The organism is Teichococcus coralli, from assembly GCF_009829925.1.
GTDB classification, from domain to species: domain Bacteria; phylum Pseudomonadota; class Alphaproteobacteria; order Acetobacterales; family Acetobacteraceae; genus Pseudoroseomonas; species Pseudoroseomonas coralli.
Genome location: NZ_SNVJ01000003.1, coordinates 1 through 112,364 on the forward strand (window position 1 = coordinate 1; position 112,364 = coordinate 112,364).

At 71.8% G+C, this 112,364-nt stretch carries 100 protein-coding genes, 2 tRNA genes, 1 pseudogene and 1 riboswitch (1 of these 104 running past the window's edge); of the genes and pseudogenes, 33 read left to right on the forward strand and 70 right to left on the reverse strand.

Annotated elements, in window-relative coordinates; genetic code table 11:
- The 3 genes from E0493_RS03975 to E0493_RS03985 all read right to left on the reverse strand — a co-directional run.
- The coding region (locus E0493_RS03975) for an AAA family ATPase (protein WP_160935640.1) at positions 1–3,013 on the reverse strand (3,013 nt) is incomplete at its 3' end.
- A complete protein-coding gene (locus E0493_RS03980) occupies positions 3,010–3,630 on the reverse strand; it encodes a DsbA family protein (protein ID WP_160935641.1) in 621 nt (206 codons plus the stop codon). The genes E0493_RS03980 and E0493_RS03975, both read right to left, overlap by 4 nt.
- 151 nt (positions 3,631–3,781) lie before the next feature.
- Positions 3,782–4,303, reverse strand: coding sequence for a DUF721 domain-containing protein (locus tag E0493_RS03985; protein ID WP_160935642.1), 522 nt, complete (start codon positions 4,301–4,303; stop codon positions 3,782–3,784).
- A gap of 2 nt (positions 4,304–4,305) precedes the next feature.
- Here E0493_RS03985 and E0493_RS03990 point away from each other — a divergent pair, with 2 nt between their 5' ends.
- Together E0493_RS03990 and E0493_RS03995 are read left to right on the forward strand one after the other, a co-directional pair.
- Entirely contained in the window at positions 4,306–5,418 is a 1,113-nt protein-coding gene (locus E0493_RS03990) for an A/G-specific adenine glycosylase (RefSeq protein ID WP_160935643.1), read from the forward strand.
- A complete protein-coding gene (locus E0493_RS03995) occupies positions 5,415–5,936 on the forward strand; it encodes a biotin transporter BioY (protein WP_160935644.1) in 522 nt (173 codons plus the stop codon). Before E0493_RS03990 ends, E0493_RS03995 begins: the two co-directional genes overlap by 4 nt.
- A 96-nt stretch (positions 5,937–6,032) precedes the next feature.
- On the opposite strand, the gene E0493_RS04000 is transcribed toward E0493_RS03995, so the two are convergent.
- Positions 6,033–7,463 (reverse strand): RHS repeat protein, encoded by a 1,431-nt coding sequence (locus E0493_RS04000; RefSeq protein WP_160935645.1) that lies wholly within the window; start codon positions 7,461–7,463, stop codon positions 6,033–6,035.
- Between the two features lie 222 nt (positions 7,464–7,685).
- Complete coding sequence (locus tag E0493_RS04005) at positions 7,686–8,729, reverse strand: hypothetical protein (protein WP_160935646.1); 1,044 nt, start codon at positions 8,727–8,729, stop codon at positions 7,686–7,688.
- Between the two features lie 459 nt (positions 8,730–9,188).
- On the opposite strand from E0493_RS04005, the gene E0493_RS04010 reads away from it, so the two are divergent.
- Complete coding sequence (locus E0493_RS04010) at positions 9,189–9,404, forward strand: DUF3072 domain-containing protein (RefSeq protein ID WP_160935647.1); 216 nt, start codon at positions 9,189–9,191, stop codon at positions 9,402–9,404.
- Between the two features lie 43 nt (positions 9,405–9,447).
- On the opposite strand, the gene E0493_RS04015 is transcribed toward E0493_RS04010, so the two are convergent.
- The 8 genes from E0493_RS04015 to E0493_RS04050 form a co-directional block, all read right to left on the reverse strand.
- Positions 9,448–10,056: a hypothetical protein gene (locus E0493_RS04015; protein ID WP_160935648.1), complete on the reverse strand. Its 609-nt coding sequence runs from the start codon at positions 10,054–10,056 to the stop codon at positions 9,448–9,450.
- Positions 10,057–10,080: 24 nt separating this feature from the next.
- Positions 10,081–10,524 (reverse strand): hypothetical protein, encoded by a 444-nt coding sequence (locus tag E0493_RS04020; protein ID WP_160935649.1) that lies wholly within the window; start codon positions 10,522–10,524, stop codon positions 10,081–10,083.
- Positions 10,525–10,828: 304 nt separating this feature from the next.
- Entirely contained in the window at positions 10,829–11,917 is a 1,089-nt protein-coding gene (locus E0493_RS04025; protein WP_160935650.1) for a site-specific DNA-methyltransferase, read from the reverse strand.
- A 91-nt stretch (positions 11,918–12,008) separates the two neighbouring features.
- A complete protein-coding gene (locus tag E0493_RS04030; RefSeq protein WP_160935651.1) occupies positions 12,009–12,626 on the reverse strand; it encodes a ribonuclease HII in 618 nt (205 codons plus the stop codon).
- Positions 12,627–13,559 (reverse strand): alpha/beta hydrolase family protein, encoded by a 933-nt coding sequence (locus E0493_RS04035; RefSeq protein ID WP_160935652.1) that lies wholly within the window; start codon positions 13,557–13,559, stop codon positions 12,627–12,629.
- Between the two features lie 46 nt (positions 13,560–13,605).
- Positions 13,606–14,580: a Bug family tripartite tricarboxylate transporter substrate binding protein gene (locus E0493_RS04040; protein ID WP_235913587.1), complete on the reverse strand. Its 975-nt coding sequence runs from the start codon at positions 14,578–14,580 to the stop codon at positions 13,606–13,608.
- 67 nt (positions 14,581–14,647) lie between these two features.
- A complete protein-coding gene (locus E0493_RS04045) occupies positions 14,648–15,145 on the reverse strand; it encodes a CHAP domain-containing protein (protein ID WP_160935653.1) in 498 nt (165 codons plus the stop codon).
- 17 nt (positions 15,146–15,162) lie between these two features.
- Positions 15,163–16,065, reverse strand: a complete 903-nt coding sequence (locus E0493_RS04050) for a hydroxymethylglutaryl-CoA lyase (protein ID WP_160935654.1) — start codon at positions 16,063–16,065, stop codon at positions 15,163–15,165.
- Between the two features lie 415 nt (positions 16,066–16,480).
- Between E0493_RS04050 and E0493_RS04055 the strand changes: the two genes are divergently transcribed.
- Positions 16,481–16,852 carry a CidA/LrgA family protein gene (locus tag E0493_RS04055; RefSeq protein WP_160935655.1) on the forward strand — a complete coding sequence of 124 codons (372 nt, stop codon included), beginning with the start codon at positions 16,481–16,483 and terminating at the stop codon, positions 16,850–16,852.
- Positions 16,852–17,571 (forward strand): LrgB family protein, encoded by a 720-nt coding sequence (locus E0493_RS04060; RefSeq protein WP_160935656.1) that lies wholly within the window; start codon positions 16,852–16,854, stop codon positions 17,569–17,571. Before E0493_RS04055 ends, E0493_RS04060 begins: the two co-directional genes overlap by 1 nt.
- Before the next feature lie 67 nt (positions 17,572–17,638).
- Here the strand turns inward: E0493_RS04060 and E0493_RS04065 are convergent, their stop codons facing one another.
- The 5 genes from E0493_RS04065 to E0493_RS04085 form a co-directional block, all read right to left on the reverse strand.
- Complete coding sequence (locus tag E0493_RS04065) at positions 17,639–18,385, reverse strand: superoxide dismutase (protein WP_160935657.1); 747 nt, start codon at positions 18,383–18,385, stop codon at positions 17,639–17,641.
- Between the two features lie 74 nt (positions 18,386–18,459).
- Positions 18,460–19,248, reverse strand: coding sequence for an ABC transporter permease (locus E0493_RS04070; protein ID WP_160935658.1), 789 nt, complete (start codon positions 19,246–19,248; stop codon positions 18,460–18,462).
- The gene (locus tag E0493_RS04075) at positions 19,245–20,438 is read right to left on the reverse strand and encodes an ABC transporter permease (RefSeq protein WP_235913588.1); all 1,194 of its coding nucleotides are present in this window, start codon (positions 20,436–20,438) and stop codon (positions 19,245–19,247) included. Before E0493_RS04075 ends, E0493_RS04070 begins: the two co-directional genes overlap by 4 nt.
- Before the next feature lies 1 nt (position 20,439).
- A complete protein-coding gene (locus E0493_RS04080) occupies positions 20,440–21,486 on the reverse strand; it encodes an ABC transporter substrate-binding protein (protein ID WP_160935659.1) in 1,047 nt (348 codons plus the stop codon).
- A gap of 91 nt (positions 21,487–21,577) precedes the next feature.
- Positions 21,578–22,681 (reverse strand): ABC transporter ATP-binding protein, encoded by a 1,104-nt coding sequence (locus tag E0493_RS04085; protein ID WP_160935660.1) that lies wholly within the window; start codon positions 22,679–22,681, stop codon positions 21,578–21,580.
- A 105-nt stretch (positions 22,682–22,786) separates the two neighbouring features.
- On the opposite strand from E0493_RS04085, the gene E0493_RS04090 reads away from it, so the two are divergent.
- Positions 22,787–23,809, forward strand: a complete 1,023-nt coding sequence (locus E0493_RS04090; RefSeq protein WP_160935661.1) for an enoyl-CoA hydratase/isomerase family protein — start codon at positions 22,787–22,789, stop codon at positions 23,807–23,809.
- On the opposite strand, the gene E0493_RS04095 is transcribed toward E0493_RS04090, so the two are convergent.
- From E0493_RS04095 to E0493_RS04110, 4 genes are read right to left on the reverse strand one after another with little or no spacing between them, the layout of a single operon-like run.
- Entirely contained in the window at positions 23,793–24,935 is a 1,143-nt protein-coding gene (locus E0493_RS04095) for a YbfB/YjiJ family MFS transporter (RefSeq protein ID WP_160935662.1), read from the reverse strand. The two genes, E0493_RS04090 and E0493_RS04095, sit on opposite strands and share 17 nt — an antisense overlap.
- A gap of 24 nt (positions 24,936–24,959) precedes the next feature.
- Complete coding sequence (locus E0493_RS04100; RefSeq protein ID WP_160935663.1) at positions 24,960–25,283, reverse strand: hypothetical protein; 324 nt, start codon at positions 25,281–25,283, stop codon at positions 24,960–24,962.
- Between the two features lie 10 nt (positions 25,284–25,293).
- Positions 25,294–26,715, reverse strand: a complete 1,422-nt coding sequence (locus tag E0493_RS04105; RefSeq protein ID WP_160935664.1) for a sensor histidine kinase — start codon at positions 26,713–26,715, stop codon at positions 25,294–25,296.
- Positions 26,716–26,725: 10 nt separating this feature from the next.
- Complete coding sequence (locus E0493_RS04110) at positions 26,726–27,406, reverse strand: winged helix-turn-helix domain-containing protein (protein ID WP_160935665.1); 681 nt, start codon at positions 27,404–27,406, stop codon at positions 26,726–26,728.
- Between E0493_RS04110 and E0493_RS04115 the strand changes: the two genes are divergently transcribed.
- Positions 27,405–27,740, forward strand: coding sequence for an SIP domain-containing protein (locus E0493_RS04115; protein WP_160935666.1), 336 nt, complete (start codon positions 27,405–27,407; stop codon positions 27,738–27,740). The two genes, E0493_RS04110 and E0493_RS04115, sit on opposite strands and share 2 nt — an antisense overlap.
- Positions 27,741–27,818: 78 nt before the next feature.
- Here the strand turns inward: E0493_RS04115 and E0493_RS04120 are convergent, their stop codons facing one another.
- From E0493_RS04120 to hrpB, 4 genes are all read right to left on the reverse strand, one after another.
- Positions 27,819–28,613 (reverse strand): ABC transporter ATP-binding protein, encoded by a 795-nt coding sequence (locus tag E0493_RS04120; protein ID WP_160935667.1) that lies wholly within the window; start codon positions 28,611–28,613, stop codon positions 27,819–27,821.
- Entirely contained in the window at positions 28,610–29,668 is a 1,059-nt protein-coding gene (locus E0493_RS04125) for a FecCD family ABC transporter permease (protein ID WP_160935668.1), read from the reverse strand. The genes E0493_RS04120 and E0493_RS04125 overlap by 4 nt, the downstream gene beginning before the upstream one ends.
- Positions 29,669–29,892: 224 nt before the next feature.
- Positions 29,893–30,984 (reverse strand): trypsin-like peptidase domain-containing protein, encoded by a 1,092-nt coding sequence (locus E0493_RS04130; protein ID WP_160935669.1) that lies wholly within the window; start codon positions 30,982–30,984, stop codon positions 29,893–29,895.
- A gap of 84 nt (positions 30,985–31,068) precedes the next feature.
- On the reverse strand, positions 31,069–33,525 hold the full coding sequence (hrpB, locus tag E0493_RS04135; RefSeq protein WP_160935670.1) for an ATP-dependent helicase HrpB: 2,457 nt from the start codon (positions 33,523–33,525) through the stop codon (positions 31,069–31,071).
- A 100-nt stretch (positions 33,526–33,625) separates the two neighbouring features.
- Here hrpB and E0493_RS04140 point away from each other — a divergent pair, with 100 nt between their 5' ends.
- The 6 genes from E0493_RS04140 to E0493_RS04165 all read left to right on the forward strand — a co-directional run bounded on the left by E0493_RS04140 (position 33,626) and on the right by E0493_RS04165 (position 43,108).
- Positions 33,626–35,719, forward strand: coding sequence for a protein-disulfide reductase DsbD family protein (locus E0493_RS04140; RefSeq protein WP_235913589.1), 2,094 nt, complete (start codon positions 33,626–33,628; stop codon positions 35,717–35,719).
- Between the two features lie 262 nt (positions 35,720–35,981).
- Positions 35,982–37,298, forward strand: coding sequence for an HlyD family secretion protein (locus tag E0493_RS04145; protein WP_367614452.1), 1,317 nt, complete (start codon positions 35,982–35,984; stop codon positions 37,296–37,298).
- Positions 37,295–38,869, forward strand: coding sequence for a DHA2 family efflux MFS transporter permease subunit (locus tag E0493_RS04150; protein ID WP_160935671.1), 1,575 nt, complete (start codon positions 37,295–37,297; stop codon positions 38,867–38,869). The genes E0493_RS04145 and E0493_RS04150 overlap by 4 nt, the downstream gene beginning before the upstream one ends.
- A gap of 10 nt (positions 38,870–38,879) precedes the next feature.
- Entirely contained in the window at positions 38,880–40,589 is a 1,710-nt protein-coding gene (locus tag E0493_RS04155) for an efflux transporter outer membrane subunit (RefSeq protein WP_160935672.1), read from the forward strand.
- 93 nt (positions 40,590–40,682) lie between these two features.
- Entirely contained in the window at positions 40,683–42,227 is a 1,545-nt protein-coding gene (locus E0493_RS04160) for an ABC transporter substrate-binding protein (protein ID WP_160935673.1), read from the forward strand.
- On the forward strand, positions 42,224–43,108 hold the full coding sequence (locus tag E0493_RS04165; protein ID WP_160935674.1) for a metallophosphoesterase family protein: 885 nt from the start codon (positions 42,224–42,226) through the stop codon (positions 43,106–43,108). The genes E0493_RS04160 and E0493_RS04165 overlap by 4 nt, the downstream gene beginning before the upstream one ends.
- Before the next feature lie 50 nt (positions 43,109–43,158).
- On the opposite strand, the gene E0493_RS04170 is transcribed toward E0493_RS04165, so the two are convergent.
- From E0493_RS04170 to E0493_RS04190, 5 genes are all read right to left on the reverse strand, one after another.
- Positions 43,159–44,436 (reverse strand): TRAP transporter large permease, encoded by a 1,278-nt coding sequence (locus E0493_RS04170; RefSeq protein WP_367614453.1) that lies wholly within the window; start codon positions 44,434–44,436, stop codon positions 43,159–43,161.
- Complete coding sequence (locus E0493_RS04175) at positions 44,433–44,924, reverse strand: TRAP transporter small permease (protein WP_160935675.1); 492 nt, start codon at positions 44,922–44,924, stop codon at positions 44,433–44,435. Before E0493_RS04175 ends, E0493_RS04170 begins: the two co-directional genes overlap by 4 nt.
- Before the next feature lie 4 nt (positions 44,925–44,928).
- Positions 44,929–45,903 carry a C4-dicarboxylate TRAP transporter substrate-binding protein gene (locus E0493_RS04180; RefSeq protein WP_160935676.1) on the reverse strand — a complete coding sequence of 325 codons (975 nt, stop codon included), beginning with the start codon at positions 45,901–45,903 and terminating at the stop codon, positions 44,929–44,931.
- A gap of 195 nt (positions 45,904–46,098) precedes the next feature.
- Positions 46,099–46,857: a GntR family transcriptional regulator gene (locus tag E0493_RS04185; RefSeq protein WP_235913590.1), complete on the reverse strand. Its 759-nt coding sequence runs from the start codon at positions 46,855–46,857 to the stop codon at positions 46,099–46,101.
- Between the two features lie 255 nt (positions 46,858–47,112).
- Positions 47,113–47,187, reverse strand: a tRNA-Gly gene (locus E0493_RS04190).
- Between the two features lie 64 nt (positions 47,188–47,251).
- Positions 47,252–47,330: riboswitch (SAM riboswitch) on the forward strand.
- 64 nt (positions 47,331–47,394) lie between these two features.
- Here E0493_RS04190 and metZ point away from each other — a divergent pair.
- Positions 47,395–48,576 (forward strand): annotated as a pseudogene (metZ, locus tag E0493_RS04195) (O-succinylhomoserine sulfhydrylase); the annotation flags it as partial.
- Positions 48,577–49,017: 441 nt separating this feature from the next.
- Here the strand turns inward: metZ and E0493_RS04200 are convergent.
- Positions 49,018–50,025: a GlxA family transcriptional regulator gene (locus tag E0493_RS04200; protein ID WP_160935679.1), complete on the reverse strand. Its 1,008-nt coding sequence runs from the start codon at positions 50,023–50,025 to the stop codon at positions 49,018–49,020.
- Positions 50,026–50,077: 52 nt separating this feature from the next.
- Here E0493_RS04200 and E0493_RS04205 point away from each other — a divergent pair, with 52 nt between their 5' ends.
- Positions 50,078–50,833, forward strand: coding sequence for an isochorismatase family protein (locus E0493_RS04205; RefSeq protein ID WP_160935680.1), 756 nt, complete (start codon positions 50,078–50,080; stop codon positions 50,831–50,833).
- Positions 50,830–51,240, forward strand: a complete 411-nt coding sequence (locus E0493_RS04210; RefSeq protein ID WP_160935681.1) for a cupin domain-containing protein — start codon at positions 50,830–50,832, stop codon at positions 51,238–51,240. The genes E0493_RS04205 and E0493_RS04210 overlap by 4 nt, the downstream gene beginning before the upstream one ends.
- Here E0493_RS04210 and E0493_RS04215 read toward each other — a convergent pair.
- From E0493_RS04215 to E0493_RS04255, 9 genes are all read right to left on the reverse strand, one after another.
- A complete protein-coding gene (locus tag E0493_RS04215; protein WP_160935682.1) occupies positions 51,149–51,457 on the reverse strand; it encodes a YciI family protein in 309 nt (102 codons plus the stop codon). The two genes, E0493_RS04210 and E0493_RS04215, sit on opposite strands and share 92 nt — an antisense overlap.
- A 448-nt stretch (positions 51,458–51,905) precedes the next feature.
- Positions 51,906–53,447: an acetolactate synthase large subunit gene (locus E0493_RS04220; RefSeq protein WP_160935683.1), complete on the reverse strand. Its 1,542-nt coding sequence runs from the start codon at positions 53,445–53,447 to the stop codon at positions 51,906–51,908.
- A gap of 143 nt (positions 53,448–53,590) precedes the next feature.
- Positions 53,591–54,610 carry a cysteine synthase A gene (locus E0493_RS04225; RefSeq protein ID WP_160935684.1) on the reverse strand — a complete coding sequence of 340 codons (1,020 nt, stop codon included), beginning with the start codon at positions 54,608–54,610 and terminating at the stop codon, positions 53,591–53,593.
- Positions 54,610–55,245 carry a peroxiredoxin gene (locus E0493_RS04230; RefSeq protein ID WP_160935685.1) on the reverse strand — a complete coding sequence of 212 codons (636 nt, stop codon included), beginning with the start codon at positions 55,243–55,245 and terminating at the stop codon, positions 54,610–54,612. Before E0493_RS04230 ends, E0493_RS04225 begins: the two co-directional genes overlap by 1 nt.
- Positions 55,246–55,448: 203 nt before the next feature.
- A complete protein-coding gene (locus E0493_RS04235; protein WP_160935910.1) occupies positions 55,449–55,733 on the reverse strand; it encodes a hypothetical protein in 285 nt (94 codons plus the stop codon).
- A 187-nt stretch (positions 55,734–55,920) separates the two neighbouring features.
- The gene (locus tag E0493_RS04240) at positions 55,921–56,601 is read right to left on the reverse strand and encodes an SCO family protein (RefSeq protein WP_160935686.1); all 681 of its coding nucleotides are present in this window, start codon (positions 56,599–56,601) and stop codon (positions 55,921–55,923) included.
- A gap of 92 nt (positions 56,602–56,693) precedes the next feature.
- The gene (locus E0493_RS04245) at positions 56,694–57,734 is read right to left on the reverse strand and encodes a ribonucleotide-diphosphate reductase subunit beta (RefSeq protein WP_160935687.1); all 1,041 of its coding nucleotides are present in this window, start codon (positions 57,732–57,734) and stop codon (positions 56,694–56,696) included.
- Between the two features lie 107 nt (positions 57,735–57,841).
- On the reverse strand, positions 57,842–59,734 hold the full coding sequence (locus tag E0493_RS04250; RefSeq protein WP_160935688.1) for a ribonucleoside-diphosphate reductase subunit alpha: 1,893 nt from the start codon (positions 59,732–59,734) through the stop codon (positions 57,842–57,844).
- Between the two features lie 384 nt (positions 59,735–60,118).
- Complete coding sequence (locus E0493_RS04255) at positions 60,119–60,643, reverse strand: hypothetical protein (protein WP_160935689.1); 525 nt, start codon at positions 60,641–60,643, stop codon at positions 60,119–60,121.
- A gap of 312 nt (positions 60,644–60,955) precedes the next feature.
- Between E0493_RS04255 and E0493_RS04260 the strand changes: the two genes are divergently transcribed.
- From E0493_RS04260 to E0493_RS04285, 6 genes are all read left to right on the forward strand, one after another.
- Positions 60,956–63,397 (forward strand): glucose/quinate/shikimate family membrane-bound PQQ-dependent dehydrogenase, encoded by a 2,442-nt coding sequence (locus E0493_RS04260; RefSeq protein ID WP_160935690.1) that lies wholly within the window; start codon positions 60,956–60,958, stop codon positions 63,395–63,397.
- Positions 63,398–63,519: 122 nt separating this feature from the next.
- Positions 63,520–64,218: a lytic transglycosylase domain-containing protein gene (locus E0493_RS04265; protein ID WP_160935691.1), complete on the forward strand. Its 699-nt coding sequence runs from the start codon at positions 63,520–63,522 to the stop codon at positions 64,216–64,218.
- Between the two features lie 118 nt (positions 64,219–64,336).
- Positions 64,337–65,407, forward strand: a complete 1,071-nt coding sequence (locus E0493_RS04270; RefSeq protein WP_160935692.1) for a baeRF3 domain-containing protein — start codon at positions 64,337–64,339, stop codon at positions 65,405–65,407.
- A gap of 21 nt (positions 65,408–65,428) precedes the next feature.
- Complete coding sequence (locus E0493_RS04275) at positions 65,429–66,004, forward strand: HPF/RaiA family ribosome-associated protein (protein WP_160935693.1); 576 nt, start codon at positions 65,429–65,431, stop codon at positions 66,002–66,004.
- A 225-nt stretch (positions 66,005–66,229) separates the two neighbouring features.
- A complete protein-coding gene (locus E0493_RS04280) occupies positions 66,230–67,060 on the forward strand; it encodes a sugar phosphate isomerase/epimerase family protein (protein ID WP_160935694.1) in 831 nt (276 codons plus the stop codon).
- A 94-nt stretch (positions 67,061–67,154) separates the two neighbouring features.
- Positions 67,155–68,630, forward strand: coding sequence for an amidase (locus tag E0493_RS04285; RefSeq protein ID WP_160935695.1), 1,476 nt, complete (start codon positions 67,155–67,157; stop codon positions 68,628–68,630).
- A gap of 42 nt (positions 68,631–68,672) precedes the next feature.
- On the opposite strand, the gene E0493_RS04290 is transcribed toward E0493_RS04285, so the two are convergent.
- The 13 genes from E0493_RS04290 to E0493_RS04350 form a co-directional block, all read right to left on the reverse strand.
- Entirely contained in the window at positions 68,673–69,053 is a 381-nt protein-coding gene (locus E0493_RS04290) for a cytochrome C oxidase subunit IV family protein (protein ID WP_160935696.1), read from the reverse strand.
- Complete coding sequence (locus E0493_RS04295; protein WP_160935697.1) at positions 69,050–69,685, reverse strand: cytochrome c oxidase subunit 3; 636 nt, start codon at positions 69,683–69,685, stop codon at positions 69,050–69,052. The genes E0493_RS04290 and E0493_RS04295 overlap by 4 nt, the downstream gene beginning before the upstream one ends.
- On the reverse strand, positions 69,682–71,373 hold the full coding sequence (locus E0493_RS04300; RefSeq protein ID WP_160935698.1) for a cytochrome c oxidase subunit I: 1,692 nt from the start codon (positions 71,371–71,373) through the stop codon (positions 69,682–69,684). Before E0493_RS04300 ends, E0493_RS04295 begins: the two co-directional genes overlap by 4 nt.
- On the reverse strand, positions 71,370–72,311 hold the full coding sequence (gene coxB, locus E0493_RS04305) for a cytochrome c oxidase subunit II (protein WP_160935699.1): 942 nt from the start codon (positions 72,309–72,311) through the stop codon (positions 71,370–71,372). Before coxB ends, E0493_RS04300 begins: the two co-directional genes overlap by 4 nt.
- Positions 72,308–73,087 (reverse strand): thioredoxin domain-containing protein, encoded by a 780-nt coding sequence (locus E0493_RS04310; protein ID WP_160935700.1) that lies wholly within the window; start codon positions 73,085–73,087, stop codon positions 72,308–72,310. The genes coxB and E0493_RS04310 overlap by 4 nt, the downstream gene beginning before the upstream one ends.
- Entirely contained in the window at positions 73,084–73,470 is a 387-nt protein-coding gene (locus E0493_RS04315) for a hypothetical protein (protein WP_160935701.1), read from the reverse strand. Before E0493_RS04315 ends, E0493_RS04310 begins: the two co-directional genes overlap by 4 nt.
- 4 nt (positions 73,471–73,474) lie before the next feature.
- Positions 73,475–74,548, reverse strand: a complete 1,074-nt coding sequence (locus tag E0493_RS04320; RefSeq protein ID WP_160935702.1) for a hypothetical protein — start codon at positions 74,546–74,548, stop codon at positions 73,475–73,477.
- Complete coding sequence (locus tag E0493_RS04325) at positions 74,545–75,057, reverse strand: c-type cytochrome (RefSeq protein WP_160935703.1); 513 nt, start codon at positions 75,055–75,057, stop codon at positions 74,545–74,547. Before E0493_RS04325 ends, E0493_RS04320 begins: the two co-directional genes overlap by 4 nt.
- Positions 75,054–75,572, reverse strand: a complete 519-nt coding sequence (locus tag E0493_RS04330) for a DUF3341 domain-containing protein (protein ID WP_160935704.1) — start codon at positions 75,570–75,572, stop codon at positions 75,054–75,056. The genes E0493_RS04325 and E0493_RS04330 overlap by 4 nt, the downstream gene beginning before the upstream one ends.
- Positions 75,569–76,927, reverse strand: coding sequence for an NrfD/PsrC family molybdoenzyme membrane anchor subunit (gene nrfD, locus E0493_RS04335; protein WP_160935705.1), 1,359 nt, complete (start codon positions 76,925–76,927; stop codon positions 75,569–75,571). Before nrfD ends, E0493_RS04330 begins: the two co-directional genes overlap by 4 nt.
- Positions 76,924–79,743, reverse strand: a complete 2,820-nt coding sequence (locus tag E0493_RS04340; protein ID WP_160935706.1) for a 4Fe-4S dicluster domain-containing protein — start codon at positions 79,741–79,743, stop codon at positions 76,924–76,926. The genes nrfD and E0493_RS04340 overlap by 4 nt, the downstream gene beginning before the upstream one ends.
- Positions 79,740–80,396, reverse strand: coding sequence for a cytochrome c3 family protein (locus tag E0493_RS04345; protein ID WP_160935707.1), 657 nt, complete (start codon positions 80,394–80,396; stop codon positions 79,740–79,742). Before E0493_RS04345 ends, E0493_RS04340 begins: the two co-directional genes overlap by 4 nt.
- 269 nt (positions 80,397–80,665) lie before the next feature.
- Complete coding sequence (locus E0493_RS04350) at positions 80,666–81,877, reverse strand: zinc-dependent alcohol dehydrogenase (RefSeq protein ID WP_160935708.1); 1,212 nt, start codon at positions 81,875–81,877, stop codon at positions 80,666–80,668.
- 164 nt (positions 81,878–82,041) lie between these two features.
- Here E0493_RS04350 and E0493_RS04355 point away from each other — a divergent pair, with 164 nt between their 5' ends.
- Together E0493_RS04355 and E0493_RS04360 are read left to right on the forward strand one after the other, a co-directional pair.
- Positions 82,042–82,389: a cupin domain-containing protein gene (locus E0493_RS04355; protein WP_160935709.1), complete on the forward strand. Its 348-nt coding sequence runs from the start codon at positions 82,042–82,044 to the stop codon at positions 82,387–82,389.
- A 90-nt stretch (positions 82,390–82,479) separates the two neighbouring features.
- Positions 82,480–85,698, forward strand: a complete 3,219-nt coding sequence (locus E0493_RS04360; protein WP_160935710.1) for a DEAD/DEAH box helicase — start codon at positions 82,480–82,482, stop codon at positions 85,696–85,698.
- Positions 85,699–85,798: 100 nt separating this feature from the next.
- On the opposite strand, the gene E0493_RS04365 is transcribed toward E0493_RS04360, so the two are convergent.
- Positions 85,799–86,842, reverse strand: coding sequence for an alpha/beta fold hydrolase (locus tag E0493_RS04365; protein ID WP_160935711.1), 1,044 nt, complete (start codon positions 86,840–86,842; stop codon positions 85,799–85,801).
- A gap of 138 nt (positions 86,843–86,980) precedes the next feature.
- Positions 86,981–87,610, reverse strand: coding sequence for a LysE family translocator (locus E0493_RS04370; RefSeq protein WP_160935712.1), 630 nt, complete (start codon positions 87,608–87,610; stop codon positions 86,981–86,983).
- Positions 87,611–87,708: 98 nt separating this feature from the next.
- On the opposite strand from E0493_RS04370, the gene ligA reads away from it, so the two are divergent.
- A complete protein-coding gene (gene ligA, locus E0493_RS04375) occupies positions 87,709–89,871 on the forward strand; it encodes an NAD-dependent DNA ligase LigA (protein WP_160935713.1) in 2,163 nt (720 codons plus the stop codon).
- 12 nt (positions 89,872–89,883) lie between these two features.
- Here ligA and E0493_RS04380 read toward each other — a convergent pair whose 3' ends face one another.
- Complete coding sequence (locus E0493_RS04380; RefSeq protein WP_160935714.1) at positions 89,884–90,951, reverse strand: class I SAM-dependent methyltransferase; 1,068 nt, start codon at positions 90,949–90,951, stop codon at positions 89,884–89,886.
- 264 nt (positions 90,952–91,215) lie between these two features.
- Positions 91,216–92,997 carry an aminopeptidase P family protein gene (locus E0493_RS04385; protein WP_160935715.1) on the reverse strand — a complete coding sequence of 594 codons (1,782 nt, stop codon included), beginning with the start codon at positions 92,995–92,997 and terminating at the stop codon, positions 91,216–91,218.
- Between the two features lie 179 nt (positions 92,998–93,176).
- Here E0493_RS04385 and E0493_RS04390 point away from each other — a divergent pair, with 179 nt between their 5' ends.
- A complete protein-coding gene (locus E0493_RS04390) occupies positions 93,177–93,518 on the forward strand; it encodes a DUF1127 domain-containing protein (protein ID WP_160935716.1) in 342 nt (113 codons plus the stop codon).
- Positions 93,519–93,693: 175 nt separating this feature from the next.
- Here the strand turns inward: E0493_RS04390 and E0493_RS04395 are convergent, their stop codons facing one another.
- Genes E0493_RS04395 through E0493_RS04405 form a run of 3 tightly spaced genes read right to left on the reverse strand, consistent with a single transcriptional unit; the run spans position 93,694 to position 97,318 of the window.
- On the reverse strand, positions 93,694–94,584 hold the full coding sequence (locus E0493_RS04395; protein ID WP_408888431.1) for a 50S ribosomal protein L11 methyltransferase: 891 nt from the start codon (positions 94,582–94,584) through the stop codon (positions 93,694–93,696).
- 2 nt (positions 94,585–94,586) lie between these two features.
- Complete coding sequence (locus tag E0493_RS04400) at positions 94,587–96,818, reverse strand: ATP-dependent helicase (RefSeq protein ID WP_160935717.1); 2,232 nt, start codon at positions 96,816–96,818, stop codon at positions 94,587–94,589.
- Positions 96,815–97,318 carry a pentapeptide repeat-containing protein gene (locus tag E0493_RS04405; protein WP_367614454.1) on the reverse strand — a complete coding sequence of 168 codons (504 nt, stop codon included), beginning with the start codon at positions 97,316–97,318 and terminating at the stop codon, positions 96,815–96,817. The genes E0493_RS04400 and E0493_RS04405 overlap by 4 nt, the downstream gene beginning before the upstream one ends.
- Here E0493_RS04405 and E0493_RS04410 point away from each other — a divergent pair.
- Positions 97,306–98,337 carry a hypothetical protein gene (locus E0493_RS04410; RefSeq protein WP_160935718.1) on the forward strand — a complete coding sequence of 344 codons (1,032 nt, stop codon included), beginning with the start codon at positions 97,306–97,308 and terminating at the stop codon, positions 98,335–98,337. The genes E0493_RS04405 and E0493_RS04410 overlap by 13 nt on opposite strands.
- Before the next feature lie 12 nt (positions 98,338–98,349).
- On the opposite strand, the gene E0493_RS04415 is transcribed toward E0493_RS04410, so the two are convergent.
- Together E0493_RS04415 and metF are read right to left on the reverse strand one after the other, a co-directional pair.
- The gene (locus E0493_RS04415) at positions 98,350–99,072 is read right to left on the reverse strand and encodes an aspartyl/asparaginyl beta-hydroxylase domain-containing protein (protein ID WP_160935719.1); all 723 of its coding nucleotides are present in this window, start codon (positions 99,070–99,072) and stop codon (positions 98,350–98,352) included.
- A gap of 147 nt (positions 99,073–99,219) precedes the next feature.
- The gene (gene metF / locus E0493_RS04420; RefSeq protein ID WP_160935720.1) at positions 99,220–100,173 is read right to left on the reverse strand and encodes a methylenetetrahydrofolate reductase [NAD(P)H]; all 954 of its coding nucleotides are present in this window, start codon (positions 100,171–100,173) and stop codon (positions 99,220–99,222) included.
- Between the two features lie 183 nt (positions 100,174–100,356).
- On the opposite strand from metF, the gene E0493_RS04425 reads away from it, so the two are divergent.
- From E0493_RS04425 to E0493_RS04450, 6 genes are all read left to right on the forward strand, one after another.
- Positions 100,357–101,163, forward strand: coding sequence for an MlaA family lipoprotein (locus E0493_RS04425; protein ID WP_160935721.1), 807 nt, complete (start codon positions 100,357–100,359; stop codon positions 101,161–101,163).
- 49 nt (positions 101,164–101,212) lie between these two features.
- A complete protein-coding gene (locus tag E0493_RS04430; RefSeq protein ID WP_202396904.1) occupies positions 101,213–101,845 on the forward strand; it encodes an MlaC/ttg2D family ABC transporter substrate-binding protein in 633 nt (210 codons plus the stop codon).
- 280 nt (positions 101,846–102,125) lie between these two features.
- Positions 102,126–103,118: an ABC transporter ATP-binding protein gene (locus E0493_RS04435; RefSeq protein ID WP_160935723.1), complete on the forward strand. Its 993-nt coding sequence runs from the start codon at positions 102,126–102,128 to the stop codon at positions 103,116–103,118.
- Positions 103,119–103,148: 30 nt separating this feature from the next.
- A complete protein-coding gene (locus E0493_RS04440) occupies positions 103,149–104,423 on the forward strand; it encodes an ABC transporter substrate-binding protein (RefSeq protein ID WP_160935724.1) in 1,275 nt (424 codons plus the stop codon).
- Between the two features lie 94 nt (positions 104,424–104,517).
- Positions 104,518–105,363 carry an ABC transporter permease gene (locus E0493_RS04445; protein WP_160935725.1) on the forward strand — a complete coding sequence of 282 codons (846 nt, stop codon included), beginning with the start codon at positions 104,518–104,520 and terminating at the stop codon, positions 105,361–105,363.
- A 4-nt stretch (positions 105,364–105,367) separates the two neighbouring features.
- Positions 105,368–106,174, forward strand: a complete 807-nt coding sequence (locus tag E0493_RS04450) for an ABC transporter permease (protein WP_160935726.1) — start codon at positions 105,368–105,370, stop codon at positions 106,172–106,174.
- Between the two features lie 7 nt (positions 106,175–106,181).
- Here the strand turns inward: E0493_RS04450 and E0493_RS04455 are convergent, their stop codons facing one another.
- From E0493_RS04455 to E0493_RS04485, 7 genes are all read right to left on the reverse strand, one after another.
- A complete protein-coding gene (locus E0493_RS04455) occupies positions 106,182–106,583 on the reverse strand; it encodes a hypothetical protein (RefSeq protein WP_160935727.1) in 402 nt (133 codons plus the stop codon).
- A 425-nt stretch (positions 106,584–107,008) separates the two neighbouring features.
- Entirely contained in the window at positions 107,009–107,575 is a 567-nt protein-coding gene (locus E0493_RS04460; protein WP_160935728.1) for a GNAT family N-acetyltransferase, read from the reverse strand.
- Between the two features lie 4 nt (positions 107,576–107,579).
- A complete protein-coding gene (gene ettA / locus E0493_RS04465) occupies positions 107,580–109,259 on the reverse strand; it encodes an energy-dependent translational throttle protein EttA (RefSeq protein ID WP_160935729.1) in 1,680 nt (559 codons plus the stop codon).
- A 158-nt stretch (positions 109,260–109,417) separates the two neighbouring features.
- On the reverse strand, positions 109,418–110,707 hold the full coding sequence (locus tag E0493_RS04470; protein ID WP_160935730.1) for a GGDEF domain-containing protein: 1,290 nt from the start codon (positions 110,705–110,707) through the stop codon (positions 109,418–109,420).
- Entirely contained in the window at positions 110,674–110,982 is a 309-nt protein-coding gene (locus E0493_RS04475) for a hypothetical protein (RefSeq protein WP_160935731.1), read from the reverse strand. The genes E0493_RS04470 and E0493_RS04475 overlap by 34 nt, the downstream gene beginning before the upstream one ends.
- A 131-nt stretch (positions 110,983–111,113) precedes the next feature.
- Positions 111,114–111,186, reverse strand: a tRNA-Ile gene (locus E0493_RS04480).
- 57 nt (positions 111,187–111,243) lie between these two features.
- Positions 111,244–112,364 carry the 3' portion of an E22 family MetX-like putative esterase gene (locus tag E0493_RS04485; protein ID WP_160935732.1) on the reverse strand. The gene runs 73 nt beyond the window's last position, so only the last 1,121 of its 1,194 coding nucleotides appear in the window; its start codon lies beyond the right edge, outside the window — the gene reads right to left on this strand; the stop codon is at positions 111,244–111,246.

Here is a 112,364-nt window from a genome sequence, read left to right on the forward strand (position 1 = left end):
CGGCGGCGCGCTCGGCCTCGGCCGCCAGGGCGGCGGCAACGTCGCGCGCCGCCCCGGTCCGCGCGCGCCCGGCGGCAAGCGCCTGCCGCGCCGACTCGACGCCCCGCCGCATCTGCTCAAGGTCCGGCAGGGTGCCCAAAGCGGCCTCCGCCTCGGCCTGCAGGCGTTCGGCCTCCGCGCGGTCCTCCGCCACGCGGGCAAGCTGCGGCGCCAGCGCCCGCAGCCGGCTCTCGGCGCTGGCGGCCCGGCTGGCCAGCCGCGATTCCTCCGTTCGCGCCGCTTCCAGCGCCGCCTCGGCCTTGCGGCGCGCGTCGCGGGCGGCGGCCTCGGCGGCCTGGGCGGCGCTCTCCTGCCGCGCCGTCTCGTCGCGCGCGGCGCGGGCTGCCGCGGCGTCCGGCAGGGCGGCGAGCACCTCCTCGGCGGCCTCGCGCGCGGCCAGAGCGGCCTGCAACTCGGTCTCCAGCCGTTCCAGCTGCGGCCCAAGCGCGGCCAGACGGCTTTCCGCCCGCTCGGCCTGGGCGTTGAGGCGCGCCTCGGCCTCGCGGGCACGGGCCAGCGTGGTTTCGGCGGCACTGCGCGCGGCACGGGCCTGGGACTCGGCGCCTGCCGCCTGTGCCTCGGCCTGCTTCGCCGCATCCGCGGCGGCGGCAGCCTCCTTCGCGGCGGAGACCGCCTGCGCGAGCGCCTCCTCGGCGACGCGCAGGCGGTTGCGCTGGGTCAGGCGCACCGCGCCGGGGCTGGGCGCGCCGGCCTGGATGCCGTGCCCGTCCCAGCGCCAGAGCGCGCCCTCCCGGGAAACCAGGCTCTGCCCCGGCGCCAGCCGCGCCTGCAACACGGTGCCGTCGGCGCCCTCCGCCAGCAGCCCGATCTGCGACAAGGCACGCGCCAGTTCCGGCGGCGCCTCGACAAGCTGGCCGAGCGGCGTGGCGCCCTCGGGCAACGGTGCCGGCACCTCCAGCGGCGGCAGGCGGCGCCAGTGGCGCGGCGCGCGCGGATCGGCGGGGCTTTCCAGCGCCTCGCCGAGCGCGGCGCCGAGTGCCGCCTCCAGCCCTGGCGGCACCATCACGGCTTCCAGGATCGGCGCCGCCGCACCCGGCTCGCGGGCGCGCAGCAGGTCGGCCAGGCCCTGCCGTTCGGCGTCGGCGCGGGCGCGGGCGGCCTCGGCGGCGCTGGCATTGCCCCGCGCCAGCACATGCGCCCCGGCGGCGGCGCTGCGCGCGCCCTCCGCCTCGGCCAGCGCCTTGCGCGCGGCCGCAAGCCTGGCATCCGCCTCGGCGGTCGCGGTGCGGGCGGCGTCCAGCGCCGTGGGGTCGGGCCGCTCGGCGGCGGCGGCATCGCGCTCCCGGCGCAGACGGTCGCGCTGCTCCGTCACCTGGCGCGCGCGATGGGCGGCGGCGTCGCGTTCGGCGGAGGCACGGTTGCGCGCCGATTCGGCCTCGGTCACCGCCCGGCGGGCGGCGGCGTGCCGCTCCTGCGCGGCGGCGCGGGCGGTCTCGGCCTGTTCCAGCGCGGCGCGCCCCTCGGCGATCGCGGTCTCGGCCGCCTGCCGGGCGGCACCAGCCGCCTCGATGGCCTCGGGCGGCACATGCGCCGCCTCGGCCTCGCGCTGCTGGCCGAGCAGTGTCTCGTGCTGCTGGCGGAGGCGCTCGCTGCGCTGGCGGGCGGCGTTCATCTCGCCACCGACGCGCGCCTGCTCGGCGGCCGCCTCGGCGGCCAGCTGCGCGGCGCGGTCCGCCTCGCGCTCCAGCCGGGCCACCGCCTCCTCGGCCTCGGCCTGCTCGGCAAGCGCGGCCTCGCGGCGCTCCGGCAGGGCGGCGACCACCCCTTCCAGCGTCCGCGCCTCCTCGCCCAGCCGCCCTTCGGCGGCGGCGGCATCCTCGACCAGCCGCTTCGCATGGCCGAGATCGTCGCGGATCTGCGCCAGCCGCGCCTCGGCATCGGCCAGGGTGGCGCGGGCGCGGCGTTCCTCCGCCTCCAGGCCCTCCGATTCGACGCGGTGCCGCTCCAGCGCGGTCCGCGCCTCGGCTTCCTCGGCACGCGGCGCAGGCAGCTCCCGCTCGGCGGTGAAGGCGCGTTTGGTGGCCGCCTCGGCGGCCTGTTCGGCACGGGCGGTGGCGGCGCGGGCGGCGGCATGGGCGTTGCGGCTGCCGGCCAGCGCCTTCTCGGCGCGGGCGACCAGCAGCGAGAAGTACTCGGCCTCCGCCTGCCGGGTCAGGCCGGAAAGGTTGCGATAGCGCGCCGCCTGCCGGGCCTGCCGCTGCAGCGACTGCCGCTGCACCTCTAGCTGGCCCTTCAGGTCGTCGGCGCGGGTCAGGTTCTGCTCGGCCTGACGCAGCTTCAGCTCCGCCTCGTGCTTGCGGGCGCGCAGCCCGGCGATGCCGGCGGCCTCCTCCAGCACCTGCCGGCGCTCCTCCGGCTTGGCGGCGATCAGCGTGGCCACCTTGCCCTGGCTCACCATGGCGGAGGAGCGCGCGCCGCTGCCGATATCGGCGAACAGCGTCTGCACGTCCCGCCCGCGCACCTCGCGGCCGTTGATGCGGAAGCCCGTGCCCTCGCCGCGCACGATGCGGCGGGTGATCTCCAGCTCGGCCGCCTCCTGGTGCGGCGGCGGGGCAAGGCCGGAGGCCTCCTCCAGCAGCAGCGTCACCTCGGCCTGGTTGCGCCCCGCGCGGCTGGCGGTGCCGGCGAAGATCACGTCGTCCATCTCGCCGCCGCGCATGGCGCGGGCATTGGTCTCGCCCATCGCCCAGCGCAGCGCCTCGACCACGTTGGACTTGCCGCAGCCATTCGGACCGACGATGCCGGTCAGGCCCGGCAACACGTCCAGCGTGGTCGGCTCGGCGAAGGACTTGAAGCCGGCGATGCGCAGCCGCGCCAGCACCGCCCGCAGCGCCGCGGCGCGCGCCGCGGCCTCGGTGGCGGCGTCCCGCGCCGGCTGGGTGTCCTCGGCCGCGTTCTCCGCGGGCGCGGCGCCCTCCTCCGGAGCGCCCCCCTCAGGCACGACCCCGGTCAAGCGCCGGAGGCCTCCTGCACCAGCTGGGAGAAGCGGTCGAAGGACAGTTCGCCCGGAACCACCTTCGAAGCGCCGAAGGCGAAGCTGGGGGTGGAGCTGACCTTGTACTGCTGCTCCGCCTTCAGCCGCTCCTCCAGGATGGCGCGGCGCAGCGCCTCGTTGTTGATTGCGGCGTCCACCTGCTGGCGGTTCATCCCCGCCAGGGCGGCGATCTTGGCGATCTCGGCGATGTTGTCGGCGTTGCGGTTGAAGGCCCAGCGCTCCTGGCTGGAAAGCAGCGCGCCGATGAAGCCTTCATAGCGCTCCGGCGGCAGGGAGCGCGCCACCTGGGCGGCCGCCAGGGCAAGCTGGTCCAGCGGGAAGTCGCGCCAGACCATCCGCATCCTGCCCTTCTCCACCAGCTCCTGCTTCACGCGCGGCCAGGTCTCGCGGTGGAAGGCGGCGCAATGCGTGCAGGTCAGCGAGAAGAACTCCTGCACCGTTACCGGGGCGTTGGCGGGGCCGGCCGAGCGCTCGCCGAGATCGACGCCGCCCCCCTGTGGGGTTCCCTGGGCGGCTGCGGCGACGGGGAGCAGAACGGCCGGGGCCAGCATCAGCGTGCGGCGGGAGAGAGACATGGAAGCTCCTTCGGCTTGGCGATGGCGGCGCCGCGTCCGGGCGGGCGGCCTGCGCCGTCTCTAGCGCAGAATCCCACCCCGAGGCGATCCCGCCGCAGATGGCCGGGCGGCGGGCAACTGTCCATCCTTCGTTGCACTTCGCCATGCCGGCTCAGCGGCGGCGGTAGACCCCCTGCCCCAGCCGCGCCAGGGCGGCGCGCAGCTCCGGGTCCGGCACCGCCTCCAGCGCCTCGCTCACCGCGGCCGGCAGCTTCGCCGGCGGCGGCCGCTTGGCGCGGGGGGCGGGGGGCGGCATGGCGCCCTGCACGAAGCGCAGCCGCTCCACCAGCCGCTGCCCGAGCGCGGTGTTGATCCGGGCGACGAGCTGGGGCGCCATGTGCTGCAGCTCCATCGCCATCGGGCCGGCGCAGCGCAGCGTCAGCGTGCCGCCGGTCATGCGCAGCGGCATGCTCTGCGCCGCCAGCGCGGGCCCGACGATCTCCGGCCAGTCGGTCATCAGGTGCGCGGCGGCCGGGCTGCGCCGCTTGAAGGCGGGCCGCGTCAGGCGCGGCAGCAAGGCCGAAAGCGGGCGTGGCCCGAGATCCGCCCGCCAGACGGGGGCGGGCCGGGTCGCCTCCTCCGGTTTTTCCGTCCGGGGACTTGATCCGCGCGGCGGTTCGTCCTCTTCCTGCATCCGTGCTTCCCTCCGCTTCCGACCTGCTCGCCTGGTACGACCGTCACCGCCGCCGCCTCCCCTGGCGGGAGGCGCTGCGCGACCCCTACCGCATCTGGCTCTCCGAAGTCATGCTGCAGCAGACCACCGTCGCCGCCGTAACGCCGCGCTGGCGCCGCTTCCTCGACCGCTTCCCGACCGTGGAGGGGCTGGCCGCCGCGCCCTGGGAGGCGGTGGCCGAGGAATGGGCCGGGCTCGGCTACTACGCCCGCGCCCGCAACCTGCATGCCTGCGCCCAGGCCGTCACGGCGCGCGGCGGCTTTCCCGATACGGTGGAAGGGCTGCGCGCGCTGCCGGGCATCGGCGCCTATACCGCCGCCGCCGTGGCCGCTATCGCCTTCGATAGGCCGGTGGTGCCGCTGGACGGCAATGTGGAGCGCGTGACCAGCCGCGTGAAGGCGGTGGAGGAGCCGCTGCCCGCCGCCCGCCCCCGCCTTGCCGCCCTGGCGCAGGGCTGGATGAGCCAATCCGCAGCGCAGGCCCGGCCGGCCGACTTCGTGCAGGCGCTGTTCGACCTCGGCGCCACCATCTGCACACCGCGCAATCCCGCCTGCGCCCTCTGCCCCTGGCAGGCGGGCTGCGAGGGCCGCAAGGCGGGCATCGCCGCAAGCCTGCCGCGCAAGGCGCCCAGGGCGGCGCGGCCGACAAAGTTCGGCGTGCATTTCCTGCTGCGGGACGACGAGGGCCGCCTGCTGCTGCGCCGCCGGCCGCCCACCGGCCTCCTGGGCGGCATGCTGGGCCTTCCCGGCACCCCCTGGCGGGAGGAAAGCTGGGCGGAGGAGGAGGCACTCGCCTTCGCGCCCGTTGCCGCCCTTGACTGGCGCCCGCTGCCCGGCGAGGCGAAGCACGGCTTCACCCATTTCGAGCTGCGCATGTCGCTGCTGACGGCCACCGCACCGCCCGCCTTGCGCACCGAAGGCGAATGGTGGCCGCCGCCAGCCGCCGCCCAGGCGCTGCCCGGTGCCATGCGCCGGCTGCTGACGCTTGCCGAAGGCGCCGGCGCCATGGCAAGCCCTGTTCCCCGCGCGCCTCGCCCCGGGCCGCGCAAACGAACACAGACGGGACGCCCCGCATGACGCAACTGACCGCAACCCGCGCCCGCACCGGCCTGCAACTCGCCGGCTTCGCCCTGCTCGGCTCCGCCGCCCTGGCCGCCTCGGCGCAGATCACCCTGCCGATGTGGCCGGTCCCCGCCACCATGCAGACGCTGGTCGTGCTGCTGCTCGGCGCGCTTGGCGGCGCCCGGGTGGGAGCGGCCGCGGTGCTGGCCTACCTGGTGGAAGGCGCGCTCGGCCTGCCGGTCTTCGCCGGCGGCACCGCCGGCCCCGCGGTGCTGATGGGTCCGACCGCCGGCTTCCTGCTCGGCTTCCTGCCCGCCGCCGCGCTGGCCGGCCTTGCCCGCGGCTCGCTGCCGCGTCAGGCCGCCGTGCTGACCGCGGCGCACCTGCTGCTCTTCGTGCCGGGCGTGCTGTGGCTGGCCCAGTTCACCGGCCTGGAGAAGGCAGTGATGGCGGGCTTCGTGCTGTTCATCCCCGGCACGGTGGTGAAGACCGCCCTGGCCCTCGCCACGCTGCGCGCCCTGCGCCGCGCCTGAACCGAAGCGCATCCCTGGCAGGCGCGTGCCTGCCAACCTTCGCCGGGGTGGCAGCGGCCACCCCGGCCCCCACGATCCCCAAGGCCTCAGCGGACGTCAGGCGAGCCAATCCGTCAGGGGCAGGCCGGGACCGAAGGTCACGCTGCCGTCGTGGTGGATCGCGGCGTGGAACAGCGGATTCCCCTCGGCGTCCTGCAGATCCGCGGCGACGATCCAGGGCTTCGCGTTCGCCGCGTCATGGCTGAGCACCAGCGTCGCGCCATCGCCCAGCCCGGCGGTGCGCAGCACCACCGTGCCGTCGCGGCTGATGCTCTGCCGCCAGGGCAACTCACCGAACATCTCCCCCAGCGAGGCGTCGTCGCGCAGGACCAGCGTGCAGGCGGGAAGGCCATCGGCCAGCAGGACACGCATCTGGACGCGCCAGGGTTCGGCCTCCGCCGCGTCGCTCCGCAGCACCACGCGGAACCCGGCGTCGAGCTCCACCACGCCTTCCAGAACCCGCCCCTGCGCGTCCTGCATGGTTGCGCAGCCACTCCAGGGATGCGATCCGGCCGCATCGAGGAACCGCTCCGTGGCGGTGCCGTCGTCCTGCATCACCTGCTCATGCAGCATGCGGCCGGCGGCGTCATAGTCCCGCCGCAGCGTCTGCCAACTGGCTGCTCCGGCCGCGTCGTACCGTGTCAGGCTGCGGCTGCCGTCGTCGAGGTTGACCGTCTCCGAGGTCAGGCGTCCCGCGCCATCCCAGGTCCGGCTGATGCTGGACCAGGGCGCCGAGCCAGCGGCATCATAGTCGATGGACACGCGCCCGCCCTCGTCGGGCAACTTGTCCAGGCGCGTGCGGGCGCCTGCCGCGTCGTAGGTGATCGCGATCTCCGACCAGCTCTCCGCGCCGGTCACGTCGTAACGGGTGAGCGTGCGGCTCCCATCCGCGTGGCTTTCCGTCACCAGCAACAGGTTTCCTTCCGCGTCATAGGTGTAGCGGCTGGAGCTGCGGGCGCCATCGGCCGGCCTGACAGCTTCCGTGAGCAGATGCCCCGCGGCATCGAAGCTCCGCTGCACGAGCTCGATGCGGCCATCGTCGCCTTGCCTTTCCTGCCGTACCACCTGGCCTTCCGCGCTGCGCGTGATGGCCATCCGCGCCCAGGCCTCGGCATCCGCGGCATCGAAGAAGACGGTCAACGAGCTTCCGTCGTCACGCTCCTCGCGCGTTCCGTCGCGCCGGCCCAAGGCGTCGTAATGGATGGTGAAGCTGTTCCAGGGTTCCGCCTCCGCCGGGTCGTAGCGCGTGACGCTGCGCGCGCCATCCGCCTCCCACACCGCGAGGGAGGCGAGTCGCCCGGCGGTGTCGTAGGCCTGCGTCCGGCTCGCCCAGAGGATGCCGGCGGGGTCGATGTCGGTCGTCGCCGCCTCGCCGCCATCCAGCGCCAGCTCGCGGCGGAGGAGCCGGCCAAGCGTGTCATAGAACAAGGTTCGCGAGGCCCAGGAGGCCTCCTCGGCGAGATCCGTGATGACCCGCTGCATTGCCATGCCGCGCCTTCCCCGATGCTGGCGGTTTGACTCGGGTGCCGCAGTCTTCGCCGGCGAGGTCAGCGCATTTTGCGGCAGGCTTTTGGCTTGGAAGCTCTGGCGGCAACCTCACGAAAATGTAAGCGGAGCTTCCGTCGCTGTAAATGCCCACGGGCCAGGCGGGGCTGCCGTTGTCCCCCCCCCCCCCGGCCCCGATGCGGGCGGCGGAAGCGGCCCGGCCGATCAGGCCAGCGGCGACGCGATCGTTTCGGAAAGGCTGCCGTTGTCATTGATGCCGGCGGAATAGAGCGCCGCGCCATCGGCGCCGTAGAGCACCGCATAGACGGACCAGTCATGCGCGTCGGCCACGTCATAGTCCACGATCAGCGTGATGCCGTCGCCGAACTCGGCCGAGCGATGGACCACAACGCCGTTGCCGTCGAAGATCTCGTGCCAGTCGGCGCCGCCGAGGTCCTCCTGCAGGCTGCGGTCGTCATGGACGGTGGCGCGGTAGGCCAGCGTGCCGTCCGACATGGAGAGCCGCGCATCCGCGGTCCAGGCCTCGGTGCCCGCGACGTCGTATCGCATCACCGCCTGCCCGCCCGCGTCGAAGGTGACGGCACGTTGGCTCACCGCACCGCCCGCGGCATGGGAGATGATGTATTTCGACCACTCGGCATTGTTGCCGGCATCGCGGAAGATCTCGGCGCCGGTTCCGTTGTCGTACTCGATGAGCTGGCTCGCGAGCTGGCCGTCGGCATTGTAGTTCAGCGTCACCTGCTGCCAGTCCTGCAACCCGGCGACGTCGTACTGGACGGTGACCCGGCTGCCGTCGTCGTAGTTGGTGGCCTGGAAGGTCACATGGTCCTGCGCATCGTAGGTGAAGCTCTGCTTGCTCCAGCCTTGCGCGTTGCCGGCGTCATAATGATTGATGATCTTGCCGCCGTCGTCGAGCACCACGTCGAGGCGGACGCGCTGGTTGCCGGTGTCGTAGGAGACGGTTTGCGTCTGCCAGGCTTCCGTGCCGCACGCGTCGTAGAAGGTGTTGGTATGGCCGCCGTCGTCGAAGTTGGTGGTCTTGGACCGGAGGTGGCCCTCGGCGTCGTAGGTGGCGATGATCCTCGTCCAGTCCTGGAGGTCGGCGGGGTCGTAGACCACGTGCGTCGCGCCGTTGTTGTCGAGGACGAAGTCCCGCTGGATCAGCCGGCCTTCGTCGTCATAGGTGAGGGTCTGCACCGACCAAGACGCGGCATCCGCGGTGTCGGTGATCACACGCTGGGTGGTCATCGCTGGCTCTCCTGATTCTTCTGGGCAGCGCAGGCCTTGTGAAGCTTTCCCGGCAGGACGCGCCGTCGGTGGACATGGGGCGAACGGCCAAGCCAGGGGTTGCGGATCGAAGATGAAGCCAAGGGCAGAGGCTGCGAAAGCACCCTGCGTTGAAATTTTTGCGAGAATTTTTCGCTAATCTGTTCGCGCGGATGGTGCATGCGCGACCCTTCGGCACCCGACAAGACCCCGCTTCGCGCCAAATCAAAAGGTTAATTCCTGGTTGATCTGTCAGTCAGGAAGAATCGCCTTCTGATGCATACCCCTGCAGGCTTTGATCAACATGGGTTCAGCAGGTCATCTCCTGCGCGGGAAGCCTGCGAGCCAGGGCTGCAACCTCTGTGCGGATCAGCCGTTCCTTGGAACAAGCCGTGAACACTCACGGCTTTCCCCGACGCTTCCGGAGCGAAGAGAACCCCCATGGACGACAAGGCCAAGAACCCGCCCGACAATGCCGTCAAGGACCCCGCCGACTGGACGACCGGCGAGGAAACCATGACCGGCGCGCAGGCCAGCTACCTCAAGACCCTTTGCGAGGAAGCCGGCGAGGCTTTCGACGAGACGCTGACCAAGGCGGACGCCTCCCGCCGCATCGACGAACTGCAGGCCAGAACCGGCCGCGGCCGCGACCACTGAGGCGGCTGTGCTCCGCCCGCGCCGGCGCGGGCGGAGCGGCGAATCAGGCCACCCAGTCGCCGGCCTGCCCGGGCGCCATGGTCTGGTGCAGCACGCCGTCGTCGCCCAGGGCGGCAACATAGAAGGCGTCGCGGCCGGAGACATCGCTGAGCGTCATCTGCATCACCCAGTCCTGCGTCCGCGCCGTGTCGTAGCTGAGCGTGAGAAGCACGCCGTTGCCGAGGTCGAGGCTGCGCTGCCGCACCCCGTCTTCCACCGTGGTGTCCACCTTCCACGCGGCGTCGGCGAACCGCTCGATCAGGGTGAGGTCGTCGCTGAGCTGCACGGAATAGGCAAGCTCGTTGTGCAGGTCGGTCACGCGCAGCTGCGCGGCCCATGGCGCCACTTCGCCCGACCAGCCATTGGCGGGATCCACCCGCGCCACCAGGTGCCCGCCATCGTCGAAGTTCACCGTGTAGCTGCTGATCTCGGTGTTGCGGTAGCTTCCTGTCTGCGTCGCCCGGGACCAGGCATGCTGATCGCCGGCGTCGTACCAGGCATCCAAGGATTGCAGGTCGTCATACTGGATGAAGCTGGAGGTCAGCTCGCCCGCGGCATCGTATCTCCGGCTGTGCGAAGTCCAGTCGCGGCCGCCGCTGTCGTATTGCAGCACCTCGCGGCTGCCGTCCTCGGAGAATTATTCCACGGTGTAGAGCTGGTCCGCCGTGCCCTGCGTCGTGCGTGCCACGATGCGATTGGACAGCGCGTCGCCGCTGTAGGCGGTGGTGACGGAATGCCCGTCGTCGAACTGCATGTCGCGGCTCAGGATCACGCCGGAGGCGGCATAGTCGGTGGCGATGCTGTCCCAGCTCGCGCTGTCCGCCGCATCGTGCATCACAACGCTGCGGTGCCCGTCATCCCAGTTGGTGGCCTCCCGCAGCAGCGTGCCGGCGGCGTCGAATTCCCGCGTGACCTTGCTGATGGCGGAAAGGCCGGCCGGATCGTACTGCGCTTCGAGATGCCCGCCGGCATCAAGCAGCAGGTAGCGCCCTTCAACCCGCCCGTTGTCGTTGTAGAACGCGGTCTGCCTCGACCACGGGTGCAGGTCCGCGGCATCGGTGAACTCTCGCTGGTAACTCACGGCACACTCCAAGGATCAGCCGCGGCAGGCCGGCCGCCCTTGCCACGGGCAGGCCCGTTGATGGATCCTACTACCGCACATGCTAAGGCTGCCGCCAACTTTGCCGACGCCCGCAAAAGCTGTGCGACCCCGCCAGAGCTCTCGCTCACAAATATTTGATAACGGACTCTCCTCCTCCGGTTGGGATTGCCTGAACAACACAACCTCGACAGATCTCATGCCTCCTGAACACAATCCACGAGGCGCAAATCTTCAGCCGCGCAGCGGCCGCTGCGCGAATCGGCGTGTTGGGAGCGGACTCGCTTCAGCCCATGCCGCGCGCAAGCTCGGCGCGAAGCTCGTCGAGCAGCCGCAGCGACCCGTCGCGCCGCTCGACATGCCAGAACAGCCAGCCGTTGCAGGAAGGCGCCTCCTGCACAGCAGCGCCAACCTGGTGGATCGAGCCCTGCGCCTGCCCGCAGCGCAGCGAGCCATCCGCGCCCACATCGGCGACGAAGCGCCGGTGCCGGTCCACCAGCCTGGCGCCCGGCGGCACGAGGCCGCGCTCCACCAGCGTGCCGAAGGGAATGCGTGGCTGCTCGCGCCTGGTCGGCATCACCAGGGCGGCGCTTTCGGGCAGTGCCTCCACCGCCTCGATGCGCGCCCGCGCCGCCGCGGCGTAGTCGGGGTCGCGTTCGATGCCGATGTAGCGCCGCCCGAGCCGCTTCGCGACCGCCGCCGTGGTACCGGAACCGAGAAAGGGATCGAGCACCACCTCCCCCGGCGCGGTGCAGGCCAGGATCACCCGGTGCAGCAGCGCTTCGGGCTTCTGCGTCGGGTGCACCTTCTTGCCCTCCGCGTCGCGCAGGCGCTCGCCGCCGGTGCAGAGCGGGATGAACCAGTCGCTGCGCATCTGCACGTCGTCGTTCAGCGACTTCATGGCGGTGTAGTTGAACTTGTAGCGGCTCTCCTGCCCGCGCGCCGCCCAGATCAGCGTCTCGTGCGCGTTGGTGAAGCGGCGCCCGCGGAAGTTCGGCATCGGGTTGGCCTTGCGCCAGATGACGTCGTTCAGGATCCAGAAGTCGAGGTCCTGCAGCGCCACGCCGAGGCGAAACACGTTGTGGTAGCTGCCGATCACCCAGATCGTGCCGTCCTTGCGCAGCACGCGCCGCGCCTCGGCCAGCCAGGCGCGGGTGAAGGCGTCGTAGGTGGCGAGGTCGGTGAATCGGTCCCAGGCGTCGTCCACGCCGTCCACCACGCTCTCATCCGGCCGCCGCAGCTCGCCCCGGAGCTGCAGGTTGTAGGGCGGATCGGCGAAGATGGCATGCACGGAGGCCGGCGGCAGCCGGCGCAGGGTCTCGATGCAATCCCCTTCAAGGATGCAATCCACCGGCAGATCCAAACCCGTACCCACGCCCGCGAAACCCCCAGCGACTCGATGAGAGACAATGCGTTGGGTCGAGTCGCGCCGTCAAGGAAGCCGAGTCGGCGATCTTTCAGGATGTTCAGAGCAGCGCGAGCCGATCCACCGGCGCGAAGCCGCGGCGATGATGCGGCGAGGCGCCCAGTTGCAGCAGCGCGGCGCGGTGCTGCGGCGTCGGGTAGCCGGCATGGCGGGCGAAGCCATAGCCGGGCCAGCGGCGGTCGAGCCGGGCCATGGCGCGGTCGCGCGTCACCTTGGCGATGATCGAGGCGGCGGCGATGGAGAGGCTGGTCGCGTCGCCCCTCACCACGCAGCGCACGGCGCAGGGCAGGCCAGGCGCGGCGTTGCCGTCCACCAGCGCGAGGTCAGGCAGCGCCGGCAGGCGCAGGATGGCGCGCCGCATGGCCAGATGCGTGGCGCGGAGAATGTTGATGCGGCCGATCTCGGCGGCGCTGGCCGCACCCAGCGCGAAGTCCAGCAGCCCGGCGCGGGCGGCGGCGCGCAGCGCGGCGCAGGCCGCCTCGCGCCTTGCCGCGTCGAGCTTCTTGCTGTCGTCCAGCAGGTTCGCCAGCTCTCCCGGCGGCGTGGCGCGGAACACCACGGCGGCGGCAACCACCGGCCCGGCCAGCGGCCCGCGCCCGACCTCATCCACGCCGGCGACGCGGCCGCCCGCCTCCCGCTCCAGCGAATAGTCCGGCATTCACCCGAGGCCCCTGGTTTCCAGCACGTCGCCCGGCGCCAGCAGCCCCGGCGCGCCCTCGCGCAGGAACTGCCGCGCCGCCGGGTCCTTCCGCCATAGGGCGCGCAGAAAGGCAACGGCAAGCCCGGCAACGCGCGGGTGGAAGGTCGCCTCCTCCCAGCGGGCGCCGGCCCCCGCTTCCCCGGCGAAGCTGGCATGGGTGGCGCCCTCCAGCACCGCCAGCGCGCCGGGCGCGGCGATGGCGTCGAAAGGGATGCGCCGATCCGCCGCGCGGGTGCCGTCCACCCAGGTGTCGTCCAGCGTGCCGGTCACATGCAGCATCGGCGCCTTCACGCGCGCGAAGGCGAGCGCCGGCGGCAACCCGGCGGAGGGCACCGGCGAAAGGGCGATGCCGGCCGAGAGTCGCCGATCGGGCAGCACCAATCCCCGGTCGCCGCCGGGGATGCGCTCGCCCAGCATGTGCTGCACCAGCCAGGCGCCGTAGGAATGCCCGGCGATACCCAGTCGCGCCGGATCGAGGCGCCCGGCCAGCTCGGGGCGGCGCGACAGCTCGTCCAGCACGAAGATGGCGTCCTGCAGGCGGTCCAGCGCCCGTCCCGCGTCGCCGATGGCGGCGGCGAAGGCGAGGCGTCGGTCGCCCGCACCGCGCCAGAGGCTGTCATCGGTGCCGGGGTGCTGGATGTGCAGCGCCGCAATGCCGGCCGCCGCCAGCGCCTCGCCGAGATAGGCCAGCCCTTGGCGCGAGCCGCCCAGCCCGTGCGAGACCAGAACCAGCGGCACCGGTCCCCGGCCCTCCTCCGGCCAGCGCAGCAGCACCGGCAGGGTGCGGCGGCGGGCGGGGTCGGTCCAGTCCTGACGCTCGGCCTCCTGCGCGCGGGCGGCGGGAGCGGCAAGCAGGAACGGCAGGGCAAGCATGGCGCGGCGGGGCATCATCGCCTGGAGATGGCCCCGCCCCGCCGGGTTGCGAGAGGTGCCCGCCTCAGCCTTCCAGCTTGAGGCCGAGACGGCGGATCACCTCGCCCCAGCGCTGGCTCTCCGCCTGCACGAAGGCCGCCGCCTCCTCCGGCGTGCCGGTCACCACCTCGAAGGCGGAGGCCTCCATCGCCTGCTGCGCCTTCGGGGTGGCCAGGGCCACGCGGGCTTCCCTGGCGAAGCGGCCGACCCGCTCCTCCGGCGTGCCGGTGGGCACGATCAGCGCCTGCCAGCCATAGGAGGTGGCGTCCGGCAGCCCGGCCTCGGCCAGGGTCGGCACCTCGGGAAGCTGCGGCATGCGCTTCGCGGAGGTCACCGCCAGGGCGCGCAGCGCGCCTTCGCGGATCTGCGGCAGCACGGCGGCGGCGGTGGCCACCGTGGCGCTGATGCGCCCGGCCACCAGGTCCAGCGTCGCCTGGCCGAAGCCCTTGTAGGGCACGTGCTCCAGCCGGATGCCGGTGCGCGCCTTGATGTCCTCCATGGCCAGGTGGCCGCCCGAGCCGGCGCCCACCGAGCCGTAGGTCAGCTCCGCCGGGTGCGCCTTGGCATAGGCGACGAAGCTGGCGAAGTCCTGCACCGGCAGTTTCGGGTTCACCGCCAGCACCTGCCCGCCGCGCACCAGCAGCGAGACGATCTTCAGGTCCTTGGTCGGGTCGTAGGGCAGGCTGGGATAGAGGGCCGGGGCGGTGGCCAGCGGGCCGTTGATGGAAAGGCCGATGGTGTGGCCGTCGTTCGCCTTGGCCACCACGTCGGTGCCGATATTGCCGCCGGCGCCGGCGCGGTTCTCCACCACGAAGGGCTGGCCGAACACGTCGCTGAAATGCGAGGCGACGAAGCGCCCGGTCAGGTCCGGCGTGGAGCCGCCGGGAAAGGGCACGATGAAGCGCACCGGCCGTTCCGGCCAGGCCGCCTCGGCACGCGCGACATGCGGCGCGGCAAGCAGGGCGGGTCCGAGGGCAAGCAGCGAACGGCGGGGCAGCATGGTGGCGGATCCTCTTCCTGACCTTTGCCCCGCTTGCAGCATGGCGCGGCGGCCCCGTCCAGCCCGATCAACGCCCCGCGATCACCGAACGGCCATGCACGAAGCCGTCCACCGGGTAGGCGCTGCTGCCATAGCCGCCGATCGGCGGATACCAGACCCGCACCAGGGACCAGTCGTTGCGTGGCGAGACGTCCAGCACCGGCTGGTCCCGTGCGATGCGGCCCTTGCCACTGCCGCTGGCCCAGTTGGCATGGTCCACGCGAATCTCGCGGCGGGAGAGCACCCGCGTCACCACCGAAAGGTGCCCATCCCGCAGCCGCCCGGCGCGGGCGAACACCATCACGCTGCCGGGGCGCGGCACCTGGCTGCGCTCGTAGAGCCCGGCGGCGGCGGACCACCACTCCCAGGCGTCGCCGCGCAGGTCCACGCCCGAGCGGGCACGGGCATAGGGCACGCAGGTCACCGGCTCGCGCAGCGCCGCCGCCCCCAGCACCGGTCCGCGGGGCGTGCCGCCGCAGGCCGCCAGCAGCAGCATGGGCAGAAGCAACAGCCAGCCCCCGCGCATCCCTGCGGCAGCCCTCCTCAGGCCGCGGCGCGCGCGCCGGGCACGCCGCGCACCCGGCCGCCCGGCTGCCCGCCCGGCACGGCGGCGCAGAGATCGGCTGCCACCAGAAGCTTCGCCCAGTCCAGCCCGGTGGCGGCGCCCATGCGGCGGAACATCCAGGCCAGGTCCTCGGTGGCGGTGTTGCCGGTGGCGCCAGGAGCGAACGGGCAGCCGCCGAGCCCCCCCGCCGCGCCGTCGAAGATGCGGCAGCCGACCTCGTAGGCGGCCAGCGCATTGGCCAGTCCCATGCCATAGGTGTCGTGCCCGTGGAAGGCGAAGGGATTGCCCCAGGACGCCAGCGCATGGGCGAAGACCGCCGCAACCTGGTCCGGCGCGGCGTTCCCCGTGGTGTCGGCGATGCCGATCTCCAGGCCTGGATCCAGGGAGAAGACCCGCTCCAGCATGTCCACGGCCTCCGTCACCGGCACCACGCCCTCGAAGGGGCAATGAAAGGCGCAGGACAGGTTGAAGCGCATCGCCACACCGGCCGCCGCGCCCTCGCGCACCAGGGCGGAGAGCTCCGCCAGGCTCTCGTCCCGGCTGCGGTTGAGGTTGGCGCGGTTGTGCGCCTCGGTCACCGACATGAAGAAGCCGAGCCGGTCGGCGCCGGCATCCATCGCCAGGTCGAAGCCCTTCCGGTTCGGCACCAGCACGGTGCATTCCAGGCCGGGAAGCTGCTTGGCCGCCTTCAGCACCTCGGCCGTGTCGGCCATCTGCGGCACATGGCGCGGGCTGACGAAGCTGCCCACCTCCATCCGCCGCACGCCGGCCTCGTAGAGCGCCCGCACCATGGCGATCTTGGTTTCCGTCGGCACGAAGGAGCCGATGGACTGCAATCCGTCGCGCGGCGCGACCTCGCTGATGATGACCGCCTGGCTCATTCCCGCTCACTCCCTTTCGCGCCGCAGCCTTGGCGAGCCCGCACCGGATCGCAAGGGGGCGGCCCCGATCTCCCAATTTTTCCATGCTTCACCGGCCTGCGGGAAACGCATTGTCAACATCCTCGCGCCAGAATGCCTGCGGGCTCGGCTCCCGTGGCCCTGTCTCTCCCGATCCGGCGCCGGTCCTCTTCTCCGGCGCCCCCCGCACCACCGTCCTCCCGGTGCGGTCCACCTCTGGGCAGGTTCCTCCTGGGAACCTGCCCCTTTTTTTCTCATCAGCCCTGCGTGGGCAGGGGTGGAATCTCCGCACCCGGCGGAGGGAAATACCCTTCCGCTCCCTGAACCGCCGGACCGCCCCGCCGATGACCTTCCGCCATACCCCCGCCCTCCCGCGATCCGTCCCGGAGCGGCGGCCATGATCCCCGGCCTTGCCATCCTGCTCGGCTGCCAGCTCGTCGGCGAGGTGCTGGCACGCTCCCTGCACATGCCCGTGCCCGGCCCGGTGATCGGCATGGCGCTGCTCTTCCTCGGCCTGCTCGCGCGGGACCAGCTCTGGCCCCGCGCCGCCCGTCCCGACCCCGGCACCCCCGGCCTTGGCCAGGTTGCCGACGCGCTGCTCGGCAGCCTCGGCCTGCTTTTCGTGCCGGCCGGCCTCGGCGTGGTGGTCTACGGGCCGCAGCTGGCGCGGAGCTGGGCGCCGCTCTCGCTCGCCATCGTGGTGGGCACGCTGCTCTGCATCGCCTTCACCGGCCGGGTCGCGCAGGCCTTGATGCGGCGCTTCGGCTGATGGTGGATCTGGCGCAGATCTGGGTCTACCTGGCGCGTGACCCGCTGGCGGCGCTGACGGCCACCCTGCTCGCCTGGATGGCCGGGCTGAGGCTCGCCGAACTCTGCCGCTGGCATCCGGCGGCCAACCCGGTGGTTTTCGCGGTGGCCATCCTGGTGGCGCTGCTGCTCGCGAGCGGCGTCGAATACCGCGCCTATTTCGAAGGCGCGCAGTTCGTCCATTTCCTGCTCGGTCCGGCCACGGTGGCGCTGGCGGTGCCACTCTACCGGCAATGGCGCCATGTCCGCGCCTCCGCTCCCGCGGCGCTGCTGGCGGTCGTCTCGGGCGGCGCGGTGGCGGCGGCGGTGGGCGTCGCGCTGGGCTGGGCCTTCGGCGCCTCCCCGGCGGTGGTGGCAAGCTTGGCACCACGCTCCGTCACCACCCCGGTCGCCATGGGCATCGCGGAGCAGATCGGCGGCCTGCCCGGCCTGACGGCCACGGTGGTGCTCGCCTCCGGCGTGGTGGGCGCCACGCTGGGGCCGCTGGTGCTGAACGCCGCACGCATCCGCGACTGGCGCGCCCGCGGCCTGGCCATGGGGACGGCCGCCCATGGCCTGGGCACGGCGCGCGCCCTCTCGGTGAACACCGCGGCCGGTGCCTTCAGCGGCCTCGGCATGGGGCTGAACGCCCTGGCCACGGCGCTGCTGCTGCCGCTGGTCTGGCGCTTCTTCGCGGGCTGACCAGGGCGACCGGGGGAGAGGGGGTTCCGGGGGAGTGCATCTCCCCCAGCTTTCTTCGGAACCCTGGTCAGACGCCCAGCGAGCCGTCCTTGGCGGCGGCGTAGCGCTTGGCGACGCTGTCCCAGTTCACCACGTTCCACCAGGCATTCAGGTAGTCGGCCCGGCGGTTGTTGTACTTGAGGTAGTAGGCGTGCTCCCACACGTCGTTGCCGAAGAGCACCCGCTGGCCGTCCATCAGCGGCGTGTCCTGGTTGGGGCGGGTGGTCAGCGCAAGCTTGCCGTCGCGGTCCACCGTGACGAACACGAAGCCCGAGCCGAAGACGCCGGCACCGGCCTTGTTGAAGTTGCCCTTGAAGGCGTCGAAGCCGCCCAGGTCGCGCTCGATGGCCTGGGCCAGCTCGCCGGAGGGGTTGCCTCCCTTTCCGCCCATCACCTGCCAGAACATGGCATGGTTCGCATGGCCGCCGCCATTGTTGCGGATGGCGGTGCGGACGGCCTCCGGCGCCTGGCCCAGCTTGGCCAGCAGGTCCTCCAGCTTCATCTGGGCAAGCTGGCTGTGGTCCTTCAGCGCGTTGTTGAGGTTGTTGACGTAGGCGGCATGGTGCTTGTCGTGGTGCAGCTCCATGGTCTTCGCGTCGATATGCGGCTCCAGCGCGTCGAAGGCGTAGGGTAGCTGCGGCAGCATGAAGGGGCCGCTGGACGTGCCGCTGGCGGCCTGCGCGAAGACGCGGCGCGGGGAAGCAAGCATGCCGGCGGCGAAGAGGGAGGCGCCGGCGGTCAACATCCCGCGGCGGGCGAGCATGGGGGTCGTCATTGGCGGAGGGCTCCCGGATGTGCCTTGCGCTCCAACGCGGCAGCCTGCCGCCGGATGCGGAGCAGTTCTGAACACTACCGAGATGAGGCCTCGCCGCGCCGGCGCAAGAGCGTCACCGCCAGCAGCAGCAACACCGAGAGCAGCACCATGACCATCGCCGCCGCCATGATGGTGAGGCTGAGCTGGTCGTTCAGCCCGGAAAACATCTGCCGGGGCAAGGTGCGCTGCGCCGGGCCCGCGAGAAACAGCGTGACCGTCACCTCGTCCAGGCTGGTGGCGAAGGCGAAGAGCGCCCCCGCCGCCACCCCCGGCAGGATCTGCGGCAGGCAGATCCGGCGGAAGGCCCGGACCGGCGAGGCGCCACAGGCCGCCGCCGCGCGGAGCTGCACCGGATCGAACTGCTCCAGCGCCGCCAGAACCGTGACCACCACGAAGGGCGCGCCCAGCGTGGCATGGGCCAGCACCAGGCCGGTGAAGCTGTTGCTCAGCCCGAGCGGGCCGAAGGCCAGCAGCAGCGCCACGGCGACCACAATGGCCGGCACCACCATCGGCGCCATCGCCACCGCCAGCACCAGCATCCGGCCGGGAAAGCGGGCGCGCCACAGGCCGAAGGCGGCCAGCGTGCCGAGCGTGCCGGCCAGCAGCGCCGCCCCGGTGCCGATGCGCAGCGAGTTCCACAGCGCCGGCAGCCAGAAGCTGGAGGTCCAGAAGTCGGCATACCAGCGCAGCGAAAGGCCGGGCAGCGGGTAGGAAAGGAAGGAGCCCGCGGAGAAGGAGAGCGGCAGCACCGCCAGCACCGGCGCCACCAGGAAAAGCAGCGCCAGCAGGCCGAAGGCCCAGAGCAGGATGCGGGCGGGCCTCATGCCGTGCGCATCCGCGAGAAGCCGACCAGCCGGCCATAGATCCCGACCACCACGGCGACGGCCGCCAGCAGCAGCAGCGAGAGCGCCGCCGCCATGCCCCAATTGACCGTGCGGGTGGCGTAGAAAGCGACGAAATAGGGGATCATCTGGTCATTGGCGCCGCCCAGCAGCGCCGGCGTGACGTAGAAGCCCAGCGCCTGGATGAAGACCAGCAGGCACCCCGCCCCCACCCCGGGCAGGGAGAGCGGCAGCGAGATGCGCAAGAAGGTCCGCCAGGGCGAGGCACCCAGCGAAAGGGCCGCGCGCGGCAGGCGCCAGTCCAGCGCGCGCAGGCTGGCATAGATGGGCAGCACCATGAAGGGCAGCAGGATGTGCACCATGCCCAGCAGCACGGCGCCCCGGTTGAACAGCAGCGGCAGCGGCCCGGCGGTGAGTTGCAGCGCCTGCAGGGCGGCGTTGACCACGCCCTCCCGCTGCAGCAGCACCGTCCAGGCGGCGGTGCGGACGATCAGGCTGGTCCAGAAGGGCAGCAACACCCCCGCCAGCAGCCAGGGTACCGCGCGCGGCGGCGCGGTGGCGATCAGCCAGGCCAGCGGATAGCCGATCGCCAGGCAGGCCAGCGTTGCCAGCGCGCCGATCCAGAGCGTTCGCCAGAGGATGCCGCGGAAGATCGCCTGTTCCGGCGGCGCCGCGCCGATGCTGCCCGTGGAGTCGCGCTTCAGGTCGAGCACGGCGAGCAGGTGGAAGTCGGAGACCGGCCCTGCGGCCCGGCGGATCGCCGCCCAGGGCGTGGGCGTGCCCCATTCCTCGGCGAGGTCGAGCAGCTTCTCGCGCGCGCCACCCTCGAAGGGCGGGGCGACGCGGCGGGCGGTCATCGGCAGCAGCGAGCGGAAGCCGGGCCAGTCGTTGTTCAGCCGGGCGGCGGCGCGCGCCACCTCGCCCTCGCCGTTCGCGCGGTCCCGCTCGCGCGCGGCGCGCAGGTCCTCGACCAGCGCGGCGAAGGCGGCCTCGCCGGGCGCCGCCTTGCCGTCCCAGCCGTCGAGCGCCGCCAGGGTGCGCGGCAGCACCGGCGGCACGTCCGGCTCGCCCACGGCGCGCAGCAGAAAGGCGCCGATCGGCAGCACGAAGACGGCCAGCAGGAAGAGGAGCAGCGGCGCCACCAGCGCCGCCGCGGCGAGCCGTCCGCGCAAGCTACTTCGCGACCCAGTTGTTGAAGCGCTGGTTCAGCTTGTCGAGGTTGTCCAGCCAGAACTGGTCGTTGATCTGCAAGGCGTCCTCGTGGTTTTCCGGCGTGGTCGGCAGGTTGGCCTGCACGGCGGGGGGGATGCTGTCCGCCGCACCCTTGGCGGTCGGGCCGTAGGGGATGCGCTGGGCGAGCTGCGCCTGGCGCTGCGGCTGGGTGGCGAAGTTGATGAAGTCCAGCGCCTTCTGGCGGTTCGGGCTGTCCTTCATGACCACCCAGGAGTCCAGCGTGAAGAGGTTGTTGGTCCAGGTGATGCCGAAGTTGCGGTTGTCGTTCTGGTTGGCGGCGGTGATGCGGCCGTTATAGGCGTCGGTCATCGCCACCTCGCCGCTGGCGAGCAGCTGCGCCGGCTGGCTGCCGCGCTCCCACCAGACGAGGTCGGACTTCAGCGTGTCGAGCTTGCGGAAGGCGCGGTCCACGCCGGCATTGGTGCCGAGCATCTTGTACACCTCGCTCGGCTTCACGCCGTCGGCCAGCAGGGCGATCTCCAGCGTGGTCTTCGGGCCCCGCCGCAGCCCGCGCTTGCCCGGGAACTTCTTGGTGTCGAAGAAGTCGGCCCAGCTCTTCGGCGCCTCCTTCAGCCGCTCCTTGTCGTAGGCCAGCACGAAGGAATACAGGATGGTGCCGACGCCGCACTCGTTCACCGCAGCGGGGATGAAGCGGTCCTTGCCGCCGAGCGCGCCGTAGTCGATGCGCTCGAACAGCCCCTCGTCGCAGCCGAGCAGCAGCTCCTCGCTCTCCACCTGCACCGCGTCCCAGTTGTTGGCGCCGGACTGCACCTTGGCGCGCAGCACGCCGACGCCGCCGTCCCAGGTCTCCTCCAGCAGGCGGGTGTTGGCCTCCTGCTGGAAGGGGCGGAAGAAGATGTCCCGCTGCACGTCCTGGTAGGCCCCGCCCCAGGAAACCACCGTCAGGTCCCGGCCCTGGGCCATCGCCTGTCCGCCCAGCAGCACCGTTCCCAGCGCCAGGGCGGCGCAAAAGCCTCTCCGCAGCATCATGCTCTCCCTCTGCCTTTCCCTCTGCGCCTTGCCCGGCGCTTCCCGCCGCGAGGGTAGTGCCGAGGGATGCGGGTTGCGAAGAGGGTTTTCAGGCCGCGTAGGCCAGCGCATGCGCCGCCTCCCAGGCCAGCGCGGCGGGACCGCCGATGGCGGGAAGCTGCCCGCCGCCGACCGGCCGCTTCACCAGCACCTCCCCACGAGCCTCGTCCCCCTGGCCGAGCGCCAGCCGCAGCCGGACATGGTCGCCCTGGAAGATCGCCTCCTGCAGGGTCGCCGCCAGCGCGCCCTCCCCCAGATCCTGCGGCGCCACCGGCGCGACGGCGACCCGCTCCGGCCGGATCGTCACCCAGCAGCGGCTGCCCGGCGGGCCGCAGTCCACCGGGCGGGCGGAAACCTCGGGGCCGCAGTCCAGCGCCACGCGCACCAGGTCGTCCTCCGCCGCCAGCACCTTGCCCGCCAGCCGGTTGTTCTCGCCGACGAAGCCGGCGACGAAGGCATTGGCCGGCCGCTCATAGATCTCGCGCGGCGGCGCGAGCTGGCGGACCAGCCCGCCCTCGAACACCGCGATGCGGTCGGAGAGCGTCAGCGCCTCCGCCTGGTCGTGCGTCACATACATCATGGTCAGGCCGAGCCGCTGGTGCAGCGCGCGGATCTCGTACTGCATCTCCTCGCGCAGCGCCTTGTCGAGCGCGCCCAGCGGCTCGTCCAGCAGCACGATCGGCGGCTCGAAGACCATGGCCCGGGCCAGCGCGATGCGCTGCTGCTGCCCGCCCGAGAGCTGCGCCGGCCGGCGGTCGCCAAAGCCTTCCAGGCGAACCATGGCGAGCGCCCTGGCCACCCGCCCGGCGCGCTCGGCCTTCGGCACGCCGCGCACCTCCAGCGGGAAGCCGACATTCTCGGCGACGCTCATGTGCGGGAACAGCGCGTAGGACTGGAACACCACGCCGATGCCCCGCTTGTGCGGCGGCAGGCGGGCGATGTCGCGCCCCTCCAGCAGGATATGGCCCTCGCTCGGCTGCTCGAAGCCGGCCAGCATCATCAGCGTGGTGGTCTTGCCCGAGCCGGAGGGGCCGAGCAGGGTCAGCAGCTCGCCACGCTCCACCGCCAGGTCGAGCTGCCGCACGGCATAGCCCGACGCCGCCGGCCCATAGGCCTTGCGCACCCCCTCGAACCGGACCAGCGGCTCCGCCATCGCCCACTCCTTCGCGTTCCGGCACGCTGCATCGGGTCGTCCGGGCGGGGTTGTCAACCGGGCGCCGCACCGCGAGGGTGGGCGCGAGAGAACCGGAGGACAAGCATGGCCGAAGCGGATGCCACCCTGATCGCCACGCGCGATGGCGCGGTGGGGCGGCTGCTGATGAACCGCCCGCGCGCCCTGAACGCGCTGGACCTGGCGATGATCGACGGCATGGCCGCCGCGATCGCCGCCTGGCGCGAGGACCCGTCCCTGCGGCTGGTGCTGCTGGAAGGCGCCGGCGGCCGCGCCTTCTGCGCCGGCGGCGACGTGCGTCGGGTGCGCGAGCAGGTGCTGGCCGGGGACCACGCGGCGGTGGAGGCCTTTTTCAGCCATGAATACGGGGTGAACGGCGGCATCGCCGCCTTTCCGCGCCCCTGGGTCAGCCTGATCGACGGCGTCTGCATGGGCGGCGGCATCGGCGTCGCGGTGCATGGCAGCCACCGCATCGTCACCGAGCATGCCATGCTCGCCATGCCGGAAACGGCGATCGCCCTCTTCCCCGATGTCGGCACCAGCTACGTGCTGCCGCGCCTGGCGGGCGGGCTGGGGCGCTGGCTGGCGCTGACCGGCGCGCGGCTGAACGGCGCCGAGGCGGTGGAGGCCGGGCTGGCGACGCACTTCGTCCCGCGCGAGCGGCTGGAGGCCCTGCGCGCCGCGCTGCTGGCGGAAGGCGATGCGAAGGTGGTGGAGCGCTTCGCCGAGCCGGTGGCGCCCGGCCGGATCGCCGCCCTGCGCCCGGCCATCGACCGCTGCTTCGCGCATGACACCCGCGCCGCCATCGAGTCGGCCCTGCGGAAGGAGGACAGCGACAAGGAGAGCAGCGACAAGGAGGGCAGCGGCTGGGCGCGCGAGCAGCTCGCCATCCTGGAGCATGTCTCGCCGACCAGCGTGGCGGTGACGCTGGAACTGCTGAGGCGCGGCGCGACGCTGCCCCTGCCGGCCTGCCTGGAGATGGAGCTTTCGCTCACCCGTGGCGTCACCCGCCACCCCGACTTCGCCGAGGGTGTGCGCGCCGTGCTGGTGGACAAGGACAACGCGCCGCGCTGGCAGCCGGCGGCGGACCCGGTCAGCCTGTTCGGCTGAGCCTGCCGGGCCGGGCGTCGGCCAGCGCCACCAGCAGGGCGGCGAGCGAAAGGCCGAGCCCGGCGCCGAACACGGCGGCATGGCTGTCCCCGGTGGCGTGGAACAGCGCCGCCAGGGCGAAGCCGGTGCCGGACTGGGCCAGCGCGTAGATCGCGGTGGCCCGCACCCAGAGCAGGCCCGCGGCCTGCCCGGCCCGCTCCCGCGCGTCGGCGAGCGCCACGGCGGTGGCCCCGATACCGGCGAAGCCGCAAGCCGGCGCGGCCAGCAGAAGCGCCGCGGGGCCGGGCAGCAGGGTGGCGCCCAGCCCGACGACCTGCAGCGCCATCCAGGCCGCCAGCGTCCTCCGCCCGCCGAGGCGCCCGGCGATCCGCCCGCCCATGAGCGTGCCGGCGATGCCCCCCAGCCCGAACAGCACCCAGAGCAGCCCCACCGCCACCACGCCCAGCCCGCGGCCCCGCGCGCCCAGATCGGCCAGGTAGACCATCGGCGCGGTCATGCCGGCGGCCGACAGGCCGTAGGCCAGCAGCAGCGCGCCCGCCCGCGGCACCGGCTGGCCCCGCGGCAGGCGGGTGACCTCGGCGGCCGGCGGGGCCGGCCAGGAGCGGCGCATCGCTCCCCAGATCATCGCGCACAGCGCCGCCAGCCCGAGCCAGCTGCCGATGATTCCGACCGGCCGCAGCGCCGGCACGGCCAGCGCGCCCAGCACCACGCCCGCCCCGACCCCGGCGACGACGATGCCGCCCGCCGCCCCGCGCCGCGCGGGCGCCGTCACCGCCTGCACCGCCGGGCCGGCCAGCGCCATCAGCACGCCCCCCGCCACGCCTGCCAGCCCGCGCCAGAGGCCGAGCCAGGCGACGCCAGCCGGCAGCGCGCAGGCCAGAAAGGCCAGCACGACCAGCGCCATGCCGGCATCCAGCGCCGCCGGCACGCCAAGCCGGCGGCCGAGCCCGCGCCCGCCCAGAACGCCCAGCAGGTAGCCCGTGAAGTTGCAGGCGCCGAGCAGCCCGGCCTCCGCACCGCTCACCCAGCCGGCGGCGACCAGGGCGGGAAACAAGGGCACATAGGCGAAGCGGGCCAGCCCGATGCCGGCGCAAACCGCGCCCGCCCCGGCCAGCGGAACGGCCAAGCCAGGCCGGCTCAAGCGGTGGCCCTAGTCGGCGGGAACCGGGCGGGGATTGTGCTGGGCGGTGCGCAGGGCACGGCGCAGCTTGGAGACGCCCTGCCGGACCTGCCCCTCCTGGCAGAGCTGGACGCCTTCCTCGCCCAGGCTGCGGGCCGGCTCCTGCCGCCCGCGCGGCAGGAGGGCGAGGCGCTGCGCGAGGTCCTCGCAATCCTCCGGGCCCGGGCTGAGCACGCGCAACTCCGCCGCGCCGGCCGGAGCGGCGGCCAGAAAGGCGACGAGCAGGCAAAGATGGCACAGCGGCATGGCGCCCAGTCTGGCCGCCGCACCCCTGCCCGGCGATGGGCTGGGCATGAAGCCTCGGTCATGCGGCGCTGGCCGGCAGGCGGAACAGCACGGCCAGGCCCGGCCGCCTGGGCGGGCCGCCGGCATCGGCGAACCAGATCGTGCCGCCGTGCAGCTGCACGACCGCCCGCACCAGGGAAAGGCCGAGGCCCGAGCCCGGCGTCGTGCGGGCGGCATCGGCGCGAAAAAAGCGCTCGCCCACGCGCGTGCGGTCCTGCACCGAGAGGCCCGGCCCTTCATCGGCCACGCGCACCACCACGGCATCCGGCTCCTGCACGGCGGTCAGGCTGATGGCGCTGCCCGGCGGGCTGAACTTCACGGCATTGTCCAGCAGGTTGGCCAGCACCTGCAGCAGCAGGTCGCGGTCCCCGCCCAGCGGCAGCGGCTCGGGCCAGTCGGTGTGCAGGGTCTGGCCGCGCGCCTCCGCCGATGCGCCATAAAGCTCGGCGGCATCGGCCAGCACCTGCGCGAGGTCAAAGCGCGCGAAGGCGGCGCGGCGGGCGCCGGCCTCCATTTCCGCGATGCGCAGCACCGCCTGGAACACGCGGGTGACGTTGTCGAGGTCGGCAATGCCGCGCTCAATGGCGCCGCGCAGCTCGCCAGGGTCGTCGCTGCCGCCGAGCAGCGCCTCCTCCAACCCGTTGCGGGCCCGGGCGATGGGCGTGCGCAGGTCATGCGCGATGGCGTCCGAGACGCCGCGCACACCGTCCATCAGCTGCGCGATGCGGTCCAGCATGGTGTTCATGCTGGCGCCGAGCCGGTCGAACTCGTCATCGTGCAGGGAAAGCGGCACGCGCGGCGAAAGGTCGCCGCCGGCGATCAGCGCCGCCGTGGCGGAGGCTGGCGCGAGGCGCCGCTCCAGCGCCCGCCGCATCAGCCAGGCGCCCACCAGCGCGAAGACCAGCGCGCTGCCCGCGGCCCAGTAGAGCCCGTCCGTCAGCAGGGCGCGCAGGCGCTGCTTCTCGCCCACCTCGCGGCCGACCGCCAGCTTGCTGCCGTCGGAGAGGTCGAGCACCAGCAGGCGGCCCTCGCCGGGCTGGCCGTCCTCGTGCTGCAGGGTGAGGCTGTACCAGTCCTGGTTCCCCGGGCGCTCCGGCGGCAGCGCCGCCAGGTTGCCGACAACGCGGCTGCCGGCGGCATCCTGCAGCCGGTAGAGGGTCTGCCCCTCCACATCCACCGCCAGGCGCTCCTCGATCGCATCCACCAGCCCCTGCTGGCCGGCATCGCGCCAGCGATCGCTCAGCGCGTGCGCGTCGGCGCGGATGGCGGCGTCCGTCTGGCGCTCCAGCGCCCCGGCGGTGCCCCACCAGAGCACCGCCGCGAAGGCGAGGCCGGCCATCAGGAACATCGCCGCGAAGAGCACGGCGAAGCGGAAACCGGCCGAGGAAAGCAGGCGCCAGAGCGGCCCGGGGTGCTGCTGCCGCCGCCGCGTATGGGGCATCAGGCGCGGGTCACGGCTCGCCGCGGATCATGTAGCCGGCATTGCGCACCGTGTGGATCAGCGGCTTGTCGAACCCCTTGTCCAGCTTCTGCCGCAGGCGGGAGACATGCACGTCGATCACGTTGGTCTGCGGGTCGAAGTGATAGTCCCACACCTTCTCCAGCAGCATGGTGCGGGTGACGACCTGCCCGGCATGGCGCATCAGGTGCTCCAGCAAGCGGAACTCGCGCGGCTGGATGTCGATCTTCTTGCCGCCGCGGGTGACGGTGCGGGAAAGCAGGTCCAGCTCCAGATCCGCCACCTTCAGCCGGGTCGCGGGGGTGTCCACCGCCGGGCGGCGGCCCAGCGCCTCGACGCGCGCCAGCAGCTCGGCGAAGGCGAAGGGCTTCACCAGGTAGTCGTCGCCGCCGGCCTTCAGGCCCTTCACCCGCTCATCCACCCCGGCGAGCGCCGAAAGGAACAGCACAGGAGTGTGGTTGCCCTGGCCGCGCAGCGTCTCGACCAGGCGCACGCCATCCACGCCGCCGGGCAGCATGCGGTCCAGCACCAGCAGGTCGAAGCTCTCGCCGGCGGCCATGAACAGCCCGTCCCGCCCGCTGGCCGCGTGCTCGACGGTGTGACCGGCCTCCTGCAGCCCCTTCTTCACGAAGCGGCCGACCTCGGCATCATCCTCCACCAGCAGAATTCGCATGGTGCCACGCTCCTTGTCCTGTGCGCCGCCCTCCCGCGGGCCGGCAGGGCGGAGGGAGGCGCAGCCGGCGCCAGGATGCCTCGCCGCGCGCCGCCGCGCCAGACCGGGCCTTGCCGTTGCCATTCCCTGCGGGCGGGGCAGCTACCCTTCCGGCCATGCCGCCGCTGCCCCGCCGGGCGAGTTTTTCGCCTGGGTGGCGGCCGAATCGCTGGTGGCGAAGGCGCTGCGGCACCCGTTGATCGCCGAGAAGAAGGCCGAGCCGCGCTGGCTCAAGGCGGCGGGCTATTGGAAGCTCGGGCAGGCCGCGGTGCACGAACAGCATTCCGGGGACTGATCCCGGAGCCCAGGGTGGCGGTTGCCACCCCGGCGGGGGCTTTTTCCAAAGCGGGCGGCGGCGCCCCCTTTGCCGGGTTCAGGCCGGCAACGGATCGTCGGCCAGCACCTGGAGGTGGCCGAGCGAGCAGCGCTCCACCCGTGCCGAGACGCCATAGACCTCCGCCAGCAGCGCGGGCGTCAGGGTCTCCTCCGGCGCGCCTTCCGCACGCACCGCCCCCTGGGACAGCATCACCAGCCGGTCGGCGAAGCGCGCCGCGAGGCCGAGGTCGTGCAGCACCACCACGGTGACCAGCGCCCTCTCACGGGTCAGCGCCTGGACGAGCTGCATGACGGCCAGCTGGTAGCGCAGGTCGAGGGCGCTGGTCGGCTCGTCGAGCAGCAGCACCTCGGGCTGGCGCACCAGGGCCTGGGCGAGCCCGGCCATCTGCCGCTGCCCGCCGGAGAGCCGGTCCAGACCGACCAGCGCGAGATGCGCGATTCCGAGCCGCTCCAGCAGCGCCAGCGCCCGCTCGGCGGCGGCGCGGGCGGAGATGCCGGAGGCGCCGAAGCCGCCCGGGCTGGCCTTCAGCGCGCCCAACAGGGTTTCCAGCACCGTCAGCGCCACGCCCTGCGGCAGGCTCTGCGGCATGTAGGCGATGTGCCGGGCACGGCGCTCCAGCGGCAGGCCCACCATCTCCTGCCCGTCCAGCCGGACCGAGCCGCGCGCCGGCAGCAGCCCGGCGAGGCCGCGCAGCAGGGTGGACTTGCCGGCGCCGTTCGGCCCCACCAGCGCGGTGATGGCGCCCGCCTCCAGCGGCGCGAGGCTGGCCTCCCGCAGCACCGTGCGGCGGCCATAGCCGAGGGTGAGGCCCTGGATCTCCAGCCGCCTCATGCGCGCCGCCCCCGGGTGAAGACCAACACGATGAAGACCGGCACGCCGACCAGCGCGGTAACGATGCCGATCGGCACAAGAAGTCCTGGCACCAGCAGCTTGCTCGCCACCGAGGAGAGCGAGAGCAGCAGCGCCCCGCAAAGCGCCGCGGCGGGCAGGAAGAAGCGGTGGTCCTCGCCCACCAGCAGCCGCGCCGCATGCGGCCCGACCAGCCCGACGAAGCCGATGGTGCCGACAAAGGCCACCGAGACGGCGGAGAGCAGCGAGACGCGCAGCAGCGCACCGTCCCGCAGGCGGCTGGCGTTGACGCCGAAGGAAAGCGCCCGCTCCTCGCCGAGGCGCAGCGCCGTCAGCTTCCAGGCGGCGCGGGCGATGAAGGGGATGACGACGGCCAGCGCGAGGGCGAGGATGCCGATCTTCGGCCAGGTGGCGCGCGCCAGACTGCCCATGGACCAGAAGACGAGTTGCTGCAGCGCCTGCTCGGTGGCGACGAACTGCAACAGCGCCACGGCGGCGTTGAAGGCGAAGACCAGCGCGATGCCGAACAGCACCAGCGCCTCCACCCCCGCCCCGCGCAGGCGCGACAGCGCCCGCAGCAGCATCACCGAGCCGAAGGCGAAGAGGAAGGCGTTGCCGGACAGCAGCCAGGCCTGCGGGACCCACGGCACGCCCACCCCGAGCACGATGGCCAGCGCCGCCCCCAGCGAGGCGGCCGAGGAAACGCCCAGGGTGAAGGGGCTGGCCAGCGGGTTGTTCAGCACCGTCTGCATCTCGGCGCCGGCCAAAGCCAGCGCGGCGCCCACCAGCACGGCCATCACGGCATAGGGCAGCCGCACATCCCAGACAATGACACGCACCGGGCCGCTGGCGGCGGCGGGGTGCAGCAGCACGTCCACCACGTCGGCGAGGCCGAGGCGGGAGGGGCCGGTCGCCACGTCGAGCAGCAGCGAGCCCGCCAGCAGCAGCGCCAGCGCCGCCAGCAGCGCCGAGCGCCGCCAGAGCAGCGCGCGATAGCCCTCGGCCGCACCGGCGGCGGAGACGGACAGGGCCGTCACCTCAGGCTGGCCCAGGAGCGCTGCGGGGCGGCTCGGCGACGGCGGTGCCGGCCCGCAGCACGCCAGCGCGGAGCAGGCAGGGGAGCTTCACCAGGCAAATCTTCCAACGGAGGAACTCATCAGCAACCAATAATCAGTCGCAACTCCAAGACCAACCCCCCTGTTCGCGCCCCAGGCATGTCCCGGCGCAGAATTCCCGGCGAAGTTCCTGCCTCCGGCTCCGCTCAGCCCGCCGAGCCCGGCCGGCGCCCGACCTGCACGGCCATCTCGCGCGGCCGGCCGTCCCGCGTCAGCGTCAGGCGGATGGTCTGGCCCGGCGGCGTCCCCGCCACGCCGCGGATCAGCGCGCGCGAGGTCTCGATGCGCTCCCCGTTCAGCGCGGTGACCACGTCGCCCTGGCGCAGCCCGGCACGGGCGGCGGGGCTGTTGCGCTCGACGTTCTGCACCTGCACGCCGCGGTTGCGCATGCCCGGCCCGGCCTCCTCGCCCGTGTCCTGCACGGCGATCCCCAGCCAGCCGCGCTCCACGCGCCCGTCGCGCCGGAGCTGGTCGATCACGCCGCGCGCCAGGTCGGAGGGTGTGGCGAAGCCGATGCCGGCCGAGGCGCCGGTGGGCGAGAAGATGGCGGTGTTGATGCCGATGACCTCGCCCGCCGCGTTGAACAACGGGCCGCCCGAGTTGCCGGGATTGATGGCGGCGTCGGTCTGGATGAAGTCGTCGAAGGGCCCGGCGCCGATCTCCCGCCCGCGCGCCGAGACGATGCCCGAGGTCACGGTGCCCCCCAGGCCGAAGGGGTTGCCGGCCGCCAGCACCCACTGCCCGACGCGCAGCTCGGCGGAGGCACCCCAGGGCACGGAGGGCAGCGGCCTCGGCGCCTCCACCCGCAGAAGGGCGAGGTCGGTCAGGTCGTCGGTGCCGACCACATGGGCGGGCAGTTCCGTGCCGTCCTGCAGCGAAACCACCACCCGCACGGCGTTGCCGACCACGTGGTTGTTGGTGACGATGAAGCCGGCCGGGTCAACAATGAAGCCGGAGCCGGCCCCCTGCACCTGCTGCTTCCCGCGCCGCTCGCGGAAGTAGCGCTCGAACGGCGTGCCGCGCAGCTCGGGCGGGATCTGGGTCGTGGTCTGCTCGGAGAGCACGGCGATGTTGACCACGGCCGGCAGCACCGCCTCGGCCAGGTCGGCGAAGTCCGGCACCGCGCTGCGGGCGCCGCGCTGCGCCATGGCCGTGGGCGCCTGGCAGGCGGAAAGCACCGCCAGGCTGAGGAAGCCGGACATCACCATGCGGCGGGAGGCGGGGGTCGGGCGGGTCATTCCATCATCCATCGGCCGGGGTGCGGGAGCCTGGGGGGGCATGTGCGTTGCAGATTTGCAGCAGGAGCGGCGAAGGCAAGGCCTTTAGGTGCCGCGCGCCGGCTCCTCCGGCCAGTCGTGCTTGGGATAGCGGCCGCGCATCTCCTTGCGCACCTCCGCCCAGGCGCCGCGCCAGAAGCCCGGCAGGTCGGCGGTGACGGCGATCGGCCGCCCGGCGGGAGAGAGCAGCGCCACCTGCAAAGGGATGCGCCCCTCGGCCAGCGGCGGCAGGGTGGCGAGGCCGAACAGCCATTGCGCCCGCGCCTCCAGCCGCGGCACCTCGCCGGTGTAGTCGATGGCGGCGCTGCGCCCGCCGGGCAGCGCCACGCGCGGCGGCAGGGCGGCGTCCAGCCGCTTCTGCAGGGCGTGCGGCAGCAGGCCGCGCAGGACCGCCACGGCGTCCAGCCCGCGCAACGCGGAAAGCTTTGTCATCCCGGAGAGCCAGGGGGCAAGCCAGGCCCCCTCCTCCGCGGCCAGGGCCGTATCTGAGACATCCGGCCATTCGCCGCCCTCGGTGCGGTGCATCCAGCCCATGCGGGCGCGGGTCTGGCGGGCGGCTTCGGTCCAGTCGAGGTCACGGAAGCCGCGCGCGGCCGCGGCGGCGGCCAGCGCGGAGGCGACGGCGGCCGGATCGGCGTGCGGCAGGGTCGCCTCCTCCAGCACCAGCGGGCCAAGCCGCAGGCGGCGCCGCGCCACCACGGCATTGGCGCGCGGATCGAAGGCGGCGCCCTCCTCGCGCACCAGCCGCCCGGGAAAGGCGGCTTCCAGCGCCTCGCGGGTCAGCGGCGCGGCCATGCGGATGCGCGCCTCGGTGCCCAGCAGTTCGAGATCCGCCACCGCCAGCAGCGGCGCCTTGCCGAGCGGATCGGTGGCCGGCAGGCGGGCCCCCTGGCCCGAGGCGATGCGGAAGGCGCCGGCCATGCTGCCGCGCCGGGCGGCGATGCGGTCGGGAAAGCCGGCGGCCAGCAACAGCCCGGCATCGCCCTCCGCCTCCACCCCGCCGGGCACGCCGAGCCGGCGCCGGTGCAGCGTCACCGCGCGGCGGATGCGGCCGAGCGCGCCGCGGTCCGCGTTCGGATCGTCGGCGCCGTGCAGAAGGTCGAGGCGCAGCTGGATGTCGGAGGGCGCCTCGCGGCCACGAATGGGGTCGCGCTCCTCCAGCAGGGCGGCGAGTTCGGCGGCCAGCGCCGCCGCCTCGGGCGTTTCCGTCGCCGCCATCATCCGGGCGAGGCGCGGATGCGTTCCCAGCCGCGCCATGCGCCGGCCCATGGGCGTGATGCGCCCTCCGGTATCCAGCGCATCAAGGTCGCGCAGCAGGGCGCGGGCGGCGGCCATGGCGCCGGCCGGCGGCGGGTCCAGAAAGGCCATCTCCGCCGGCTCGGCGCCCCAGGCGGCGCAGTCCAGCGCCAGGCCGGAGAGCTCGCTCTCCAGGATCTCTGGCCGGTCGGCCTGCGGCAGGCCGCGGTGCAGCGCCTCCGTCCAGAGCCGGATGGCGACACCCGGCTCGGTGCGCCCGGCGCGGCCGGCGCGCTGCTCGGCGGCGGCGCGCGAGATGCGGACGGTGGCCAGGCGCGAGAGGCCGGTCGCCGGATCGAGCCGTGGCGCGCGGCGGAAGCCGCCATCCACCACGATGCGCACCCCCGGCACGGTCAGCGAGGTCTCGGCGATGGAGGTGGCCAGCACCACCTTGCGCCGGGAGGACGGGTTCAGCGCCTTGTCCTGCTCGGCCGGCGGCAGCTCGCCATGCAGCGGCAGCACCTCGGCCGCGACGCCGCCCAGCCGCTCGGCGGTGCGGCGGATCTCGCCCCAGCCCGGCAGGAAGGCCAGCACGTCGCCGGGGTGCTCGGCGAGCGCGGCGCGGATGGCGCCGGCCATGGCCTCGGGCAGGTCGCGCGGGTCCTGGAGGTCGCGCGGGCGGTGCTGGATGACGACCGGATGCGCCCGCCCCAGGCTCTCCACCACCGGCGCGTCGCCGAGCAATCGGGCAAAGCCCTCCGCCTCGATGGTGGCGGACATGGCGAGCAGCCGCAGCTCCGGCCGCAGCGCGTGCTGCAGGTCCAGGCAGAGGGCCAGGGCGAGGTCGGTGTCGAGGTTGCGCTCATGCGCCTCGTCGAACAGCACCGCCGCGACACCCTCCAACCCGGGGTCGGACTGCAATCGGCGGACCAGCAGCCCCTCGGTGACCACCTCGACGCGCGTGGCCTCCGAAACCGCCCGGTCCAACCGGGTGACGACGCCCACGGTGCGCCCCAACGGCTCCCCCAGCAGCTCGGACATCCGTCGGGCGGCGGCGCGGGCGGCGACGCGGCGCGGCTCCAGCACCAGGATCTTGCCGCCCTCGGCCCAGGGCTCGTCCTTCAGCAGCAGCGGCACCAGGGTGGTCTTGCCAGCGCCGGGCGGCGCCACGAGCACGGCGTTGCTGCCGGCGCGCAGGGCCGCGGCCAGGCGCGGCAGGGCCTCGGTGACGGGAAGCTCGGGCAGCAGCGGCGAAACATGGTCCATGCCCGCCCCTCTAGCGCATCGGCGGGGGGTCCGCAGCCGCGCAACGCTTCGTCACCGGGCGGGGCTTTCCCCGGGAGGGGAAATCGGCTTTCAGTGCGCCATGCTGCGCGCGCTGATCCCCGCCCTCGCCCTGCTCGCCCTCGCCGGCCCGGCCCGGGCGCTGGAAAGCGCGCCGGTGCGCTCCGAGCGCGCCACCATGACGCTCGCCGCCGAGGTGGACGCCGTCGCCCCCGGCCAGTCCTTTCGCCTCGGGCTGCGCCAGGTGCTGGCGCCCGGCTGGCACACCTACTGGCGCAATGCGGGCGATGCCGGCGCCCCGCCGGAGATCAGCTTCACCGCGCCCGACGGCACAAAGACCACCGGCTTCGACTGGCCGGCGCCGCAGCGCATCCCCTTCGGGCCGCTGGTGAACTACGGCTACGAGGGCCATGTGCTGCTGCCGCTGACGGTAACCCCGCCCGCGAGCCTGAAGCCCGGCGATGTCTTCACCCTGGAGGCACAGGCCAACTGGCTGGTCTGCGAGCAGGTCTGCGTCCCGGAGGAGGGCAGCTTCCGGCTCGACTTCCCGGCGGAGGCCGCCCCCCGCCCCGACCCCGCACTCGCCGAAGCCTTCCGCGAGGCCGAGGCCGCCCTGCCCCGCCCCTCCCCCTGGAAGGCCAGCCTGGGCTTTGACGGGCAGAAGGGCGCCCTGCGGCTGGACGGCACCGACCTGACCCCCGCCACCATCCGCGCGGCCGGCTTCTTTCCCGCCGCGCCGACCGTGCTGAACCACGCCGCGCCGCAGCCGATGACGGCATCGGACGGCGCCCTCCGGCTCGGCCTGGAACGCGGCGCCGTTCCCCTGCCGCCCGGCCCGGTGGAGGGCGTGGTGGTGCTGACCGACGCCGCCGGCGGCCGCAGCGCCTTCAGCATTTCCGCGACGCCCGGCGCCGTGCCCACCGCCCTCGCGGCTTCCGCCTCCGCCGGCCCCGGACTGTGGCAGGCGGCGCTGCTGGCGGCGCTTGGCGGCCTGATCCTGAACCTGATGCCCTGCGTGTTTCCCATCCTGGCGATGAAGGCCATGGCCCTGGCCCGCCTTTCCGGCGCGGCGCGCGGCGAGGTGCGCGGCCACGCAGCCAGCTACACCGCCGGCGTGCTGCTCTGCTTCCTGGCCCTGGCCGGGCTGCTGCTGGCGCTGCGCGCGGGCGGCGTCGTGGCCGGATGGGGCTTCCAGTTCACCGCCCCGGCCTTCGTGGCCGGCATGAGCTGGCTGATGCTGGCCGTCGGCCTGAACCTGGCGGGCGTGTTCCAGGTCGGCGGAGCGGTGGGGGCCGGTGCCGGGCTGGCGGCGCGCGGCGGGCATCTTGGCAGCTTCGCCACCGGCGGGCTGGCGGTGCTGGTGGCCACGCCCTGCACCGCGCCCTTCATGGCCACCGCCATCGGGGCGGCGCTGAGCATGCCGCCCGCCGCCACCCTGGCCATCTTCGCGGCCATGGGCCTCGGCATGGCCGCGCCCTACGCGCTGCTCGCCCTTGCGCCGGGGCTGGCCCGCCTGCTGCCGCGTCCCGGCACCTGGATGGAGCGGCTGAAGGAGCTCCTGGCCTTCCCGATGTTTGGCGCCGCGCTCTGGCTGCTCTGGGTGCTGGCGCAGCAGGTCGGGCCGGAGGGGCTGGCGGCGGCGCTGGCCGGGGCGCTCGCGGTCGGCTTCGCCGCCTGGGCCTGGGGCACGGCGCAGCGCGCGCGGACGCCGCGCGGGCGCTGGCTGGGGCGGGCCGGCGGGACGCTGGCGCTGCTGGCGGCGCTTGCGGCGCTTCCCGGGCTCGCGGCTGCGCCCGCCGCCCGCCCCGGCGCCCTGGCCGCCGCGGGGAATGGCGCCGAACCCTGGTCAGCCGCGCGCCTCGCCGCCCTGCGCGCGGAAGGCCGCCCCGTCTTCGTCAACCTGACCGCCGCCTGGTGCATCACCTGCAAGGTGAACGAGCGCGTGGCGCTGGACACCGAGGCGGTGCGCGCCGCCTTCGCGCGCCAGGGCGTCGCCTACCTCAAGGGCGACTGGACGGACGGCAACGCCACCCTCGCCGCCGTGCTGCGCGCGCATGGCCGGGCCGGCGTGCCGCTTTACCTCCTCTACCCGCCCGGCGGCGGCGAGCCCGCGGTGCTGCCGCAGATCCTGACCGAAGGCATCATGCTGCGCGCCCTCGGCGCGGACCCGGCCTGAGGCCAGCCCCGCCCCGCCCGGCTGCCCGTTTCCCAAGGGGCGGCGGAAGGCGGCCCGGATTGCATTCCGGTCATGAAATCCCCGGCCTACGCGCAGGAACCACCGCTCGCGAACCGCGTTCTTTGCGCGGAGCAGCATCCCTCCTGCTGAACCGATCGCGCCGCCTGTCCTTCAAGGACGTGTGTTTCGCATACATTTTTGTTCGTATGTCACAGGCTCCGTCTGCCGGAAGAACCTGCGCGCCGAGTGACGAGGATTTCCAGTGGCTGATCACGAGCAGGGCGCGCATGCGGCGCCGGTCGCCGACAAGCGGCATGCCTTCGGGCGCAACACTCATGCCGGCCGTTCCCGTTCCGCCGTGGCCGCCGCGCCCGCGTCGGAAGACGCGCCGCCCGCGGAGGGCAGGCCCCGCAGCCGCGACAACAGCGACAGCGGCCAGGAGGATCGGCGGAATGGCGCTTCCCGCCAAACGGATGAGCGCGATCACCAGGACCAGCGTGACCCTGACGACGACGGCGGGCAGGACGGTGACAAGGGCCGCAAGCGTCCCGGCCGCCTGCCGCTGATCATCGGCGGCATCGTGCTGGCGCTCGCGATCCTCGGCGGCGCCTGGTACTGGTGGAGCCATCGCGATCTCGAGTCCACCGACGACGCCTATACCGAGGGCCGCGCCATCGCCGTCGCGCCCAAGATCTCCGGCTACGTCGCCGAGCTGGCGGTGAAGGACAACCAGCTCGTCCATGCCGGCGACCTGCTGCTGCGCATCGACGCCAGCGATCTCACCGCCCAGCGCAACCAGGCGCGCGCCAACCTCCAGCTCGCGCGCGCCCAGCTCGATGCCGCGCAGGTGCAGCTGGAGGTGGCGCGGGTGCGCGCGCCGGCACAGCTGCAACAGGCGGAGGCGCAACTGAAGGCGGCGCAGGCCAGCCAGGCGCAGGCCGAGGCCGAGTACCGCCGCCAGCGCCGCGTGGACCCGCGCGCCACCACGCAGTCCAGCATCGACACCGCCAATGCCCAACTTCAGGCGCAGACGGCGAACGTCGCCCAGGCCGAGGCGCAGCTCCGCATCGCCAAGCTGATCGAGCAGGACATCGAGCTGGCCCAGGCGGCGGTCGAGCAGCGCAAGGCGCAGGTCGCGCAGGCCGAGGCACAGCTCAACGAGGCCGAGACCATGCTCTCCTATGCCGTGCTACGCGCGCCGCAGGATGGCTGGGTGACCCGGCGCAACGTCGAGCAGGGCGGCTTCGTGCAGCCCGGCAGTACCTTGATGAACCTCGTCACGCCCGACCTCTGGGTGACCGCCAACTTCAAGGAGACGCAGCTCACCGCGATGCAGCCCGGCCAGCCGGTGACGATCGAGGTGGACGCCTATCCCGACCTGGAGCTGCGCGGCCATGTGGACAGCATCCAGCGCGGCAGCGGCGCGCGCTTCAGCGCCTTTCCGGCCGAGAACGCCACCGGCAACTTCGTCAAGATCGTCCGCCGCGTGCCGGTGAAGATCATCATCGACAGCGGCCTGCCAAAGGACGAGCCGCTGCCGCTCGGCCTTTCCGTCGTGCCGACGGTGAAGCTGGAATGAGCGGCTCCGTCGGCAAGGGCTGGCGGCCTGCCGCCAATCCCTGGGTCATCACCCTGGTGGTGACCATGGCCGCCTTCATGGAGGTGCTCGACACCACCATCGTCAACGTCTCGCTGCCGCACATCGCCGGCAGCATGTCGGTCAGCAACGACGAAAGCACCTGGGCGCTGACCACCTACCTCGTGGCCAACGGCATCGTGCTGACCATCTCCGGATCGCTCAGCCGCATGATCGGGCGCAAGCGCTACTTCGTCATCTGCATCAGCGTCTTCACCGCCGCCTCGCTCGGCTGCGGCATGGCCACCGAGTTCTGGCAACTCCTCCTGTTCCGCGCCCTCCAGGGCTTCTTTGGCGGCGGCCTGCAGCCGACGCAGCAGGCCATCATCCTCGACACCTTTCCGCCGGAGCGGCGCGGCACCGCCTTCTCCGTCACCGCCATCGCCATCGTCGTGGCGCCGATCCTCGGGCCGGTGCTGGGCGGGTACCTCACCGACACCTATTCCTGGCACTGGATCTTCCTGATCAACGTGCCGATCGGCGTGCTGACGGTGTTTGGCGTGCTGCAGGTGGTGGAGGACCCGCCCTGGGTGGAGGAGGAGCAGTCCCGCCCCTTCCGCTTCGACTATGTGGGGCTTGGCTTCATCGTGCTGGCGCTGGGTGGCATGGAGCTGGCGCTCGACCGCGGCGAGAACTACGACTGGCTGGACTCCGACTTCATCCGCAAGGCGGCGCTGGTCTCGGCCGTCGGCTATGTCGGCGGCGTCTACTGGCTGCTTTACGCGCGCAACCCCATCGTGGACCTCCGGGTCTTCAAGGACCGCAACTTCTCCGTCGGCTGCGCCGCCATCGGCCTGATGGGCTTCGTGCTCTACGCCTCGGCGGTGCTGATCCCGCAGATGGCGCAGCAGCAGCTCGGCTACAACGCAACCTGGTCCGGCCTGGTGCTGGCACCGGGCGCGGTGCTGCTGGTGATGCTGATTCCCGTCACCGGCAAGCTGATGAGCTTCATGCCCGCGAAGTACCTGGTGGCCTTCGGCGGCCTCTGCCTCAGCGCCGCGCTCTACTATTCGCAAGGTCTGACGCCGGACATCGACTATGCCGAGCTGGCCATCATGCGCGCGGCGCAGACGGTGGGCCTCGCCTTCCTCTTCGTGCCGATCAGCACCATCGCCTATGCCACCCTGCCGCGCGCGCTGAACGGCGACGCCACCGCGCTCTTCACCATGATCCGCAACGTGATGGGCTCGGTGGGGATTTCGGTCTCGACCGCGCTCGTCACCAACCACGAGCAGATCCGCACGAGCTACCTCGCCGAATACATGACGCCGCTCTACCAGCCCTTCAACACGACGCTGCAGCAGATCGAGCAGGCGCTGATCGACCACGGCTACTCCGCCGCCGCCGCCGGGCAGCTTGCCATGGGGCAGATGGCGCAGATGCTGCGGGAGCAGGTGGCCATCCTGGCCTATTCCGACACCTTCAGGATCACCGCGGCGCTGGCGCTGCTGATCGTGCCGCTCGCCTTCCTGTTCACGGGCCAGAAGGTCCAGGGCGGCGGCGGGGGACATTGAGTTGCACGTGATGAGCTTTCGCGCCGCCCTCGCGGTCGCCCTGGCCGGCGGCCTTGCAGCCTGCACCGTGGGCCCCGACTTCGTGCCACCCCGCGCCGAGGTGCCGCCCGCCTGGAGCGACGCCGCGCGCAACCCGAACCAGGCGGTTTCCCTCCAGGCCGATCCGGCCCCACGCTGGTGGACCAGCTTCAACGACCCGGCGCTGAACTCGCTGATCGAGCGCACGGTGGCCGGCAACCCGGACCTGCAACAGGCGGTGCTGCGCATCGTGGAGGCGCGGCAGGCCGAGGCGGCGGCGCGCGGCGCGGGCCTGCCGAGCCTGAACGGGAGCGGCACCTACACCCGCCAGCAGCTCGGCCTGCGCGGCCTTCTGCGATCGCAGGGCGCCTTCGGCTCGATCGAGGGCCTGCGCAACAACCAGCAGCTCAATGGCCAGGAGCCCGGCCTCGGCAATCGAGCGGCGGATGCGCTGGAGAACGCCCTCAACGGCCTCACCGGACCGAGCAACCTGTTCCAGCTCGGCTTCGATGCAAGCTGGGAGCTGGACCTCTTCGGCCGCGTCCGCCGTTCGGTGGAGCAGGCCAACGCGCAAACCCAGGCCGCCGTCGAGGGCACCAACGACGCGCTCGTCACGCTGCTGGCCGAGGTGGCGCAGACCTATGCCGGGCTGCGCGGCGCGCAGGCCCTGGCGCGCACCCAGCAGCAGAACGTGGACACCGCGCGCGACCTGCTGCGGCTGACGGAGCGCCGCCGTGGCCAGGGCCTGACCACCGAGCTGGACGTGGCCAACCAGCGCGCCCAGCTGGCCAGCTACGAGGCGCAGCTGCAGCCCTTCAAGCGCCAGGCGCAGCAGGCGATGAACCGCCTCAGCGTGCTCACCGGCCAGCCGCCCGGCGCGCTGGACCAGGAGCTTTCCGTCACCGCGCCGATCCCGCCGACGCCGCCCTCCGTTCCGGTGGGCCTGCCCTCCTCGCTGGCACGGCGGCGCCCCGACATCCGCCAGGCGGAGGCGCGCCTGCACGCCGCCACCGCCGGAATCGGCGTCGCCACGGCGCAGTTCTACCCGGACATCTCGCTGACCGGCAGCATCGGCGTGCGCGCCATCGACGCCGACTACCTGACCAACTGGGCCAGCCATTTCTACTCCTTCGGCCCGGCCATCTCGCTGCCGATCTTCCAGGGCGGCCGGCTCACCGCCAACCTCCGCCTCGCCCGCGCGCAGCAGGCCGGGGCGGCGCTGGCCTACCGCGGCACCGTGCTCAACGCGCTGCGCGAGGTGGAGGACAGCCTGGTCGCCTACCGCACGGACAAGGTGCAGCGGGACCTGCTGGAGCGCGCCGTCAAGGCGGCCGAGACCGCCCTCTCCCTGGCCCGCAGCCGCTACAACAACGGCCTGTCCAACTTCCTCGACGTGCTCGACGCGCAGCGCAGCCTGGTGGAGGCGCGCCAGCAGCGCGTGCGCGCGACGCTCGCCCTGACCACCGACCTGGTCTCGCTCTACAAGGCGCTGGGCGGCGGCTGGCAGGAGGGGCTGGTGGCCTCGGTCGTGTCCATTCCGCCGCCGGAGGGCGGCCGGCCGGTGGAGTCGCTTTCGCCCGACAGTCTCGCCGGCGTGGATCCACCCGGCAGGCCGGTGCCCACCACCGCCGGCGTCGGGCCGCTGCAACCCTCCTTCCCGGCCGCCCAGCCGGCCCGCCTGCCCCCCGCCGTGCGGCCCTGAGGAGGGGAAACCGTCACGGAACCGACGCCGGGCTGTCAAACCGGCATCACGCGGAGATGCGAACACGTCGCCCGGACAACCGGGTGACCTCTCATGACGCTTCCTCGCCGCTCCCTGCTCGGCGCCGGCATGGCGCTGCCCTTCGCCAGGGCCGCCGCCGCGCAGGCCGACGCCCGGCCGGTGCTGAACATCGGCGTTCCCGAACTGCCGCCGACGCTGGAGCCGGCGCGCGAGCTGTCCAACGTCGGCACGCGGATCACCTACTCGATCTTCGACACGCTGATCCGCCGCGACTTCCTGGCCTCGCCGGATGGCGGCGGCGCCGGGCTGAAGCCCCACCTCGCCACGTCCTGGACGCGCAATGGCCCGAGCGAGCTGGTGCTGACGCTGCGCGAGGGCGTGCGCTTCCACAACGGCGACCTGCTGACGCCGGAGGACGTGGTCTATACCTTCACCTCCAATCGGATGCATGGCGAGAAGCCGCTGATGCCGGAGGCGAGGTCCTACTTCGCCACGCTCGCCGGCGTGGAGGCGGTGGGCGACAACACCGTGCGCTTCCGCACCCGCGTGCCGGACGTTCTGCTGGAGCAGCGCCTGGCCTCCTGGTGCGCCTGGATCGTCAGCAAGCGGGCCTATGAGGAGCGTGGCTTCGACGGCTTCAGCCGCGACCCCGTCGGCACCGGTCCCTACAGGCTGCGGGCGATGCAGAGCTACCAGCGCATCACCCTCGACGCCTTCGACGACTACTGGATGGCCCGCCCCACCGCGCGGCAGGTGGTGTTCCGCCAGATCCCCGAGCTGGCCGCGCGCGTCGCCGCCTTGCAGGCCGGCGACGTGGCCCTGATCACCAACGTGCCGCCCGACCAGCTGGAGATGCTGAAGCCGGTCGGGGAGGTGGATATCCGCCAGGTGGTGCTGGCCAACGTCCATGTGCTCACCTTCGACGAACGAGGCCCGGGCATGGGCGACAAGCGCATCCGGCAGGCGCTTGCCCTCGCGGTGGACCGCCGGCTTCTGGTGGAGACGCTCTGGGGCGGCGCCGCCGTGGTGCCGCACGGCCACAACTTCCCGGAATATGGCGACATGTTCCTGGAGGGCCGCTCCCTGCCCCACGACCCCGAGCGCGCGAAGCGGCTGCTGCGCGAGGCCGGCTACAACGGCCAGGAGATCACCTACCGCACCCTGCCGAACTACTACACCAACGCGCTGCGCGCGGCGCAGGTGATGATCGAGATGTGGCGCGCCGTCGGCATCAACGCGCGGCTGCAGGTGGTGGAGAACTTCCCCCAGATGCGCGCCGAGGGGCAGCAGATCGGCAACAACTCCAATTCCACGCGCCTGCCCGACCCGCTCGGCTCGCTCTGGATCTCTTGGGGGCCGTCGAGCTGGTTCCAGAAGTCCGGCGCCTTCGCCAGCACCGCGGCCTTCAACGCCGCCGGCCGCGCGCTGGAGGGCGAGACCGATCCCGCGAGGCGCAAGGCGCTGTTCAGGGCGATGCTCGACGCCTGGGAGGATGCCGCGCCTGGCACGGTGCTCTACCAGCCCGCCGAGTTCTATGCCGTGCGGAGCCGGGTGAAGTGGCGCCCCTGCACCTTCTACTTCATGGACCTGCGACCGGACAACCTGAGCTTCGCATGAACAACGACGCGCCGATCCGCCTGGTGCAGGTGAGCGACACGCATCTCTCGCCCAGCCATGGCTATTTCGCCGGCAACTTCGCCGCCTTCCGCGCCGCCATGCGTGCGGCACCGCCCGACCTGATCGTGCATTCGGGCGACCTCGCCTTCAACGGTCCCGCGGCGCCCGAGGACCTGCGCTACGGCGCGGCCGCCATGGCGGCGCTGGGGGTGCCCTGGCTGGCCATCCCGGGCAACCATGATATCGGCGAGGCGCCGCGCTTCGCCCGCCTGGAGCAACCGCTGACGGCCGCCCGCATGGCGGCCTGGCGGCAGCATGTCGGCCCGCAATGGTGGCGGCGCGATCTCGGCGCCTGGCGCGTGATCGGGCTGGACAGCGCGCTGATGGCCAGCGGCCTACCGGAGGAGGCCGAGCAGCAAGGCTTCCTCGCCGAGGCGCTGGCCACCCGCCAAGACCGGCCGGTGATGGTCTTCACCCACATGCCGCCCTTCGCCGACGATCCTGAGGACCGGGGCTTCACCACCTCAAGCCTGCCCTACGAGGCGCGCCGCGCCTTTCTCGACGCCTGCGCGGACGGCGGCGTGAAGGTCATCGCCTGCGGCCACCTGCACCTCTACCGGACCCTGCGCCATCGCGGCATGGCCATCGTCTGGGCACCCGCGACCGCCATGGTCAGCGCCCGGCGCGGCCTGGAAATGGATGGCCACCTGCCCCGCCCGGGCTACCTGGAATGGGCGCTGGAAGGCCGCGCCGCGCGCCACCGGCTGGTGCAGCCGCAGCGCATGTTCGTCATCGACATGACCGGCTGGACCGCGGCGAACGGCGGCACCACCACCACCCTGCCGCCGATGCCGGATCCGGCGGAGTTGCTTGGCGCATGAACCAGGAGAGGCGCGCGGGCGGTCCGGCCCGGCGCCTCCTGGCCAGCGGCTCAGAAGAGCAGGTTCGGCAGCACCAGCACGATGGCCGGCACAAAGATCATCAGCACGATCAGCGCGATCACCGCGCCAAGGAACGGCAGGGCGTCGCGCGTGTATTCCTCCATCGGGCAATCCAGCATGCCGCAGACGGTGAACATCGCCACGCCCACGGGCGGCGTCATGCCGCCCAGCGTCACCGTCGTCATCATCACCACGCCGAAATGCACGGGGTCGATGCCGAGGCGTGTCACCACCGGCACCAGGATGGGCGTCAGCAGCAGGGTAATGACGGTGGATTCCAGGAACATGCCGAGCACCGCGAGGAAGGCGGTGATCAGCAGCAGCAGCACGTAGCGGTTCTGCGAAAGGCTGGCCAGGAAGGCCGTGGCGTTCTGCGGCACCCGCTCCATGGTGATCATGTAGCCGATCATCGCCGAGAACATGATGATCAGCATGATCATGCCGGTATCGGCCAGGCTGTGCTGCAGCGCCTGCACCAGCTTCCGCCAGGTCAGCTCGCGATAGACCAGCATGCCGACGATGATCGCATAGGCGACGGCAAAGGCGCCCGCTTCGGACGGCGTGAAGATGCCGTAGCGGATGCCGCCGATCAGGAAGAGGGGAAAGAGCAGCGCCCACTTGCTCTCCCACACCGCCCGCAGCAGCTCGCCACCGCGCGGCGGCCGTTCCAGCTCCGCTTGGTATCCGCGCCGGACGGCGACCGCCCAGGCCGTCGCCATCAGGAAGACGGTCATCAGCACGCCCGGAATGATGCCGGCGATGAACAGCCGGCCGATCGAGACATTGCCAAGGAAGCCGTAGAGGATCAGCCCGATGCTGGGCGGGATGGTGGCGGTGATCAGCGAGCCGACGGCGATGGCGGCGGAGGCGAAGCCGCGCGAGTAGCCGCGGCTGAGCATGGCGGGGCCGAGGATGCGCGCCTCCATCGCGGCATCCGCCACCGCCGAGCCGGAAACGCCGCCCATCAGCGCGCTGAGCGCGATGGCCACCTGCGCCAGCCCGCCTCGGATCCAGCCGGCCATCGCCGTGGCCAGCCGGATCAGCCGCTCGGTGATGCCGGCCTCGTTCATCAGGTGGCCGGCGAGCACGAACAGCGGCACGGCCAGCAACGGGAAGGACTGCGTGGCCGAGACGATGCGCTGCACCGCGATGGCCGGCGGCACCGGCCCGAACAGGTAGAACAGGAAGGAGGCGCAGCCGATGGCGAAGGCCACCGGCATGCCCAGGAACATGAGCACGAAGAACAGCAGGCTGACGATCGCGGTCACAGCACCATCCCGTCCCGGCCTTCGAGGTTGAGGGCGCCATCCCGCCGCCGCAGCCCGCCGACCAGGCGGCCCACCACGGTGATCAGCATCAGCGCCGCGCCGGCCGGGATCGCCGCGGTGACCCAGCCATAGGAGATGCCGGCATCGCCCAGCTCGCGCTCCAGGTTCAGCAGGGTCAGCTTGACGCCGAGCCAGACCAGCGTCGCCAGAAAGGCGGCGATGGCCAGCAGCCACACCATCGCCAGCAGGTGCCGCACCCCTGGCGGGAAAAGCCGCACGAGGATGTCGATCTCGATGTGCTGCCAGCGCTTCAGCGCCACGTCGGCGCCAAGCACGGCAGTCCAGGCGAACAGCATCTGGGCCATGTCGATGGACCAGATCAGCGGCATGCCGACCGTGCGGGACAGCGCCCCCAGCAGCACCAGCAGGCAGACGCCGGCGAAGAGGAGGACGCCGAGCGCCTCCTCCGCCCTTTCCAGGGTCCGCATCGGCTCAGCCGGCGATGGCGGCGTCGACTTCGCGCCGCAGCGCGGCGTAGTTCAGCTTGTCGTAGACGACCTTCGTCGCCTCGCGGAAGGGCGTCAGATCGGGCGTCGCGATCTCGACCTTGGCCGCGCGCAGCTTCTTCTCGAAATCGTCCAGCGAGGCGAGGGTGGCCTTCGAGCCGACATCCCCGCCGTTCAGCGCCTCATCCCGCAGGATCGTCCGCTGCTCCGGGGAGAGCCCGTCGAACCAGGCGCGCGAGCCGACCAGCCCGGTGATGAGGTTGATGTGGCCGGTCTTGGTGATGTTCTTGATCACCTCGTAGAGGCGCGCGCCCCAGACGGCGGGGTATTGCGCCTCCGCGCCGTCGATGGCGCGCAGCTGCAGCGCCGAATAGACCTCCGTCCAGGGCAGCGGCGTCGGCGTCGCCCCCATCGCGCGGATGGTCTCCAGCCAGACCGGCGCGCCGGGGGTGCGCATCCGCACGCCGCCGAGATCGGCGGGGGTGGTCACCGGCTTGTTGGTCAGCAGGTGGCGGTCGCCCTGGAACCAGTTGAAGGACAGCACCTGGTGGCCGGAGGCCTTGCGCAGCTTTTCCGTCCAGCCCTCGAACAGTGGCGAGGTGGCGATCTTGCGCAGCTCCGGGAAGCCGCTGGCGATGTAGGGCGCGCCGAGGATGCCGAATTCGTGGACATAGGGCGCGAGCCGGCCGCCATCGACCAGCACCGCGACGCCGGCGCCGGCGCGCGCCTGCTCCAGCACGTCCTCATCCGGGCCAAGCTGCGAGGAGGGAAACAGGTTCACGCGCAGGCTGCCGCCGCTGCGCTTCTCGACCGCCTCCTTGAAGGCGCGCAGGCCGTTGAACATCGGGTCGTCATCGGTCAGCGCCGAGTTGACGCTGAGCGTGGCCGACTGGGCGAAGGCGCGGCGAACCACCAGGGGAGAGGCAAGCGCGCCAGCCATGACGATACGACGGGTAAGCATGAACGTCCTCCTTTGCTGCCGGTCTGTTGGGCTGCCGGTCTGTTCGGCTGCCGGTCTGCGCACGCCGCGGCGTGCGGTCTGGTTGTCGCGCCCGCCCCGTCGCGGCGGGCGGCGGCGCGGGTCCGTCTTCCGCGCCCTGCACGCCTGCCGACCGGATCGCGGGAACCGGCGGCAGCCCTGCGGGCTCGCTTCCTTTCAGCGCCCCGGCGGCCCTTCCGTCGCCTCCGCTTGCCAGATCGCCGCGGCGGCCTCTTCCGGGAAAGCGACGGCGAGCGAACGCAGCGCGTGGTCGCGCATGATCGCTTCGGCCTTCCGTGCCGCCCCCGCCTCGATCGCGGCCACGATCGCGTGGTGTTCCTCCACGGCGCGCTGCCGCTCGGCGGGCGAGGACAGCACGCGGGCGCGGCCGAGATAATCGTAGGCACGCAGGCGCTCGAGCAGCCTCCGCAGATCGCCGCTGCCCGCCGCGGCATGGATCGCCGCATGCAGGGCGTCGTTGGCGGCGGCCACCGCCTCGGCGTCCTCCTGTTTCGTGGCGCGGCGCACGGCGGCGAGGCGGCTGCGCAGCGCGGAACAGCCGGCGGCGTCGATGCGGGTGGCGGCCAGCGCCGCGGCCACGCCCTCCAGCGCGGAGCGGATCAGGCCGATCTCCGTCAGCCGCGTCGCGCTGAGATCGGCCACATAGGTGCCGCTGCGCGGCTGCGTCTCGACCAGCCCCTCGGTTTCCAGGCGGCGCAGCGCATCCCGCACCGGCTGCGCGGAGATGTTGAGGGCGGCGGCCAGGCCCCGTTCGGAAAGGCGCGCGCCCGGCTGCAGGGTGCCAAGCACGATGGCCTCGCGGATGCGCTCATGGGCCAGGTCGGCCAGCGAGCGCGGGTCGGTGGCATCCAGGCTGTTGAAGGGCTGAAGGCTCGGCACAAAACTGCAATAGCAGATCACGCCGTTGCGAAACAAGAACGTTGGCGCCAAGCGGCTCAGGCGGCCGTTGAGGCTTCTGTGATGCGCCTGCGCATGCTGGCGGCGGGCACCAGGACGCGACGGAGGACCAGGCGTGGCGGCGCGCCCCGCAGCGATGCGCAGGTGCCTCGCTGGTCCTGATGGGGCGATGGACGGGAATGCGCAGATGCGTTCCGCGCGAGGCCGTGGCGGGCCAGGGCTGGTTGCCGGAGCGATCCGGCGGGAGAAAACCGGCCGCGTGCCGGAAGCGCCTGGAGCGGGCGATGGGAATCGAACCCACGACATTCAGCTTGGGAAGCTGACGTTCTACCTCTGAACTACGCCCGCGTCGCCGGTCGTTGTAGCCCGGCCTTGTGCGGGGGGCAAGCCGGGCGTAAGGTCCGGCGGCCTTGCGAGAGGCGCTCGCGATTTGTCCGGCCAGCTTGCGGCGAGCTTAAACAATCGCGCTAAACGGCCGCGGCGGGGCTGTTGTGCCAGACCTCCGCCCGACCGGGCCGGTTTGTGTGTGATGCAAGCCCGAGAGTCGCCCGTCCCATGGCAAAGCCCGCCTCAGACCGCCCCTTTCGCCCCGCCACCCTGCTGGTGCGCGGCGGGCAGATGCGCAGCAACCTCGACGAGACCTCCGAGTCGCTCTACCTGACCTCCGGCTTCGTCTATGACAGCGCCGTGCAGGCCGAGCAGACCTTCACCGGCGAGGCGCAGCACTTCCAGTACTCCCGCTTCGGCAACCCGACCGTGCAGATGCTGGAGGCCCGCCTCGCCGCGCTGGAAGGTGCCGAGGCCTGCCGCGCCACCGCCACCGGCATGGCCGCCGTCAGTTCCGCCATGCTTTCGCATCTGAAGACAGGCGATCGCGTGGTGGCCAGCCGCGCGCTGTTCGGCTCCTGCCACTGGATCGTCTCCACCCTGCTGCCCCGCTATGGCATCCAGACCGAGTTCGTGGACGGCGGCGACCTCGCGCAATGGGAGGCGGCCTTCAAGCGCCCCTGCCAGATGGTGCTGATCGAGACGCCCTCGAACCCGATGCTGGATCTCGTGGACCTGAAGGCCGTCTGCGACCTGGCGCATGCCGCCGGCGCGGTGGTCGTGGTGGACAACGTCTTCGCCACGCCGCTGCTGCAGAAGCCGATGAAGTTCGGCGCCGACGTGGTGGTTTATTCCGCCACCAAGCACTTCGACGGCCAGGGCCGCGTGCTGGGCGGCGCCGTGCTGGGCAGCAAGAAGTGGGTGGAGGAGGTGCTGCAGCCCTTCATCCGCAACACCGGCCCGGCCATCTCGCCCTTCAACGCCTGGGTCATCCTGAAAGGGCTGGAGACGCTGCACCTCCGCGTGCCCGCCATGTGCCGCAGCGCCGCCGCCATCGCGCAGATGCTGGAGGAGCGCGCCGAGATCGGCCGCGTCTGCTATCCCTACCTCGCCAGCCATCCGCAATACGCGCTGGCCAAGCAGCAGATGACGGGCGGTGGCACGCTGGTCAGCTTCGAGCTGAAGGGCGGCAAGGAGGCGGCCTTCCGCTTCCTCGACGCGCTGCGGGTGGTGGACATCTCCAACAACCTCGGCGACTCCAAGAGCCTGATCACCCACCCCGCGACGACCACGCATATGCGCGTCTCGGCCGAGGAGCGGGCGCGGCTCGGCATCTCCGATGGCGCGGTGCGCCTTTCCGTCGGCCTGGAGGATGTCGAGGACCTGGTGGAGGACATCGCCGCGGCGCTGGACGTGGTGGCGGGCAACCCGGCGCCGAAGAAGAAGCCCTTGGCACGGATGGTGGTGGAGGAAAGCGTGGCTCCCGCGCCCAAGAAGCCGGCCGCGCGCTCCAGGACCAGGCCGGCGAAGCCCGGGCCGGCGAAACCCGCGCCCCGCAAGACGGCCGCCAAGACCAGGTCCGCCGAGCCCGCCGCCGCCCCGGCCGCGGCGCCGGAGCCCGACCTCTTCGCCGAGCCCGCACCCCGCCGCAAGCGCGGCTGAGGAAGCAGGAAAAATCGGGGGAAGCAATTCCCCCGAACTCCCATCTTCTTTTTGTCGGCCTGGCGCTGCGCGCGCCGCCGGCGCGGGAAACCCGAAGAAAATGGATGGGGCTTTCGGGGAATTCCTTCCCCCAGGCTTTTCCTCCCCTGGGCTTTTCCTCCCCCGGGCTTTTCCTCCCCCGGGCTTTTCCTATGCCACCGCCCGCCCGAACCGGGCACGGTACTCCGCCGGCGAGGCTTCGAGCCGGCGCAGAAATGCCCGGCGCATTCGCTCGTCATCGCCAAAGCCGCAGCGGCGGGCGATTTCCGCCACCGCCAGTTCCCCGGTCTCCAGCAAGTGCCGCGCCGCCTCCACGCGCAGCCCTTCCACCGCATGGGCGGGCGTTTCGCCGGTCTGCGCGACAAAGGCGCGGGCGAAGCTGCGCGGCGCCATGCCGGCGCGCTCCGCGAGCACTTCCACGCGCAGGTCGGCCGAGAGATTGGCCGCCATCCAGCCCAGCAGCCCGGCGAAGTCGCTGTCGCGGCTGCTGGCCTGGGCTGCCAGCGCGGCGCTGAACTGTGCCTGCCCGCCGGGCCGCTTCAGGAAGACCACAAGGCGCTGCGCCACCTCCAGCGCCGCGGCGTGGCCAAGATCCTCCTCCACCAGCGCCAGCGCCATGTCGATGCCGGCGGTCACCCCGGCCGAGGTCCAGAAGCGGCCGTCGCGCACGAAGATCGGCTCCGGCCGCACCATCACGCCGGGGTGGCGCCGCTGGAGCGCGGCGCAATGGCGCCAGTGTGTTGTGGCGGCGCGGCCCTCCAGCAGCCCCGCCGCGGCAAGGATGAACGAACCCAGGCAGACCGAGGCCACCCGCCGCGCCGCGCCAGCCATGCTGCGCAACCAGTCCAGGAAGGCGGCATCCTCCGCCGCCGCCAGCGCCCCTTCGCCGCCCGGCACAAGCAGCGTGTCGGCCGGCGCCTCTCCCAAGCTCGCCCAGGGCATGCTGTCCAGCCCGACCCCCAGCTCGGTCGCCACTGCACCACCCTGCGGCGAGACGAGGTGCAGGCGGTACGGAACCGGAGCGCCCTGCCCCGCCAGCCGGGCGGCGGCGGCGAAAACCTCCGCCGGCCCCGCCACGTCGAGCAGCATCACCCCGGGATAGAGCGGAAGGACCACGGAGCGCGGCTTGGCAGGAAAGGAGGGCATGATGTCCTTCATGCCAGAGCCTCCGCGCGGCAGGCTAGCGCCAATGCCCCGAGGAACCATCTCCATGCCCCAACCCATCAACGAGACCTGCCCCTGGTCGGGCAAGCCGGTCGCGCCCGAGGCCCTGACGCGCTGGCAGGACGAGCCCGTCGGCTTCTGCGATCCCGGCTGCCGCGACAAGTTCGCCGGCGCGACGGCACATTTCGAGGCCGCCCTCGCCGCCCTGCCGCCGCCGCCCACCCTGCTTGGCCTCGCGGGCGTGCAGCCGGCCCCCGCGCGGCTGGCCGAGGCGGTGCTGGTGGTGATCGACGCCCAGGAGGAATACCGCAGCGGGCATCTGCCGCTGGAGGGCATCGCGGCGGCCAGCGAGCGGCTCGCCGCCCTGCTCGCCCGCGCCCGCGCGGCCGGGACGCCGGTGATCCATGTGGCGCATCGCGGCCGCGCCGGCGGCCTTCTCGACCCGGCCGCGGGCGGCGCCATCCTGGAGGCGGCGCGGCCCGAGGCGGGCGAGGCGGTGATCGGCAAGACCCTGCCCAACGCCTTCGCCGGCACCGACCTCCAGGCGCGCATCGCCGCGACCGGCCGGGGCAAGCTGCTGCTGGCCGGCTTCATGACGCATATGTGCGTCTCCTCCACCGCGCGGGCGGCGCTGGATCTCGGCCTGCCGGCGACGGTCGCCGCCGACGCCACCGCGACCCGTCCCCTGCCCGATCCGCTCGGCGGCATCCGGCTTCCGGCCGCCTGGGTCCAGCGCGTGGCATTGGCGGCGCTCGCGGATCGCTTCGCCGCCGTGGTTCCGGTGGAGGCCGTGCCGGCATGAGCGCGACGCTGTTCCATGGCGCTGCCCTGCCGGGCGGCACGGCCTGGTCCGGCCCCGCGGTGGCGCGAATCCCCGACGCGGTGGTGAAGCTGCGCTGGACCGACCAGCCCTATCGCTGGCACGTCAACACGGGCCAGGAGGTCTTCGCGGTGCTGGCCGGGCGGGTGGCGATGCACCTGCGCGAGGATGGGGCGGAGCGGGTCGTCACGCTTGGCCCCGGGGACCTGCTGCACCTCCCCGCGGGCGCCGAGCACGTGGCGCATCCGCAGGGCCCGGCCTGCCTGCTGGTGGTGGAGCAGGCCGGCAGCGACGAGCTCACTTGCGCGGCGGGAAGAAGCTCTTGCCGTCCAGGTAGCCCTTGCGCCAGCGCGAGATCTGCACGCGCTCGAAGAGGCCGGCCTTGCTGAAGGGATCGGCGGCGATGAAGGCCTCGGCTTCCGCGCGGGTCTCGACATCGACGATGTAGAGGCCGCCGCCGGCGTCGCTGCCGTCGTCCTTCAGCTTGGCGCCGCAGGCGAGCAGCCTGTCCATGTTGGCGTCCAGGTAGTCGAGGTGCTCGTCGCGCGTGGACTTGCGCAGCGCGAGGCTGTCCGGCTTGTCGAAGGTTTCGATGATGTAGGGCATCGGGCTGCGTTCCTCCAGGCTTATGGCTTCGGCCAGCCTAGCGTCTGGACGGGCCGGCGCCATCCCCCGCCATGGCGGAAGGAAGGGCGCGGACCGGGGCCTGCACGCCCTGCCCGCGTGCAAAGTCAGCCCCCGGCGGCACCCCCTTCAGGCGCCGCGCGGTTTGATCGGGCGGTTCGCAAGTCTGCGCCCGATCGCCCCGGTCCGCTTCCGGCGCCCGCCTCCCCTGCGGGCCGGCGCCGGATCTCGCAAAGCTGGATGGGCTGGCGGATCCGGGGGGAGAAGCGGGACCCTCTGCGCGGTGGGACGGTAGTGACCGCGTCCACCAGCCTATCGCTGCAATTGCGAGTTATTCGCAGTAAATGCCGGCAGGCCGGCCGCGTCAAGCACGCTTTGCGGGGTGGCGGGAAAAAACCGGCGGGGCGATGGGCGCCCCGCCGGCTGGCCGTCAGATCACCAGCTCGATCAGGAACGGCGCGTTCTGCGCGCAGGACTGCGCCAGCAGGTCGCCGCACTGCTCCAGCGTGGTGGCGCGCGCGGCCTCCACCCCCATGCCGCCGGCCAGCCGCAGCCAGTCGAGGTCCGGGTTGCCGAGGTCGAGCATGCTCATCGCCGTCGGGCCCGGATTGGCGCCGACGTTCTGGTACTCGCCGATCAGGATCTGGTACTTGCGGTTGGACAGGATGATGGTGGTGACGGGCAGCTTCTCGCGCGCCTGGGTCCAGAGCGACTGCAGCGTGTACATGGCCGAGCCGTCGGCCTGCAGGTTGATCACGCGCCGCTGCCCGCCGGCGCCGATCGCCGCCCCGGTGGCCAGCGGCATGCCGCAGCCGATGGCGCCGCCGGTGATCTGCAACCAGTCATGCGGCGGCGCCGCGTGGGTCTCCTTGTAGAAGCCGCGGCCGAAGGAAACGCTCTCGTCGGCCACGATGCTGCCCTCCGGCATCAGCGCGGCCAGCGTGCGGGCCAGGCCCTCCGGCGTCGGCGCGCCACGCGCAGGGTCCGGGCGCGGGCCGGGATCGGGCATGGCGGCCTCCGGCGCGCCCAGCTCCTCCACCAGCGCCTGCAGCGCGGCGATGCCGTCCTCCTCGTAGCGGGAGAGGACATGCACCTCGGCCGTCTCGGGGTAATGCCGGCTCGGCTTGCCGGGATAGGCGAAGAAGCCGACCGGCGCCTTGGCGTTCACCAGGATCAGGTGCTCGACCCACTTGAGCGACTCGATCGCCATGTCCACCGGATAGGGCACCCGCTCCAGCTGGAGGCGGCCGCGGCCGCGCTCGACGCGGGCGTTGGACATCTCGGCCAGCACGCGCTGGCCGGTGGCCTGCGCGGCGCGCCAGGCGAGCGCCTGCGCCTCGCCCCGCAGGCCGATGCCGCCCAGCAGGATCAGCACGTTCTTCTTCTCGCGCAGCACGCGGGCGGCGGTCTTCACTGCATGCGGGTCGGGCGTGGTGGCGGGCGGCACGGGCAGCGCCTCGGCGGGCTCGCCGCCCTCGTTCCAGGCGGTGTCGGCCGGCAGGATCAGGGTGGCGATCTGCCCCGGCGCGGTGCGGGCGGCCTGCACGGCCACGGCGGCATCGGCGCCGACGCGCTTGGCGTCCATCGCCGTCCGCACCCAGCCGGAGACGGGCCGCGCCCAGCCCTCGGTATCGGCGGTGAGCTGGGCGTCGAGCGGGCGGTGGTAGGTCGCCTGGTCGCCCACGATGTTGACGATGCCGCTGCGGGCACGCCGGGCGTTGTGCAGGTTGGCGAGGCCGTTGGCGAGGCCCGGGCCGCAGTGCAGCAGGGTGGCGGCCGGCTTCTCGCTCATGCGCCAATAGCCATCGGCCATGCCGGTGACGATGTTCTCCTGCAGGCCCAGCACGCAGCGCATGCCGGGAATCCGGTCCAGTGCGGCGACGAAGTGCATCTCGCTCGTGCCTGGATTGGCGAAGCAGGTATCCACCCCGCTCTTCAGCAGCGTATGGACCAGGCTCTCGGCGCCGTTCATAGACCGTCCTCCCTTGGCGAATCAGCCGCGCAGGGTGCCGCCAAAATCAGGATGGGCCAAGTGGGGCGGGAACGGATTGGCGGGGTCAGGGGGAACACCGCTCCCCCGGCGGGGGTCGCCGGAGGCGGCGTCCCCTGCCCCTTTCAGGCCAGCCAGTGCGGGACCGGCAGCCCCTTGCTCCGCAGGAACTCGGGATTGAACAGCTTGGACTGATACCGCGCCCCACCGTCGCAAAGGATGGTGGCGACGGTGTGCCCCGGCCCCAGCGCCTTGGCGACGCGCACCGCGGCCGCCACGTTCAGCCCGGCGCTGCCACCGACCGAGAGCCCTTCCTCGACCAGCAGCGAGAAGACCCATTGCAGCGCCTCGGCGTCCGGGATGGTCTCGGCGCTGTCGATCGGCGCGCCCTCCAGGTTGCCCGGCACGCGGGCCGCCTGGCCGATCCCCTCGGTGATGGAATTGCCCGGCGTGGCCTTCACCGTGCCGGCCTTCACCCAGGGGGCAAGCGCGCTGCCCTCGGGATCGGCGAGCACGATGCGGACCCGGTCGTTCCGCGCCTTCAGCGCCAGGGCCACGCCAGCCAGGGTGCCGCCGGTGCCGCAGGCGCAGGTGAAGGCGTCCACCCGCCCCTCCGTCTGCTCCCAGATCTCGCGGCCGGTGTACTGCTCATGCGCGCGGCGGTTGGCCAGGTTGTCGAACTGGTTGGCCCAGATGGTCCTGCCCCCCGCGGCCTGCATCTCCTCCGCCAGCCGCCGGGAGACATGCACGTAGTTTCCGGGATCGGCATAGGGCTTGGCCGGCACCGGCCGCAGGTCGGCACCGATCATGCGGAGGAAGTCGAGCTTCTCCCGGCTCTGCGTCTCAGGCACCACAATGACGCTGCGCCACCCCCGCGCATTGGCGGCCAGCGCCAGCCCGATGCCGGTGTTGCCGGCGGTGCCCTCGACCACCGTGCCCGGCTGCCCCGGCACCAGCAGCCCCTGCTCCACGGCATCCTGCAGGATGCCCAGCGCGGCGCGGTCCTTCACCGAGCCGCCGGGGTTCATGAACTCGGCCTTGCCCAGGATCTCGCAGCCCGTCTCCTCGGAGGCGCGCTGGAGGCGAATGAGCGGCGTGTTGTGCACCGCCCCCCAGAATCCGTCGGCGATGGGGAGAGCCGGCATCAGGAATCCTTCAGGTCGACCCAGCGGAGATAGGGCTTCTGCGCCTCCCAGCCCTGGGGGAACCGCTCCTTCGCCTGCTCGTCCGTGACGCTCGGAACAATGATGGCGCGCTCGCCCTTCTGCCAGTTCACCGGCGTGGCGACCTTGTGGCGGTCGGTGAGCTGGAGGCTGTCGATCACCCGCAGCACCTCCTGGAAGTTCCGCCCGGTGGAGGGCGGATAGGTGAGCATCAGCCGCACCTTCTTCTGCGGATCGATCACAAAGACCGTCCGCACGGTGACCGCCGGGTCGGCCTCGGGATGGATCATGCCGTAGAGCTCGGACACCTTGCGGTCCTGGTCGGCGATCATCGGGAAGTTGACGGCCGCGCCCTGGGTCTCGGCGATGTCGGCCTCCCAGCCGGCATGGCGGTCCAGCGGGTCCACGGAAAGGCCAATGACCTTGGCGTTGCGCCGCTCGAACTCGGGCTTCAGCCGGGCCGCCTCTCCCAGTTCGGTGGTGCAGACGGGCGTGAAATCCTTGGGATGGCTGAACAGCACCACCCAGGACTCGCCGGCCCAGTCATGAAAGCGGATGGTTCCGGCAGTGGTCTCGGCCGTGAAGTCCGGGGCCGTTTGTCCGAGCTGAATGGTCATGCGGCGTCCTCCTGGTTCCGGCGCGGAAGAAATCACGCGACAGGAACGTGGTCAATCCGCCCTCAACACCACCGGCGGGGCCTAAAGCCCTTGAAACCCGCGTAGATTTGCGGCTCCGGTCCCGGCACCCACGAGCCGGCTAGAGCAGATCCCGTTCCGGTTGCATCATCGGGACGGGTGAAGATGCTCGTCAAAACAAACGGCTAGAGCATGCTCTCGGGATGTCGAAGCAGCCAGAGCCGCTCATGCGCGGCGACGAGGCTCTCCATGCTCTTGCGCCGGTTCTGATCGGGCATGGTGGGGCGGCGCGTCACCATCTTCTCCAGCACCAGGAGCAGTTCCTGCGCCACCTCTAGATCTCCCTGGTCGCAGGCCTGATGGAAGGCGATCAGGATCTTGTCGGACAGGCGGCGTGTATGACGAGGCGTTGCAGGGGTGCTGCGCGACGCGTCATGCCCTGCGGGGCCGTCCGACCACTCATCCGCCATGTCGCCCATGCTCCTCATCCTCACCAGCGGGATGCCAGTACACACTTGCAGTCAATTCCGCCCCACCCTCTTGGGTTGTGGCGAATCGCGTTTGTATGAATTTACCGACGATACTCCGGTTCACAAGCCGCAAGACGCTGGCAGCCCTCCAATCCTGCCCCCCGGCGCCGGCGGCTCCGGAAAAGCCTCAGCGCCTGGCGAGCTGCGCCCGGATCGCGGCGGCGACCGCCTCGGGCGGGGTCTGCGGGCGCAGCAGGGCCGTCACCTTTCCCCCCTCGCCGATCAGATAGATGAAGGAGGAGTGATCCATGAGGTATTCGCTCATCTCCGGCCGCTCCACCTTGGCGTAGAAGACGCGGAAGCGCCGGGCCGCCTCGGCCACCTGCTCCGGCGTGCCGGTCAGCCCCACCATGCGCGGGTGGAAATTGCTCACATAGGCCTTGAGCTGCGCCGGAGTGTCGCGCTCTGGATCGATGGTGAACAGCGCCGGCGTGACCTGCGCCGCCTCCGCGGGCGTCAGCAGATCCATGGCGCTGGCGATGCCGCCCAGCTCGGTCGGGCAGACATCGGGGCAGAACGTGTAGCCAAAATAGGCCACCATGACCTGGCCCTTGAAATCCGCCTCGGTGACGGGGCGACCCTCCTGGTTCACCAGGGTGAAGGGGCCGCCGAGGGACATGCTGCCGGGAAGCTGGACGCTTCCGGGAATGGCAGGCGCGGGTGCCTCCCCCCCCGTCAGCCGGGCGATCTGGCGGACAAAGGCATCGCCGAGCGGCTCGCCCGGCTCCCGGCCGAACCAGGCGACGCCCCAGAGCACGGCAAGGGTCGCGATCAGAGCCAGGACGAGGATGCGGAGGGCGCGTTGCATGGCCCCCTGCTTAGACCATCCCGCGCCACTTGGTCAGGGGGTGCGGCCCGCGCGGGGAGCCGCACCGTGTTGCAATGCGTAACCGCCGCGGCTCAGCCGGGGAGGATCGCACCTTCCGGCTGCTTCTCGGAGAAGATGCCCTCGGCGAAGGCCTCCTCCCAGGTGCCCTGGGTGCTGGCCTTGGAATACTCGGTCGCGCGGCCCTCGAAGAAGTTCATGTGCTCGACCGCGTTCAGGATCTCGTCCAGCCAGGGCAGCGGGTTCTTCTCGATGCCGTAGAAAGGGTCGAGCCCGAGCTGCTGCAGGCGGCGGTCGGCGATGAAGCGGATGTACTTCTTGATGTCCTCCGGCGTCATGCCCTGCACGCCGCCCAGCTCGAAGGCGAGGTCGATGAAGGCGTCCTCGTGCTCGACGATGGTGGTGCAGATGGTGACCAGCTCCTGGCGGAACTGCTCGGTCCAGATCTCCGGGTTCTCCTGGATGAAGGTGCGGAACAGCCGGATGACGGAAAGGCAGTGCAGCGTCTCGTCGCGCACCGACCAGGTCACGATCTGCCCCATCCCCTTCATCTTGTTGAAGCGGGGGAAGTTCAGCAGGATGGCGAAGGAGGCGAAGAGCTGCAGGCCCTCGGTGAAGGCGCCGAAGGCGGCCAGCGTCTTGGCGATCTCGGTCTTGTTCTCGACCGAGAAGGTCTGCATGTAGTCGTACTTGTCCTTCATCTCCTTGTACTTGAGGAAGGCCTGGTACTCGGTCTCGGGCATGCCGATGGTGTCGAGCAGGTGCGAGTACGCCGCGATGTGGATCGTCTCGATGTTGCTGAACGACGAAAGCATCATCAGCACTTCGGTCGGCTTGAAGACCTGGCTGTAGTACTTCATGTAGGCGCCGTTCACCTCGACATCCGCCTGGGTGAAGAAGCGGAAGATCTGCGTGACGAGGTTGCGCTCCACGTCGGTCAGGTTCTTCTGCCAGTCCTTCACGTCATCGGCCATCGGCACCTCTTCCGGCAGCCAGTGGACGCGCTGCTGCGTCAGCCACGCGTCGTAGGCCCAGGGATAGCGGAAGGGCTTGTAGACCGGGTTGGCGGTCAGCAGGTCGAACTTCTCGGGCGCGCTTTCGGCGGTCGCGGACATGGCGGGATCTCCGGCATTCGGTCGCGGGGCTGCCGCCCCGCCCCCGGAGGGGACAGGCGGCGCCGCCGCGGGTCAAAGAGAGTCTGTGTGAGGGGCCGGCGCCTGCCTCACTGGCAGGCGAGGCATTCCTCGTAGTTCGTGGCGTTCTCGCCGGCCACGGCGCGGGTCGGGCGGGCCGGCGTGGTCGGCAGCACGGCCTCGACGCTGATCCCGGCCGCACCGAGCGCGGGCTGGGCGGCAACCTTCTCGCTGATCGTGTCGGCGCGCTGGATGGAGAGGCTGCGGCAGTAGTAGAGCGACTTCACGCCCTTCTTCCAGGCCTGGTAGTGGATCTGGTGCAGGTCGCGCTTATGCACGTCGGCCGGCACGAACAGGTTCACCGACTGGCTCTGGCAGATGAAGGGCGTGCGGTCGGCGGCGTGCTCCACCACCCAGCGCTGGTCGAGCTCGAAGGCGGTCTTGAAGACGGCCTTCTCCTGCTCGTCCAGGAAGTCCAGGTGCTGCACGCTGCCCTTGTTGACCGTGACGGTGGTCCAGGTCTCCTCGTCGTCGCGGCCGTGCTTCGCCAGCACCTTCTTGAGGTACGGGTTGCGCACGATGAAGCTGCCGGACAGCGTCTTGTGGTTATAGACGTTCGCCGCGATCGGCTCGATGCCCGGCGAGGCGCCGCCGCAGATGATGGAGATGGACGCCGTCGGCGCGATCGCCATCTTGTTCGAGAAACGCTCCATCGAGCCGTACTCGGCGGCGTCCGGGCAAGGCCCGCGCTCCTCCGCGAGCTGGCGCGAGGCGGCATCGGCCTGCTCGCGGATGTGCTTGAACATCCGCTTGTTCCAGACCTTCGCGATGACGCTCTCGAAGGGCACGTTCTGCGCCTGCAGGAAGGAGTGGAAGCCCATCACACCGAGGCCGACGGAGCGCTCGCGCATGGCGCTGTACTTCGCCCGCGCCATGCTGTCCGGCGCGTGGTCGATGAAGCTCTGCAGCACGTTGTCGAGGAAGCGCATCACGTCGGGGATGAAGCGCGGCTCGTCCTTCCACTCGAACCAGGTCTCGAGGTTCAGCGAGGAGAGGCAGCAGACGGCGGTGCGCTCCTCCCCGTGCTGGTCCCGCCCGGTGGGCAGCGTGATCTCGGAGCAGAGGTTGGAGGTCTTGACCTCCAGCCCGGCCAGCTTGTGGTGCTCCGGCCGCGCGCGGTTCACGTGGTCGGAGAAGATGATGTAGGGCTCGCCCTGCTCGATCCGCGCCATCAGGATGCGGATCCACAGGCCGCGCGCCGGGATCTTGCGGATCACCGCGCCGTCCTTCGGCGAGGTCAGCGCCCATTCCTCGTCATTCTCCACCGCGCGCATGAAGGCGTCGGGGATGAGGATGCCGTGGTGCAGGTTCAGCGCCTTGCGGTTCGGGTCGCCGCCGGTCGGGCGGCGCATGTCGATGAACTCCTCGATCTCGGGATGCGAGGCCGGGAGATACACCGCCGCCGAGCCGCGCCGCAGCGAGCCCTGCGAGATGGCGAGCGTCAGGCTGTCCATCACCCGGATGAAGGGGATGATGCCCGAGGTCTTGCCGTTCTGGCCGACCTTCTCGCCGATCGAGCGCAGGTTGCCCCAGTAGGAGCCGATGCCGCCGCCCTTGGAGGCCAGCCAGACGTTCTCGTTCCACAGCCCGACGATGCCGTCCAGGCTGTCATTCGCCTCGTTCAGGAAGCAGGAGATCGGCAGGCCGCGCGTGGTGCCGCCGTTCGACAGCACCGGCGTCGCCGGCATGAACCAGAGGCGGCTGATGTAGTCGTAGATGCGCTGCGCATGCGCGGCGTCGTCGCCGAATGCACTGGCCACGCGGGCGAACAGGTCCTGGTAGGACTCGCCCGGCATCAGGTAGCGGTCGCTCAGCGTCGCCTTCCCGAAATCGGTGAGCAGCGCATCCCGCGAGCGGTCCACATGCACCTGACCATGCCCGGGAAGCTGGATGTCATCGGCAAGCTGAACGGCATCGAACACGGCGAGAATCCCTGAATCGCTTGGGCGGGTCGAGGCGCACCTTTGCACCCTGCCGCCGCCGGCTTCAACCCACATCTAGGGGGTGGGATGCATGGCGGACCGCTACAAGTTGGTCTGCCGCCCCGCTGTCCACAGGCGCCGCCCCTGCCCGAATCCCCGGAAAATCTGGCGAAGCCAAGGTTATCCACCATCCTGTTCAGGCGGCTTGGCAAGGCGCGGGGGATTGAGAATTTTTTAACCGGTGGCAAGCATGCCGCACCCTTCCGGCCGCCTGCGGATTCGGCCGGCCGGCGCCGGAGACTCCATGGCGCAAGGAGGGACGCACCGCCGCCCCCCTTGCCCCGAATCCGGCCGGCCGGATGGCCCCCCGCCGCTGCCTCCGCCTCAGCCGGACTTGCCGCCGGCGCGCTGCTCCACCTTCTGCCGCAGGGTGTCCACGGTGTTCAGCACACGGCGTGCGGCGCCGTTGGTCTCGTCCAGGCTGAGGGGCTGGGAGAGGCTGAAAAGGTCGTCGCGCACCGACCGCTCGGCGCTTTCGTACACCGCGTCGTCGCGCAACTCGCGGGGCGCGCGGAGCATGGCGTTGTGCACCCGCTGCGCCGCCGCCTTGACGTCCATCCGCGCCGGCGTCATCGCGTTCTGCCGGTTGCCGGCAGGCTCGTCCCCGCTGCGCCGGATGGCGGTTTCAAGTTGCGACTGCGCGTCCTGCAGCAGGCCCGCATAGTCCTTCAGGCTGCCCGCCGCGGGCTGCGGCGAGAATCCCAGGCTCGGGTCGGTCTGCGGCCGGCTTGGCGTCGGCGGGGTCACGGGCGCCTGCCGTGGATCGGTCTGCGCGAGGGCGTGGCCTCCCAGCCCCAGCATCATCGCCAGGGCCAGAGCCAGGGCCAGCGCGGGCTTCCGGATCGGCATGCTCAATCCTCCTTCATGGCCGTTATGCCGAGAGGAACCGGTTGGGGCAGCCAGGGTTCAGCCCGGCACGCCGCCGCGCCCCTTTCCGCGAAACCGGCCCTCCGGCTGGCAGCCCGCCGCCCCGAGCTGGCCTTCATCAAGGCCTCCGGCGGAGGAATCCCGCCGTTGGAGGCCTCCGCGCCTCGCCTCCCGGGCGCCCCGCCCCGATGCGCGGCGCGCATCCGCCGCCAGGCGCTTTCCTTGCGGCGGGGCGGAACTTCGCGAGGCCGAGGGCGGTTGCTGACGCATTGCGGCAACTGGGCAAGCACCACCATGCGCGGATCGCAAGCTTCTTCCCTCCTCCTCTGGGGCTCCGGGCTCGTCATCCTCCTGATCGGCCTGGCACTGGGCGCCGCGGGCACCTGGCTCATCCTCCTCGGCGGGTCCTGGTATTACGCCATCACCGGCCTCGCCTTCGCGGCGACCGGCGCGCTGCTGATGCTGCGCAGCCCCTTGGCCCTCTGGCTCTACGCCCTGGTGGTGCTCGGCAGCGTCCTCTGGGCCTGGCGTGAGATCGGCCTGGACTGGTGGCAGCTCGCACCCCGCGGCGACGTCATCTTCATCATCGGCCTCTACTTGCTGATGCCCTGGATCACGCGGCCCCTGCGGCGGCGTGAAGCGCAGCCGGCGCTGTCCTGGACCGGCGCGGCGCTGCCGCTGCTGGCGGCGCTGGCGCTGGGCGGCGCCTATGGTGTCGCGGCGATGTTCGGCGGCCCGCACGGCCGGGCCGGCACCCTGCCCCGCGCCGGCGCCGCCCCGGCGGCGGACGATGCCGGCGTGCCGGGCGGCGACTGGCACGCCTATGGCCGCACCGACCACGGCAACCGCTACTCCCCGCTGGCCGAGATCACGCCGGAGAACGTGGCCGACCTGCAGGTGGCCTGGACCTATCGCACCGGCGACATGCCCCAGCCCGGCGATCCCAACGAAACGACCTTCGAGCTGACCCCGCTGAAGGTGGGCGACAAGGTCTTCATCTGCACGCCGCATGACTATGCGATCGCGCTGGATGCCGAGACCGGCCGCGAGCTGTGGCGCCACGACCCGCAGATCAAGGTCTCCAAGGAACTCCAGCACCTGACCTGCCGCGGCGTCTCCTACCATGCCGCAGCCCCCGAACAGGCGGCGGCGGCCGGCGACTGCTCCGCCCGCATCTTCCTGCCCACCGCCGACGCGCGGCTGATCGCGCTGAACGCCGAGACCGGCCAGCCCTGCCCCGGCTTCGGCGAGAACGGGCATGTGGACCTCTGGCGCGGCATGCCCGACCTGCAGCCGGGCTTCTACTACTCCACCTCGCCGCCGGTGGTGGCGCATGACCTCGTCATCATCGCCGGCAACGTCAGCGACAACGTCTCCACGACCGAGCCCTCGGGCGTGATCCGCGCCTACGACGTCTTCACCGGAAGGCTGGTGTGGAACATGGACCCCGGCGAGCCCGACAGCACGGAGCCGATCGGCCCCGGCGAGACCTACACCCACAACTCGCCGAACAGCTGGAGCATCTCCAGCGCCGACGAGGAACTCGGCATGATCTACCTGCCGATGGGCAACGCCACGCCGGACCAGTGGGGCGGCCACCGCACGCCGAACATGGAGCGCTTCTCCAGCGCGATCCTGGCGCTGGACATCGACACCGGCCAGGTGCGCTGGGTCTACCAGACCGTGCACCACGACCTCTGGGACATGGACATCGGCGGTCAGCCCAACCTGGTGGACCTCGACGTCCGGGGCCGGACGGTGCCGGCGCTGGTGGCCTCCACCAAGCGCGGCGACCTCTTCGTGCTTGACCGCCGGACCGGCGAGCCGATCTTCCCGGCGCCGGAGCGCCCGGTGCCGCAGGGCGCGGCGGAGGGCGACCACACCGCTCCCACCCAGCCCTTCTCCAGCGTCACCTTCGCGCCGCCCCGACCGCTGGAGGGCCGCGACATGTGGGGCGCCACCATGTTCGACCAGCTTTATTGCCGCATCCGCTTCCACCGGCTGCGCTACGAGGGCATCTTCACGCCGCCCAGCGTGCGGGGCTCGCTGGTCTACCCCGGCAATTTCGGCGTCTTCGACTGGGGCGGCATCGCGGTGGACCCGGCGCGCCAGGTGGCCTTCGCGGCGCCCAGCTACTTCGCCTTCTACTCGCGCCTGATCCCGCGCGGGCGGCAGCAGCAGGAGAATCGCCCCGCCGACATCCAGAGCCCCGCCGGCGGCTCCGACATGCAGGGCGGCGCCGACGAGCTCGGCGTCAACCCGAACTACGGCGCGCCCTTCGCCGTGGACATGGGCCCGCTGGTCTCGCCGCTCGGCCTGCCCTGCCAGGCGCCGCCCTGGGGCTATGTCGCGGGCGTGGACCTGCGCACCGGCGAGATCGCCTACATGCACAAGAACGGCACGGTGCGCGACCAGTCGCCGGTGCCGCTGCCCTTCAAGATGGGCGTCCCGGCGCTGGGCGGCCCGATCATTACCGCCGGCGGCGTCGCCTTCCTGACCGGCACGATCGACTACTACGTGCGCGCCTATGACGTCACCACGGGCCGGCAGCTCTGGCAGGACCGACTGCCGGCCGGCGGCCAGGCGACCCCGATGACCTACCGCGCCCCGAGCGGCCGGCAGATCCTGCTGGTGCCGGCCGGCGGCCATGGCTCGCTCGGCACCAAGCAGGGCGACTATCTCATCGCCTATGCCCTGCCCCGCGGCGGGCAGAGCAGCCGGACCAGCCGCCGCTGAGCACATGGCCTTCCCGGCCGCCCCTGCGGGTGTCCCTTCCGGCGCCCCTTCCGGCGTCCCTTCCGGCGCCGCGGCGGCGAAAGGCTTGCGCCCCGCGCCGGGCGGAGCATCTTCTGCTCGGCATGATCCGCTCCGCCTTCCTCGCCGCCATGCTTGCCCTCGGCATCGCCCTCGCTCCTCCCGCCCGTGCAGCGGAGCGCGACGCGGCGCTCTGCCGGCAGGCGATCGCCACCATCGCCCCGGGTGCGGGGGTGCCGCCGGGGCTGCTCGGCGCCATCGCCCTGGTCGAGAGTGGCCGGCCCGATCCCGCCACCGGCCGTCCCGTGCCCTGGCCGTGGTCCTACAATGTCGGCGGCGAGGGCTTCGCCGCCCCCAGCAAGGCGGCCGCCGTCGCGGCGGTTGAGAAGCTGCAGGCGCAGGGCGTCCGGTCCATCGATGTCGGCTGCATGCAGGTCAACCTCCTCTACCACCCCCAGGCCTTCGGGAACCTGGAGGAGGCCTTCGATCCGGAAGGCAACACGCGCTACGCCGTGCGCTTCCTTCGCATGTTGCAGGCGCGGCATAGCGATTGGGGCAGCGCCGTCGCGCATTACCATTCCGGCGAGCCGGAGCGCGGCCTCGCCTACAGCCGCCGCGTCGCCCTTGCGCGCCTGGGCGCGGCCTGGAACGGCGGCGGTGCGGCGCCCTTGCCGCCCCAGCTGGTCTCCGGCCTCTGTGCCCGCGGGCGGGTGGCCGCGCTCCGCTTCACCGCGGCTCGCGGCGGGCACCGCCTCGCCACGCCGCGGCTGGTCTGCATTCATTCCGGCGCGCGGCAGCAGTAGCGGAGTACATCGCGGGTCATTGCGCGACGTTCAGCGGAAGCCGGCAAGTCCTGTCCTGCCGTGGAAACCGCGTTTTCCGCGGCGCGTTGAACTTCGATCGCGAACTTCGGAAAGCGCCATGCTCAGCAATGCGAGCCTGCGGACGCTCTTTGAACCCGCCGAGCACGTCGTTTCCGCCTACCTCCCGCTCGATCCCGAGCAGCACGACATCCGGCCGCAGCGCGCGCGCCTGCGGGAAATTCTGCAAGCGGCGACAGAAGGACTGGAGCGCCGCGGCCTCGACGCGCGCCGGCGCAGGGCGGTTCTGGCTCCGCTTGAGGAAGTCGCCGTCAATCTCGATCTCGTCGAGCACCGGGAGCCGGCCATTGCCCTGTTCCTGCATGCCAGCGGGGTGCGGCTGCTGCCGCTGCCGCAGGAGGTGCCCTTCCACGTCGCCGTGGCGCGGCATGCCTGCATCAAGCCGTTGCTGCCGATGATGGCGCGTCATCGCCGCTTCTGGCTGCTGGCGCTCAGCGCAGGGCGTGCCCGCCTCTTCTCCGTCACGCCTTTCGAACGCGGCGAAGTTCCCCTGGCGCTCGAGCGGTCGCCGTCCGATGCGGCGGAGCAGCCGGAGCTTCGTGAGGAGACGGCGGCGCAGGAGGGCCTGCTGGGCGAGATCCAGCGCGTCGCGGAAGCGTTGAAGGCGCGCCTGAGTGGTGATTCCGCTCCCCTGCTGCTGGCGGCGGAACCGAAGGTGAGCGGCCATTTCCGCAGGATGGCGCCGCTGCCGCAGCTGCTCTCCGAGGGCCTGTCGCTCAATCCGCACGCCTTCTCCCCCGCGGCATTGCAGGAACGTGCCCTCACCGTCATCCGGCCGTTGCTGGAAAGCGAATCGCAGACGCTGATCGAGAAGCTCGGCGCCCGCCTGGGCGCGGCGGAAAGCACCGTGGCGATCCGGCTCGAGGAAATCCTGCACGCGGCTGAGGAAGGCCGGATCGATGCGGTCGCCGTCGCTTCCGACACCGCCGCCTGGGGCCGTTTCGACCGGCGGGGCGGCCTGCACGAGGTGCGTGGCACGCCCGGCGGCATGGACGAGGATCTGCTCAACCAGGTGGCCGTCAGCACGTTGCGCAATGGAGGCCGCGCCTTCGCCCTGCCGCGCGAGCGCATCCCGCGCGCCAGCCTGGCGGCCGCGCTGCTTCGCTACTGACCGAACGAAAGGAGGATCCCGATGGATCGCCCGCTGGAGATCGCCTTCCACAACATGCCCTCCTCCCCTTCCCTCGAAGCCGAGATCCGGCAGGCCGTGGACAAGCTCGAGAAGCGCTACACCCACCTGATCGGCTGCCGCGTTTCCGTGGAGGCCCTGCACCAGCAGCACCAGACCGGAAACATCCACGAGGTGCACATCACCCTCTCCGTCCCCGGCCGCGACCTCGCCGTCTCGCGCGAGCCGCAGCGGGCCAAGGAGCGCTACGCCAATCCGGACGTGCGGACCTCCATGCGGGACGCCTTCAAGGCGGCGGAGCGCCAGCTCGAAGCCTTCAAGGGCAAGCTGCGGGAGGACACCACCAAGCCGGGCGCCGAGGCCGTGGCCGGCCAGGTGACGCTGATCGAGCCGGGGCAGGATCACGGCTTCATCCTCACCAACACCGGCACGCAGCTCTACTTCCACCGCGACAGCGTGACCGACGGCCGCTTCGAGGACCTGCACGAGGGCGACCGGGTCCACTACGTCGAGGAGCAGGGCAGTGCCGGCCCGACGGCAACAAAGGTCCGCACCGTTTCGCCCAAGCCTGTGGCGTGAGGCGGGGGGCGGGGGCATCCGTCACCGTTCCTTCGGGAAAGCGTCACAAAAGGGCAGCCGCCGCGGCCTAGGAATGGCCGGTGCGAGAGCCGGGCGCAGCAGGGGTGGCCGGGACCAGGGGCGCCGCCCTTGCAGCCCTCCCCCAGGGGGGTGGCGGCGTCACCTCGGACACCGCCTTTCCTGGGCCGCGCCCGGCGACGCTTCACGGCAGCATCAAGGACGGCCATGACCGATACCCGCAGCGCGCGCCCCCTTCTTGGCGCCGCGCTTCCCCTGGAAGGGCTCCGCATGCACCGGGGCTGGATTCTTGAACGGCAGCGCGATCTGGAGCTGCAGGACTTCTACGCGCCGGACGTGCTGAACGGCGACTGGCGCCCGCTGGCGGAGCAGGCCAAGGCCCTGCTCGACGGCCATCGCGGACGGCTCGGCCTGCACGGGCCTTTCCTTGGCTTCCGCCTGGATTCCGAGGACCCGGAGATCCGCGCCATCGTCGCGCGCCGGCTGGATCAGGCGCTCGACATCTGCGCCGAGCTTGGCGCCACGCAGATGGTCGTCCATTCGCCCTATACCACCTGGGCCCACAACAACCTGGACAACCACCGCCACGCCCGCGAGCAACTGGTCGGGCGTGTGCACCAGACCATGCGCGCGGCGGTCGCCCGCGCCGAGGGAATGGGCTGCACGCTGGTCATCGAAAACATCGAGGACAAGGACCCGCACGCCCGCGTCGCCCTCGCCGCGTCCTTCGGCAGCCCGGCGGTGCGCGTCTCGCTCGATACCGGCCACGCCCATTACGCGCATGGCAGCACCGGCGCCCCGCCGGTGGACTACTACGTGCACGCCGCCGGCAATGCCCTGCAGCACGTCCATCTGCAGGACGCCGACGGGTTCGCCGACCGCCACTGGCATCCCGGCGAGGGCACCGTGCGGTGGGAGGCCGTCTTCGCCGCCATCGCGGCACTGGAGTCGGACCCGCGCCTGATCCTGGAAGTGCGGGAGCCCGCCGGGCTGCGCAAGGGCGCCGCCCATCTGGAGCGGCTCGGACTGGCGGAATGACCCCAGGGCCGGGGGGCAGCCCTCCCCCGGCCGCCTTGACCCCCTGCGGCGCTTCTCTACGCTTCCCCCGCGACACGGGGAGCGGGCGAGCAAGATGACGCTGGCGATGAGCTGGGACGAATGGGCGGAGCATGATGCCACGGCGCTGGCCGGCCGGGTGGCCAAGGGCGAGCTGACCCCCGCCGAGCTGGCCGCCCAGGCCGCCGCCGCGATCGCCCGCACCAACCCCGCCACCAGTGCCGTGATCGAAGTGTTCGAGGACGTGGTGGCCGACCCGCTGAAGGATGGCCTGGACCCGCGCGGCACCTTCGCCGGCGTGCCTTACCTCATGAAGGATCTCGGCCCGACGCTGAAGGGCCGCTTGCAGGAGATGGGCTCGCTGCTGATGCGCGGCAACCGCGCCGCGGCGGACAGCTACCTGACCGGGCGCCTCCGCCAGGCCGGGCTGAACATCCTCGGCCGGACAACCACGCCCGAGTTCGGCCTTTGCAGCTCGGCCGAGAACCCGGCCGTCTATGTCACGCGCAACCCCTGGGACACGGACCACACCACCTGCGGCTCCTCCGCCGGCAGCGCGGCCATGGTCGCCGCCGGGGCGCTGCCCATCGCGCATGCCACGGATGGCGGCGGCTCCATCCGCATCCCCGCGGGCGTCAATGGCGTCATCGGCCTGAAGGCCTCGCGCGGCGTCTTCTCCATCGCGCCCGGCGCCTCGGACCTGACGGGCCTGGTCTCCACGCAGGGTTGCGTCACCCGCTCCGTGCGCGACACGGCCGCCTTCGTGGACAGTTGCCGCGGCGGCGCGCCGGGCGAGTTCATGCCCTACTGGATGCCGGCGGAACCCTGCTCCACGCTGATCCGGCGCGATCCCGGCCGGCTGCGCGTCGCCCTCTCGCACGAATGGGGGGATTACCGCGCCACGCCCGAGCGGGTGCGGGCGCTGGAGGAAGCGGGCCGCTTCCTGGAGAAGCTGGGCCATCATGTGGAATGGGCGCTGCCGGCGGTGGACTTCCGCGCCGCCTTCGCCGCGCAGACCACCTGCTACATCAGCAACTTCGCGCAGACCATCAACAACCTGCTCGCGCCGCGCGGGCTGGAGCGCCCGCCCGCCGGGCTGATCGAGCCGGTCTGCGTCCGCGTCTGGGAGGAAGGGCTGAACATCTCCTACACCGAGCGGGCGCAGATGCAGGCGGTGTTCAACACGACGTCGCGGAGCTTCGGCGCCTTCTTCGAGGAATGGGACATCATCCTGACGCCGATCACCGCCTTGCCCACGCCGCGCATCGGCACGACGGAATACCTGACGATCAGCGATAACCCCTCGGTGCTCGACTGGTTCGGCAACCTCTGGCGCAACTTCGCCTATACGCCCCTGGCCAATCTCTGCGGCATCCCCGGCATCTCGATGCCCATGGCCATGCAGGAGAACGGCCTGCCGCTCGGCATCCAGGCCCTGGCCCGGCAGGCGAATGACGGGCTGCTGCTGCAGCTCGCGGCGCAGATCGAGCGGGCGCTCCAGGGCCGCTGGAACGCCGGGAAGCGGCCGGGGGTGCATGTCACCGGCCGCTAGAGCGGATCCCGTTCCGATGATGCCCTCGGAACGGGGTCCGCTCTAGAAGCCCGGCATTCCCCCCGGCCCCGTTTCCCGGCCGGTGACGTCCGGGCTATGGGCCGGCTGGCTGATCGGCGCGCGGGTCGCCTGGTCCGCGAAGACCAGCGCCAGCAGGAAGCCGAGCCACAGCAGCCAGGCGCCGCCCGAAAGCCGCAGCAGCGGGTCCGGGCGGCGGAGATGCATGAAGAACACGCCGACCAGCACCATCTTCGCCGCGGCGATCGCCAGGCTCGCCGCCATGTTGAACCCGCCCATCGGCACATAGGCCAGCGCGCAACTCGACAGGGCCAGGGCGATCAGCGCCGCCCAGACCGGCACCGTGCGCCAGAGGATGGCGCGCAGCGTCCTGGGATCGCCCTCGCCCAGGGAATGCCCGCTCATGACGAGGCCCGCCCCTGCAGGTAGATCAGCGGGTAGAGAAAGATCCAGACCACATCGATCAGGTGCCAGTACAGTCCCGCCGCCTCGAAGGCGGGGCTGCGGAGCGGCCGCTTGCCCCGCGCGGCCTGCCAGGTGAGGAACCCCACCGTGCTGAGGCCGCCGATCATGTGCAGCGCGTGCAGCGGCGTCAGCGCCCAGTAGAAGCCCCAGAAAAGCGCCGCTCCGGGCTGCTCGATCGGGAAGCCCGGGCCGGGGAACATGTTCTTCTCCAGGTCGGACCGCCACTCCATGATCTTGAGGCCAAGGAAAACCACCCCGAGGGCCAGGGTCAGGCCCAGGCTCCAAAAGCTCACCCGCCGCAGTTCCGCCCGCGTGGCGAAGGAGGCCATTGCCATGGTCAGGCTGCTGGTCAGCAGCACCAGCGTGTTCACCGTGCCATAGACGATCTCGGCTTCCCTGCCCCCGGCGGCGAAGCCCTGCGGGTGAAAGAAGCGCGTGGCGAAGAAGGCGCTGATCAGCGCGCCGAACAGCAGCGCCTCGCTGTTCAGGAACAGCCACATGCCGAAGCCCGCCGCCTCGCGCTGGCGCCGCAGGCTTTCCCAGGGCTCCCGCAGGGCCTCGCCGCCGCTCATGCGCCCCTCCCCTGCCGCTCATGCGGCTCGCGGTCGGTGTGGTGCGGTCCTTCGGCCTCGGGATGGTAGAGGTAGGGCCCCTCGTCCACCACCGGCATGGGCTCGAAGTTGTGCCGCGGCGGCGGCGAGCGGGTGCGCCATTCCAGGCCGGTCGCGGCCCAGGGGTCGTCGGTGGCGCGCGCGCCGCGGAACAGCGAGAGCGTGAGGTAACCCATCGGCAGGAGATAGGCTGCCGCCAGCAGCACCGCGCCGGAGGAAGCCATGACATGCCAGATCTGGAACTCCGGCGGATAGGCCCCGTAGCGGCGCGGCATGCCGGCATAGCCCATGATGAACATGGGAAAGAAGGTGAAGACGAAGCCGAAGAACATCAGCACGGCGGCGAAGCGCGCCCAGCCCTCGGGGTAGAGGCGCCCGGTGATCTTCGGCCACCAGAAGGACAGCCCGCCATAGAGCGCCGTCACCGCGCCGCCCACCATGATGAAGTGGAAATGGGCGACGACGAAATAGGTATCGGTGACGTGGATGTCGATCGGAACGGAGGCGAGGAACAGCCCGGTCAGCCCGCCCAGCGTGAACAGCCCGATGAAGCCGAGCGCGTAGAGCATCGGCGCCTCGAAGGTGATTTGTCCGCGATAGAGGGTGAAGCTCCAGTTGAACACCTTGATCGCCGAGGGCACGGCGATGACAAAGGAGAGGAAGGAGAAGATCAGGCTGGCGAAAAGCGACTGCCCGGAGACGAACATGTGGTGGCCCCAGACCAGGAAGCCGATCACCGCGATGCAGAGGATGGCGTAGATCATGAAGGTGTAGCCGAAGATCCGCCGCCGCGCGAAGCAGGTGACGATCTCGCTGATCACGCCGAAGGAAGGCAGGATCATGATGTAGACGGCGGGATGGCTGTAGAACCAGAACAGGTGCTGGAACAGCAGCGGGTCGCCGCCATGGGCCGGGTCGAAGACCGGCAGGCCGAAGCCGCGCTCGGCGACGATCAGCAGCAGCGAGGCCGTCAGCACCGGCGTCGCCAGCACGATGACGATGGACGTGGCGTAGAGCGCCCAGACCAGCAGCGGCATGCGGAACCAGTGCATGCCCGGCGCGCGCAGCAGGTGCACGGTGGCGATGAAGTTCACCCCGGTCATGATGGAGGAGAAGCCCACCAGCACCACAGCCAGCGCCGCCAGCAGCACGTAGCCGTTGGAGAACATGGTGGAAAAGGGCGTGTAGAAGGTCCAGCCCGTGTCAACGCCGCCCAGCAGCAGCGAGAACAGCAGCAGCAGGCCCGCGCCGTTGAACAGGTACCAGCTTGAGAGGTTGAGGCGCGGAAAGGCGACGTCGCGCGCGCCGATCATCAGCGGCAGCAGGAAGTTGCCGAGCGTGTTGGGGATGGACGGCACCAGGAAGAACCACACCATCACCGTGCCGTGCAGGGTGAACATGCGGTTGTACTCGTCCGCCGTCATCAGGTCCTGCGCGGGGGTGAACAGTTCCAGCCGGATCATCACCGCCGCGAAGCCGCCGATGATGAAGAAGGCCAGCAGGGATGCCATGTAGAGCAGGGCGATCCGCTTGTGGTCGGTGGTGGTGAACCAGGAGAGGATGCCCTGCTCGGAGGTCAGGTAGTTGTCCTGCCACGGCTCGGCCGGCGCCTCGGCGGGGCGGACGCGCTGGGCGGCGAGGTCGCTCATGAGCCGCCCTCCCGCCGCAGGGACATGAGGTAGGCCAGGATCTTCTGCAACTCGTCCTCCCTCAGGATGCCCGCGAAGGTCGGCATGATCGGCGCGTAGCCGGCGGCGATGTCGCGCCGCGGCTGCAGGATGGAGTCCCGCAGATAGGCCTCGTCGGCCCGCACGGTGCGGCCGTCCGCCAGGTTCACCAGGCGGCCGTAGAGCCCGGCAAGGCTCGGCGCGTGCACCGGCGAGGCCGGGGCATGGCAGCCGGAGCAGCCGACGGTGCGGAACAGCGCCTCGCCCTCCTTGGACTGGTCGTCCTCCTGCGGCTGGGCGGCGCGCCAGCGGGCGTAGTCCTCCGGCTTCATCACCACCACCTTGCCGCCCATGCGCGAATGCAGCGTTCCGCAGTATTCCGCGCAGAAGAGCGAGAACTCGCCTTCCTCGGTCGGCGTGAAGCTGAGCTGCGTGATGCGGCCGGGCAGCACGTCCTGCTTTTCCCGGAAGGCGGGCACGAAGAAGCTGTGGATGACATCCTGCGACTGCATCAGCAGCCGCACCGGCTCGCCGGCCGGCAGGTGCAGCGTGTTGATCTCGCGTGCGCCGTCGGGGTGGCGCGCCTTCCACATCCACTGCCGCGCCTCGATATGGATCTCCAGCGCATCGGCCTGCGGCTTCTCGGCCGTCAGCACCGTGATGCTCGCCCAGCCGAACAGGAAGAGCGCCAGAAACAGCGTCCCGGCCGTCCAGCCGACCTCCACCTCCTTCTGGATGAACTCCGGCAACTGTCCGCGCTGCGCGTTGGAGCCGCGCCGGTAGCGGATGGAGAAGCCCAGGATCAGGCCGCCGACCAGCAGCACAATGGCCGTGCTGATCAGCAGCAGGGCGATGACGATGACGTCCACCCGCGCGGCGGCGGCGGAGGCCTCGGGCGGCCAGAAGGTCACGCCACTCATGCCCGCCGCTCCCGCCAGAAGGCCCAGGCCAGGAAGCTGCCGAGCAGCAGCACGGTGACGGTGGTGCCGATGGTCAGCACGCGTTCCACCCAGGCATTGTAGATCCCCCGCGCGGCATCGAAGCCGTAGCAGAACAGGCGCAACTGCTCGCCGAGGCTGCCGACCCGCCCCTGCCCCGCCTCCACCAGCGCCAGCCGCAAGGTCGGGGGATCGATCTCCAGCCCGCTCAGCACGCGGGAGACCGCGCCGTCGGCGGTCAGCACGAGCAGCCCGAGCGGGTGCGCGTAGCTGTCGGTCTCGGCGTCGTAATGCGCGGTGTAGCCGAGCGCCGTCTCGGTCCGCTGGATTCCCTCGGCGTCGGCGACGAGGAAGCGCACCGCCTCCGCCGGCGCCTGCGGGAAATGCGCGGCCTTCATCGCCGCCGCCGCGGCGGGGCCGTCCTTCGGGTCGATCCCCAGGGCGAGAAAGGTGTAGTCCGAGCCTGCCCGCAGCTTCACCTTCTCCAGCGCCGCCGAGGCCAGGCCGAGCTCGGTGCCGCAGAGCACCGTGCAGGTGTAGTCGGCGAGCACCAGCACGGCCGGCCGCCGGCCCTGCGCCTGGGCCGGAGTGGTGGCTTGGCCCGCCGCGTCCCGCAGCGCGAGGCCGGGCGGCAGCCGTGCCCCGGGCGGCGGCGCCAGCGTCACCTCCGAAAGGCTCGCCTGCGTCAGCGCCGCCCGCGCGGAGCCGGCGGCAAGGCTGGCGAGCAGCGCCAGGGCAAGCAGCCGGACCCGCCTCATCGGACCGCCTCCGGACGCACGGGCAGCGGGGCGGCGGGCGGCGCTTGCAGGGGCGCATAGGCCTGTGCGCCGCGGCGGGCGATGGTCTCCATCGCCTGCTCGATGGAGAGGCGCAGGGTGCCGTCCGGCTGCGGCCCGCCCTCCAGCTCGGCCCGCTGCGCCGCGCGGAAGGTGGCGAGACTGGCGGCAGGATTGGCTTCCAGCCGCGGCTGCGGGAATTGCCGCGGCGGCTCGTAGGTCATCGGGGCCTGCGTCCAGCGGTAGAGGGCGTAGAGGCCGCCCATGGCGAGAACGAGGAAGGCGGCCGCTCCCAGCCCGACGCCCAGGATGAGCCAGGAGCGCAGGTCGATGCGGGAGCGGCGTTCGGTGAGTTTGTTCGGCATGGCGTCAGGACCCGGCGGCCGTGGTGCGGACCAGGCGCCCGGCGATCAGGCCGTAGGCCAGGCCGAACCACAGCCCGCCCACCGCCAGAACCGCCAGGGCGGCGACCGGCAGCGCCCAGAAGCCGGCGCCGGGTGCCACCAGCCAGGCCTGGTGCAGCAGGATGCCGGCCAGCAGCCAGGGAGCGAGTTGCGCCAGCGCCGCCGGGCTGCCGCGCTGGGCGGTGGGCAGCAGCATGACCAGGGGCAGCAGGGTGGAAAGCAGCAACGAGAGCAGCTCGACGGCGAGCCAGCCCCAGTGCTGCCGCAGCACGTACCACGCCACCTTCTCCGGCAGGTCCCCGTACCAGATGACGAGATACTGGCTGAAGCCGAGATAGAGCGAGCCCAGCACCGTTGCCAGCAGCATCCCGCCGACATCCGGCGCCGCTTCGGCCGGCGCCGGGCGCAGCAGCACCGCCCAGGCGAGACACGCCATCAGCTGCAAAACCAGCGAGGCCATCCCGAAGGAGGTCGAGTGGAAATGCGGCTCCAGCGACTGCACCCAGTCGAAGCCGAGCAGCGTGGTGGCGGCCATGTGGAAGACCAGCCCCAGGGCCGCCACCATCCGCCGCACCCCGCCGGGCCGCAACCCCACGAGCAGCAGGGCGAGCACCGACCAGACCAGCAGCGCCACCACCCCGCGCAGCGTGGCGCCCGGCAGGTTCAGATAGAGCTGCGCCACCACGTCCCGCTCGGGGTGGCCAGGCTCACCAGCCCAGGGGTAGAGCCTGCCCACGCCGACGACGAGCGGCAGGATCAGCAGCAGGAACAGCGGCAGGCTCGCGGCCGCGGGAGCCAGGGCGGGCCAGAGCGCGCGTCCCCACCGGCCGCCGGTCAGCGCATGTGCCGCCAGCAGCGCCAGCGCGCCGAGCGCGATGCCGAGCCAGAACAGCAGGCCGATCAGCCAGCCCGCCGCCAGGATCTCACGCGCCTGCGGCAGCACCAGCAGCGCCGCCAGCAGCAGCGCCGTGCCGCCCGCGCCCCACAGAAGGGCAAGCCGTACCCACCCGGACCGGGCGCTCAGCGCCTCGGGGCTCATGGGTTGCCCTCCCCCGCCTGCGCCAGTGCCGGCGCCCGCGTGAGCTGCAGCGCGCGGATATAGGCCACGATGGCCCAGCGGTCCTCCGGCGCGACGCGGCCGCCATAGCCGTACATGACGCCGTAGCCGTTGGTGATGACGTCGAAGAAGTGCGCCGCCGGCGCGGCGCGCAGGCGCTGCGTGTGATAGCTCGGCGGCTTCGGGAAGCCGCGCCGCACGATCATGCCGTCGCCCAGGCCGGCGGTGCCGTGGCAGGGCGTGCAGTAGATCTCGTACTGTGCCTTGCCCCGCGCCAGGAGTTCCGGCGTGGCGGGCGGCGGGCTGGCGGCGGCGGCCTCCCGCGCCAGGTCGCCCTGCGCCACCACCCCCTCGGGAAGCGGCTGCGCCTCGCTGCCGTTCGGCCAAAGGCTGGTGCGCTCATAGGTGTTCAGCTTGCGCTGCTGCTTCATGTCCAGCTTGCAGCCGGCGAGCGCGAGCAGGGTGGCCGCGCAGGCCAGGATGCGCCTCATCGCGCCACCTCCCGCACCGCCACCGGCCCGAGCCCGTCCAGCAGCAGCGCGAGGCGCTCCGCGTCCACCTTCGGGTCCTGCACGGCGAGAAAGAAGGCGTCCTGGCTGGCACGCTCGAAGTCGCGCGCGGCGAACAGCGGGTGATGCAGCCGCGGCAGGCCGCTCAGGGCGAAGAAGGCGATGAAGCCGGCCAGCGCCGCCGCCAGCACGGCCGCCTCGAAGCAGAGCACCATGAAGGTGGGCCAGCTGTTCAGCGGCCGGCCGCCGAGGTTGAGCGGATAGTCGATCACCGCGCTGTACCAGCACATGGCGAAGGTCAGCACCGCCGCCGCCGCGCCGGCGGCCAGCATGATGGGGCGGATGCGCGCGGGCGGCAGGCCGAGCGCCTCCACCAGTTCGGGGACGGCGAAGGGCGTGTGCGCGTCCAGCCCCTTCCAGCCGGCATCGCGGGCGCGGCGCGCCGCGGTGATGAGGGTCTCCGGGTCGCGGAACTCCGCCAGCAGCAGCGCGGTCATGATCCCTTCCTCCGCTCCCGCAGCAGCTTGCCGAGGTCGTGCATCGCCACCGCAGGCAGCAGGCGGGCGAAGCAGAGGAACATCATGGCGAAGAAGCCGAGCGAGCCGGCCAGCACCAGCCAGTCGAACACGCTTGGCCAGAACACCGACCACATCGAGGGCAGGTGCCCGTGCGACAGCGTGTTCCAGATGATCAGGATGCGCTCCAGCCACATCCCGACGTTCAGCACGACGGCGACGCCCACCACCGCGAGGATGTTGCGCCGTGCCTGGGGGATCCACATCAGCTGCGGGACCAGCAGGTTGCAGGCCAGCATCGCGACGTAGAGCGGCGTGTATTCCCCGTCGAACAGCTTGTGGAGATGCACCAGCTCCGCGCGGCTGCCGAGCGACCATGCGAAGAACCACTCGGTGGCGTAGGAGAGGCCCATGCCGAGCGAGCAGGCCAGCACGATCTTGCCCATCACCTCGAAATGGCGCGGCGTGATGATGGCCTGCAGCCCGAGGCCGAGCCGCACCAGCGCGGTCAGCACGATCACCATGCCGAAGCCGGAGAACAGCGCGCCGACGACGAAGTAGGGCGGGTAGATCGTCTCCTGCCATCCCGGCATCAGGCTGGCGGAGAAGTCCATCGCCGCCACGCTGTGCACGGAGACGACGAGCGGCAGCGCCATCACCGCCAGCGCGCGATAGACGGCATCGTGCAACTGCCAGTGCCGCGCCGAGCCGCGCCAGCCCATCGCCAGCACGCCGTAGGCCACCTGGCCCGTGCGGGTCTGCGCCCGGTCCCGCAGCGTCGCCATGTCCGGGATCAGGCCGAGATACCAGAACAGCAGCGAGAAGATCAGGTAGCTGACGATGGCGGCGAAGTCCCACACCAGCGCGCTGCGCCACTGCGGCCAGAGCCCCATCACGTTCGGATAGGGCGCCAGCCAGTAGGCGTATTCCGGCCGGCCGAGATGCAGGATGGGGAACAGCCCGGCGATGGAGACGGCGAAGATCGTCATCACCTCGGCGAAGCGATTGATCGCCGCGCGCCAGGGCTGGCGCGTCAGCAGCAGCGCCGCCGAGATGAAGGTGCCGGCATTGCCGATGCCGATCCACCAGACGTAGTTGGCGATCGGGAAGCCCCAGACCACGGCGGTGTTGTTGCCGAAGATGCCGAGCCCGCGCAGGAACAGCCAGGCGATGCAGCCCGCCAGCATCAGCGTCATCGCCAGCGTCACGCCGAAGGCCGCGTACCAGCGCCAGCCGACGTTGCGGCGCATCAGCGCGTCCGCGACCAGGCCGACCAGCGCGCCGTAGCTCGTGCCGCGCGGAAGCAGCCCTTCCGTGCCTCCCCCGCCGCCGCTCATGCCTCCGGCTCCTCCAGCGCGGGATTGGGGTTGCGCACCTGCGCCAGGTAGGTGGTGCGCGGCCGGGTGCCGAGATGGCCAAGCAGCGCATAGTGCTGCGGCTCATGGCGCAGCCTGCTGACGGCGGCCGTCTCCTTCCGCAGGTCGCCGAACTGGATCGCCTGTGCGGGACAGGCGGACTGGCAGGCGGTGCGCACCTCCCCCTCGGCGACCGGCCGGTCCTCCTTTTCCGCCTGCCGCCGCGCGGCGCTGATGCGCTGCACGCAGTAGGTGCACTTCTCCATCACGCCGCGGCTGCGCACCGTGACGTCCGGATTGTAGTGCGCGGCGACGATGGGCTCGCCCTGGTTGGCGTATTCCTGCCCGTCGGCATAGCCGTGGAAGTTGAACCGGCGCACCTTGTAGGGGCAGTTGCCCTGGCAGAAGCGGGTGCCGATGCAGCGGTTGTAGACCTGCACGTTCAGCCCCTCGGCGTCATGCACCGAGGCGGCGACGGGGCAGACCGGCTCGCAGGGGGCGGCTTCGCAATGCATGCAGGGCACCGGCTGGAAGCCCGGCCGCGGCCGCGCCTCCGAGCCGTGCCAGTAGGTGTCGATGCGCAGCCAGTGCATGTCGCGGCCCTTCGCCACCTCCCCGGGCCCGACCACCGGCACGTTGTTCTCCGCCTGGCAGGCGACCACGCAGGCGTTGCAGCCGATGCACAGCGTGCTGTCGATCACCATGCCCCAGGCGACCGGAGCATCCGGCTCCAGCGGCTTGAAGAGGCTCGTTGGCGGCACCTTCGGCGCGGGTTCCAGCGGGTGCCGGAGGAAGTCGGAGAAGGGCCGCTCGGGCAGCAGTTCCCGCGCCTCGCCCTCCAGCTGATGCGCCGCCTGCAACTGCAGAACTTCTTCCCGCCGGCCGGCCGGCGACAGTTGCAGGCGGGAAACCTCCCAGAGCGCGTCCTGCCGGCGCAGGCGATAGGCATTGGCACCCAGGTCGTTGCCGATGGCGCCCGCCCGTTGCCGGCCATAGCCCAGGCTCAGCATCACCACCCCGGCCGCCATGCCGGGCAGCGGCAGCACCGCCGCCTCCAGCACGCGGCCGCCGGCATGCAGTTGCACCACGTCGCCCTTGCGCAGGCCGTGCCGCTCCGCCTCCCCGGGCGCCATCAGGGCCGCATTGCCCCAGACCTGGCGGGTCAGCGGCTTCGGGCATTCCTGCAGCCAGGGATTGTTGGCGTGCCGGCCGTCCCACACGGTGGGGTCGGGCCGCAGCAGCAGCGTCGGGCCCTCGTCCGGGGCGGGCGGCAGCGCCGGCGGGCGGGCGGCGGGCGGCGGCAGCGGCCGCGCGGCACTGTCCGGCACCACCCCGTCATGCAGCGCGCGGCGCCAGTTCGCCTCGAAGCTTTCCGCGGCCCATCGCGCTGCCCAGGTCTCCCGCACGGCGGCGTGGGCGGTGAGCGAAAGCTCGCCTCGCAGCAGCCCCAGCAGCCATGCGGCGGAACGGGTGGCATAGAGCGGGCGGATCAGCGGCTGGGCGATGCTGGCGGTGCCGTCGGTGGCACGCAGGTCGGCCCAGTCCTCCAGCGGGTGGTGCTGGGGAAGGTGCCAGCGGCAGAGCGCGCCGGTCTCGTTGCGCCAGGGGCCGGAATGCACCGTGAAGGCGCCCGTTCCGCGCAGCGCGCCGGCGAAGTCCAGATCCGCCGGCGCATCGTAGGCCGGGTTGGCGTCCAGGATCACCAGCGTGTCCACGCCGCCGCCGCGCAGGGCGGCGCCGAGCGCGGCGAGATCCTCCGGCTGCTCCGGCGGCGGGGGAAGGTGGTCGACCGGCGCCTCCAGGCGGTCGTTGATCCAGTGCACGAGCGCCTGCATCTCGGGCGGCGCCCAGGGCCCCGCCAGCACCAGCGCCGCGCCGCGCGCGCCCTGGAGGTCCTGCACGACCGCATCCAGGAAAGGCGCCATGGGCGCCGGCAGCGTGGGCGCCGGCAGATCGGCGCCGAGCCGCGCCGCCAGGGCCAGGGCGAAGTCCCGCAACCCGGCCGGTGCCAGGGCCAGCCGGTGGTCGGCCTTGGCGCCGGTGGTGGAGAAGCCCGGCTCCACCGCGTAGAGCCGCGCGAGGCCGCCGGCATTGTCGCGGCGGGCGCTGCGGATGGCGGCGAAGGCACGGCCATGGCGGATCTGCTCCGGCCCCGGCCCGAGCGGATCGGCGTCGAGGGCCAGGATCACCCGTGCCCTCTCAAGGCGCGGCAGCACGGTCAGCGGCGTGCCGAAAGCCAGTTGGGCGCCGGCGCGCGCCGCCTCCTCGCCGACCGGCTCGTGCACGTGCCAGCGCATCGCCGGAAAGCGTCCGCGCAGGTCGGCGATCAGGCGCAGCAGCGTGGGCGAGGTCTGCCGCCCGGTCAGCAGCCGCAGGCCGGCGCCGCCATCGGCCTCCGCCGCGGCCAGGCGCGGCAGCAACGCCGCCTCGAAGCCTTCCCAGGTGTCCACCCGCCCCTCCCGGCGCACGCTGCGGGAGCGGTCCGGGTCGTAGAGCGAAAAGATCGCCGCCTCGGTGAAGACGTCGGTGGCGCCCTGGCTGGCCGGATGGCGCGGGTTGCCCTCCAGCTTCACCGGCCGCCCCTCGTAGGTGGTGGCCAGCACGCCCCGCCCATAGCCGCTCATCGGCAGGCTGGTGGCGAAGCGCATCGAGACGCCCGGCGTCAGCCCTTCCGGCTTGTTGACATAGGGGAGGATCTCCTCCTCCGGCTGGCCGCAGGAGGTCAGCGTCAGGGCGGAGGCGAGCAGGCCGAGCGCGGCCTGGCGACGTCCGAGCAAGGGGCCGGCGGGGGGCGTCATCGGTGGCACCGCGAGCAGTCCGTCAGGTTCTTGGTTTCGATCAGGTAGTGCTGGATCAGCTTGCGGCCACGCTCCTCCTGGTCCGCCGGCGGCGTCCAGGTCATGTCGAAGATCTTGTCCTCCGGCCGCAGGAACTGCGCCGGGTCGCGGTGGCAGTCGAGGCACCACTGCATGGTGAGCGGCTTGTCCTGCCAGACCTGCTGCATGGTGTGCACGGGGCCGTGGCAGGTGCTGCAGCCGACGCCGTTCCTCACATGGACGCTGTGGTCGAAATAAACGAAGTCGGGCACCTGGTTGACGCGCTGCCAGGGGATCGGCTTGCCCTCGCCCAGGCTGCGGCGCACCGGCGCCAGCATCTCCGCATTGGTCCAGAGCTGCGAGTGGCAGGTCATGCAGGTGTGCGTCGGCGGCAGGCCGGCGAAAGAGGATTTCTCCACCGCGTCGTGGCAGTAGCGGCAGTCCAGCCCGAGCCCCCCGACATGATGGGCGTGGCTGAACTGCACGGGCTGCTCGACCACCCGGTTCTGCGACGTGGAATAGGCGGTGTAGGGCCGCACCAGCAGCACGGTGGCGATCACCAGCGCGAACACGGCGGCACCGGCCAGCGCCGCCCGCAGGATGGTGTCAGCACTGGGGGGGAAATGCTGGGCCATGCCAGCTCAGCCGCGTCGGGACGCCAGCGCGCAGCCACCGGCCTCGCGGCGGAGTTGTGCTTCCGTTGCAGCTCGCTGCCTCAAGACGCCGCCCCCCTTCTTCATGCCCCCGCACCTGACGACCAAATCTTGGCCATCCGCCAGGGTTGCCCGGCTTGTGGATTCTTAATGTTTTGCCCAGGCCATGGGAGGGCTGGCCCGGGCCCCGAGCTCAGCCCCCCCCCCGGGCTCAACCCCCGGGCTCAACCCCCGGGCTCAGCCGGCCGGGCTCAGCCGACCGGGCGCAGTTCCACCTTCACCCAGCCTGGCTTGCGCAGGTCGAACTGCTTGTAGGCTTCGATGACGTCGGCCATCGGTTCCTGCTGCGTGAGCACGACGGTTGGGTCCACCGTGCCGGCATCCACCATCTCGACGAGGCGCGGAATGTAGGTGCGGTGGTTGCAGTTCCCCATGTTGATGGTGAGGTTCTTGTTCATCGCCGCGCCGATCGGGAAGAACTGGTCGGTCTGCGGATAGACGCCGATGATGCCGAGCGTGCCCGCCTTGGCCAGCGTCTGCACCGCCCAGATGCTGGCCTGCGAGGGGCCGTCGCCCGGCTTCCAGAGCTGGCCCTGCGGGCTGGCGTTCGGCGCGATCTTCGCGACCTGCTCGTCGAACTGCTTCGCCTGCTCCCCGCTCACCGCGGCAGGACCCTGCTTCGGCCGCTCGGCATCCACCCCCACCGCGTCGATGGCGCGGTCCGGCCCGATGCCGCGCGTCAGCTCCTTGATCGCCTCGACCGGGTCCTCCTCGTTGAAGTTGATGGCTTCGGCGCCAAGCTCGCGCGCCTTCTCCAGCCGGTCGGCATGGCCGTCCACGGCGAGCACGCGGTGCGCGCCGCGCTGGAAGGCGCTGAGCACGGCGAAAAGCCCGACCGGACCGCAGCCCCAGACCGCCACCACGTCGCCCGGCCCGACCTCCGCCAGCACGGCGCCGAAGTCGGCGGTCGGGTAGATGTCGGAGAGCAGGATCGCCTGGTCGTCCGAGACGTCGCGCGGCAGGCGGATGAGGTTGTGGTGGGCGAAGGGAATCCGCGCGTATTCCGCCTGCAGCCCGTCGAAGGGGCCGGTCGACCCGGGGCCGCCGAAGAAGGCGGTGCCGGCGGTCGGCCCGTTCGGGTTGGCGTCGTCGCACTGCGCCGTGTAGCCGGAGCGGCAATAGGAGCAGTTGCCGCAGCCGATGGTGGAGGGGATCACCACGCGGTCGCCGCGGCGCAGGTTGCGCACGCCGCGCCCGACTTCCTCGACGATGCCGACCCCCTCGTGGCCCAGGATCGTGCCGGGCCTCATGCCGGGAAGGGTGCCGCGGATCATGTGCAGGTCGGTGCCGCAGATCGCGCTCGCGGTGAGCCGGATGATGGCGTCGGTGGGCTGCTTCAGCTTCGGCGCCGGCACCGTGTCCAGCCGGATATCGCCGATGCCGTGGAAAACGACGGCTTTCATGCGGGGGGTCCCTGTTCTCTGGGCCGGCGGGCGCCGCGCGCCCCGGCCTTGCCTCAGGCGAGGCGCGGCCGCTCGCCGCCGCGCCTCGCTGGGAAACCCGCGCGGCCGGGACCGGTTCCGGATTGCAAGGCATTTCCACGCCTGCACAGGAAGGGACCGCGAGCATGGCCGACACCACCGCGATCAAGATCGACGCCGCGCATGCGCCGAAGGGGCCTGAAGGCCAGAAGTACCTGGCCAGCGGCAAGGCGGTTTCGATGCGCCTGTGGGAGAACGAGCCGCCGGGCGAGAGCCCCGCCGTCCGCCGCGACTACGAAACCGTGGGCTATGTGGTCGCCGGCCGCGCGGAACTGCTGATCGAGGGCCAGGTGCTCACGCTGCATCCCGGCACCTCCTGGGTGGTGCCGAAGGGCGCCGAGCACCGCTACCGCGTTCAGGAGGCCTTCACCGCCGTCGAAGCCACCGCCCCCCCGGCGCAGGTGCATTCCCGCGACGAGCCGGCGCGCGGCTGAGGCGCCGGACCTTTTCCCGCTCTGTCGCGTTAGGATGCTCCCAGGGCCGCCGCAACGCACCGGCGCCCCCCACAGAGCCAGGACGACGCGATGGATCTGGAACCCGAGGGCCTGCTGGCCGCGCAACTGGTGGAGCGGGCGGAGGAGAGCGGGACGGCCGGGCTGATCCATCTGGCCCGCTCCGGGCCTCGCGCCGCGCGGCTGCACCAGGCCGTGCGGGCGCTGGCGCCGGGGCTGGAGGCCTTGCTGCTGCCGGGCTGGGATTGCCTGCCCTATGACCGCATCTCCCCTTCCCGCGCGGCGATGGGCACGCGCATGGCGGCGCTCGCGGCGCTGGCCCGTCCGCCGCGCGGCCCGCGCCTGGTGATCGCCGGCCTGGCCGCGGCGATGCAGCGCCTGCCGCCGCCCGCGGCGCTCGACGCGCTGACGCTGCGCAGCGGCGAGCCGCTCGACCGCGAGGCCCTGCGCGACCGCCTCCTGCGCCTCGGCTATGTGCTGGACGAGCGCGTGGACGAGCCCGGCGAGGCCGCCTTGCACGGAACCGTGCTCGACATCTTTCCCGCCACCGAGGAAGCCGGGCCCTGCCGGATCGAGCTGGAGGGGAACCGCATCGGCGCCATCCGCCGCTACGACCCGCTGACCCAGCGCAGCGTGGCGGAGGTGGAGGCGGTGACGCTCGGTCCCGCCTCGGAGATCGTGAATCCGCAGGGCGAGGAGCTGCCGCTGCCACCCGGCATCGAGCACGCCCTGGCCGAGTTCCACCCGCGCCTCACCAGCCTGTTCGAGCTGCTGCCGGAGGCGCCGCTGGTGGAGGAGCCTGAGGTGAAGGAGGCCCGCGCCCGCCGCGAGCAGGAGGTTTCCGAGGCCTTCCGTACCCGCCTCGGGCTGGACACCGGCGAGGGGACGGCCCCGCGCCTGAGCGAGCCGGCGGCGCTGCATCTCGACCATGCCGCCTGGAAGGCCGCCCGCGCCAGGCGCGACGTGACGGTGCTGGATGAAGCGCCGGAGGCGCCGCCCGGCCGCCTCCCCCGCTTCGCCGCGATGGAGGAGCCGGAGGAGGCGTTCCTCGACTTCCTGGAGGTGGAGCGCGCCGCCGGCCGGCGTGTCGCCGTGGCCGGTCCGCCACGCGCCGCCCGCCCGCTGCTGCGCCTCGCCGCCGCGCGGCTCGGCGCGCCCGCCGAGCCCCTCTCCGGCTGGCAGGCGCTGCGCGCCGCCCCGCCCGGCTGCCTGGCCCGGCTCGACGGTGCCCTGGCCAGCGGCTTCCGCACCGATGCGGCGGCGGTGGTTGCGCTCGCCGATGTCCGCCCCTCCTATGCGCGGGAGCGCGGCCTTCCCTCGCCCGGGCTGGTCTTCGGCGCGGCGCAGCTCCAGCCCGACGACGCCGTGGTGCATCTGGAGCACGGGCTGGGCGCGCTGCGCGGGGTGGAGGCGGTCGAGCTGGACGGTGTCGCGCAGGACTGCCTGCGGCTCGAATATGCCGGCGGCGCCACCGCCCTGGTGCCCGGCGACGAGATGGACCGGCTCTGGCGCTATGGCGCCGGGGCGGAGAGCGTCAGCCTCGACAGGCTCGGCGGCGAGGCCTGGCCGAAGCGCCGCGGCGAGGTGGAGGCGCAGATCGCCGGGACCGCGCGCGCCATGCTGAAGCTGGCCCGCGAGCGGGGGGCGCAGAAGGCCCCCGTGCTGCGCGCGCCCCGCGCCGCCTATCAGCGCTTCATCGGCGGCTTTCCCTTCGCTCCCACCGCCGACCAGGAGGCGGCCATCGAGGCCACGCTGCAGGACCTCGCCGCCGGCCGCCCGATGGACCGTCTGGTCTGCGGCGATGTCGGCTTCGGCAAGACCGAGGTGGCGCTGCGCGCCGCCGCGGTGGCCGTGCTGGCCGGCTACCAGGTGGCCGTCCTGGCGCCGACCACGGTGCTGGCGCGGCAGCACCTGGAAACCTTCCGCCGCCGCTTCGCCGCGCTCGGCACCCGCGTCGAGATGCTCTCGCGCCTTTCCTCGCCCGCGGCAGCGCGCGGCACCAAGGCGGGGCTGGCCGCGGGGGAGATCGGCATCGCCATCGGCACGCAGGCGCTCGCGGCGAAGGACGTCCGCTTCGCGAAGCTCGGCCTCGTCATCATCGACGAGGAACAGCGCTTCGGTGCCCGCCAGAAGGCCATGCTGCGCCGCCTCGGGCGGGGCGCGCATTGCCTGACCCTCACCGCCACGCCCATCCCGCGCACCTTGCAGTCGGCACTGATCGGGCTGCAGGCGCTGAGCGTCATCGCCACGCCGCCGGCCCGCCGCCAGCCCATCCGCACGCTGCAGTCCCCCTGGACCGACAGCATGGTCAAGGAAGCCCTGCAGCGCGAGCAGCGCCGTGGCGGGCAAAGCTTCATCGTCTGCCCGCGCATCGCCGACATCGCGCCGATGCGCGCCCGCATCCGCCGCCTGCTGCCGCGCCTGAAGCTGATCGAGGCGCATGGCGACATGCCCGCCGAGGAGATCGACGCCGCCATGGTGCGCTTCGCCGGCGGCGGGGCGGATGCGCTGCTTTCCACCAACATCGTCGAGACCGGGCTCGACGTGCCGCGCGCCAACACCATGCTGGTCTGGCGCGCCGAGCTGTTCGGCCTGACCCAGCTTCACCAGCTGCGCGGCCGCGTCGGGCGCGGCCGGACGCGCGGCAACATCCTGCTGCTGACCGACCCCGAGGCGCCGCCGACCGCCGCCGCCGCCCGCCGCATGGACACGCTGCAGGCCTTCGACCGCATCGGCGCCGGCTTCGCCATCAGCGCGCGCGACATGGACCTGCGCGGCGCCGGCGACCTGCTGGGCGAGGAGCAGGCCGGGCACGTCAAGCTGATCGGCATCGGCCTCTACCAGCACATGCTGGACGGCGCGCTCCGCGCCGCGCGCGGGGAGGCGGCGCGGGAGGAGTGGTCGCCCGCCGTGCTGCTCGGCATCAGCGCCGCCATCCCGGCCGACTACGTGGCCGAGGACGCGCTGCGCATCGAGCTGCACGCCCGCATGGGCGAGCTGCTGCGGCAGGGCCAGGCCGGCGCGCTGGAGGAGCTGGCGGAGGAGATCGAGGACCGCTTCGGCCCGCCCCCTCCCGCCGTGCGGAACTGGCTGGAGCTGGGGCGGCTGCGGCTGCGCTGCCGGCGCCTCGGCGTGCGGCGGCTGGAAGTGGGGCCGCAGGGCGCGGTGGCGCAGCTCGCGGGCGAGCGGCTGGTGCTGCGCCAGCCCAGCGGCACCCCGGCGGAGCGGCTGGCCAACGCCGCCCGGCTGCTGAGCAACGTGCGCCGGCACGTCCGGAAGGTGGCGGCCTAGAGCAGCTCCCGTTCCGATTGCATCATCGGGACGGGTGAAGATGTTCGTTAGAACAAACGGCCAGACCATTTTCCGTGAGCCAGAGCGAACGGAAGATGCTCTAGCGCGCCTGCGCCAGCCAGGCCCGCGCCGCCTGGTCCGAGCCCGAGGGCAGCGGCGCCGCCGGGTCCTGCATCCAGGCCAGCACGTCCGCCGCCACGGTGACGCGGTTCTTGTCGCGCAGCAGCATGTGGTAGCCCTGCGGATAATAGGCGCCGCGCTGCCGCGCCGGGTCGGGCAGCGCCCGCAGCAGGCGTTGCACCGGCTTCGGGTCGATGATCCGGTCCTCGCCGCCATAGAGCACCAGAAGGTGCTGCGTGACATGCGGCGCCGCCGCCACCGCCACGTCCATCAGCCCGACCAGCCCGAACACCGCATCCACCCGCACCTCCTTGTAGGTCAGCGGGTCGCGGCCCCAGCCGCGCATCGCCTCCTCGTCGTCGGTGGGCGCGAAGCCGGGGGCGGAGTTGCGGATCTCCAGCAGCGGCACGGTATGCGCGGCGAAGTCGAGCAGGCCGCGCGTGAGCCATGACATGCTGGCCCGCCCCTCCACCGCCGGCGCCACCAGGATGATGCCGTCCACCGGCGGCGGGTCGGCCGAGGCCGCGGCGGCCAGGGCTACCGCGCCGCCCATGCTCTCGCCCATCAGGTAGAGCGGCAGGCCGGGATGGCGCTCGCGGATCAGCCGCGCCACCCGCGTGGCGTCCTGCACCAGCCCCTCCACCCCCGGCCAGACGCCGCGGTGCGGCGCGCCCCCGAAGCCGCGCTGGTCATAGGCGTAGAAGGCGATGCCCGATGCGGTGAAGGCCTGCGAAGCGCGGCCGAAGGCATTGCTGGCGGTGTCCCCGAAGCCGTGCAGGCCGAGAATGATGGCGCGCGCCGGCTCCGGCGCGGTCCCCTGCGCGACCCCCTGCACGGCTCCCTGCGCCGGCCACGCGCGCAGCGGCAGCGCGGCGCCGTCCGGCATGGTGAAGGTTGCCGCCGCCATGCTGGAAGGCATGATGGCCGGACCCGGGCCGATCATGCGCGGCGCGCAGCCGGCCAGCAGGGCGGCCAGCAGGGCGGTCAGCGATCCCAGGGCGAGAGCAAGACGCGAGGCTTTCATGACGGCCAGCGGCGGAAAAGGGCCAGGGCGGGGGAGCTTAGCCCCGCGCGCCGCGGCAAGGCGAGCGGCGTTACCGCCGCCGAAAGCATGAACCGGGCGGGGAGCAGGAGACCCTCCACCCCGCCTTCTCCTGCTCGCCTACCGCTGGCCTTCGAGGGCCAGCCGCGCCGCCAGGCCGGCGAAGACCGCCCCCAGCAGGAACTGCGGCGCACGGCCGAGCCGTCCGCCCGAAAGGGTGCGGCCGATGCGGCCGGCCGCCAGGATCACCCCCCCGTTCACCGTCGCGCCGATCACGTTCAGCACCGTTGCCAGCACCATCGTCTGCGCCAGCACCGAGCCGGCTTCCGGGCGCAGGAACTGCGGAAACAGCGCCAGCACGAACAGCGCCACCTTGGGGTTGAGGAGGTTGGTCAGCAGGCCCTGGCGGAACATCGCGCCCACCGGGGCGCGGCGCAGGCCGGGCGGCGGGCTGGCCGCCGGGGCCGGAGCGCGGAACGCCTTCCAGGCCAGCCAGAGGAGATAGGCCGCGCCCGCGTAGCGCACGGCGTCATAGGCCAGCGGCACCAGCACGAAGAGTTGCGACAGCCCCAGCGCGGCGGCCAGCGCATGCCCGTAGATGCCGGCCTGGATGCCCGCCAGCGTCGCGAAGCCCGCCGCCCGCCCCTGGCTGAGGCTGCGCGAGGCGACCAGCAGCATGTCCGGCCCCGGCGTGATGGCGAGCGCCAGGCAGGCGGCGGCGAACAGCGCGAGGGTCGAAAGGTCCGGCATGTCACAGGCTCCTGCGGGCTCCCAGGCTAGGGCAACCGGTGCCTGGCGGAAACCGCCGGCCGCTTCCCGCCGGCCGCCGGGCGCGGTAGCAGGACGGCATGAGCGCGACCCTCCGCCCGATTCCCGTCCAGGACCTGACCGAGGCCCAGGCCGCCGAGGAGCTTGCCGCCCTCGCCCGCGAGATCGCCGCGGCCGACATCGCCTACCACCAGGAAGACGCGCCGGAGATCACCGACGCGGACTACGACGCCCTGCGCCGCCGCAACGCCGCCATCGAGGCGCGCTTCCCGGCGCTGAAGCGGCCGGACAGCCCGAGCGAGGCCGCCCCGGGCGCTCCCGCCGCCGCCGGCTTCGCCAAGTCCCGGCACCGCACGCCGATGCTGAGCCTGGACAACGCCTTCGCGCCGGAGGACTTCGCCGAGTTCGCCAAAAGCGTCCGCCGCTTCCTGAAGCTGCCGGAGGAGGAGACGCTGCAATTCGTGGCCGAGCCCAAGATCGACGGGCTCTCGGTGAACCTGCTCTACGAGGAAGGCCGCTTCGTGCGCGGCGCCACGCGCGGCGACGGCACGGTGGGCGAGGACATCACCCGCAACCTCGAAACCTTCGACAACAGCATCCTGCCGCGCCGCCTCGCCGCCCCGCACCCCGCCAGCATCGAGATCCGCGGCGAGGTCTTCATGAGCAAGGCGGATTTCCTCGCCTTCCAGGCCGAGCAGCAGCGCCTGGCCGAGGAGCGGGAGGAGCGCCGGGAGCGCGGCGAGAAGGTCGGCCCCGAGATCCGCATCCCCGCCAACCCGCGCAACGCCGCCGCCGGCTCGCTGCGCCAGCTCGACCCCGCCATCACCGCGAAGCGCCCGCTGCGCCTCTTCGCCTATGCCCAGGGCGAATCCAGCGAGCCGGTGGCGGAGACCCATTCCGGCTACCTGGAGCGGCTGCGCGGCTGGGGCTTCGCGGTGAACCCGCTCTCCCGCCAATTGCCGGACGAGCACGCCGCCGAGGCCTTCCAGGCCGAGATGGCGACGCAGCGCGCCGGTCTCGCCTATGACATCGACGGCGTGGTCTTCAAGCTGGACCGGCTGGACTGGCAGTCGCGCCTCGGCTTCGTCGGCCGCGCCCCGCGCTGGGCCATCGCCTGGAAGTTCCCGGCCGAGCAGGCGATGACCACCCTGCTCGACATCCAGATCCAGGTCGGCCGCACCGGCGCGCTGACGCCGCGCGCGGTGATGCAGCCGGTCAATGTCGGCGGTGTCATGGTGCAGCACGCCACGCTGCACAACGAGGACGAGATCGCCCGCAAGGACGTGCGCATCGGCGACACCGTCATCCTGCAGCGCGCCGGCGACGTCATCCCGCAGATCGTCGCCGTGGTGCCGGAGAAGCGGCCGGCCGGCAGCCAACCCTTCGCCTTCCCCACCCGCTGCCCGGCCTGCGGCAGCCATGCCGTGCGCCCCGAGGGCGAGGTGGTGCGCCGCTGCACCGGCGGCCTGATCTGCCCGGCGCAGACGGTGGAGCGGCTGAAGCACTTCGTCGGCCGCAACGCCATGGATATCGAGGGGCTGGGCGAGGAGAACATCCTCAGGCTGCACGACGAGGGGCTGGTGCGGAGCCCCGCCGACATCTTCCGCCTGGCGCAGCACACCGGGCGGATGCGGCAGTGGGAGGGCTGGGGCAAGTCGGCCAAGGGCACGGCGACGCGGAAGGTCGCCAACCTGCTCGCCGCCATCGAGGCGCGGCGCCAGGTGCCGCTGGAGCGGTTCATCTTCGCCCTCGGCATCCGCCGCATCGGCGAGCAGAACGCCAAGCTGCTGGCGCGGCACTACCATTCATTCGCCCACTGGCGGGCGCGGATGCTGGCGGCCACCACCATCGGTTCCGAGGCGCGGGAGGAGCTGGGCTCCATCCAGGGCATCGGCCCGGCCATCGCGCAGGAGCTGGTCGAGTTCTTCGCCGAGCCGCGCAACCTCGCCGCGCTGGACGACCTCGCCCGCGAGGTGACGCCCGAGGAGGCCGCCGGCTTCGCCGGGGCCGACAGCCCCTTCGCCGGCAAGGTGGTGGTGTTCACCGGCACGCTGGAGCAGACCTCGCGCGACGAGGCCGAGGCGGTGGCCGAGCGGCTCGGCGCCAAGGTGACCAAAAGCGTCTCCAAGAAGACCGACTTCGTGGTGGTCGGTGCCGATGCCGGCTCGAAGGCCAAGAAGGCCGCCGAGCTCGGCATCCGCACCCTCACCGAGGGCGAGTGGCGGGAGATGGCGGGCCTCTGAGCCCGCCCATCTTCACGGCCGCGCCTCCAGGACCATGTTGAACGGCGTCTCGGCGGCGCGGCGGATGCGGGTGAAGCCCGCCTCCTCCAGCACCCCGCGCAGCCGCGCCTCCCCGGCCTGGGCGCCCAGCGCCAGCCCCACCTCCTGCGACAGCGAGGCGGGCGTGCAGATCATCGTCGAGGCCGAATAGTAGATCCGCCCCACCGGGTTGAGGTTGTCGGCCAGGCGGTCGCGCGCGAAGGGCTCGACCAGCATGAAGGTCCCATCCGGCGCCAGCGCCTCGCGGATGCGCCGCGCCGCGCCCACCGGGTCGCCCATGTCGTGCAGGCAGTCGAAGGCGGTGGCCAGGTCGAAGCCCGAGCCGCGGAAGGCCTTGGCCGAGGCGACCTCGAACCGGACATTGCCCAGCCCGCTCGCCTCCGCCGCCTTGCGCGCGCGGCCGACCGAGCCGTCATGATAGTCGAAGCCAAAGAACTGGGAGTTGGGGAAGGCGCGCGCCATCAGGATGGTGGAGGCGCCATGGCCGCAGCCGACATCCGCCACCTTCGCGCCCTTCTCCAGCTTGGCCACCATGCCCTCCAGCGCGGGCAGCCATTCCTGCACCAGATGCGCCGCGTAGGCGGTGCGGAAGAAGCGCTCGGTGCCTTGGAACAGGCACTGGCTGTGCTCGTGCCAGCCGACACCGCCGCCGGTGCGGAAGGCCTGCCGCACCTTCGGCTCGTCGATATAGGCCGCCGCGATGACGTCGAAGGCGCCGGCCACGAAAACCGGGCTGTCCTCCCGCGCCAGGGCCATGGCCTGTTCGGGCGTCATCGAGAAGCAGCCGGACTTGGCGTCATAGGTGACGTAGTCCGAGGCGGCCTGCGCGGCCAGCCACTCGCGCACGTAGCGCTCCCTGGTGCCCGTGCGCTCGGCGAGTTGCCGGGCGGTGAGCGGCCCATGCTCGGCGACCGCCCTGTAGAGGCCGAGCTTGTCGCCGATCAGCACCAGGGCGCCGCTCATCGCCGCGCTCATGTCGTCGAGCATCTTGCCCATGAAGGCCTGCAGCCGGCCTTCATCGACGGCGGTTTCGGTGGACATCCGTGTTCTCCCCTCCGCCCGGGCCGCCGGCGCGCGCCGCGCAGCCGGAGCGGGTTCGCGGGCGCGCGGCGGCGCATGGGGCCTTGCTGCCGTGCCAGGGGCGCGCTCCCGGGGCGAGATCACACATGTGGCGTAGCCGGCGCACGCGAAGGCAGCGGCGGAACGGGCGCAGCTTGCGGCAGCGCCCGTTCCGCCTGGAAGGTGAAAGCCCTGTCCTCCCGCCGGATTGAAGCGGAACCCGGCCTCGCCGTACCGCCCGCCGCCTCAGAGCGGCGCGCAGGCCTCCGCCAGCCAGTCGCGCACCGCCGGCTCCACCTTCTCGCCCACCTCCGCGAGCACGCGGGCGTGGTAGGCGTCCACCCAGGCGCGCTCCGCCGGGGTGAGCAGTGCCACGCCGATCAGCCGGCGCTCATAGGGCACGAGCGTCAGCGTCTCGAACTCCAGGAAGGGCTTCACCTGGCCGGGTTGCTCCGCCGCCGGCCGGGCCAGCAGCAGGTTCTCGATGCGGATGCCATAGGCGCCCGGCTGGTAGTAGCCCGGCTCGTCCGAGAGGATCATGCCCGCCCGCACCGGGATCGGCCGCGCCGCCCGGCTGATGCTGACCGGGCCCTCGTGCACGGAAAGGAAGCTGCCGATGCCGTGGCCGGTGCCGTGGTCGTAGTCGAGCCCCGCCTCCCAGAGCGGCGCCCGCGCCACCGCATCGATATGCGGCCCCGCCACGCCCTGCGGAAAGCGCAGCGTGGCGAGGGCGACATGGCCGCGCAGCACGCGGGTATAGCGCTCCACCAGATCGGCGGGCGGCGTGCCGGGGCCGGTCCAGAGGGTGCGGGTGATGTCGGTGGTGCCATCCGTGTACTGGCCGCCGCTGTCCACCAGGTAGCATTCGTTGACGCGAACGGCGCGGTTGGTCGCCTCGGTGGCGCGGTAATGGACGATGGCGCCGTTCTCCCCGGCGCCGGAAATGGCGGGAAAGCTTTCGGCGCGGAACATCGGCACCTCGCGCCGGAACGCCAGCAGGCGGTCGGCGGCGCTCATCTCCGTCACGCCGCCGCGCGGCGCCTCGGCGGTGAACCAGGCCAGGAAGCGGGCCATGGCCACGGCGTCCCGCCGGTGCGCGGCACGGGCTCCGGCCTGCTCCACCGGGTTCTTGCAGGCGCGCGGCAGGCGGCAAGGGTCTTCGCCTGGCCGCAGCGTGGCACCCGCCTCGCGCAGGGTGGCGGCGAACCAGGCCGGCGTGCTTTCCGGGTCCAGCCGCACGGCCTGCCCGGCCAGGCCGGCCAGGATGGTGGGCAGGCCCACCGGCGGATGCACCACCACCGCGTTGCCGAGATGCGCGCGCGTGGCCTCCGGCACCTTGGACGGCTCCATGAACAGGTCCACCGTCGCGTTGCTGTGCAGCAGGGCGAAGCCCAGGGCCAGCGGCGTGTATTCCAGGTCGGCGCCGCGGATGTTCAGCAGCCAGGCCAGCGAATGCGGGTCCGCGAGCACGGCCGTGTCCTCGCCCGCCTGGCGCAGCGCGGCGGCCAGCTCGGCGCGCTTCTCGGCGGAACCCTGGCCGGCGAACTCGGCCGGCTGGGGCATCGCCTGGGTGCGCGGCGCAGCCGGCCGGTCGTGCCACACGGCGTCCAGCGGATTGGCCGCCAGCGGCACCAGCCGCACGCCCGAGGCAGCCAGGCGCTCGACGGCGGCCTGCGCGTGCAGCCAGGGATCGTAGCCGATGCTGCGGCCCGCCGCGTGCTCAGCCAGCCACTCCTGCGCCGGCTGCTCGATGATGTGCAGGCGCTCCCACAGGGCGGGGTCGGTCTGGCTGGCCACCTGGGTGGTGTAGCGGCCATCGGTGAACACCGCTGCCCGCTCCGCCAGCACGATCGCCATGCCGGCACTGCCCGTGAAGCCGGTGAGCCATGCAAGGCGCTCAGCGCTCGGGGGCACGTACTCCCCCAGGTACTCGTCGCTGCGGGGCACCAGGAGCCCATCGATGTCCAGGCGGGCAAGCTCCGCGCGGAGGGCGGCGAGGCGTTTGGCGTGTGTCACTTCGGTTAGCATCCCGTTAAAGGCATGTTTCCACAGATTTCAATGCGTCCCACGCATGGCTCCGTATCAATCGCTGCGCTCCTGTTCGCCCGCGTAAAGGACTACATCACGGCCAACGCGCCAGGGACGGGTGGTTGACGGCAAGAGCGGGTCCCACGGACCGCCCCGACGCGAAAATGGAACGCTAGACAATGGACGCCCGTATCACCAAGCCGGAGTTCGACTCCGCGATCCCCAGCTGCGCCGGCACCCTGAGCAGCGCCGAAGCGGTCCGCCTGGAGGCGACGCGCCTGCGGGATGAGGCGATCGGCCGCTGGATCCGCAGCGCCGCCCGCGCCCTGTTCCGCGCGGTGGCCGAGTATCCCCGCCGTCGCCGGGTCTATGAGGAGCTCTCGACCCTGTCCGACCGCGAGCTGGCCGATATCGGCCTGAACCGTGGCGACATCACCCACGTGTTCGAGGACGAGTTCCGCGCCCGCGAGCGGCTGGCGGCCAACGCGCCGGCCAAGGCCCGCCCGGCCAACGCGGCCTGAAAATCCTGTCCCGGCCCGCGCAACCCGCGGGCCGGGCCGCAGTTATTCCGGCATACGACGCGGAGCGGTGCCTCCTCCCCCCTCTCCCCCGCCGCTCCGTCGCAAGCCGCCCCGCATCTTCCCCCGATGCGGGGCGGTTTTCCTTTTCCGGCGGAGCCAGGGAAAAGGTTGCGCCTCAGCCGCGCCGCCGCAGCACGAGGGCCGACCATGCGCCCTGGTTGATGCGGCGCTCCAGCACCAGCCCGGCGCGGCGATGCGCCGCCAGCACCATGCGCACCTGCGTGCCCAGCAGCCCGGCCAGGATGGCGGTGCCGCCCGGTGCCAGGTGGTCGGCCAGCGACTTGGCCATGGAACAAAGCGGCCGCGCCAGGATATTGGCGAAGACCAGGTCGTAGGTGCCGGAGCGCACGGCGCGGTGGCGCCAGCCATCCGCGAGGCGCGGCCGGATCAGGTTGCGCAGCCCGTTCAGCCGCGCGTTCTCCTCGGTGATCCGCACGCTCCAGGGCTCGATATCGGTCGCCAGCACCGGGCGCCTCAGGTGCCGGGCGGCCGCCATGGCCAGGATGCCCGACCCGGTGCCGATGTCGAGGATGCGGCGCGGGCGGCGATGCGCCACGCCCTCGAAGCCGATCAGGCAGCCGCGCGTCGAGCCATGCTCGCCTGAGCCGAAGGCCAGCCCCGCATCCAGCCGCAGCACGATGCGGCCATAGGTATGCGGGTTGGGCAGGTGGGTCGGGCGGATCAGCACCCGGGCGCCGATCTCCTGCTCCGGGAAGGATTGCAGCGTGCGCGCCAGCCAGCCCTCCGCCTCCACCGGCTCCCGCCTCAGCTCCGGCGCCTCGATGCCGGACAGCGCGGCGGCCAGCACCAGCGCCGGCATCAGCTCATCGTCGCCCACGCCGGTCTCGCGCACGGCCTCCAGGCGCCAGGTGTCGGTGGCCTCGTCGCGGAAATAGCCGACGCTGGGGCAGACGGTCTGCATCGCGGATTCGAAGGCCGGCACGGCATGCTCCGGCAGGCCGTCGAGGCTCAGGGTTTCCAGCGTCTGGGGATGGCGACGGTTCACGGTCAGGCCTTTTCCACGAAAGTGTCGAGCACGCGCTTGCGGCCCGCCTTCTCGAACTCGACGTCGAGCTTGTTCTCGTCGGCGGCCACCACGCGGCCATAGCCGAACTTGTTGTGGAACACCCGGGTGCCGACCGGAATGGCAGCCGCGCGTGCCGGACGCTCCGCCACCTCCCAGGCGCCGGCCTCGATCACCCGCGGCTTGCGCGCCACCAGCGGGAACTGGTCGGGGAAGGCGGAAGGCTGGCTCATCATCCGCGCCCGCGCGGCGCCGGCCCCGCCCTCCACCTCGACCTGATCAGGCGGCAGCTCGTCCAGGAAGCGGCTGGGGATCGCGCTGGTCCAGTTGGCGTAGATCCGCCGGTTGGCGGCATGGCTGATGATGCAGTGCCTGCGCGCCCGGGTGATGCCGACATAGGCGAGGCGCCGCTCCTCCTCCAGCCCCTTCTCCCCGCCCTCGTCCAGCGCGCGCTGGTGCGGGAACAGCCCCTCCTCCCAGCCCGGCAGGAAGACGGTGTCGAACTCCAGGCCCTTGGCGGCGTGCAGCGTCATCAGGCTGACCCGCTCGCCCTCCGCGTTCTCGTCATTCTCCATGACGAGGGCGACATGCTCCAGGAAGCCCGCCAGGCTCTCGAACTCGCCGAGCGCGCGCAGCAGCTCCTTCAGGTTCTCCAGCCGCCCCGGCGCCTCGGGCGACTTGTCCTGCTTCCACATGTCGGTGTAGCCGCTCTCGTCGAGCAGCGTGCCGGCGACGACCACATGCCCCTCGCGCGGCAGCATCTCCCGCCAGCGCGCGAAGCCCTCCAGCAGCTCGCGCAGCGCCTGGCGCGGCTTGGGCCGCAGCGCGCCGGTCTCGATCAGCCGCCAGGCCGCGACGATCAGCGGCTTGCCCTCGCTGCGGGCCAGCTCGTGCATGGCGCGCAGGCTGGTGTCGCCCAGCCCGCGCTTCGGCGTGTTGACGATGCGCTCGAAGGCGAGGTCGTCCGCCGGCTGGTTCAGCACGCGCAGATAGGCCATGGCGTCGCGGATCTCGGCGCGCTCGTAGAACTTCAGCCCGCCAATGACGCGATAGGGCACGCCCAGCGTGATCATCCGCTCCTCGAAGGCGCGCGTCTGGAAGCCCGCGCGCACCAGGATGGCGACCTCGGAGAGGTTGTGCCCGCCCCGTCGCGCCGCCTCGATGCGGCTGCCGACCATGCGCGCCTCCTCCTCCGAGTCCCAGAGCGAGACGACGCGCACCTTCTCGCCCTTGGCGTCGTTGCGCCCGGGGCGCAGCGTCTTGCCGAGGCGGCCGCTGTTCTTCGCGATCAGCCCGGAGGCGGCGGCGAGGATGGGCGCGGTGGAGCGGTAGTTGGCTTCCAGCCGCACGATGGTGGCGCCGGGAAAATCCTTCTCGAAGCGCAGGATGTTCTCGATCTCGGCGCCGCGCCAGGAATAGATCGACTGGTCGTCGTCGCCGACGCAGCAGATGTTGCGCTCGGCCGGATCGGGCCGCTGCGCCAGCAGCCGCAGCCAGAGATACTGCACCAGGTTGGTGTCCTGGTACTCGTCCACCAGGATGTAGCGGAACATGCGGTGGTACTGCGCCAGCACCGCCTCCTGCGTGCGCAGGATCTCCGTCATGTGCAGCAGCAGGTCGCCGAAGTCGCAGGCGTTCAGCGCCTTCAGTCGCTCCTGGTAGGCGGCGTAGATCGCGCGGGCGCGGTTGTTGGCGTAGTCGGAATCCTCGGCGGGCGTGACGCGGGCCGGCGTCAGGCCGCGGTCCTTCCAGCGCTGGATCAGCGCCATCATGCCCTGCGGCGGCCAGCGCTTCATGTCGATGCCGGCGGCCTCCATCACCTGCTTCAGCAGGCGCATCTGGTCGTCGGTGTCGAGGATCGAGAAGTTGCTGGAAAGCCCGACATACTCGGCATGCCGCCGCAGCATCCGCGCGCAGAGCGCGTGGAAGGTGCCGAGCCACAGCCCCTCGGCGGGCTGGCCGAGGATGCCGGCGACCCGCTCGCGCATCTCGCGCGCCGCCTTGTTGGTGAAGGTGACGGCCAGCACCTGGTTGGGATAGGCGCGGCGCGTCATCAGGATATGCGCGAAGCGCGTGGTCAGCACCCGCGTCTTGCCGGTGCCCGCGCCGGCCAGCACCAGCAGCGGCCCGTCCACCGTCTCCACGGCGGCGCGCTGCTCCGGGTTGAGGCGCGACAGGTAGTCCGGCTGGCGGGGCGCGGTCGGGAAGTCGGTCACTGGCAGATCCCCACGGAACCGGCGGCGCAGCGCTTCTCCCCGTCGACCCAGCGGGCGCCGTCCAGCGTGGCGGCGGCGAAGTCCGCTCCCGCGATCTCGGCGCCGGTCAGGTCCGCGTCGGTCAGGTCGGCGCGAAAGAAGCGGGCGCGCCGGAGGTCGGCCCGCACCAGCTTGGCGCCGACGAGGTTGGTGCGGGTGAAGTCGGCGCCGCGCAGCACGGCGCCGGAAAGGTCGGCGCCCGTCAGCTCGGCGGAGGTGAAGCGCGCCTCGGGCGCCTCCGCCCCGATCAGCTTCGCCTGCTGCATCCGGCTGCGGCCGAGGCTCGCATCGCGCAGCACGGCGCCGGAAAGGTCGGCCCGCTGGAGATCCTGCCCGTCCTGCAGGCAGCGGCGCCAGTTCACCTTCGGCGCGGGCGCGTCGGTGCAGGCCGCCAGGACCGGGGAGGCCCCCAGCAGCAGCGGCAGGAAAAGGGCGAGGAGAGGAAGGATTGGCGTGCGCACCCACCGGATATAGAACGGGAGGCGAACGCGGCCAACCTCCCGCCGCCCCGCCCGAGGACGTTCCCATTTCCCGCCTGCCCGTCCGCCTGCTCGAATGGTCCGCCCGGCAGGGCGGCCTGCTGCTGGCCATCGGCATCTTCGCCGGCCTGGCCCTGCCACCCCTGGCCGCGGCGCTGCGCGACGTGGTGACCCCGGTGGTCGCCCTGCTGATGACGCTGGTGCTGCTGCGGGTCGATCCCGCGCAGGTGGTGGGCTATCTGCGCCGGCCGCTGATGGTCGCCGCGTTGCTCGCCTGGCTGCTGCTGGCCTGCCCGCTGCTGGCCTATGCCGCGGCCTGGGCGACGGGGCTGGCCCAGGGCGCCTCCGCCCCGCTCGGCGCCGCGCTGGTCATCATGGCGACGGGCTGCGCCGCCACCTCCTCGCCCGCCTTCGCCCGGCTGGTCGGGCTGGACGGCGAGATCTCCCTGGTGGCCGCGCTGCTCTCCACGCTGCTGGTGCCCTTCACCGCGCCGCCCCTGGCGCTCGGCCTGCTGGGGCTGGACCTCTCGCTTTCCATCGGCTCGCTGATGGGGCGGCTGGCCCTGGTGGTCGGCCTGCCGCTGCTGGCCTCGCTGGTGATCCGCCGCCTGGCCGGCGAGGCGCGCCTGCGCCGCTGGGGACCGGCGGTGGACGGCGCGGTGGTGCTCTCCGTGGTGCTCTACGGCTTCGGCGTGATGGACGGGGTGCTGGCGAAGCTGCTGGCCGATCCCGGCTTCGTGCTGGGCGGCGTCCTGCTCGCCTTCGCCGGCAGCTTCGCGCTCAACCTGCTGACAGCCCTGGCCTTCCTGCCGGCGGGCCAGGGGCTGGCGCTTTCCGCCGGGCTGCTCTCGGGAAACCGCAACATGGCGCTCTACCTGGCGGTGCTGCCGGCGACGACCGAGCCGCGCATCCTGCTCTTCTTCGCGCTGTGCCAGTTCCCGCTCTTCCTCAGCCCCTTTCTGCTGAAGCCGGTCTATGGCCGGCTGCTGCGGCGGGGCTGAGCGGCGCCGCGCTCAGTTGATGCGCGGCGCCGGCTTGGCGAAGCTCGGCGAGGAGACGTCGAGCGGGTTGCGCATCACCAGCCCGGGATCGGGATAGTAGTCCACGAAAAGGTTGATCCGGTCGCGCTTGCCGTTGTTGCGAACGGAGTGGCGGACCCGGTTGTTGAAGTCGTAGGCGTGCCCCTTCAGCATGGTGAACTTGCGCCCGTCGATCTTGTACTCGACGGATGGGGTGCTGCTGAGGGAGAGATGGATGCGGTGCGCCCGCGCCGCCATCGGGTGGCCATCGGTATGCGGCGCGACATGCGTGCCGGCCCGCAGCCGCACCAGCGCCAGGCGCGTGACAACGCCGCGCGGCTGCTTCAGCGGCGCGATGACCTGCTCCACCACCGGCGCCAGCACGTCCTTGTACTGCAGCCATTCCGGCATGGTGAAGACCGGCCAGAGGTCGGTGTCCTCGCGCGCGATCGGCATGTACTTCTCGGGATCCACGCCGCGCTCCTTGGCCCAGACGTGGATCAGGTCCTCGAAGTGCTGGATGCCCGTGCTGTTGGCCGAGGGATGCCACTCGGTCTTCATCAGGATGTTGTCGGCCGCGGCATGCGCGCCGGAGGCAAGGATGTCCCGGCGCATGGTGTTGCCGGTCCAGTCTTCCTCGGTGAGCGAGTCGACCAGCCTGAGAAGCTCGCTGACCTCGATCGCGCCAAGGTCCTTCAGCGGGACTCCGATATCCATGGCCACTCCTCCGCCGGCCCGGCAGGATTGCGCCGCGGCCGGGCGAGAGTCAATCGCGCCCCCGGCGGCGCCTCAGGACAACGCGGCCGGCTGCGCCTCAGAACAGCGCGGCCGGCTGCGCCTCAGAACAGCGCCCCCGGCTGCGCCTCAGGGCAGCGCGCCCGGCTGCGGGCGCACGCCGAGAATATGGGCAATGGCGTAGGTCAGGTCGGCGCGGTTGAGCGTGTAGAAATGGAACTCGTCCACGCCATTGGCCTGCAGCAGGCGCACCTGCTCGGCCGCCAGCGCGGCGGCGACCATGCGGCGCGTTTCCGGGTCGTCGTCCAGCCCTTCGAAGAGGCGTCCCATCCAGCCTGGCACGGTGGTGCCGCACATGCCCGAGAACTTGCGCACCTGGGTGAAGTTCGAGACCGGCAGGATGCCCGGCACGATCGGCACGGTGATGCCCGCGGCATGGGCACGGTCCAGGAAGCGCAGGAACACCTCGGTGTCGAAGAAGTACTGCGTGATGGCGCGGGTCGCCCCGGCGTCGATCTTGCGCTTCAGGTTGTCCAGGTCCGTATCCGGCGAGCTGGCGGTCGGATGCGTCTCCGGATAGGCGGCGACGGAGATCTCGAAATCGCCGATGCGGCGCAGGCCGGCCACCAGGTCGGCGGCATAGGCATAGCCGTCCGGATGGGGCACGTAGCCGGCCTCGCCGGCCGGCGCGTCGCCGCGCAACGCCACGATGTGGCGCACCCCGGCCTCCCAGTAGCGGCGGGCGACGTCGTCCACCTCGCCCCGGCTGGCCCCGACGCAGGTCAGGTGCGCGGCGGGGGTCAGGCTGGTCTCCCTGACCAGGCGCGCCACCGTGGCGTGGGTTCGCTCCTGCGTCGAGCCGCCGGCCCCGTAGGTCACGGAGACGAAGCGCGGCGCGAGCGGCTCCAGCCGGCGCACGCAGGCCCAGAGCTGCTGCTCCAGCGTCTCGGTACGGGGCGGGAAGAACTCGAAGGAGAGCGCCGGGGGCGGCAACTCGGTGGGAACCGGCAGGCCGGCCACGCGCGGGCCGGTCAGCCAGCGCTGCAGGGTACCGGAAGCGGCATGGTCGGCGAAATGGTTCATGGCTCCCCCCATAGCCTACCGCACCGGCAATTTGAACCGCCGCAGAAAAGTGAAGGCTGCCGCCCCCGCGGAATCCTGGCGGCCTCCCGCGGACGTTGCCATTGGGTATTCCTCACATTCATCCCAGAATGTATGTAGGCATGCTCGCTCCTCAGGCCGCGCCGTTCAGGAACCCCCCGCCCGATGTCCTTTCTCCGCCGCCCGACCCTGCTGCTGCTCGGCCTGCTCACCCTTTCCGCCTGTGCCACCCGGCCGCCGGCGAGTGAACCGGAGGCCCTGGCGGAGTACGAGCAGGCCAACGACCCGCTGGAGCCGTTCAACCGCACCATGTACACGGTGCACAACGGCATCGACACGGTGCTGCTGCGCCCCGCGGCCGAGTTCTACCGCTTCTTCCTGCCGCCGCCGGTGCGCACCGGCGTGCGCAACGTGCTGGCCAACCTCCGCAGCCCCATGGTTCTGGTGAACGACGCGCTGCAGGGCGAGACCCGACGCGGCGCCACCACCCTCGCTCGCTTCCTGATGAACAGCACCTTCGGCATCGGCGGCCTGTTCGACGTGGCGGAGCAGGTCGGGCTGCCAGGCCATACCGAGGATTTCGGCCAGACGCTGGCGGTCTGGGGCCTTGGCGAGGGACCCTTCCTCTTCATCCCGGCGCTCGGCCCAAGCAACCCGCGCGACCTTGCCGGGTTTGGGGTTGATATCGCGGCTGACCCGGTGGGCTGGGGCATCAGCGATGGCGGCGGCACGGCCGAGGCCCTGGGCTGGACTCGCCTGGGCCTGACCGTGGTGGACACGCGCGAAGGACTGATCGAAGCGCTCGACACCGTCAACGAAACCAGCCTGGACCCCTACGCCACCCTGCGCAGCGCCTATCGCCAGCGCCGGCGGAGCGATATCCGGAACGGCCGTCCCGCCGGGGAGGCGCCCGCGGCGACCCTCGGCACCGGGCTGGACGTCACCGAGCCCCCCGCCGGCCAGGCGCGTTGAAATCCGGCGCCTCGCGGCGCCGCACAGAACGAGAATGAGACGGAACAGGATGAATCGCCGCTCGCTGCTGGCCGCCGTGCTGGCCACCTCCACCGCCCTGCCGCTGCTTGCGGCCTCCCCCGCCCGGGCGGAGATGGACATCAACCAGGCTGCGTCCTTCGTCGACTCCACCGGCCGGGAGCTGGTGGCGACGTTGAACAGCAACCAGCCGATCGCCGCCCGGCGGCAGCGCGTGGCGCAGATCCTGCGCAGCGCCGTGGATGTGGACGGCGTCGGCCGCTTCATCCTCGGCCGCTGGTGGCGCGTCGCCACGCCGGCGGAACAGCAGGAATACATGAAGCTGTTCGAGGAGACGCTGATCCGCAACCTCTCGGCGCGCTTCGGCGAGTACCAGGGGGTGCGCTTCAGCCTGGGCCGCGCGCAGCAGCGCACCGAGGACGACGTCCTGGTCAACACCATCATCGAGCGCCCGAGCACCGCGCCCTTCAGCCTGGACTGGCGGGTCAGCGACGTGAACGGCCGCCCCCAGGTGGTTGACGTGATCGCCGAAGGCACCTCGCTGCGGCTCACCCAGCGCAGCGAGTATTCCTCCGTGATCAGCCGCAATGGCGGCCAGGTGAGCGCCCTGCTCGATGCCATGCGCCGGCAGATCTCCGCGCTGGCGGCCCGCGAAGGCCGCTGAGCCTCTTCGCCTGAGGCTCCGTCCGACCGGGCGGAGCCGGTCAACCGGCCCCGCCCGGGCGGCCACGCGCCGCCCGGGTCTTGTTTTGCCGCAACGCCGGCACTGCCCGCTCCCGCGCCATGCCTGCCCCCGCCCTGCCATGCCCCTGCGCATCTGATCGCCACCCTGCCGGCCGGCCGGGCTGATTTTCAGGCCGTCTCCGACTTTTCGTGGCCGGCCACCCAGAGTGGTGCGCTCCTTGCATGGCCTCTTCCGCGTCACCACGGGAGGGGTCGGGCGATTGCAACCAGATGTCGAGCTGATCCGGGTGACCAAGCGCTACGGCGGCGCCGCGGCGGTTGATGACGTTTCCCTGGCGATCCCCGCTGGCAGCTATTGCTGCCTGCTCGGCCCCTCCGGCTGCGGCAAGACCAGCACGCTGCGCATGATCGCCGGTCACGAGAGCATCACCGAGGGGGATATCCTGCTCGGCGGCCGCAACGTGACCGACCTGCCGCCCGCCGCCCGCGGCACGGCCATGATGTTCCAGTCCTACGCCCTCTTCCCGCACCTGACGGCGCTGGAGAACGTCGCCTTCGGGCCGCGGATGCGCGGCGTCGGCAAGGCCGAGCGCCTGGCCGAGGCGGCCGAGTTCCTGCGCCTCGTGCAACTGGAGCGGATGGCGGACCGGCTGCCGGCGCAGCTCTCGGGCGGCCAGCAGCAGCGCGTGGCGCTGGCGCGGGCACTGATCACCCGCCCCCGGGTGCTGCTGCTCGACGAGCCGCTCTCCGCCCTCGACCCGTTCCTGCGGGGCCAGATGCGCGAGGAGCTGAAGCGCCTCCAGCGGGAGCTGGGCATCACCTTCATCCATGTCACGCACGGGCAGGAGGAGGCGATGGCGCTCTCGGACCTCGCGGTGGTGATGGACCATGGCCGCATCGCCCAGGCCGCGCCGCCGCGCGAGATCTTCGAGCGGCCGGCCAGCGCCTTCGTCGCCCGCTTCATCGGCGGGCACAACGTGCTGGACCTCCCGGAGGGCCGCTTCGCCATCCGCACCGACCGCACCCGCCTCGCCCCCGCGCCGGGTGGCCCGGTCCTGCCCGGCCATGTCACCGCCGTCGAGTACCAGGGCGCCGCCGTGCGCGTGGTGGTGCGCGGCGCGGGTGGCCAGGCGGCCGAGGCGCTGCTGCCGGATGCCGTTTTCCACGCCGCGCCGGTGGAGCCCGGCGCGGCGGTGACCCTGGGCTGGGATGCCGCCGCGGCCCATCCCCTGCCCGCGACCGCGGCCGCCTAACCGGAACAGGCTGACAGGAGAAGCGTAAGGATGACCGAGACGAAGACGTCCCTCACCCGCCGTGGCGCGCTGGCGCTGGCGGGTGCCGCGCTGGGCAGCGGGGCCGTGACCGGCTTTCCCACCCTCTGGGCGCAGAACATCAAGGACGTGACGCTGCGCCAGATCGGCACCGGCGTCTCCGGCCTGAACCCGATCGCCGAGCAGGTGAAGAAGGACCTCGGCTTCAACCTGCAGCTCACGGTGACCGACACCGACGCGGTGGCGCAGCGCGCCGCCACCCAGGCGCGCAGCTTCGACATCGCCGACATCGAGTACTTCTCGATCAAGAAGGTCTACCCGACCGGCGCGGTGCAGCCGATCGACACCACGAAGATCAAGCTGGTGGACAAGATCGTGCCGATCTTCACCACCGGCCGCCTGACGCCGGACAGCCCGCCGGGCCAGGGCACCACGCCCTTCTCGGTCGGCTTCGTGGAGAGCCCCACCGCCAAGGGCTTCGCCGGCAAGCGCACCGAGTTCATGACGCTGCTGCCGACCATCTACAACGCCGACACGCTGGGCATCCGCCCCGACCTGGTGGGCCGCCCCATCCGCAACTGGAAGGACCTGATCGACCCGGCCTTCAAGGGCAAGGCGAGCATCCTGAACATCCCGGGCATCGGCATCATGGACGCGGCGATGATCTGCGAGAGCGCCGGCATCGCGAAGTACGGCGACAAGGGCAACATGACGCAGCCCGAGATCGACAAGACCATCAACTTCCTGATCGAGCAGAAGCGCGCCGGGCAGTTCCGCGCCTTCTGGAAGAGCTTCGACGAGAGCGTGAACCTGATGGCCTCGGGCGAGGTGGTCATCCAGTCCATGTGGTCGCCGGCGGTGGCGGCGGTGCGCTCGCGCGGCATCGCCTGCACCTACCAGCCGCTGGAGGAGGGCTACCGCGCCTGGGGCTCCGGCCTCGGCATCATGCGCCATGTCTCCGGCCTGCAGCTCGACGCCGCCTACGAGTACCTGAACTGGTATCTCTCCGGCTGGGCCGGCGCCTTCCTCAACCGCCAGGGCTACTACTCGGCGGTGCTGGAAACGGCCAAGGCCAACATGAGCGAGAACGAGTGGGGCTACTGGATGGAGGGCAAGCCGGCGACCGCCGAGATCCTCTCGCCCGAGGGCAAGGTGATGGAGAAGGCCGGCGCGGTGCGCGACGGCGGTTCCTTCACCGAGCGCATGGGCAAGGTGGTCTGCTGGAACTCGGTGATGGACGAGGACCGCTACATGGTGCGGCGCTGGAATGAGTTCATCGCGGCCTGACCTGATGGCGGGGTCCGGGGAGGCACTGTCTCCCCGGCGGAGGGGTCCAGGGGAAGCGGCGCCTCCCCTGGCCCCGGCGGGAGCCCTGTCCCGAATGCCCCGCCTCTTCCCCTGGCTGCAGACCGCCCCTTTGCTGGCGGTGCTGCTGGTCTTCCTCGTCATTCCCCTGGCGATGCTGGTGATCGTCAGCTTCTATGACTATGACAGCTTCAGCCTGATCCCGGCCTTCGTGCTGACCAACTACAAGGAGGTCTTCACCTCCGCGGTCACCTGGCGCACCTACCTCAAGACGCTGTGGTTCGCCGGCCTGACCTGGGTGGTGACGCTCGGCCTCGGCTTCTGGCTGGCCTATTTCCTGGCCTTCGTGGTGCGGAGCCCGACCTGGCGGATGGTGCTCTTCGTGCTCACCACCGTCCCGTTCTGGACCTCCAACCTGATCCGCATGATCGCCTGGGTGCCTTTCCTCGGCCGCAACGGCATCCTGAACAACGGCCTCATGGCAGTGGGCGCCATCAACGCGCCGCTGGAGTTCCTGCTGTTCTCGGACTTCGCGGTGATCCTGGCCTTCGTGCACCTCTACACGCTGTTCATGGTGGTGCCGGTCTTCAACACCATGATGCGGATCGACCGCCGCCTGCTGGAGGCGGCGCGCGATGCCGGGGCGGGCTTCTGGCAGGCGCTGTGGTGCGTGATCCTGCCGCTGTGCAAGCCCGGAATCGGCATCGGCAGCATCTTCGTCGTGGTGCTGGTGATGGGCGACTTCGCCACGGTGCGGCTGATGAGCGGCGGGCAGAGCGCCTCGGTCGGGCTGATGATCAGCAACCAGATCGGCCTGATGCAGTATCCGGCGGCGGCGGCGAATGCCGTGGTGCTGCTGGCCATGGTGCTGCTGCTGGTCTCGGCCATGCTGCGCGCCATCGACATCCGCAAGGAGCTCTGAGGCCATGCCCGGTCGCGCCGCGCGCATCCTGCTGGGCGGGCTGTTCGGCCTGTTCCTGCTGTTCCTCTACGGCCCCACCATCACCATCGGCATCCTCTCCTTCCAGGGGCCGGATGGCGGGCTGACCTTCCCGATGAACGGCGCCTCGCTGCACTGGTTCGCGCAACTCTTCCAGCCGCAGGCGGTGGGCGACCTCGGCGCGGCGATGCGGCGCACGCTGACCCTGGCGGCGATGGTGACGGTGAGCACGGTGGTGATCTCGCTGATGGCGGGCATGGCCTTCCGGCGCCGCTTCCGCGGCAGCGGCGCGGTGTTCTACCTGACCATCGCCAGCCTGATCGTGCCCTCCATCCTGGTCAGCCTGGGCATCGGGCTGCTGTTCAACCAGATGGAATGGGAGCCGGCCTGGTACTCCTCGGCCTTCGGGGCGCAGCTCACCTGGACGCTGCCCTTCGGCCTGCTGATCATGTTCGCCGTGTTCAACCGCTTCGACCGGAGCTGGGAGGAAGCCGCGCGCGACATGGGGGCGACGCCCTGGCAGAGCTTCCGGCACGTGGTGCTGCCGATCATCGCGCCGAGCGTCGTCGGCATCGCCCTGTTCGGCTTCACGCTGTCCTTCGACGAGTTCGCCCGCACCCTGCTGACGGCGGGCAGCGGCAATACCCTGCCGCTGGAGATCCTCGGCATGACCACCACGGTGACGACCCCGGTGCTCTATGCGCTCGGCACCGTCTCCACCGCCGTGTCCTTCCTGGTGATCGGCGGGGCCATCCTCGGGGCGCGGCTGCTGGGGCGGCGGCGCGGCGCCTGAGGGCGCCTCAGAACACCAGGCGAAGCGCGGCGACGCCCAGCAGCGGGCGCTCGGCATTCGCCGCCGCGCCGGCCACGCCGGCCGAGACATAGGCGTTCAGCGAAACGGCGGCGGCGCCGAGGCTGCCCAGGTCGAGCCGGCCATTCAGCACCAGCTGGGGCCGCGCGTCGAAGACCGGCGCCACCATCCGGGAAAGCGGCAGGCTGCTGGCGAGGGAAAGCTGTCCATTGCCCTGCGCGGCCTGCGTCAGGTCGGCGACGACGTAGGACTCCTTTTGCGCAAACGGCACCGCCCCACCGAGGGCGGCGCGCAGCGAGAACAGGTCCTCGCTCTGCGCCTGCGCCGACGGTGCCGCGGCCCAGCTCCCGAGCAGGGCAAGCGCGGCGGCGAGGAGGCGGAGGGACTTCATCAAGGGAGCTCCGGTTAAGCCTCGGTTTCCGGAGGCATGCTTAGGACATTTAATTGCCACATTTCAACCACATTTAAGGGTATTTCGCCTTATTCTCGCCTCATCCGCGCATTCGGGTCGGGCGGAGCCCAGAAGGAAACCTAATTCTGAACAGCATATTAATGGGATTTCTGGGTAGCCGCCAAAAGTGCTGCACCGCACACGAATTGTGGCAATTTGTGGCGCGGTTGCCATATTCCGGCGCGGGCGCAGCGCTGCGGATGGCAGCACGGAAGGCACGCCGGGACACCCGGCGGCACGCCAAGCCATTGTCCTGCGGCGAGGCTCCCTCGCCTCCCGCCACGGCGGTCAGGAAGGCGGCGGCGCCGGGACGGATGCGGAAGAAGGAAATGGCGCGCCGGCCCGTCAGGCCGGCGCGGGCCGGCTCAGGACGCGGGGCCGGAGCTTGCCTGCTGGGCCGGAGCGGCAGGCGGCCGCAGGCTTTCAAAGACCAGCATCGGGTATCCCTGGTGCTGGAACGTGCCGCAGGGCCGCAGGCCGAGATCGCCCAGCACGGCGCGCGAGGCCAGGTTGCTCTCCCGCGCCACGGCGATGATGCGCGCCAGCCCCGCCCGGTGCCCGAAGGCCAGCGCGGCGCGCGCCGCCTCGCGCGCATAGCCCTGGCCGCGGCATTCCGGCCAGAGCGCGAAGCGCAGCGCCACGCCGCGCCCGTCCGGCCGCTCCATCAGCCCGACAATGCCGAGGAAGCGGTCATCCGTGCCGCGATGCACCGCCCAGGTGCCGTAGCCGCGCACCTGCCAGAAGGCGATGTCGTCGCGCAGCTCCTCCCCGGCGCGCTCCGGCGTGCGGACGCCGTGCAGCATCAGCCCGAAGGCGGCCTCGTCGCCCTTGAGGGCGACGAGATCCGCGAGGTGCCCGGGGCCGACGGGGCGCAGCGTCAGCCGCGGCGTGCGCACCGTGTGCGGGGATGCCGCCCGCGGGGGACCGTCCACGGCCTTACCGGGTGAGCGGCCGGTACTTGATCCGGTGCGGCTGGTCCGCCGCCGCGCCGAGGCGTCGGCGTCGGTCGGCCTCGTAGGCCTGGTAGTTGCCCTCGAACCACTCGACGTGGCTGTCACCCTCGAAGGACATGATGTGCGTCGCCAGCCGGTCGAGGAACCAGCGGTCATGCGAGATGATCACGGCGCAGCCGGCGAAGTCCTGCAACGCCTCTTCCAGGGCGCGGAGCGTGTCCACGTCGAGGTCGTTGGTCGGCTCGTCGAGCAGGATGACGTTGTGCGGCTTGCGCAGCATCTTGGCGAGATGGACGCGGTTGCGCTCGCCGCCCGAAAGCACGCCCACCGGCTTCTGCTGGTCCGAGCCCTTGAAGTTGAAGGCGGCGGCATAGGCGCGCGAGGGCACGGCGCGCTTGCCCATCATGATCAGGTCCTCGCCGTCCGAGATTTCCTGCCAGACGGTGCGCTTGTCGTTCAGGGTGTCGCGCGACTGGTCCACGTAGCCGAGGTCGACGCTCTCGCCGATCTTCAGCGTGCCGCCATCCGGCTGCTCCTGCCCGGTGATCATCTTGAACAGGGTGGACTTGCCGGCGCCGTTCGGCCCGATCACGCCGACGATGCCGCCCGGCGGCAGCTTGAAGGAAAGGTCGTCGATCAGCAGGTTGTTGCCGAAGCCCTTGCGCAGGCTCTCGGCCTCGATGACCAGGTTGCCCAGGCGCGGCGCGGGCGGGATCTGGATCTCGGTCGGGTCGGGCGCGCGCTCCTGGCTCCTCGCCAGCAGCTCCTCATAGGCCTGGATGCGGGCCTTGCTCTTGGCCTGCCGCGCGGCGGGGGAGCGGCCGATCCACTCCTGCTCCTCGGCGAGCTGGCGCTGGCGGGTGCTCTCCTCCTTCTCCTCCTGCGCCAGGCGCTTGCGCTTGGACTCCAGGTAGGCGGAGTAGTTGCCCTCATAGGGGATGCCGCGGCCGCGATCGACCTCCAGGATCCAGTTGGTGACGTTGTCCAGGAAGTAGCGGTCGTGGGTGACGATCAGCACCGCGCCCTCGTAGTTGCGCAGCGTCTTCTCCAGCCAGGAGACGCTTTCGGCGTCCAGGTGGTTGGTCGGCTCGTCGAGCAGCAGCAGGTCGGGCTTCTCCAGCAGCAGCTTGCAGAGCGCCACGCGGCGCCGCTCGCCGCCGGAGAGGTGGGTCACGGCGCTCTCGGCCGGCGGGCAGCGCAGCGCGTCGAGCGCGATGTCCACCGTGCGGTCAAGCTCCCAGCCATTGGCGGCGTCGATGCGCTCCTGCAGCTCGGCCTGCTCGGCCAGCAGGGTGTTCATCTCGTCCTCGCCCATTTCCTCGGCGAACTTCATCGAGATCTCGTTGAAGCGCTCCAGGTCGGCGGTCAGCGTGCCGAAGGCGTCGCGGACGTTCTCGCCCACGGTCTTGCTCGCGTCGAGCTGCGGCTCCTGCGGCAGGTAGCCGACCCGGGCGCCCTCGGCGGACCAGGCTTCGCCGCCGAACTCCTTGTCCATGCCCGCCATGATGCGCATCAGCGTCGACTTGCCGGCGCCGTTCGGGCCGAGCACGCCGATCTTGGCCGTGGGCAGGAAGGAGAGGGTGATGCCTTTGAAGATCTCTCGCCCGCCCGGGTAGGACTTGGTGAGATCCTTCATCACATAGACGTACTGGTAAGCGGCCATGATTACACGTGTCCCGGGGCAGAGGTTCGGCCCTGGTTCTAGCCATCCGGGCGCCGCGCGCCAAGCGTAAGGGTTCCGGGGCGGCCCCCGCGGGCCGGGCTTCTCCCCGGCGCATCATCCGGCGGCCAGGGGCGGCGCCGGGCGGCGCCGGCCGCGCCTCAGCCGGCCACCTGCACCCGGTCGCGCCCCGCATGCTTGGCCGCGTAGAGCGCCGTGTCGGCGCGGCGCAGCAGATCTTCCAGCCGCCCCTCCCCCGGCTGCGCCAGCGCGAGGCCGAAACTGGCGGAAAGATGCTGCGCCGGCGTCCCCGCCGGCAGGCGGATGCGGGAGAGCACCTCGCGCAGGCGCTCGGCGATGTGCTGCGCCTCGATGAACTCGGTGCCCGGCAGGGCGATGGCGAATTCCTCGCCGCCGAGGCGGCCCAGCAGGTCCTGCCGCCTGAGCCGCGCCATGCAGCATTCCGCCACCCGCCGCAGCACCAGGTCGCCGCCCGCATGGCCGGCGCCGTCGTTGATCGCCTTGAAGTGGTCGAGGTCGAAGGCGATCAGCGCGAAGGGCCGCCCGGCGCCGGCGTCGCGCTGCAAGGCCGCCTGCGCCTGGGCCAGGAAGCTGCGCCTGTTGGCCACCCCGGTCAGCGCGTCGGTATCCGCCAGCCGGCGCAGCTCGGCGGTGCGCTCGGCCACCCGGCGCTCCAGCAGGTGGTTCGCCTCGGCCAGCCGCAGCTCGGCCTCCCGCCGCTCGCTGACCAGCGCCAGCAAGGTCAGGACATTCATGCCGCAGAGCACGATCAGCAGCCCGACCGACTGCATCGGGTTGCCCACGGCCTCGTTCTGGAACGGTCCGTGCCCCGCCACCGTTCCCGCCGAGGCGATGACGCAGAGCAGCGTCAGCAGGGAATAGGCGGCCCGCAGGGAAACGCGCAGCGCGATCCAGGAGAGCGGCACCGCCAGCAGGAAGACCAGCTGGGCGGAGGGCAGGCGGGCGGGCAGGTCGAGCTGAAAGACCACCAGCGCCAGCAGCCCCGTGCCCAGCCAGACCGAGCCGTCCAGCAGCCTCAGGCCGGGTTTCTGCGGCACCGAGGGCGTGCGCTCCACCCCGAGCCAGAGCGCCAGGGAAGGCGCGAAATAGAAGGTGCCCCCCGCGTCGCAGAGCAGCCAGCCCGACCAGATGCCCGGCAACGCCTGTGGGGGCGCCGCGCCCAGCAGCCACATCGCCAGGGCGCCGCCGAGCGCCGTGAGGAAGCCGTGCAGCAGCACCGCGCCCGCCAGGAACGCGATCACGCCGCGGAAGCGCGTGAACAGCCCGGTGGCGGGACGGAAACGCCGCGTCAGCGTGACGCCGGCGAGCGGGCCCAGCGCGTTGCTCACCGAGATCAGCGCCGCCAGCTCCGGCCGGCTGCCAAAGATGAAGGCGTTCACCAGAAAGGAGCCGGCGAAGAGCCCCGGCACCAGCCGCCACCCCCCAGCATCGCCGCCACGGCGGCCAGACCGGCAGGCAGCCAGATCGGCGCGGGGAAAAGGCCATAGGCGGCGAAGAAGCGCCCCACCGCGCAGCCCAGCCCGAAATAGCCGAGCAAGACCGCGAGGTTGAGGCCCAGCCAGAGCCCCAGCCCGCCGGCACGCAACCGGGCGGGACACCAGGCGGCGTCAGGCTGCGGCCACAGGCGCCCCAGATGGCCGATCCGCAGGGAAGCGGGCAGCGGCGCAGGCACAGTCGCGGACAAGTGGTCCCTCCGGCGGCGGAAACTGCCCGATACGTGGGCAGGCGCGCATCTCACGAGCTTTTGAGTTGAGATGCAAGAAAGATTGCACACGCCCTGCGCGCACCACGCCGGAAAGACCCGCCTCCTCCCCCTGCGCCCGGCAGGATTTGAACCCGCAACCAAGCCGTTATGAGCGGCCCGCTCTAACCGTTGAGCTACAGGCGCGCCGGGAGAGGAAAGGCGCGATTCGTGCCTTGCCGCCTCTGCTAGACCGGGATGCCCTCAGCCGGCAAGGAAACTGCGGATCGGCTCGGCGGCCTGCGCCATGCCCGCCACTCCCTCGAGATGGCCGAGCCCGCCGGAAAGCGGCGCCAGGGTGACGGTCCTGCCGGCCTCCTTCAGCTCCTTCACCAGTTCCTCGCTGTATTCCATGGGGAAGACGCGGTCGGTCCGGCTCGGCACCACCAGCCAGCGCGCGCGGCTGCGCGCGAGCGCCGCCTTGCTGCTGGGATACTCGTTCAGGAAGAGCTGGTTGGCCCGCGTCAGGTAGAGCAGCGAATTGGCATCGGCCTGCTTGGCGCGGGCCGCCGCGGTGCTTTCCATCCATTGCTCGATGGCGAAGCGGTCCTGGATGCGGCGGGCCGGATCCTGGCCCTCCACCGGGCGGCGGCCGAACTGCTGGGCCCAGCCGCGGTCGCGCGAGTGCAGGGTGATGAGCTTGAGGGCCTCGGTCAGCCCGCGCAGCGGCGGCTCCCGGCCCTGGGCATAGTAGTCGCCGTTGCGCCAGTTGGGGTCCATGCGGATCGGGGCGGCCCAGAGATCCAGCCAGCCCAGCATCCAGGCATCCATCTCGCCGGTGCCGATGGCCGGCATCACCCGCTCCACCATCTCCGGATAGGCCACCGTCCACTCGATGGCCTGCAGCGAGCCCATGCTCGGCCCGGCCACCAGCGCCAGCCGCTTCACCCCGAGCGAATCCAGCAGCCGCTTCTGCACCTCCACGAAGTCGCGGATCGAGACGACCGGGAAGCTCATCGCCCAGGGCCGGCCGGTGGAGGGGTTCACCGAGGCGGGGCCGGTGGTGGTGGTGAACTGGTCGGCCGCGTTCAGGTTGACCATGGTGTCGGCGGCGACAACAAAGAAGCGCTCCGTATCGATCGGCTTGCCCGGGCCGATGATGGCGTCCCACCAGCCGGGCGGCCCGCCTGCCTGGAGCTGGCCGAAGGCATGGCTGTTGCCGCTGAAGAAGTGGGTGATGAGCACCGCGTTGTCGCCCGCCGCGTTCAGCCTGCCCGCCGTCTGGTAGCCGGTGCGCACCACGGGGATCGTCGCGCCGCCGCGCGTCGCGTAGTTCTCGAAGCGGAATTCCCGCTTCTCGACAAGGGCCGCCGGCGTGTCGGCGC

Excerpts from the sequence above, each read along its gene's own strand:
- E0493_RS03980 (WP_160935641.1), bottom strand. The coding sequence starts at position 3,630 with ATGTCTCTCTCCCGCCGCACGCTGATGCTGGCCCCGGCCGTTCTGCTC.
- E0493_RS03985 (WP_160935642.1), bottom strand. The coding sequence starts at position 4,303 with ATGCAGGAAGAGGACGAACCGCCGCGCGGATCAAGTCCCCGGACGGAA.
- E0493_RS03995 (WP_160935644.1), top strand. The coding sequence starts at position 5,415 with ATGACGCAACTGACCGCAACCCGCGCCCGCACCGGCCTGCAACTCGCC.
- E0493_RS04000 (WP_160935645.1), bottom strand. The coding sequence starts at position 7,463 with ATGGCAATGCAGCGGGTCATCACGGATCTCGCCGAGGAGGCCTCCTGG.
- E0493_RS04005 (WP_160935646.1), bottom strand. The coding sequence starts at position 8,729 with ATGACCACCCAGCGTGTGATCACCGACACCGCGGATGCCGCGTCTTGG.
- E0493_RS04010 (WP_160935647.1), top strand. The coding sequence starts at position 9,189 with ATGGACGACAAGGCCAAGAACCCGCCCGACAATGCCGTCAAGGACCCC.
- E0493_RS04030 (WP_160935651.1), bottom strand. The coding sequence starts at position 12,626 with ATGCCGGACTATTCGCTGGAGCGGGAGGCGGGCGGCCGCGTCGCCGGC.
- E0493_RS04035 (WP_160935652.1), bottom strand. The coding sequence starts at position 13,559 with ATGATGCCCCGCCGCGCCATGCTTGCCCTGCCGTTCCTGCTTGCCGCT.
- E0493_RS04040 (WP_235913587.1), bottom strand. The coding sequence starts at position 14,580 with ATGCTGCCCCGCCGTTCGCTGCTTGCCCTCGGACCCGCCCTGCTTGCC.
- E0493_RS04045 (WP_160935653.1), bottom strand. The coding sequence starts at position 15,145 with ATGCGCGGGGGCTGGCTGTTGCTTCTGCCCATGCTGCTGCTGGCGGCC.
- E0493_RS04050 (WP_160935654.1), bottom strand. The coding sequence starts at position 16,065 with ATGAGCCAGGCGGTCATCATCAGCGAGGTCGCGCCGCGCGACGGATTG.
- E0493_RS04055 (WP_160935655.1), top strand. The coding sequence starts at position 16,481 with ATGATCCCCGGCCTTGCCATCCTGCTCGGCTGCCAGCTCGTCGGCGAG.
- E0493_RS04060 (WP_160935656.1), top strand. The coding sequence starts at position 16,852 with ATGGTGGATCTGGCGCAGATCTGGGTCTACCTGGCGCGTGACCCGCTG.
- E0493_RS04065 (WP_160935657.1), bottom strand. The coding sequence starts at position 18,385 with ATGACGACCCCCATGCTCGCCCGCCGCGGGATGTTGACCGCCGGCGCC.
- E0493_RS04070 (WP_160935658.1), bottom strand. The coding sequence starts at position 19,248 with ATGAGGCCCGCCCGCATCCTGCTCTGGGCCTTCGGCCTGCTGGCGCTG.
- E0493_RS04080 (WP_160935659.1), bottom strand. The coding sequence starts at position 21,486 with ATGCTGCGGAGAGGCTTTTGCGCCGCCCTGGCGCTGGGAACGGTGCTG.
- E0493_RS04085 (WP_160935660.1), bottom strand. The coding sequence starts at position 22,681 with ATGGCGGAGCCGCTGGTCCGGTTCGAGGGGGTGCGCAAGGCCTATGGG.
- E0493_RS04090 (WP_160935661.1), top strand. The coding sequence starts at position 22,787 with ATGGCCGAAGCGGATGCCACCCTGATCGCCACGCGCGATGGCGCGGTG.
- E0493_RS04100 (WP_160935663.1), bottom strand. The coding sequence starts at position 25,283 with ATGCCCAGCCCATCGCCGGGCAGGGGTGCGGCGGCCAGACTGGGCGCC.
- E0493_RS04105 (WP_160935664.1), bottom strand. The coding sequence starts at position 26,715 with ATGCCCCATACGCGGCGGCGGCAGCAGCACCCCGGGCCGCTCTGGCGC.
- E0493_RS04115 (WP_160935666.1), top strand. The coding sequence starts at position 27,405 with ATGGTGCCACGCTCCTTGTCCTGTGCGCCGCCCTCCCGCGGGCCGGCA.
- E0493_RS04110 (WP_160935665.1), bottom strand. The coding sequence starts at position 27,406 with ATGCGAATTCTGCTGGTGGAGGATGATGCCGAGGTCGGCCGCTTCGTG.
- E0493_RS04120 (WP_160935667.1), bottom strand. The coding sequence starts at position 28,613 with ATGAGGCGGCTGGAGATCCAGGGCCTCACCCTCGGCTATGGCCGCCGC.
- E0493_RS04130 (WP_160935669.1), bottom strand. The coding sequence starts at position 30,984 with ATGACCCGCCCGACCCCCGCCTCCCGCCGCATGGTGATGTCCGGCTTC.
- hrpB (WP_160935670.1), bottom strand. The coding sequence starts at position 33,525 with ATGGACCATGTTTCGCCGCTGCTGCCCGAGCTTCCCGTCACCGAGGCC.
- E0493_RS04140 (WP_235913589.1), top strand. The coding sequence starts at position 33,626 with ATGCTGCGCGCGCTGATCCCCGCCCTCGCCCTGCTCGCCCTCGCCGGC.
- E0493_RS04150 (WP_160935671.1), top strand. The coding sequence starts at position 37,295 with ATGAGCGGCTCCGTCGGCAAGGGCTGGCGGCCTGCCGCCAATCCCTGG.
- E0493_RS04155 (WP_160935672.1), top strand. The coding sequence starts at position 38,880 with ATGAGCTTTCGCGCCGCCCTCGCGGTCGCCCTGGCCGGCGGCCTTGCA.
- E0493_RS04160 (WP_160935673.1), top strand. The coding sequence starts at position 40,683 with ATGACGCTTCCTCGCCGCTCCCTGCTCGGCGCCGGCATGGCGCTGCCC.
- E0493_RS04165 (WP_160935674.1), top strand. The coding sequence starts at position 42,224 with ATGAACAACGACGCGCCGATCCGCCTGGTGCAGGTGAGCGACACGCAT.
- E0493_RS04175 (WP_160935675.1), bottom strand. The coding sequence starts at position 44,924 with ATGCGGACCCTGGAAAGGGCGGAGGAGGCGCTCGGCGTCCTCCTCTTC.
- E0493_RS04180 (WP_160935676.1), bottom strand. The coding sequence starts at position 45,903 with ATGCTTACCCGTCGTATCGTCATGGCTGGCGCGCTTGCCTCTCCCCTG.
- E0493_RS04200 (WP_160935679.1), bottom strand. The coding sequence starts at position 50,025 with ATGAAGGACATCATGCCCTCCTTTCCTGCCAAGCCGCGCTCCGTGGTC.
- E0493_RS04205 (WP_160935680.1), top strand. The coding sequence starts at position 50,078 with ATGCCCCAACCCATCAACGAGACCTGCCCCTGGTCGGGCAAGCCGGTC.
- E0493_RS04210 (WP_160935681.1), top strand. The coding sequence starts at position 50,830 with ATGAGCGCGACGCTGTTCCATGGCGCTGCCCTGCCGGGCGGCACGGCC.
- E0493_RS04215 (WP_160935682.1), bottom strand. The coding sequence starts at position 51,457 with ATGCCCTACATCATCGAAACCTTCGACAAGCCGGACAGCCTCGCGCTG.
- E0493_RS04220 (WP_160935683.1), bottom strand. The coding sequence starts at position 53,447 with ATGAACGGCGCCGAGAGCCTGGTCCATACGCTGCTGAAGAGCGGGGTG.
- E0493_RS04225 (WP_160935684.1), bottom strand. The coding sequence starts at position 54,610 with ATGCCGGCTCTCCCCATCGCCGACGGATTCTGGGGGGCGGTGCACAAC.
- E0493_RS04230 (WP_160935685.1), bottom strand. The coding sequence starts at position 55,245 with ATGACCATTCAGCTCGGACAAACGGCCCCGGACTTCACGGCCGAGACC.
- E0493_RS04235 (WP_160935910.1), bottom strand. The coding sequence starts at position 55,733 with ATGGCGGATGAGTGGTCGGACGGCCCCGCAGGGCATGACGCGTCGCGC.
- E0493_RS04240 (WP_160935686.1), bottom strand. The coding sequence starts at position 56,601 with ATGCAACGCGCCCTCCGCATCCTCGTCCTGGCTCTGATCGCGACCCTT.
- E0493_RS04245 (WP_160935687.1), bottom strand. The coding sequence starts at position 57,734 with ATGTCCGCGACCGCCGAAAGCGCGCCCGAGAAGTTCGACCTGCTGACC.
- E0493_RS04255 (WP_160935689.1), bottom strand. The coding sequence starts at position 60,643 with ATGCCGATCCGGAAGCCCGCGCTGGCCCTGGCTCTGGCCCTGGCGATG.
- E0493_RS04260 (WP_160935690.1), top strand. The coding sequence starts at position 60,956 with ATGCGCGGATCGCAAGCTTCTTCCCTCCTCCTCTGGGGCTCCGGGCTC.
- E0493_RS04265 (WP_160935691.1), top strand. The coding sequence starts at position 63,520 with ATGATCCGCTCCGCCTTCCTCGCCGCCATGCTTGCCCTCGGCATCGCC.
- E0493_RS04270 (WP_160935692.1), top strand. The coding sequence starts at position 64,337 with ATGCTCAGCAATGCGAGCCTGCGGACGCTCTTTGAACCCGCCGAGCAC.
- E0493_RS04275 (WP_160935693.1), top strand. The coding sequence starts at position 65,429 with ATGGATCGCCCGCTGGAGATCGCCTTCCACAACATGCCCTCCTCCCCT.
- E0493_RS04280 (WP_160935694.1), top strand. The coding sequence starts at position 66,230 with ATGACCGATACCCGCAGCGCGCGCCCCCTTCTTGGCGCCGCGCTTCCC.
- E0493_RS04285 (WP_160935695.1), top strand. The coding sequence starts at position 67,155 with ATGACGCTGGCGATGAGCTGGGACGAATGGGCGGAGCATGATGCCACG.
- E0493_RS04290 (WP_160935696.1), bottom strand. The coding sequence starts at position 69,053 with ATGAGCGGGCATTCCCTGGGCGAGGGCGATCCCAGGACGCTGCGCGCC.
- E0493_RS04295 (WP_160935697.1), bottom strand. The coding sequence starts at position 69,685 with ATGAGCGGCGGCGAGGCCCTGCGGGAGCCCTGGGAAAGCCTGCGGCGC.
- E0493_RS04300 (WP_160935698.1), bottom strand. The coding sequence starts at position 71,373 with ATGAGCGACCTCGCCGCCCAGCGCGTCCGCCCCGCCGAGGCGCCGGCC.
- coxB (WP_160935699.1), bottom strand. The coding sequence starts at position 72,311 with ATGAGTGGCGTGACCTTCTGGCCGCCCGAGGCCTCCGCCGCCGCCGCG.
- E0493_RS04310 (WP_160935700.1), bottom strand. The coding sequence starts at position 73,087 with ATGAGGCGGGTCCGGCTGCTTGCCCTGGCGCTGCTCGCCAGCCTTGCC.
- E0493_RS04315 (WP_160935701.1), bottom strand. The coding sequence starts at position 73,470 with ATGCCGAACAAACTCACCGAACGCCGCTCCCGCATCGACCTGCGCTCC.
- E0493_RS04320 (WP_160935702.1), bottom strand. The coding sequence starts at position 74,548 with ATGAGCCCCGAGGCGCTGAGCGCCCGGTCCGGGTGGGTACGGCTTGCC.
- E0493_RS04325 (WP_160935703.1), bottom strand. The coding sequence starts at position 75,057 with ATGAGGCGCATCCTGGCCTGCGCGGCCACCCTGCTCGCGCTCGCCGGC.
- E0493_RS04330 (WP_160935704.1), bottom strand. The coding sequence starts at position 75,572 with ATGACCGCGCTGCTGCTGGCGGAGTTCCGCGACCCGGAGACCCTCATC.
- nrfD (WP_160935705.1), bottom strand. The coding sequence starts at position 76,927 with ATGAGCGGCGGCGGGGGAGGCACGGAAGGGCTGCTTCCGCGCGGCACG.
- E0493_RS04340 (WP_160935706.1), bottom strand. The coding sequence starts at position 79,743 with ATGACGCCCCCCGCCGGCCCCTTGCTCGGACGTCGCCAGGCCGCGCTC.
- E0493_RS04345 (WP_160935707.1), bottom strand. The coding sequence starts at position 80,396 with ATGGCCCAGCATTTCCCCCCCAGTGCTGACACCATCCTGCGGGCGGCG.
- E0493_RS04350 (WP_160935708.1), bottom strand. The coding sequence starts at position 81,877 with ATGAAAGCCGTCGTTTTCCACGGCATCGGCGATATCCGGCTGGACACG.
- E0493_RS04355 (WP_160935709.1), top strand. The coding sequence starts at position 82,042 with ATGGCCGACACCACCGCGATCAAGATCGACGCCGCGCATGCGCCGAAG.
- E0493_RS04360 (WP_160935710.1), top strand. The coding sequence starts at position 82,480 with ATGGATCTGGAACCCGAGGGCCTGCTGGCCGCGCAACTGGTGGAGCGG.
- E0493_RS04365 (WP_160935711.1), bottom strand. The coding sequence starts at position 86,842 with ATGAAAGCCTCGCGTCTTGCTCTCGCCCTGGGATCGCTGACCGCCCTG.
- E0493_RS04370 (WP_160935712.1), bottom strand. The coding sequence starts at position 87,610 with ATGCCGGACCTTTCGACCCTCGCGCTGTTCGCCGCCGCCTGCCTGGCG.
- ligA (WP_160935713.1), top strand. The coding sequence starts at position 87,709 with ATGAGCGCGACCCTCCGCCCGATTCCCGTCCAGGACCTGACCGAGGCC.
- E0493_RS04380 (WP_160935714.1), bottom strand. The coding sequence starts at position 90,951 with ATGTCCACCGAAACCGCCGTCGATGAAGGCCGGCTGCAGGCCTTCATG.
- E0493_RS04385 (WP_160935715.1), bottom strand. The coding sequence starts at position 92,997 with ATGCTAACCGAAGTGACACACGCCAAACGCCTCGCCGCCCTCCGCGCG.
- E0493_RS04390 (WP_160935716.1), top strand. The coding sequence starts at position 93,177 with ATGGACGCCCGTATCACCAAGCCGGAGTTCGACTCCGCGATCCCCAGC.
- E0493_RS04415 (WP_160935719.1), bottom strand. The coding sequence starts at position 99,072 with ATGGATATCGGAGTCCCGCTGAAGGACCTTGGCGCGATCGAGGTCAGC.
- metF (WP_160935720.1), bottom strand. The coding sequence starts at position 100,173 with ATGAACCATTTCGCCGACCATGCCGCTTCCGGTACCCTGCAGCGCTGG.
- E0493_RS04425 (WP_160935721.1), top strand. The coding sequence starts at position 100,357 with ATGTCCTTTCTCCGCCGCCCGACCCTGCTGCTGCTCGGCCTGCTCACC.
- E0493_RS04430 (WP_202396904.1), top strand. The coding sequence starts at position 101,213 with ATGAATCGCCGCTCGCTGCTGGCCGCCGTGCTGGCCACCTCCACCGCC.
- E0493_RS04440 (WP_160935724.1), top strand. The coding sequence starts at position 103,149 with ATGACCGAGACGAAGACGTCCCTCACCCGCCGTGGCGCGCTGGCGCTG.
- E0493_RS04445 (WP_160935725.1), top strand. The coding sequence starts at position 104,518 with ATGCCCCGCCTCTTCCCCTGGCTGCAGACCGCCCCTTTGCTGGCGGTG.
- E0493_RS04450 (WP_160935726.1), top strand. The coding sequence starts at position 105,368 with ATGCCCGGTCGCGCCGCGCGCATCCTGCTGGGCGGGCTGTTCGGCCTG.
- E0493_RS04455 (WP_160935727.1), bottom strand. The coding sequence starts at position 106,583 with ATGAAGTCCCTCCGCCTCCTCGCCGCCGCGCTTGCCCTGCTCGGGAGC.
- ettA (WP_160935729.1), bottom strand. The coding sequence starts at position 109,259 with ATGGCCGCTTACCAGTACGTCTATGTGATGAAGGATCTCACCAAGTCC.